The organism is Alteribacillus persepolensis (assembly GCF_900099605.1).
Taxonomy (GTDB): domain Bacteria; phylum Bacillota; class Bacilli; order Bacillales; family Marinococcaceae; genus Alteribacillus; species Alteribacillus persepolensis.
This window is the reverse complement of record NZ_FNDK01000005.1, coordinates 57672-150148: the sequence shown is the minus strand read 5'-3', so window position 1 is coordinate 150148 and position 92477 is coordinate 57672. Positions and strand designations below refer to the sequence as shown.

Sequence of the window (92477 nt, the reverse complement as noted above, 5' to 3'; positions counted from 1 at the left end):
CAGGTTGCCCACGTGTTACTCACCCGTCCGCCGCTCGTTCCACAATCGTCACCCCGAAGGGATCAGACTGCTTCCCGCGCTCGACTTGCATGTATTAGGCACGCCGCCAGCGTTCGTCCTGAGCCAGGATCAAACTCTCCATGAAAATTACATCATAAAGTGTTTAATACAGGCTGTTGCTTCTTGTATAAAGAAATTAACAGACGCTTGACTTTCATTCAATTTTCAAAGGACAACTGCTCGCCGCCTTTCAAAGCGACAATTAATATCATACCAAGTTGTGCAATCAATGTCAACAACTTTTTTGATGTTTTTTGTCGTTTCTGCGTTGTCTTTTCAGCGATGTTTAATAACTTAACATCCTCAAAAAACAATGTCAATATCTTTTTTGAGTTGTGTCTGCTGTGTCGTTAACAGCGACAATAAATAATTTATCAGCTTTCTATAAAACAGTCAACACTTTTTTGTGATTTTTTATGGAGCATATTTATAACAGTACATACCTGCTATTTCATCGGGCATCTCCACTTCTGTCAGCTGTTTATTCTTCACTAGATGCTGAACCAACATTTCTAAATCAACAGCATAGTCTTTTAATTCAGGTGCCTGCACTAACTCCGTAAAGCTCCATTCTCTACTCTTTTTGTTCATCACCGATATAAGGTGAGCTTTTCCAATATATACTTTCGACCGGATAGCAAAGTCAATTCCAATAAGTAACAGCTCCAGTCTTTTTTCAAGTGGCTCGTCCCCAACGATAAGTTCATGATAAAGCTTATAGGTTTCTGGATCTAGTCTTTTCACTTGTTCCCACACCGTCACTTCTGGATAAAATCCTTGTTCAATCACAGATAAACGAGCCAAATGGTGAAGTGCATGTGCAATGTGGTGGAAAGCATCCAAATAACGCTGTCGATAAAACAAGGACTTTCCGTCTTCATATCTGTTTATCAATTTAGCAAACTCTTGTCCAATCTCACGTAAACGATCTTGTACCGGGAACTCACAAAGTCTTTTTTTCAAATTGGTGATATAATTATTTCTATTAAAAAGAACTCTTCCTTCAAATAACCAATCCATCATTTTTTTATTACTTTCTGTATTTATACTTTGAAACAGCTCCACTTCTCCTAAAACATGCAGCGCTGTTCGAAGGCCTGAGCAATTATAATGTTTAATGGCGGTACTTTCTGGTTTTTCAGTAACCACTATTAGTACCACATCAAAAAAGTCAGTAAAAGGTTCTTGGTCTTTTCTCTTCTCTACTATCAGTATTCCTTTTGTGTAAGGATCTTGCATACGTTCTTCGTACAGGTGACACAACAAATCCATCCCTTCCCCCCCTTTTTGTTGTTCATGAAAAATATTTTCGACATATCACGCAAAAAACCTCCCACTGAATCAGTTTTTATCTATGTGTTTCTTGATGCAGGAGCGAAATATTTTTGCTATACTTTGGTTTTAGGAGGGTCATACATGGCAGCAAAAACTACCAATAAAATAAACCGGATTAGAACATTTGCATTATCTTTAGTTTTCATCGGCATTTTTGTCATGTACATCGGTATTTTCTTCCGCTCGTCTCCTGTCATCATGACAATAACGATGTTGCTGGGATTTATCTTTGTACTTTCAAGCAGTGCCGTCTATTTTTGGATTGGGATGATATCAACAAATACGGTAAAAGTTGAGTGTCCTAATTGTGGGAAAATCACCAAAGTTCTCGGAAGAGTGGATGCATGCATGTACTGTGATGAACCATTAACAATGGATAAAGAGCTTGAAGGCAAGGAATTTGATCCAAAGTATAACAAGAAAATAAACCAGAACTAAACAACCTCCTTCAAACAGGAACGGTTAAATAGTGAGGCGCGCTCATAACAAGACGTACACCTCTACAGAACGCAAAAGAACCATACATTATAAAACAGTCTGCCCGATAATGAAACGATATACAAAACACCCAATATGTATAAGATTTATCATGAAAAAGCTGCCTCTGCGTTACTGCAAAGACAGCTTTTTCATTAATGTTTGGAAATGTTGCTGCAATCCGGGCACGTACCGTACACTTCCATGCGGTGACTGTTCACCTTAAATCCTGTAACGTGCTCCGCTAATGTTTCCACTTCATCCAATCCAGGATAATGAAAGTCAACAATCTTTCCACATTGAGAACAAATGACATGGTAGTGATCCGTTGTGACACAATCAAACCTGCTTGAAGAATCTCCGTATGTCAGCTCTTTGACGATACCAACTTCTTTAAAAACACGAAGATTATTATAAACGGTTGCAACGCTCATATTTGGGAATTTACTTTCGAGGGCCTTATATATTTCATCTGCCGTTGGATGGCTCATCGAATCATATAAATATTCCAAAATGGCATGACGTTGCGGAGTCATGCGAACCTTCGTTTTCTTTAAAGCATTTACTGCTTCTTGAAGTTGTTCGTTCGCCATCGTCATGCACCTCTCTTTCCTGTAAAACAATTCTTACATTATAATTCTTATAATTTATTTTATCCGATTATAATAATTGTTGTCAATAAAGCAGGTTTATTTGTTTTTACTCCTGCTTTTGATTCGAGACTCTCGAAAAAAGCATTGCGTCTTCAGCTGCCAGCACGAAAGAAGTAAATCGATTCGATGTTACTGCCTGCTTGCGCTTTTTCTTTTCATAGGATATGCAAACTTCTTTTAAATCTTGCTTGAGTGCATCAATTTTTTGATTATCTATCCCGAATAAAAACGTTGTATTTCCCTTTTTCAAAAAACCTCCGCTGCTTGCCAGCTCTGTCATTTGATATCCTTTATGTCTCATTTGTTTTTCCACTTCATTTGTATAAAAGTCATTCACAATACAAATCAATAATTTCATAACCAGCCCCCTGCCCTCGCACCAGTGTACATGAGGTTACAGTCATCCAAAAAACATTATTGTTACCTTGTATCCTTCATTATAATACGTTCTTTGTTCACACATTCTCTATCCGCAGCTCATTTCCTGCGTGCATCTGTTCTTAACGCCTTATTGTAGAACAATACAAGTTTTTTCATTCACAGCCATTAATAAAATACATGACAGCTTTAACTTATTATTTGTTGTTCATATTCTTGTTATAGCGGACAACAGTTTTTATACATTCTCTTTGATGTATTGCAGTGCCTCTTCTACGTGATTTTTCACTCGTACCTTTTTCCACGCTTTTACTAATACACCATCTTTATCAATAAGGAATGTAGAACGCACAATACCCATATACTCTTTTCCGAAGTTCTTCTTTAACTGCCAGACGCCGTACGCTTCTGCTGCTTCTTTTTCTTCATCAGCAAGAAGCAAAAACGGAAGGCCGTGTTTATCAATAAATTTTTGGTGTTTTTTAACAGGGTCTGGGCTCACTCCAAGAATAACGGTATTGGCATCATCAAAATCCTGCTTATGGTCACGAAAATCACAAGCCTCCGTTGTACAACCAGGTGTCATATCTTTTGGGTAAAAATATAAAATAACGTTTTTCCCCCGATAATCCGATAAGCTCACCCTTTCGCCATTACTGGCTGGAAGTGTAAAATCCGGTGCTGCTTTTCCTTCTGTTACAGGCATGTATCTCTCCCTTTCCTTCATATTCTATACTATGTATACAGCGTACCTTGCTTCTGTTATTTTAACAATAAATTAGCTTTATTGCCTGATTTTCACATAAAAGATAGGATGTAAGTGATACAATGTAACAGTATTTTTCTACAAGGAGGAAACAAACATGAAAAGAACACAATCCGAATCATTATATAAAGACGCATGCTGTCATATTGTCGGTGGAGTCAACAGTCCTTCCCGTTCATTTAAAGCGGTAGGCGGAGGCTCTCCAGTGTTTATGGAAAAAGGAGAGGGTGCTTACTTTTACGATGTCGATGGCAACAAGTACATAGATTTTTTAGGCGCTTATGGTCCTATTATTACCGGTCACGCCCATCCTCACATCACAGAAGCGATTACAAATGCTGCCCATAATGGCACCTTATATGGAACGCCGACTCGATTAGAAAACCAATTTGCAGTCTTGTTAAAAGAAGCGATTCCCTCCCTTGAGAAGGTACGGTTTGTAAACTCCGGGACAGAAGCGGTTATGACAACAATACGTGTTGCTCGTGCCTACACAGGCCGTAACAAAGTTATTAAGTTTGCCGGCTGTTACCACGGCCACTCTGATCTTGTATTAGTAGCTGCCGGTTCCGGCCCATCAACATTAGGGTCCCCTGATTCAGCTGGTGTGACAGAAAACATTGCCGAAGAAGTTATTACCGTTCCTTTTAATGACCCAAACAGTTTAGAAGAAGCTCTGCATAAATGGGGCGACGATGTAGCTTGTGTTTTAGTAGAGCCTATCGTTGGCAACTTTGGTATCGTCGAACCGGAAGCAGGGTTTTTAGAAAAGATAAATGAACTTACACACCAGGCCGGTGCGCTCGTCATTTACGACGAAGTGATTACAGCGTTTCGTTTCACCTATGGCGGTGCTCAAGACTTGCTGCAAGTCACACCAGACATGACAGCACTAGGGAAAATCATCGGCGGCGGCCTTCCAATCGGCGCGTACGGCGGCAAAACAGATATTATGGAAAGCGTCGCTCCGCTCGGTCCCGCTTATCAAGCAGGCACGATGTCTGGCAACCCCGCATCCATCAGCGCTGGCATCGCGTGTTTAGAAGTGCTGCAGCAAGACGGCATATACGAGAAACTCGAACGATTAGGAGCTCTTTTAGAAGAAGGCTTGCAAACAGTGATTGACAATCATTCCCTCCCCGCAACAATAAACCGTTTGCGTGGTGCTTTGACGCTGTATTTCACTCCTTCGCCAGTAAAAAATTATGACGACGCTGACAAGAGCGACGATATCTTGTTCAGTAAGTTTTTTAATAAAATGTTGGATCAAGGAATTAACTTAGCACCTTCTAAATACGAAGCATGGTTTATAACGATTGCTCATGAGGAAAAGGATATATATAAAGCAGTAGAGGCAGCAGAACATGCATTTTCGGAAATAGAGAAAGAGGTATAAAACGATGGATACTGTCTTTCTTTCAAGGAAAACATAGAAGAAAGCCTCTCACATATTCAGTGATTTTCATACCATCACCTATCGGCTTTGCCGATAGACAGAAAGGAATCGAACATCATCCATGAAACTCGGGGCAAGAATATTAAAAACTGGCCTTTCCATCGTACTAGCGATGTATGTTGCTTCGTGGGCAGGCCTTGAGCCCTCGTTTTTCGCAGCCATTTCAGCAACATTCGCGATTCAGCCATCTATTTTTAAAACATATCGCACCATTTTAGAACAAATACAGGCCAATGTCATAGGGGCTGCTATCGCGATTTTGTTTGTCTTAGGATTTGGACACCAGCCTGTCGTTATTGGTGCAGCTGTCATTCTTGCTATACTTATTATTTTAAAATTGAACCTGGAGTCGTCTGCTATTTCCTTAGCGGTAGTTACGATTATCATCATTATGGGAAATCCTCAAGAGGATTTTTGGCTCTTCGCTTTGGAACGGTTTTCGTTAATTATGCTTGGGGTTTTCGCAGCATTTGCCGTTAACCTTATCTTCTTACCTCCTAAACACGAAACAAATTTGTACTATAAAATTTCCGATCTTACCGAAGACGTCATTCGCTGGATTCGTCTGTTAACAAGACACGAAACGAACCAACAGTCGTTAAAAAATGATATCCCAGTCATTAATGAATCACTAGTAAAGCTGGATAACCTATATTTGTTGTACAGAGAAGAACGAAATTATTTTCTTAAAAGTAAATTAAGCAAAGGGCGTAAATTAGTTGTTTTTAAACAGATGATTGTCACGCTAAAAAAAGCGTTAACCATTCTAAAAACGTTTGACCGCTATGAAAATGACATTCAACATATGCCTGAAAGACTGCAAAAACTTATCAAACAGCAGCTGGATTATTTAACGGATTACCACGAACGAATTTTGCTGCGTTATGTTGGAAAAGTTCACACACACTTAACGGATGAAATGGCTGAAGAAGTCGATGAAGGCAAACAATCGTTGACTGATTTGTTTATGGACTTATATGACCATCAAGAAATTGACAGGGACGAGTGGCTTCACATTCTTCCTATTGTCTCACACATCATGGAATATAATGACCAATTAGAACATCTTGACACATTAGTAGAAAGCTTCTTTAGCTATCACCAATCAGAAAACACCGTCGACATTGACAATAGAGATGAATAAACAACACAGGAGAGAGATGAGCGCTCATCTCTCTCCTGTGTTGTTAAACATGCTATTCACACATTTTGCACGTCAAATAATTTACGATACGACCCTTCATGCCGCATTAACTGCGTGTGACTTCCAGTTTCCACAATCTCTCCGTTTTCAATAACAACAATACGGTCAGCGTGTGTAATCGTTGATAAACGATGAGCAACGATAAATGTCGTGCGATCCTTAGCAAGTTGTTCCATGGCTTCTTGAATTAAATGTTCGCTCTCCAAATCCAAAGCTGATGTAGCCTCATCAAAAATAAGCATCGGAGGATTTTTTAAAAACACCCTGGCAATGGCTATTCTTTGCTTTTGGCCGCCAGATAACTTTACGCCTCTCTCTCCTACTGACGTATCATACCCATGTGGCAGCTCATTAATAAAACCATCAGCATTTGCACGCTTAGCCGCTAACACGACTTCTTCATGTGTCGCATGGGGATTTCCCATCATGATATTCATTTTTACCGAGTCACTAAACAGCACGTTGTCTTGGAGCACCATTCCAATTTGGTCTCGCAATGAACGCACTTCATAATCCCTGATGTTCTTGCCATCAAGTTTAATCGAACCTGCTGTGACATCATAAAACCTCGGAATAAGGCTGACAAGTGTACTTTTTCCGCCACCGCTCATACCGACTAATGCAATGGTTTCACCAGGCGTTACCGCTAAATCAATGTTTTTGAGTACAGGTTCGTTTTCATCATCGTATTGAAACGAAACGTTATCAAATTCAACAGCCCCGCTCGTATGTTCCAGCCGAACAGCACCTGCTTTGTCTTGAATGTCGTATTTTTCATCAACAAATTCAAACACACGATCCATAGAAGCAATCGATTGTGTTAACGTCGTCGAGGAGTTCACCAGCCTTCTCAGCGGATTATATAAACGCTCCATGTAGGAAACAAATGCGACCATTTCCCCAACAGCAAGACCAGATGTCAACACAAAATAACCAGCTGCCAAAATAACAATAAGCGGTGCAATATCCGTGATAGTATTAACCACTGCAAATGTTTTAGCATTCCACTTTGTATGATCAATGGCTTTATTTAAAAAATGTTTGTTCCGTTTCCCAAATTGCTCTTGTTCATAATCTTCTAGCGCGAAACTGCGAATAACATTCATCCCTTGCACTCTTTCATGCAAATGACCCTGTACATCAGCAAGCGCTTGAGAGCGAACCTTCGTTAAATCGCGCAGCCTCGTATAAAAATATTTAATAGAAAAAACATATAATGGAAATAATGCCAGTGCCACGAGTGTCAGCCATGCATTCATCGTCAGCATAATTCCTACCGCAATAAGAATGGTAACCATATCAAGCCATATATTCATTAAGCCAGTAATCACGAAATTCTTCGTTTGTTCGACATCATGTATTACCCGGGAAATGATCTCCCCTGCTTTTCTGTTAGAATAAAAGCGCAGACTCAGCTTTTGAATATGAGCAAAAAGCTGGTTTCTTATGTCATATAAAACCTTGCTTCCCGTCCACTGCGCGAAGTATTGGCGATAATACTCAATAGGCGGCCGCAGCACAAGAAAAACAAGAATCACCCCTCCAACAAGCCAAAACAGTGTTTGTACTTTTTCATCCGTTCCTATTGAATCGACTAAAATAATATGATCAATGACATATGCCAGTATTAGAGGGGTAAGCAAAGGAAGACCAAACTTAAGAACCCCTATAACAACTGTTAAAATAATCACTTTTTTATATGGTTTTACAAATTGCAAATACCTTTTGATACTACCCATTGTTCACCTCTATCCACGAAAAGACAAAAAACGTTCGTACCACTGTTCTACAAAATGCGGCGCAAACGGGCCTTTTTTTTGAAAAATCCAGCTCTGCAGCTCATCTACTGAAAGCAGGACTTGCCGTTCGATTTTTTCTGGATAATTCATTTCTTTTTTATGTGTACGATATTCATCTTCATCCAGCAAATGATATGTCATGTCTGGAAATACTTTTATATCTAAATCATAATCGATATATTTTAACGCTTCTTCATCCCATACAAAAGGAGTGCCCAAATTACAATAATAATGAATCCCATCAGAGCGAACCATACCTATGACATTAAACCATTTCTGTCTGTGAAAATAACAAATCGCCGGTTCTCTCGTCCGCCAGACCCGTCCATCTGCTTCATGAACAAGAATGCGATCGTTGCCTCCAATCACTTCTTTGGACGTTCCTTGTAAGATCAGGGTTTCCTCCCAGATACGGTGAAGCGTGCCATCGTGCTTATAGCTTTGTATTTCTATGAGTCTTCCGGTTTCTGGGAATTCCATGACCTGCTCCTTCCTGCTCCTCACTTCTATATTTAATATATTATACATCTTGTTTACATTAATGAAAACTAAACGACATTAAACATTTAGGAAAGAAAACAATATACTTCATGACTCTTACGTTTATGGAGGTGTTTTGATGGGAAAACGTCTTATAAATGAAGAAAGAGGAGGAATTCATTGTGCCAAGAGGAACTCCTGATCATGAGTATGAAGAGAGGCATATAGAAAAAAAAGAAGATAAATCTCATGTTGCGTCCACATTCATTAAATATTTTGCTTACGTTCTCATCTTTTTTGGTTTTTTATGGTTTTTAGTACAGTACGTCTTTCCTATGTTTCAATAAAAACTGCACAAAAAGAGCTCTTCGGAAGCATCCCTTCCAAAGAGCTCTTTTCTGCTCAGATTACTGCTGGCCTTGGTTTGGCTGTTGTTGCTTTTGCATTTTCTTTTGTTGAGACTGTTGGTTTTGCTGTTTTACTTGCTGTGCATCCGTTTCGCTCGCAAATTCAGTTTGCTGGCTTTGGTTTCTTGCAGCTGCTGCATTTTGCTTACGAACCTCTTGTGCATTTGTTTGTGAAGCGTTTGGTTGTTGTTGATTTTGTTTTTTCATTTTCTTCACCTCCACATGGATTAACCTGCCCGCGCTAATGGAAGTTTATCCACGAAAAGATGAAAAATTTTTTATGACAACAACGACATGCCGCCATCAACCACCAGTGTCTGCCCGCGAATCATAGAAGCTTCTTCCGATAATAAAAATATTACCCCGTGAACTAAGTCAGACTTTTCCACCATTCTGCCAGCGGGTGTTCGGCTTTTTGCTTCTTCTAATAATTGATCTCGATTCGGAAAATGATTCAGCGCTTCTGTGTCTACTGCCCCGCCGGATACAGCATTCACAACAATATTTTTCTCTGCTAATTCTACTGCTAAGTAGCGAGTCAGTGCTTCCACTGCAGCTTTTGACACACCTACCGCTGTATAATTTTTCATATAACGTATCGAACCGATAGAGCTTAAGCTGACAATTTTCCCTCCGCCATTTTTCTCCATTAATGCAGCTGCTTTTTGCGCACAAAACAATAACGCTTTGCTATTGATATTCATTGTCCAGTCCCAATGTTTTTCTTCTAATTCTAACGCCGGTCGCAAAACTCCAGAAGCTGCATTATTCACAAATACATCCAAGCGGCCAAATGTCTCCTCGATTTCTTGAAACAGCTTTTGCACTTTTTCTGTATCACCCACATTTGCTCTCACCACGTGTGTATTTACACCAAGTGCTTCTATCTCCTCTGCTGTTTCTAATGCTTTCCCTTTGCTTCGTGCATAATTCACAACGATATGATAGCCTTTTTTTGCTAATGCCAGCGCAATTTGCTTTCCAATCCCTCGGCTGCTTCCTGTTACCAGTGCAACTTTATCATCCATATGTATCCTCCTATCGAGCACTTCATTATCCAACATTTCACTTTTCATATTATAACGTATAACCCTTCCTTCTCCCAGATAAAATAACAGTGAAGGCAGGTGGATATCATGTATGTCGGACGAGACTTTTCTGAATTGCTAATGACTTCCAAAAAAAATTGGACCGACAAAGAACTTGCTCACTTTCACGAAAGCTTTCAACAGATCTTGCCTTACCTTACGTCAGAAGGCGGGATGATTTACCGCGAAATTCTGCAGGAAATGAGAAACCGTCAAACCCTCTACCATAATGTGGCCAGTTATGAGAGAGGAACGTCCATACACCCGGATTAAAATCATTCTGTTAGCTGTTCCAAACTTCGGAACAGCTTCTTCTGTTTTCTCTCTCCATCTTTTTCTTTATAATGAAGAAAGAAAGGATGGTCTATACATGATACAGCCTGCCAATCGAATGAATCGGTTATCTTCGAGCGTATTTGCTGAATTAGCAGAAAAAAAGCGCGCAAAAGTTCAAGCGGGACAAGATATAATTGACTTAAGCATCGGCAGTCCTGACCTGCCCCCGCCTCAATCCGTTCGTGATATCTTGTCAAAAGAAGTACAACACGCAGACCAATACGGCTATGCTCTGCAAGAAACGGAAGATTTTCAGACAGCTGTAGCCGATTATTACAAACAGCAATTTGGTGTTTCAATAAACGCCGATGAAGTACTGCAGCTTATCGGCTCACAAGACGGTTTGTCTCATTTAGCTTTAGCTTATTTAGATCCTGGTGATTATGTGATCGCCCCTGACCCTGGCTATCCAATTTATGCCGCGTGTGCTTCGTTAGCAAACGCCAATTTATACACGATACCATTGCATGAAGAAAATCAGTTTATGCCGGATTTTCACCGCATACCTGTGGAAGTAGTAAAAAAAGCAAAGATGATGATTTTAAATTATCCCGGCAATCCAACTGCGGCCCTTGCTAACAAAGCCTACTTTGAAAAAGCCGTTGCTTTCGGATTAGAACATAACATTCTCATTGTGCATGACTTTGCCTATGCTGAACTCGTTTTTTCTCAGGACAAACCACTTAGCATTTTTCATATTCCCGATGCGAAAAAAATTGCCATAGAGTGCAACTCCCTGTCCAAAAGCTTTAATGTAGCAGGAGCACGCATCGGCTACGCTATTGGGTATCCATCTTATTTAAAGCCGCTTCGGGATTTAAAAACCAATATTGATTACGGTGTTTTTCTGCCTATTCAAAAAGCTGCCGCTTATGCTCTTACATATGAACGCCCTTTTTTGGATAAGCAGCGAGCTGTTTTCAAAAAACGGCGCGATGTCTTTATCCGCTCTCTTCATGAAAATGGATGGAATGTCAGAGTGCCTGAAGGCGGCATGTTTGTTTGGGCCAAAGTACCAGCGTCTTATTCATCATTATCCTTTGCCTTAAAAGCACTTGAACATGGCGTCGTTGTCACGCCAGGCAGCGCTTTTGGAGAAGGCGGGGAAGGATACGTGCGAATAGCTCTCGTTCAGCCAGAATCTTCCTTGAAAGTAGCAGCTCAGCGATTAATTGAAGCGGTGGAGTAACACCAAGACAATACCAGCACGCCAACAGGCCAGACTAATTTGCCGCCACGTGTATAGATGCACAGACTATTCCGCTTCATGTATACGAGTTTTCTCAGCAGATTAATAACATTCATAATCGACCCACGTTAAAACTTATGGCTTTCTATCCATGCAAAAGAGGGTGTCCCGAAAGCAGAAGTCACTTTTGGGACACCCTCTTTTATGCATAAAAACGTGCAGAACACACACTATATTCATAACAATAAGGGAGGCAGAAACCAATGGAAAAACAAACATATTACGTCAATTTAAACCCAATCAGCATGGATGATGTCAGCCCAGTCAGGATTCCTGACAGCACCCTGATTCAATATGAAATTGAAGCGACTCCAGAGGAGCTTGAAAACCTCCGCTTTCTGTTAAACGAAACACAAGACCACGATATTGAAGCATCAAACTTATTTTCATTTGAGCATTTTGATGAATCCATCACAGAAACAGACCAACACGAGTACCAAAGGGGGATGGATAAAGTGTTTGATACCATCTATGAACTTGGCACTCCAGAAACGAAAAAGCTTATTAAGGAGATTCACTTACAAAACCATGAACCAAAGAAAAATATGAGACCCCGCCAACAGTAAGAAAACAAACGGCCTGCAGCGGCCGTTTTTACATATTCATGCGTGACTGGCCCCCATCTACATTAACACTGGCTCCATTTACCCAAGATGCTTTCGCCGAAGCGAGAAACACGACGACATTCGCAATTTCTTCAACGGTTCCAAATCGTCCTCCTGGAATTTCACGTTCCACAAATTGATTTATTTTTTCTGGATTTTCCTGAAGGCGTTTTTGCCAATTGCCGTTTGGATGCAGAATTGCTCCTGGAGCAACAGAATTAACACGCACCCCGTTTTTTATTGCTTCATCAGCAAAAGCTTTCGTAAAGCTGATTAAAGCTGCTTTGCTATTATTGTAAGACGGCTTTCCGCCAGCTTCTCTTCCGTAAATGGAAGAAATGTTCACGATACTTCCTGCCTGCTTTTGTTTCATCACATCGTATGCTATTTTGCTAAAATGTACAGCTGATAAATAATTCATATTCATAGCCGACTCAAATTCACCAAGAGCTGTTTCTTCTACATTTCGTCCATCGCTCTTCCCCGCATTGTTAACAAGAACATCCACCGTTCCAAATGTTTGTTGAAACTTCTCAAATGCTTGTACTCTTGCTGCTTCCTTCGTTACATCTGCTTGAATCATTTTCACTCCAGGCAGTTCTTTTTGTGCTTGTTCTAATCCTTCTTTGGAGCGTGCCACAATGGCTACCTCTGCTCCCTCATCTAAAAATAACGAGGCAATTCCTTTCCCTATACCTTTTGAACCTCCTGTAACAAGGACCTTTTTTTGTTCTAATCCTAATTCCACTCCGCATCCCTTCTTTCGATTTGTGCTTTTAATATTTTCTGATGCGATACAGGAAAAGCATATTTTTGCGCCTCTTCTAATGTTAACCACTTACAGTCCTGACTATGTTCTGGTGCTTCTTCTATCATTCCTTCATACACAGTTATATTCCAAATTAAATGTGAGAACACGTGCTGCACCTTTTGGACTTTGTTTCCTATTTTCGCTTGCACGCCATACGTGTTTTTTAAAAACTGGGATAAAGTGTCTTTTTGCTCACCTTTTTGCTTTGTTTCTACATTCGGATACTCCCATAAACGAGCTAACAATCCACTTTCTCCCCGCTGGTGAAACAGCGTCTTCCCCTGTTGGTCACAAAGAATAACTGCAGCCATCTCCTTTTTTGCAGGGGCTTTCTTCTTTTCTTTTACCGGAAGCTCTTCTTGCACCCCTTCTGCTCGAGCCATACAGTGATATTGTACCGGACACAGCAAACATCCCGGAGAAGTCGGCGTACATACTAGTGCGCCCAACTCCATTACCGCTTGGTTAAACTGAGAGGGTTTGGCGTCGTTTAAAAAAGCGGGCAGCAGAGATTCAAATTTTTTTCGTGTTTTTGCTTTTCCTATGTCCTCTCTTGATAACAAAATCCGTGAAAACACTCTCATCACGTTACCATCCACAGCCGGCTCCGGCTTTTCGTAAGCAATGCTTAACACTGCTCCAGCTGTATAAGGGCCAACGCCTTTCAAGGACGAAAAAGCTTTTTTCGAACTTGGCACCTCGCCGCCGTAGTCCGCAACGACTTCTCTAACAGCTGACTGCAAATTTCGGACACGCGAGTAGTAGCCTAATCCCTCCCACGCCTTCATCACGTCTTCTTCATCGGCCTCGGCTAACTTTTGCGGAGTGGGAAATTGCTGCATAAAGCGATTATAGTAGGGAATGACAGTATCTACCTTTGTCTGCTGAAGCATAACCTCTGATACCCAGACGCGATATGGGTCTTGGTTCTGCCTCCACGGCAAGTCGCGCTTATGATCTTCATACCATGATATTAAGTCTTGTTGAAAACGTTTAATATCGATATTTTCTAGCTGCTGTTCCATGCTGTCCTCCTATCGTCGGCTGTCAAGTTCATCCGTTTTTGCTTGAAACGCCCAACAGTGTATTTTTTCTGTACCGCCTTTTACGCATTCATCCAATTTGCTGAAAACTTGATGTGACTTTGAAGTCCGCCATTTTTTTAAGGTATGATAATGAGAAGGCGTTGGAACTTCAAACATCTCAACAAACAGCCCATCTTGGTCAAACGCAGAAAACCATTGAAAATTACTAACCTCATACGTCGGCAGGACAGCGGCAATTTCTGCCATGACTTCTCTGTATAATGATTCTTTTTCGGGCTTTACTTTATATTCCATAAAAATTTGCAGTTTATCGTCCATTCCATTCAACCCCTTTTTACAAGTTTTATAATAGGGTATAACTAGTATTAGGCCAACCATAAGGAGAAAGGAGGAATGTGCATATGGATACCGCGACACATGCAGTAATGGGAATAGGGCTGGGCGGTTTAGCAATGCTTGATCCTGTGGTGGCAGAAACCCCCTATGCGATGCAGACAGTAATGGCCGCTACCATTATCGGCTCCCAAGCTCCAGATTTTGATACCATTTTAAAATTAAAAAACAACGCTGTATATATAAAATACCATCGCGGACCCACACATTCCATTCCTGCTGTCCTCCTGTGGCCGGTTATTGTTGCAGGAGGCGTGTACATATCCTCTCCGGAAATTTCCTTTCTCCATCTGTGGATGTGGACATTTCTGGCTGTCTTTTTACATGTTTTTGTGGATATTTTTAATGCATACGGAACACAAGCGCTGTCACCATTTTCAAAACGTTGGATTGCCTTAGGTGTCATTAATATATTTGATCCGCTCATTTTTTTAGTGCATATCGCCGGGTTTCTGTTATGGCGTTATGGAGCGCCCCCTGGTATCACGTTTTTCCTTCTGTACTGCAGCTTGATTTTCTATTATATTTGGCGTTTTCGAGCACGTAACAAAGTGTTGAAACAAGCTTCTCAATTTCATCCAAACGCCACTCATTTCTTTATCTCGCCAACGTTTAACTGGAACAAATGGCATCTTGTGATTCGCACAAAAGACATGCTTCACGTCACAGAGTCCCGCAGCGGAAAGCTTCAATATTTTGAAAGCTACCCGTTTGAACCAATTCCTGATAACAACATTATTCAAGCGGCAAGAAAGGATCAAAACTTGGAAGCTTTTCTTTCTTTTTCACCCACATACCGGTGGAAAATTCGTGAGATGCAGGACGGCTGGGAAGTAAAGTTTATTGATCTTCGTTACCGCAGCAAAGGGTATTATCCATTTGTAGCTGTCGTTCGTCTAGATAAACATTTACGTATTTATACATCGTACACTGGCTGGATTTATAGTGATGAAACACTAGAAAAGAAATTAAAACAAGGTAAAAAATTATATCAGTCCTCTGGCAGCAAAAATATAAAAACATAATAATTTACCGCAACCCGCCTCTTCATTTGGAGGCGGTTTTTTACATTTTAAAATGTTTAACGAGAACCCAAGCAAAACTGCGGCTTCTGCTATAAAGTGGCTGGACCAAACCTAAGAACGGTTATCCAAAAGGTTGACGGAGCAGTAATAGAAGTTACTGTTAAGAACTAATTTTCATGAACCGTTCGGATTATTCTGCAGTTCCTGTATTTTTGTCCCAGCCTCTTTCTCATTGCCTCCTTAATGAGTTAAGTAGTCATTACGCTGATTTAACTTGTGGAACTTCATATTTGTTGCCTCGTATTGATGCAAGTATGGACCATACTGTTCAATCCATTTTCCGACAATAGATTCTGTGACTTCACTTCCTTGATATTCGCGCCCGGATTTAGCGCGTGTGACTTCAAAATCCTCCCACAAATGTTCTACCCACGTTCTAGCCTGTCCTGCAGACAACTGCTCATTATGATCAAGTAACTTTTTAGTTAAGCGTTGATAAATATCTTCCATTATATATGTCCTCCTTCATCTTCTAACAGCGAAATTGGCAATGCTTCAAGCTCGTTTGAATCATTACGGTATCCCCAAGCAAACACACCATTAAAATATTTAATAAAAAACGAGCCGCCCTCTTGTTTAATCGAATAGCGCTGACCTGTCATAAAATCATCAGGATCGATTAAATACGCCTCTGCCATGACACGTTTCCGCTCTAATACAGCGAATTCGTTTACCATTCCCATTTGTTCAGCTTTTTTTGCTTTTTCATTCAAAGCAGCAATTTCATTATGTAATTCTTGCTCTGTCATTTGACTATATCGTTTTTCCATCGTTTTCATCCTCCCATTGCTCTACTTCTTGTAAATACTGTTGAATAACATCCATCGAAAAACCTTTTCGGTATAAAAATTCCTTTAGTTTCCATTCCAATTGTCTGCCGGTATATTTTTTCCCCCATCTCTTTTTCGCTTTTTCCCCTTGTACTCTCACCGCTTGACGTTCTTCCTCTTCACTTCTTTGAACAGACAGCTTGCCTACAGCTTGTACAGCAGCTTCATTTGAATATCCTTTTTGTCGTAAGCTTTGCAGCAAACGCTGTTTCATTGCTTGTAATGATTCGTTTTTTTTCGACGCTGCCTTCTTCTGTACAACACGCTGGGCAGCTTCCAACTCCTGCTCTGGTGTGAACTGCTCCATCGCTTTTTCTGTCTTTTCCTCTGAAACACCTTTGCGGCGTAATTCTTCTTTAATAAGTAAGGGACCTTTGTCTGTGGTTTTCATTTTCGTCCGCACAAACGCGCCAGCAAACTCTGTGTCATCTGTGTAACCATAGTCTTTTATCTTCGACATCGCTTGTGATATAACGTTGTTTGTGTATTCTTTTTTTAATAGATACTCTATTACTTGCTGTTCTGTTCTCATGGAATAACTTAAATAGTGTACTGCATCATTTACTGCTTTTCGAAGTTGATCGGCTTGCAAAATCCTTTCTATTTCATCCGGCTGCAGCTCTTTTCCTTTTTTGAGCTGAAATTTCACGAGCACATCCTCATCGACGCTGAAAGCATACTGTTCCTGCTGATTTTCAACCGTAAAGATGTTGTAACGGTCTTTTCTCTTTTTTTGGACAGTAATTTTTGAGATTTTCATAAACGTCTCCTTACCAAAGTGAAAATAATAAAAGGTTACAGAGCTTTTATTTTGGGTACATAAGAATTAGATAAACAAAAAAGGAGCGAATACATTGAATATCGTCATCACAGGCGGCACCGGTATGGTTGGTTCTAAATTGACAAATCACCTCTTACATAAAGGCCACCACGTGTATATTTTAACAAGAAACGCAAGCAACAAACAAAACACACGCCAACTCACTTATGTGAAATGGCTGGGCCATAACAGCAGTCCGGAAAAATACCTTCCTACTGTTGACGCTGTTATTAACTTGGCAGGCGCATCAATCAGCCAGCGGTGGACGCCTTCGTACAAAGCATTAATCCGCGACAGCCGTATAGAGGCTACACGCGAAGTAATTCGCATCATAAACAGTTTACCTTCTAAACCTGAAGTACTTATTAATGCTTCTGCCATCGGATATTACGGCACTTCTAAAACAAATACCTTCACCGAAGAATCGAAACCCATCAAGGCAGACTTTTTGCACCGTGTATGTAAAGAATGGGAAAATGAAGCCGCTGCTGCCAAAAGTGAAGGTGTTCGAGTTGTCTATGCGCGTTTTGGGCTTATATTAGCTAACAAAGAAGGCGCTCTTTCGAAAATGGTGCTTCCTTATTATTTGTTTATTGGCGGTCCGCTTGGCACAGGTGATCAGTGGTATTCTTGGGTACACGTCACTGATGTTATCAACATGATTGCATTTGCCGTTGAACATCAACACGTTTGCGGTCCTATAAATGTAACAGCTCCTTCTCCTGAACGTATGCATTCATTTGGTAAACAGCTTGCCAATACTTTACAAAAACCGCACTGGCTTCCAACACCCGCTTTTGCAGTAAGAGCTGCTCTCGGAGAAATGAGCACTCTCATTCTAGACGGACAAAAGGTACTTCCTGAAAAACCTTTACAATCAGGATACACATTTTCCTATCCGTCTTTACATACTGCTCTTGATAATTTGTTTGATAAATGAACAGTCGTTTACAGGCATTTCATTTATCGCTGCACATTTACAATTCAGGATGTTATTTTATAAAACAGTCATTATTCTTTTCATTATGGGAATAGGCCTTTCTCATAAACCACCTTCTCCCTGTGTGTCTTCATGAACACCGGCAGCATTTCCTTCTTTACATGGACAAAAACAGCTGCAAGCTGGAACACAGAAAAGGCTGTCCAAAGGGATATCCCTTTGGACAGCCTTACTTTTATAAAAAATGAATGATATGAATATTGACCTGCCTCTTAAAGTGTTCTGTGTCTGTACCACGTGGTGAAGACTTTCTTCCCCTTTATTCCGTGTTCTGGAGAAAGATATTGTTAAAACAATTTGCCGTGCCTGAACAGCAGAGAAATCAATCGGCGCAAAGCAATAGCATAACAAGTAAATCTCATTGTTTGCGACGCTTTGTTAAAGTACTCATCATACACCTTCTTTAATGTGTCCTTCATTTGTGTGCTCATCTCTTCAATAATTTCTTCTTTCGAATAACTCTCTGTTATTCGGCTTTGTTTCCATTCCAAATAAGAAACGTGTACACCACCTGCATTGGCCAAAATATCTGGAATAATAATATTCCCTTGTTCCTGTAAATATAAATCCGCGTCAACAGTAACAGGCGCATTCGCACCTTCGACAAGAATACCTGCCTGCACATCTTTCATGTTTTCTTGTGTGATCTGGTCTTCGATTGCCGCAAGAATTAATACATCTGTTTGGACGCTCAGAATTTTTTGTGGGCTGTAAATATCTGCTTGTACACCACTTTCTTGCAGTTCTTCTTTCTTCTGCGGAAGACGCTGATGTTTATTTGTAAACACGAGCAAGCTGTCGATATCGATACCGTTCTTATGGTAAAGAGTAACGAATTGATCAGACACTGCTACGACTTGATGTTTTATAAAAGAACATTGATGTGCTTCCAGCGCAGCGACACTTCCGACATTACCAAACCCTTGCACTGCTACATCAATTGCTGTGTCTTCTTGATGCTTATCATGCAGCTTTTCTAATGTCTGCCGCTGCTTTTGTCTCCTCTCATTCTTATGGGTTGTCTCTTGTTCCTGTGTAAACCATTCGCTGACTAAATAAAAATAACTTAAGAAGGTCCCAATTCCTGTCGATTCTCTCCGCCCGGCAGCACCGTTATTATCCATGCTTTTGCCCGTAAACGAACCAGTGTAAGACTCACCGGGGTGAATCGTTTTATACTCACCAACCATCCAGTCGATAATTTTGTCATTCGTTCCCAAATCAGGAGCAGGAATATCTTGTGTTGGCCCCAAGTCCCGCGCAAAACGCTGCACATATTTTTTGCTAATTAAATTGAGCTCCCTCTCGGTATAATTTCGCGGATTGACATGCACTCCGCCTTTTGCTCCCCCAAACGGCAGGTTATGCAATGCATTTTTTAATGTCATTAAGATAGCTAGATTTTCCACTTCTGCTTCATTGACTTCCTGGCTGAATCGAATCCCGCCCTTATAAAAGCCGCTGATATTGTTATGCTGCACTCGATAGGCCGGGATACGTTCAATGACGCCTTCTTCCCTGGAAACCCTTATGTAACTCTTAATGACTTTGTCGGTTATTTTTAAAATTTCTCCAGCAGAGTCGAGCACTTTTTCACGTTCAGATGGATGTGTTATATCTTCTTCCAAGAATTTTTCCTGCTTTAATTCGCTAACGACTTCTTCAATTAATTTTTTCGTTTGAGAGTGTTCCATCTTTTACCTCCTCTAAAGCGTTTCACCGTTGTTTCTGTATATGCCCATTCCCTCTTTTGGCGTTTTCAAACCAATCATTTCCTCCTGATTAAACCAAGAGATACGGCCCAAAACGCATAAAAACTAGTAAAATTCTTCGCACAAAAATTTAAAATTTTTTTCTTCATGATTCACACATCGCCAAAACCCTTGATATATCAAGGGTTATAAGAATATCTTTTTCATTTAATTTTTACAAAACTTCGACAAAAACGGTGTAAAAGCAATTATTTGAAAGCATTATGTAAGCGCAGCAAGTATTTTTGGCAGCCATCCCCACTAAACCTAATTAAGCACTTTTAATCCTGTTCAAGCGCATTTGAACTTTTAAACTGTCCATCCTATGATAAAAATGTAAACCGAACAGACACATTCATTTTTTTCACTGTGAACGTGTTACGTACGAATGTATCTGAGTCAGGAGGAATAAGTCATTAAGGTCCTTATTAATCAAAGCGAAGGTGATAAACGCATGGACACGAAAACGCCGGAAACTACAAGTACTGTTGACTCCATTGTATTTGAAAAGCCAACAGTAGAAGACGGAGCTGACATGTGGGAGCTTGTAAAGAATTCTACGCTGGATTTGAATTCTTCTTACAAGTACATTATGATGTGCGAATTTTTTGCTGAAACGTGTGTTGTAGCAAAAGAACATGGCAAACTTGTTGGCTTTGTCACAGCATTCATCCCTCCGGAAAAACAAGACACCGTATTTGTATGGCAAGTTGGTGTTGACCCTTCACAACGCGGAAAAGGCTTGGCATCCCGCTTGTTAACTGAATTGCTGGACCGCACAACTTGTGGAGATGTGGAATATTTGGAAGCTACTGTCACACCATCCAATGATGCGTCTCAAGCTTTATTTAAAAAGATTGCTCGCACGCACGATACCAACTGTGAGGTTTCCGAATGTTTCGCAGAGGAACTCTTTCCAGGAGAAGGACATGAAGCTGAGTTAACATTCCGTATCGGTCCAATTAATAAATAACAGAACGAAAATGGTTAATGTTATCGACAACTAAGGAGGATCTACTAATAGACATGAATCAAAACGATTTGAGTATCTTTAATGAGCATGAGTCCGAAGTCCGCAGTTATGTGCGGGGTTTTCCAACCGTTTTTCACGAAGCTAAAGGCTATAAATTGTGGGATTTAGATAATAAAGAATATATCGACTTCTTTTCTGGCGCAGGTGCATTAAATTATGGCCATAACGATGACAACATGAAAAAGAAGTTGCTTGAGTATATACAAGAAGATGGTATTACCCATTCATTGGACATGGCATCTAAAGCCAAAGGGGAATTTTTAGAAAAATTCCATGAAGTAATTTTAAAACCGCGTGACTTAAATTATAAAGTGATGTTTCCTGGACCAACCGGAACAAACACGGTGGAAAGTGCATTAAAACTTGCACGTAAAGTGACTGGCCGCACAAATGTTATCAGTTTTACCAATGGTTTCCATGGAATGACAATTGGTGCGCTTTCTGTCACTGGCAATGCTTTCAAGCGTGCAGGTGCTGGAATGCCGCTCCAAAATGCTGTTACCATGCCTTTTGACAATTACATTCAAGATACCAATCAAGAAATTGCTTATATGGAAAGGTTAATTGATGATAATGGCAGTGGTGTAGACAAACCCGCCGCAATCATTTTAGAAACAGTTCAAGGTGAAGGCGGATTAAATGCAGCTCGTATGGAATGGCTGAAAGAGGTAGAAAGAGTCTGCCGTGAACGTGACATTCTGTTAATTATCGATGACGTTCAAGCAGGCGTTGGAAGAACAGGAACGTTCTTCAGCTTTGAACCTGCCGGTATAAAACCAGACATTGTATGCTTGTCTAAATCCATTGGTGGGTATGGTTCTCCATTAGCACTCACTCTTATCCACCCTGATTATGATAAGTTTGCCCCAGGTGAACACAACGGTACATTCCGCGGTAATAATATGGCGTTTGTAACAGCAACAGAAGCGCTTAATTACTGGAAAGATGATCAACTAGAGAAAAGTGTACAAGAAAAGTCAAAACGTATCGAAGAATTTTTGAATAAAATGATTAAAAAGTATCCAGCAATGAAAGGTACTCATCGGGGCCGTGGATTTATGCAAGGTATTGCAAGCGATGTAGAAGATCTTTCAGATAAAATCGCTGGAAAGTGTTTTGAACACGGCTTAATCATGGAGACAGCTGGACCAGATGATGAAGTATTTAAGCTGTTCCCTCCAATTACAATTGACGATGAAGGACTAGACAAGGGACTTGCAATCATTGAAAAGGCTATTGAAGAAGTTGTAACGGAACAAACAGACCTTATTACTTCTTAACAGTTAGTGATGTTATATTCATCATTAGAAGGCCTGATTGAAATCGTTAAGATGAAATCAGGCTCTTCTTTTTGATACAAACCCAGTCGAACAAAATGAGGAGGATCACAACATGAAAGTAGTAAAACTAGAAGACATTCTTGGTACAGAACAAGACGTAGATGGCGGTAATTGGGTCAGCAGACGCCTAATTCTTAAAGATGATAAAATGGGTTATTCTGTAAATGACACCATTATTCGTGCAGGCACAGAAACGCACATTTGGTATCAAAACCATTTGGAAGCTGTTTACTGCATTGAAGGGGAAGGTGAAGTAGAGACACTAAAAGATAATAAAGTTCATCCAATCACAGCAAACACTCTATATGCGCTTGACGAACATGACGAGCACCTGCTTCGTGCAAAAACAGACATGAGAATGATTTGTGTGTTCAATCCGCCTCTAAGCGGCCGTGAAGTACATGATGAAAATGGTGTATATCCAGCGGATTTGGACTAATATAAAACGCACCTTCAGCTGTTGTTTAACGGCTGGAGGTTTTTTAGTGAAGAAATGAAACACAATGTCTATGTCAATCGTAATATAACACAGAGTCATTGTATAGATTGGAGGAACATAAGTGGAAGTATTAGGGTTTTTAGCTGTCATCTTCTTATTTATTGGCGGTTTATTTTTGTTAAATATTTTCACAAGCATTTGGGCCTACCGCGATGCAATTCACAAAGGCAACAGTAAAGAATATGCATTAATCGTACTTATTGGGACGTTATTTTTTCCGTTCATCGGCTTTATTATTTACTTGTTCATTCGCAATCATTAATGGTGTCACTGCAAATAATAATACTTAAAAAGAATACTGTCTCCATTCGCCCCCATCTTGTTAATTAATGTTCGTACGTCGTGCAAAGAACGCGCTGGATATTGATATTGGCAAATGGATGGCTTTCTCGCATTCATATCCAATGTCGTAATACAAACCGACTCTTCATACGCGTCATAATATATAATAAACGGCAGCTGATAAGCTGGATGATTCACTTCTCCTTTATAAACATAATAAGCCATACTTTGATGCACCTACTTGTTCAGTTCGTTTGTACAGCATATGACCTGCATGAAAAGAATGGCAAGGCGAATCCATTACATATACTGTTGTCTGTTTCGGAAAAATAAAAAAGCTGTTGCATAGGTCTTCTTTTTTTCCGCCTATGCTAAGGAAACCATTGACGTCCCCTCCAATGTACTTATGCAGCAGCACCTGGCAAAAGGGCTCCAAGGAATATTTCGACACGGACAAACATTCTCTCTGTTAGAGCTTCAGCAATTACTTTAAACAAACACGAGTACTGCCGCAAACTGCTCGGGTGCCAAATATAGTGGCTTTTCTTCGCTTGTACAAAGAATGCGTGAATCTTCTTTTCTCAGCCGGCGTACGGCAGTGACTAACTGTTCCCGTAAAAATTTTCATTTCCCATTCTGTCAACATTTCCATAAAGGTAGTCATATTTTTTTCAAACTCACAAATACTAGACAAGAAATAAAGATGACGGGGGAATGGCAATGGAAGAGTATGAAGCACCAGCTGTCATTGAAAAAATAAAACAGCATCAACAAAATAAAAAACTGGTGGCATCGGAATTAGGTGATTTATTCACCAATTACTTGGGTGATTCTTTATTTTGCTGTATTTTTAAACATCACCTTCATGTCGTAGAAGATGATGATGTCAAACAATACATCGAATCGGCATTACGCGTTTCTCAAAAACATTTGCACATGATTGAAAACATTTTTAAGCAAGAAAATATCCCTGTTCCAGTTGGTTTTGGCAAACAAGATCTTCATCCAGACGCTCCGCGTTTATTTTCAGATATTTTTATGGTTTTTTATATGACAGAGATGTCGCGAGCAGGCTTTGAAACATATGGAAGTGCTTTATCAACATCAGCTCGCCATGATATTATTCAGTATTTTGAAACATGTTTACAAGACACCATCTCTTTATATAAACACGGCATGTACTTATTATTAGAAAAAGGGATGGATATTACCTCACCGGAAATTCCTTACCCGAAAAAGGTAGATTTTGTGGAAAAACCTTCGTTTATATCTGCTATTGCCGGGAAGTCCAGACCATTAACCAGCTTAGAGATTAAACACTTACAAATTAATATTAATACAAATACATTAGGAAAAGCTCTCATGGTTGCCTTCAGCCAGATTGCTTCCTCCGCTGAACTCAGAAGTTATTTTCGTGAGGGCTGTCAGTTAGCAGAAAAGCAGATTAATGACTTAAGTGAAATATTAATGGCCGATAACTTGCCTTCCAATAAAATTATTGATACCGAAGTTACTGATTCCACTATTTCTCCGTTTTCTGACAAGCTGCTGCTGTACCACACGGTTATGTCCAATGGAGTCGGTATTCAAAATTATGGAACGGCAATGAGTAAAATAACAAGGCATGATGTTCACTTAAAATTCGCAAGCTTGTCTGTAGGAATTGGCAAGTATGTCAATAAAGGGATGAAAGCAATGATTGAACACGGCTGGACAGAAGAGCCTCCAAGCTCTGCTGACCGTGAAAAACTATCACAGCGGCAATCATCTGATTAAATAAGTATTCATCCACATCGGAGAAACTTTGACAAAAAGATAACAACTACAGAATAATCCGAGCGATTGGCAGAGCCGTTCGGATTATTTATTTGTCATAGGAATTTTTAGTCTATATAACGTTTGTTTGTTGAGGTCGTCATCACCTTCTCCTTTCTGGTTGACCAGCTCTTTTGAACCGCGCTTGCCGCGTTGCCGCGGGCAGTGCTTTAATCCCATTGAAAAACACCCTGACGCTTTCTTTTCCTAAGGTACTTCCGTCTGTTGACTGCCGCTTAGAATATACTTACTTCTCCTATTGTCCGGCTTTTCGGTGATTTGATTTCGCCTCCATCCTGCCTCTTTTGTGAATGGTCATCGTGATTACTACTGGATATTTCCTAAACTTACTAGCTCGCCCCCCCAAAAACCTTTGGTACAATAAACGTAGTTCTAAGTGAGGAAAAGGAGGATTCCATTGTCTATAGCAACGGACCTAGCATCTATTCAAATACTGTCTTCGGTCTACCAATCAACAAATGTAAACGATACCTTTCACAACACAGTTCATACATTATGTAATAAGGTCGATTATATTGATTGGGCAGGCATTTACTTGAAAGAAGGTGAGGATACTCGTCTTCTTGTATCTACCGAAGATAAAGGCAGCATGCAAAGCCAATTAGCTTTTCCAATTAAACATAACGATACTGAAGTTGGAGTATTAGTAGTAAAGAGCAAACAATGGATTGTATTTGATGTAACCGATGTTTCTACGCTGGAAAAAGTAACATCTGAGCTAGGGAAAGTATTTACGTAATGTGTTTACATATGTATAATATGCCACATTTTAGGACGGAAAGCTCTTGCTATCCGTCCTTTTTCATGTCATGGTGTCTTTAAAACAAGTTCATCGAGACTTTTAAACGTATATCCTTGCTCCTGGCATTCATCAATCACTTTCTCTAACGCTTTTGCGTTATCTTCTGATACCGCGTGCAAAAGCATTACAGCACCAGGATGCACCCTTTTCATGATACGTTGGTAGGCATGTTCTGGTCCTTTCTGTCCTTCTGTTTCCCAGTCCACATACGCAAATGACCAAAACACATTAATATAGCCTAATTGCTGTGACTGTTTTAATGAACGTTCGCTAAACGTACCTTGTGGAGGGCGTAAATAGAGCATGTCATCGTCACCAGTCAAACGCGTGTATGCCTCTTTTACTTTGTCTAATTCTTTTTCGATACGTTCATTACTTACTTCAGGTAAACTTGGATGATGGTATGAATGGTTGCCGACAATGTGTCCCTCTTTTTTCATTCGTTTTACTAAGTCAGGCGCTGACTTCAAATAATGTCCTGTCACAAAAAAAGCTGCCGGTACGTCTTTTTCTTTCAGTACGTCTAAGATATCACTGGTATAACCATTCTCGTATCCATTGTCAAATGTCAAATACAGTTCTTTGTTGTCGGTGTCCCCAATAAAATAACCATTGTATTTTTTTAGCAGTTCCTTATATACTTCTTCTGTATCTGATGGCTGATTATTTTCAGCTGGCTTAAAATTCCATCGATACACTTCATCTGCTGCAGCTGGCGCGGCAAAAAGAAGTCCCAGCAGGATGATTAGAAAAAATCCCGTTAACGAATATTTCATGAGACTCTCCTCCAATTTTAAGTATAGGGTTTGCTTTATTACACGATTTATACAAAAATACGTTAACACTTTATACCAATAAACCATTTAAGGGTTTATTTCAATCATCATTCATGATATAAATAATAATTGTTCACCTTATTCAAGGGATATTTAGAATTTTTCAACTTTTTTCTAAATTATTATACTAATATATTTAAATATAGGAGGGAATGAAAAAATGGCTGATTCCAAAAATAAGCGGGGGATGATACAGGGTTTTCTCGATTTCGTTGAAAAAACCGGAAATAAACTGCCCCATCCTATCACGCTATTTGCTATTTTAGCTGTTTTAGTTGTTATTGCTTCTGCCATCCTTTCCGCTGCCGATTTACAAGTAGAAGATCCGGCAGGCGAAGGAGAAACCATCACCGTTAACAACTTGTTATCTAGTGATGGGATTGAATACATGTTTACAAGCATGGTGGACAATTTTATTAACTTTGCACCGCTCGGTGTTGTGTTAGCCACGATGATTGGTATCGGTATTGCAGAACGAACTGGTCTCATTAGCGTGTTGTTGCGCGGTTTTGTATTATTTATACCTAAATTTCTTTTAACAGCAGGACTGGTTTTTGCGGGAATTATGTCCAGCGTGGCATCAGACGCCGGCTATGTGGTTTTGCCTCCATTAGGTGCAATGTTGTTTGCCGCTTTAGGAAGGCATCCTCTTGCAGGGCTTGCCGCAGCATTTGCCGGCGTATCGGCTGGTTTTAGTGCCAACTTACTGCTTTCTGCAGTAGATCCGATGCTTGGGGAGCTGACTATGCAAGCAGCTGCAACGATTGATCCGGCCTATGCAGAAGGCATGAACAATGCAATGAACTACTATTTTATTATTGCTTCTACATTCTTTTTAACTATTGTCGGTACACTCGTTAGTGAGAAAATTGTTGAACCAAGACTGGGCACTTATAAAGGAGAACATGGAGAAAATACAGACGGATTGGAGAAGATTACAGCTCAAGAGAAAAAAGGCATGGTTTATGCTGGATTGTCGGCTCTTATCACCGCCATTTTACTAGCATTACTCATTGTGCCGTCTAATGCACCTCTACGCGGAGAAGAGGGTGCTGTTATCCAGTCACCGTTTATGAGTTCACTAGTTGTTGTGATTTTAATCTTTTTCTTTATTCCCGGGTTAGTATATGGCATCGTCACCAAATCCATAAAAAGTGATAAGGACGTTGCTAATCAACTTTCCGAAACGATGGCTTCGATGGGAATGTTCATCGTTCTTGCCTTTACAGCCGGTCAATTTGTTGCTTATTTTAACGAATCAAACATGGGACTGTTACTGGGCGTATATGGTGCTGAATTTCTTAACACCATCCAATTAGATGGGATTCCGTTAATTATAATGTTTGTTTTGATTACCGGGATTATTAACATATTTATTGGAAGCGCTTCTGCAAAATGGGCGATTATGGCACCTGTTTTTGTGCCAATCATGATGCTTCAGGGTTATTCACCAGAATTAACGCAAATGGCTTACCGTGTTGCAGATTCAACGACCAACATTATTACACCATTAATGACGTACTTTGCTATCATTATCGCCTTTGCACAAAAATATGATAAACGCATGGGAATTGGTTCATTAATTTCGGTTATGCTGCCATACTCCATTGTTTTCTTGATTACGTGGACGCTTATGTTAATTGTTTGGATAACACTGGGACTTGACCTTGGACCTGGTTCTCCAATTGAATATAATAAATAGTGTCAAATAAAGAGGCTGTATCACATTTAAAACAGTTTACTCACAAGCAATGAAAGTGTATTCTAAGCGTCGTCAATATACGGAGGCTCCTGCGGGACGCGTCGGCTAAGACCAGCTGCATCGTGCGGCCAACACGGAAACTAGCACGTCCTGTGCGGAGCCTCATTTGACTTGGTAACGGGCTTTTCTTTACCACATTGGATGAGGCCATGCCCGCGTAATGTGAAATATTTTGACGGACCAACAATAAAAATCACTGTAATAAACAAATAATCCGAACTGATTTCAATTAATCGTTCGGATTATTCTGTAATTCCTGCACTTTTGTCTTAACCTCTTTTTAATGCCCGGTTAAATGGTGGTATTGATTAATATAATGAATAGACAACTTCTCGTTTTCCCAGCTTAACTTAGTTACACCGGTATTGTCGATTCGAAAGGGACGGTGTAGCGTATGCCAAGCATCACCAGCAAGCAAATACATTAAAAAGATAGACAACAATCCGCCGTGGGACACGAGTGCTGCTTTTTCCCCCTGCTTCACTTTTTTTAACATGTCATAGATGCTTCTGCACCTGTCTGTTATTTGTTCATCTGTCTCTGTCCCTTCAATTCCTGACTGCAGAAGACTTTTGTTTTTTACTTCCGGGTACTCTTTATAAATTTGTTCTCTCGTTTTTCCCTGGAGAGGTCCTAAATAAATTTCTCTCAACGTACTAGCCGTCATCACTTGCAATGATTGATGTTTTTCTATAGCTTTGGCGGTTTCATAAGCTCTTGTCAAATCACTGCTGTATATATAATCCAATGCAGTAGTCGAAAAATGTTCACCCAGTCTAGCAGCTTGCTGTTTTCCTGCGGACGACAACTCAAAATCCTGACAGCCTTGCAGCTTTTTGGCAAGGTTGCCTTCTGATTCTCCATGCCTAATTAAATAAATATCCATCCAATGCCCCTCTCAGTCCCAATCGTGCTTAAACTGATTTATTTTAATATTTATCTGCTTTAACATATTTTCCAGTCGTTGTAAGTCCGACAAACTACTATCATTTACGTCCATTTGCTCAAGCATTTCTTGTATTAAAGACATGCGTTTTTTTAAATAATCTATTTGTTGTTTTTTTGTATGAACCGGACTGCCCATCAATGTCCCTTCCTTATTTGTTTTCTTTTTCTTCGTGAAAAATATTGATATGACGCCACTTGCCAAAATGGTAATACGCAACCGCAAATACACTGCTAATAATGAAACTTATCCCAATACCGATGGCAATTCCGTGCGCCCCAAACCATTCAGAGCATAACCAAGCCAGTGGAAAACGCAGCACCCAAAATGAAATGATATTTAGTACAAGCACCTGCAGCATGGCACCAGACGAGCGGACAATACCATTTAATACAAAGTTGATTCCTAAAAACGGGTAGAAAAACGCGATAATTTGCAAATACGTAGCACCAAAAGCGATCGTTGCCGCATCATCTACAAACATGCGAATGAGCCATTCACTAGAAATAAATACAAACAATCCAATCGTTAATGACACACCAAAAATTAAAAGTAAACCGCTTTTTGCAATGTCACTGACACGATGCCATTTATCTGCGCCAATGTTCTGTCCGGTCATGCTCGTAATAGCAGACCCCAGTGTTGTAGCTGGCAGCATAATAACACTGTCAATTCTTTGAGCAGCTCCATATCCAGCAACCACCGTTTCACCAAAAGAAGTAACAACAGTCATAATAGCAAGTACCCCGCCTGAGATAGCAACCATTGACAATCCAGATGGAAGTCCCAGCTTGAAAATCCGCTTAAATTCTTGCAAAGGTGGTGGAGTTGGTACGGTAAACGGCAGTCCTTTTTTGAGAATAGAGTAAACAATGCCAAACAAAAAAGCACTTCCTTGGGAAATAACAGTAGCATATGCTGCCCCCTGCATACCGTAGTCAAATACCGAAATAAACACTGGGTCCAGCACTGTATTTAAAACGACAGCAAGAAATATAAAACGAAGTGGTGTTTTACTGTCACCGACAGCACGCAGCACCGTACCGATGAAATTGTAGCCAAACAAAAAGACAATCCCGACAAAGTTAATTCGTAAATAACTCAAGGCCATCGGCATAATGCTGTCTGGTGTCCCCATCCAGGCAAGTATGTATGGAGATAAAATAAACCCAGCCACACCTAAAAACACAGCCAGCGTACTTAATACAAAAACAAACGCATTCAATGACATTCGCAAACCCTCGCTGTCATTCGCACCTGTTCGCTGTGATAATACAGTAAGTGTTGCACTATTAATCCCAATAATAAACGATAAAATCGTAAAAATAATAGCAGAAGAGATCGTCACGGCACCAAGAGCATCTGCACCAATAAGGTTACCAACCCAGAGACTATCTATAATTTGATAGGAACTTTGAAGAAGATTTCCCAGAAAGATGGGTGTGGCAAAAAATATCATTTTTTTCATGATGCTTCCTTCGGTAAAATCCATCTGTTTGGCTGTCCCCATCTTTTCCTCTCCTGTTCTTCAGCAATCTAAATCATTTATTTCCATTCATATGTTTCTGTCACTTTAATGCTGTCTTTGACTGACTGCACCATGGAACAATTTTTCCGTGTGAGTTCCATATTTTTTTTCATCTGTTCATCAGAAATTCCTTGCGCATCAATAAGAAAGTGCAAGTGAATTTCTTGTATCTCATCAGCGCCTTCACCGCTTCGTTTCACATCTGCTTTTATTTGAATATCGTTGACCGTTTGACGGCGCTTTTCTATAATTTTTTTCAACACACCACCGCTGCATACTGCCACCGATGATACTAACAATTGATATGGCCGAAAACCATATTCATCATTAGAAGAAATCTCTAACACGCCAAAGTCTGTTTTTGTTGAAAAACCAAAACCATGTTCTTGCATTGAAAATTCCATATGCCTCTCTCCTTCGTTTGATGTTCAGTTTCTTAACTCTTCCTATTGTTAAAAACATGATCACGATACGTCAAGTGCTTTCCCCTCAAAACTCCTGACTACCTGTATATATACTATCAGATTTCAGCTGCTTTTTATTGTATTATGCACCGCCATCAAGCATGCAGAGGAAATAAAACAAAAAGCAGGCCAGGCTTTGGCCTGACCTGTATGATCATCTATCGAACTTTTTCACCATATACTGTGTTGAGTACTTCGTGGGAAGGTTTGGAAGTTAAATTCTTTGGAACAGTATCTAAAACATTTACATCAAGATGTTTTTCCATATCGCGAATCGCTTCTGTGTTTCCCACAAGGAAAATCCCTTCTAAGTTTCTGTTCTTCACTTCTTTATTCAAGGACGGTGCTAAATTTTTATACCAGCGCTGTTTGTTTTCTTCAAAGCGGTGGTCTACTTCATCGACTTGGGTGGAACCGGAAGGAACCCTTTCTGAAGCCGCGTTTCCTTCATACTGTTTCCAGTCTTCTGATTCAACATCCCAGCTGTAATGCTTTTCGTCGCGAATTTCACCTAGCGCTGTATCCATAAAATGCACATCACTTTTTTGCACCATCACAATGCCGCTGGCTGGGAAATGTTTTTGCATCGACTCTAATTGACTAAGAACCGGAGTGCTTTCCCAATGAAATTCCGTTTCCATTGGGACTTGCAGAATATGCTCGGCTAACACCTCGCCGTCACTGGAGATAATCAGTAAAAAGCTTTTTTGCATATTGATTTGCTGGTCATATATATGACGGTCAGCAATATCTGCAGCTTTTTTAAATGCTTTTAGTTCGTCTTTCGTTCCACTTTTTTCAACATACTCTTTTAATTTTTTCAGTCCATTCTTCAAGCGGATTTTCCATTCGCCATTATGCTGGCTTCCATCTCCAAAATCTGTATTTAAGTAAATAGTTAACATACCGGTTTCATCACGCTGCTGCTTTAATGACTGCAATTGTTCTAATAATGCCATCGTCGATGCCTCCTTTTGGACGTTGTACCCTCTCTATTTCACGTAAATACTTTGTGTAAACATTAAAAATAGAGCTGTCTATGCAGACAACTCTATTGCTTCATATTTCTTTTGATGCATGTTGGTGTTTAGAAGGAAATTTTTCTACATTTTCAGCCAATGTTACATCTGCTTCCACATTTTCCTCTGTTCTCTCTTTATCCTTTAAATCTTTTAGCTCTTCTGCTGTTTTTTGTGTTGTTTCTTTTACCGACAACGTTGTATCTTTTAAATGGTTTGCCCTTTGCGTAATTTGTTGAATATCTTCATTCGCGGATTTTAGTAAATCAGCTAATTGGTTTGATGCTGATTTTACTTGGCCAATAATTTCTTCTCGATTTTCTGCCACAAATTTACTGGCTTCATTAATGGCTGAAGCAGTCTGCTTTGTGCCACTTACAATCCTTTGCCTGGACTGACGATTTCCTATCAGCACTAATGCCGAGATGCTGCCTACAGCAATGCCAATTTTCATCCCCAACCGCGAACGAGGCGCTTCTTGTTTTGCCATGTTCTCTTCCACCTTCCCTCTCTAACGTTATCTTTTATTATATAGTATTTACATACCACCAATGAAGCATGATTATGCTTTTATTTTTCCGCTGATTATAGAACTTGTATACGTTTTTTTACAAAATGGTACAAACCACTTTCGAAAAGGCAGCTCTTGCTAAAGAAATTCTGTTGTTCGTTTTTTATAAAGAAAACTTTAGCCAGTGTCCTGAAGGAAAGACATTCGGCTAAGGTAAAACCATTTCTACTAAGAAAGCACACGTCCTGTACCGGGCGTAGAAGCCGTCATGTCCCATAAAAGTATGTCTTCCATCTTCCTCAGCACCCATCAATTTCCTCGCAGCATGTATACGGCTTTTTCCACATGTTGATGCCATTACTGATTCAGCTGTGTTAACATGCAGTACTTTCCTGTGAGCAAAAAAAATGTTTAGCTGAAAAGCTAAACACCTATGGATGTATGTTAGTTATATACTTCCAAAAGATAATAATCTGTTTCTTTTTCTTCAAATGCTTCTCCTGCCGTATGTGCCGTTTCCACCTCTTTGCTGTTTTCCTTTTTTGACACATTATTCCTCCTTTCTCTGTAAATGTTACATTGTATGTTTGCATTGCTTTAATATGCTGATATGTTTCATGACAAATGTAGAACGATACTGTTCAAATAGTGGTATAAAAGACATTTTTCAAAAAACATTAACATTTATCTGTTTATTTTTTGTCATTTTTCGTTATAATAGACACCGAGATGGATGAGAAAATGATATAAAAGGAAGGATTGGATAATGAGAAAACCCATGCGCTCCACCCTAGAGGATTTGATCAACGAAAATAAAGAAGAGCTTTTACGAGATCAAGATGCCATGAGCGAGATAGAGAAAAAACTTGATGATCGAAAAGCCCGAGAAGTCTATGTCGAAGAGTTAGAAAATTATAAAGAAAAAGATATGAAATACGTAAAATGATAATGGCCGGGGCTGTCTTCCAAGGATTTATTCACCTTCCAGACAGCCTTTTTTTATGCTTAAAATGCCATAAAACACGACAGCCAAGCCGAGAAGAAAATCGATGATAGGACGACTCTTTCATGTCTTTTATTTACGAAAATACTCTGTTAATAATTGGTAAACAAGTGAACGTTTTTCCATTTTCTCATTGATTAAGTGGTGGTTTCCCTCATCGACTAACAGCCGCTTTGAGTTGGGGAATAATGCAGCATAAGCTTTCATGTTGTGTTTCCAATCTACCGTTTGATCATTGGTCCCTTGTATAATGAGAATATCTTTATCCACAGGGTGGTGTTGTGTCAATTGCTTCTCCCATTCAAACATTGCTTGCACCCACTCTAACGAAATGATTTTTCCTTGTAATGGATCATTTTTAATTTTTTGCATAAACTCTTTATTTCCTGCATTCATTCGAAACTTTCTTGGCAATTGTTTGCGGAAAAGCGAAATAATTGGTGTAAAACTTTTGCTTATCCACCATTGATTTGAACGAATTAAGGGCGAAATCAAACCTACTTTTTGAAACGGAGATGACGAGGTGTTCGTTAACACATATTCTGCCAAAACAGCTCCGCCTGTGCTATGACCGACAGCATGCATATTTGAAACACCCCAATCTTTGAGCTTACCCATAACCGTTTGCAAAGCGCTCTGATACTCTTGAAACGAACTAATTTGAAAACGTTCACCGCCGGACAGACCATGACCCGGCAAATCAAACGCCGCTACCTGATAGCCTTTATCCAGCAGATGTTTAATAAAGGGAGCATTCGTGCCTGTATGGTCAAACAACCCATGAATAAAAAGAATTGTTGTCGTATTTGTTTCTTTTTGCTGCTGGCAAAACAGCTGCACCGACAAAAAAGTGTCCTGAAAGGGCAGCCACTCATGCTCGACACCCTCTTGAGGCAATTGATACTCTTTTACATACTCTTGAATCATCATCGCTGAATTTGTCATGTTACCTAAGTCTCCTCACACTCAAACTATAAAGCATCACCTATATGTTCCAGCTACCCGGTGCCTAACCGCACAAAGCAAAGCAACTCTTACTGCATCTGTACACATCAGTATACAAAATGTGCTTATATTAATGAATCTAAAGCACGCTGCCCTATCGGACGCCGTGCCTGAAATCCGCACCGTCTAGTGTACACCACAACGCCCAATCATCCTGCTGTAAAGATTGAACTTCTATACATGTCCATCACAGCTCTTTGTTCGTTCACGACATGTGTTTAAGACAAGATAAAGAAAAGTACAAGCAGCCTGTAAACCCGATTAAAAAAGGAAGAATCTACGAGCGTGCTTATGAGACACTTAACAAACGTCTGCCTTTACCCTTTATCCAAAAAAAACTGTTCCCCCATAGTATGGGAGAACAGTTCCCTTTTTATTGAAGACGCGGGTCGTTAAGCAGACGTTCCATTTCTTCCATGTGCCCTGTCTCATCAGCAATTAAATCTTCAAGCTTGATTTGCAATTCGACCAAGCCGAGCTCTTCTGCTTGTTTGGCACGTTCTGTATAACGCTTAATGGTATCTTTTTCTGCTTGCCGCGCATTTTCAAGCATTTGTTTCACATCATGTGTTTGCTGTATTTCCACTGCTTTTGTCGTCGGTGTACCGCCTAAGGTCTTGATTTTTTCAGCCAAGTATAAAGCGTGGCCTTGCTCATCACCAATTTCTCCTTCAAAGAACGGTTTTAGCACTTGTCGATACAATCCTGATACAACGGCAGCATAGTTATTATACATAATAACGGAACCGTATTCGTTCGCCAAATCCTCATTTAATCCATCAATTAATGCTTGCATTTTTGCATCCATGAAAAGAGTCCTCCTTCAACATTACTGCTGATTTTTGTCGTTTTTTTATTTTTTGTGACGTAAGCATGCTGTCTATTGTATATCGTACCCCTTAAAAAAATACGTTAAACCTCTTTTTCAAACAGTTTCTTATACTCCTTGTAGCCCTCTTTTTCCAAGTCTTCTTTTGGAATGAATTTTAAAGCTGCTGAATTAATGCAGTACCGTAAACCTTCTGGCGGCGGCCCATCAGGAAACACGTGACCAAGATGGGAATCAGAGTTTTTTGTTCTCACTTCTGTTCTTCGCATCCCAAAGGAAGTGTCCAGTTCCTCCACAATGTTGTTTTCATCTAATGGTTTTGTAAAACTTGGCCAGCCACAATTCGATTCAAATTTTTCATTTGAACTAAACAAAGGTTCTCCAGAAATAATATCCACATACAAACCATCATCCATTAAGTTCCAATATTCATTATCAAACGGACGTTCTGTGCCATTTTTTTGCGTTACTTCAAATTGAATCGGAGTAAGCCGCTTTTGTAAATCTTCTTTGCTCTCTGCCATTAGTTGTCCCCCCAGTATTGTTGTATAAAGCCCTCACGACCAGAACCTTTTCGGTACAGTAAATAATGAAAACGGTTCTTTTTATGGTAGTCTTGATGATAGTCTTCAGCTGGATAAAATGTTTTTGCCGGCACAACAGGTGTTACCACTGGATTGTCAAAGGGGCCGTGCTGATTGAGCTCTTCTTTTGATTGCTCTGCGATTTGTTTTTGTTCATTGTCATGATAAAACACCGCGGTTTGATACGACTCCCCTCGGTCATTAAATTGTCCGCCGCTGTCTGTAGGATCAATTTGTCTCCAGAAAGTGTCGAGTAATTCTTCATATGTCACTTTCTCTGGATTGTATACAATTTGTACGGCTTCTACATGACCGGTGGTATTGGAACACACCTCTTCATACGTTGGATTTTCTGTCTCTCCTCCAGTGTACCCCGACGTAATCGATAGAACGCCGTCCAACTGTTCAAAAGGGCCCACCATACACCAAAAACAACCACCAGCAAACGTTGCCAGCTTCGTTTGTTCAGACATGTGCTTCCTCCTTTCTCAACTTTTTCTGTGTTAGTATTATACCATTTATGTCGATTCATTGACTTCTTCAACGGCTTAAATATGAAAAAGAGGCTGTCTCAAGGGCTATTAACCTTAAAACAACCTCTGTTTTCTTTTATTGTAATTGCTTGACTGATTCACGGTTAAACGCTGGCAAGTCGTCTGGTGTTCTGCTTGTCACCAAGTTATGGCAGACAACGACTTCTTCATCTTTTACATCAGCTTTCGCATATTCCAAATCAACCAGAATCGATGTGAATCCAGTTACTTTCCGTCCTTCTAAGGCCTTCGCTGTGATGAGAAGCTGCGGTCCATGGCAGATAGCAAAAACCGGCTTGTTTTCATCGATAAAATGTTTCGCAAATGCAACAAAACGGTCATCTGCACGCAAAATATCTGGAGAAAATCCTCCTGGAATAAACAGTGCATCAAAATCTTCAGGTTTCACGTCATCAATGGACGCATCTACATTGACTTTCGCTTCGCTGTTTTTCCCTTCTATTTTTTTACCTGCTTCTTTTTCAATCACTGTAACCTCGTGCCCCTCTTTATCAAACGCTTCTTTTGGGCTGGTGAACTCGGAGTCTTCAAACATATCGGTCATTAATGTTGCAATTTTTTTTGCCATCTTCAATAACACTCCTTTTTAAAGCATCACGTTGTTAGATATACCCATTTTGTTGTTTGTTAAACATTACTTTCTTCCATAATCCGCTTTGATTTCTCCCCAATCCTTTGTGTTCCATTTTAAGATAGGGTTCTTCCACTCATTTTCTTTCAGCCACTTTTCAGCACGTTCCACCGTATTCCAAATTTCTTCGGTTTCTGGCGTGCGTTTTAAGCTGGAGTTGGCTTTTTTCTTTTTTACCCAATTTATTGCAGTACCTGAATCGGTGTAAATTGGCTTTTCACTATTCCCTTTTTTGCAAAAAGCAAGTGCATGGACAATTGCTAAAAATTCTCCCATATTATTTGTTCCCATTTTAAATCCAGGATGAGAAAACAAGATTTCCCCCGTTTTCGTACAAACACCCTTATATTCGACAAAACCTGGATTTCCGTGGGAACCGGCATCAACCGAAATACTTTCTTCTATGTACACTTCGTTTGAAAGCGAGTTTACGTCTTCGCGGTGTGTCTGGCTGTAAGCTTGTTCCGCTTCATCTTTTGTTGGAAATGACCGAAACGATGCTCCCCGATACCCTTTGACTTGTTGTTCGCATGCTGCCCAACTGTTATAAACACCAGGCTTTCTCCCTTTCCAAACAACATAATATTTTTTCTTTGCCATATATACACTCCCATTTACTTGCTTTGTCTCGTTTTTAAATACAACACATTGCTTCCTTTTTTCATGCGATAAGGCCTCACATATGACCGAAATATTGGAACAGCAATAATATAACATCCTATTATAAAGGGGAGAGGATGGATGTAAGCATATTGTGTCACTACCCACCAACCGTGCGCAGCGATACCGCGTAACATTAAACCATAAAATACCACAGCAGCTGTTCCGTGCATCATGAGAACAAACGTAATATTAACGACGTGAAACAAGAACATCGGCTGTTTGTTATTCAGCTCTTTTTCTAAAAAACGCTGCATAATCATCGTCACAATCATAGTGACAAATGCTGTAAAAGCCGGCAGAATAAATAGAAAAAACAGCTTCATCTTATATCCCCCAGTTTAATGTCTCTCTAGCATTTTATCATTCCCATATGTCTGCGTCATACAAAGAAAATAAAAAAAGGACCCTTGCCGCCGGGTCCATGTATAATATATTATTCTTCCTCGTCTTCCATATTATTTTCTTCTTCCATATTGCCATCTTCGTTATCCATACCGTTGTCTTGTTCTTCCTCCATACCACCATCTGTGCCGTTATCTTGTTCCCCGTTCATACCGCCATCATTTTCAGGCTCTTCTTCCATTTCAACTTCGCCTTCTCCATCCGTACCATCGTCCATCTCCGGTTCTTCTTCTGCTCCACCACAAGCAGCCATCACACTTACAACTAACATACCTGATAATGCAGCATAAAGCAGCCTTTTGTTCATTTTTCAACATCCTCCTTATATCATATCTTCGCTAAGCCCATTCCCGTCTGGTACTTTCCAAAACCCATATGGAAAAAATCACACATTATTACACTTTTGTCAGACATCAAACAATGGGAAAAGCGTGTATTGGTTTCAGTTTTCTCCAAGGTGAAGAATGTTATGCATGGTGTTACATGTTTTGGCTAAATAAACTGTTGAAAAATTGTATCGTATTGAAGTGGATACCGCTCATAACCGCAAATATCATTAATGATCGTTTGGTTTCTCATCACAGACAATGCCAGATTGGTTGCTATCGACCGGTTCTAACAAAGCGGCTAATCCTAAGTTAAAAGGGCCTATTCCAACATCTATAACATCATATACTGTTGTTTCCCTCATACGTCTCCACCTTTCTTGCTATAACAACGCAGCTGGCAGTACCGCCATCTCCGTCTTTTCTTTTGTATATGCCATATTGTGAAAGAAGCACCGCCCTATTAAGCAGGCGGTGCTTCTATTATAATACAACAGCAGCTATTAATCCGAATAGAAATAACGGAATATTATAATGGAGAAACGTCGGCACACATGTATCCCAAATATGGTGGTGACGCCCATCAGCATTCAACCCGGAAGTTGGCCCGAGTGTACTGTCTGAGGCTGGAGAACCGGCATCTCCCATTGCTCCTGCTGTACCAATTAAAGCAACGGTTGCAAGCGGCGAGAAACCGACACTCATACTAAACGGGACAAACAGTGCAGCTAAAATCGGAATCGTCCCAAAGGAAGTACCAATTCCCATCGTAACAACTAATCCCGCAAGCAGCATCACAGCAGCCGTCATAATATTAGCTCCCCCGGATACACTTATCGCTTTTTCTACCATATTATTGACGGCTCCAGTTTCCTTCAGTACATTGGCAAAACCAGAAGCAATTAACATAACAAAAGCAATCATTCCCATTAACTTTACGCCGTCATTGACCATTTCATCACCATGGCGAAACGGAACGACTTGAAAAATAAACATTAGAATAATGCCGCTTAATGCACCAAATATCAGAGAATCCATTGCTATTTGAATGATAAGAGCAGATAATACAGCTACAATCGTCAAACCATGTTTAAACGTAAACGATACAGTATCATCTCCTGTTTTCTCAGAAGGATCTGTAGCTGTTTTCGGCCTGTCTTTCCACTCTTTTGGCTTTCTGTACGTAATAAACACAGCAACCAACAAACCCGCTACCATTCCAAGTCCTGGAATAAGCATTGCTTTCCATATTTCATTTACTGGCACATCCATGCCGCTTGCTTGAATTTCTTGTGCGATTGTATTGTGAAAAATAAATCCAAACCCAACAGGAAGCATCACATATGGCGCTTTTAACCCGAATGTTAATGCCGATGCCACAGCACGCCGGTCGATTTTCATTTCATCGAACAACTTTAACAGTGGTGGAATTAAAATAGGGACAAATGCAATATGAACCGGTATAACATTTTGCGATAAACACGCAGCTGCAGCAATAACCATAATTAATGTGCCGCGTTTTCCTTTTAGCATACGCATGAGGGAAGACACAAGCACCCCCGTAATACCGGAATATCCAATCATCATCGCAAACACACCAAGCAGAATATAGCTTAACGCAGTTTCTGCTTGACCGCCCATTCCTTCGATAAGAAGTTCTAATGAGTCACTCCAGCTTAAACCTGTCATTAAACCAGCAGTTATACCAGCTGCCAAAATAGCCAGCACGACATTCACTCGAAACAGGCTTAATAAAATCATGACTACAACGGAGGTAATCACAGTAAACATACATATTTTCCCCTTTATATATTTAGCTCTCTACCAAATTAAAGTATAAGGGCCATATAAAAAAGGTGCAATACAAAATCTGAGTTGTTATACTTTTCCATCGCTGCTTTTCACAACGAGTATGTGGCCGCTTTTAACAGTGATTTCTCCGTATGCTCCTTTGATCTGATTACTGATTCCAAGTGTCTGCCCGCGCTCTAAACAAGCATTATCGAGCGGATAGACAAATCCTTTTAAAGACAGACCCTTCACTTTTTCACTGATAGGAATTATGGATACATAGGAATACATATCCTTTTCTATTTTTGTGTAGCGACCGGCTACAAAAAGCTTATTGTGTTTATCAATAATCTCTGCCTCCACACCTTCTTCACATGCTCTTTCCAATAAGTATATGTTGCTTAACGTATGATCGAGCCGGGTACCAGTAACACCGAACATAACAATCTTATGCGGCTGCTTTTCTAACGCCGATTCTAATCCTATTTCTGTATCCGTTTTGTCTTTATCAACAGGATCACAACTTTTCCACTCTACAGAATGCAATAAAATATCGTCTTTTTGTTCAGGTGTTACAGAATCAAAGTCACCGACAGCTAGATGTGGGATATATCCATGTTCAATTAATGCATATGCTCCGCTGTCAACACCGATAAGATAATCATCTTCTGTTACAGCCGAGAAAAAGTCTTCCTCCATCGTCCCGCCAGCAAATAATAGTACGCGCATCATAACCTACAACTCTCCAATCACTCAGGGGAATATGTATACTTTACACTAAAAAGACTTCCTCGAAAAAGGAAGCCAGTTATCATCTATTATCATTGAGCCAATCCATAAGCCGATGTTTTAACTGTTTTGCTTTTGCCGGGCTTTTTCCTCTTGTTGATACAGCAATATGATAATCGTCGTTTTCAATAGAGGCTGGAAGGGCAACGTTTCCAATACTTGGGTTGTCCGCGCCGTTAATTAACTGATGCGAAGCAGCCGATTGTTGGATAATTTCTTGGGCTTGTTTATTTCCAGAAGCAGAAACAATCATAAATGCCGATGCAATATGCTCTGGTTTACAAGTATCGTTAATCCATATAATCTCTCCTGATTGCACCATCTCTTTCAAATCTGCATGCAAATCAGGTGCTATTACCGTTATATTCGCCGCTGCTGCATGCAATTTATGTATCTTTCGTGCTGCAATTTTCCCGCCGCCTATGACTACAGCATCTTTATTTTCTAATGTAAGAAAGACAGGAAAATTAAACATGGTGCCCTCCGCCTATTTCGTATTCTGGTTTGTTCATTGTCTCTGTCACACGCTTTTTCAAAATTATCATCAGCTGCTCATCAAACCCGAGAAAATCACACAGTACTACCGACGCACTAGTGTCTTGATTCATTTTATTTATTTTCCGTTGCATTTCTTGCATTAACACACCAGTAAACAGCAAGTACGGCAGTACATACACAACATCGTTCCGACTATGTTTTACTGTTTCTAACCCTTCATCAAAAGTGGGGGAAGCAGCTGCTAAAAATGCCGTTTCTACATTTATTTGTGTTTTCTCTGCTAAACGTGACGCAATCGTATAGAAATCAGCAATGGCATGTTTGTCGCTGCTTCCTCGTCCGACCAACAGAATATCAGCTGCTTGTCCCTGATAATATCCTCTCTTTTGAAGACGTTGTAGCAGGACATCAAAAATTTTGCCCTCAATACCAAAAGGATTTCCATATTGTATAAATACATTTGGATATTGTTGTTTTACTTTCTCTAGTTCAGCCGGAATATCGTTTTTAATATGGCCGGCCTCTAGTAAAAAAACCGGCACCACCGCTAGTGCGTCAGCCCCTTTTTGAATACATGCTTCTGCCCCTTCTATAATAGAGGGGGCTGCTAGTTCAAGAAAACAAGTTTCTTGAATCGGGACATCGATTTTCTCTTTTGCACCTTCAACAAATGCTTTTAATTGCTCATTACCTTCTTGTATCCTGCTTCCATGTCCCACGAACAGCACCGCTTGCATACTTCATCACCCTTTTTCCATTTCAACCGAGAGACGCAACACTTTTCAATAACTCTTCTTGCTTTGGCTTTTCTAACGTAGAATATACGTTGATCCCTTCAGCTTGTGCTCGCTGTGCCGTTTGCGGCCCATAACAAATAACCGTTCGATTATTTGTCCATTCTACTGCAGACACACCAATGCCGTCTAGTTCACACAACAATGTATCTACTGCTTTGGCACAAGGAAGAACAATTGTATTAATCATATCGTCTTTCACGAGTCTGGCAGTAGTTTTACGCGTATTTTCATTGACGTGCAAACGATGACTAATCCAAACAGGGTGATTAGCACGCACCGGCAAGCTTTCTTTTGTTCCAATTAATAAGGAATATTCCTGCTCAGGTGCTTTTTCTAAGAATGGGAAAATCCCATACCCTTCCAGCTTCTTCTGTGTTCGTTTCGTACCAGCATATATTTTTTCCGGCAAACTTCGAATATCTATTTTTTGTTTACGCAGTGCCTCGAAAAAAACAGGAACACTGTCGGCTTCAAGAAAACTTAGTGAGTCATATAATTGAATGTTGTCTGGAAGCAAAGAAGCGGATGGGACTGCCGCAAAACGCGGAGCCTCATGAACTTCTGCACCATTCTCCTGTAACATTTCTCCCACGCGGCTTGGCGGCATGGACGTTTTCACTACCCAAACATACCTGCTGTAAAGCGGTTTTTTTTCAAACCAGGAAGGCTCAGAGCGCAAGCTGCAAACGTCACCTACCAACGTGATAGCAGGGTTTTGCACCTGTTCATTATCTGCTTTCGTACATATATCAGATAATGTACCTTCAATAACCCGCTGCCTGCCGGTTGTCCCCCACTCAATTAACATAACTGGTGTGTGTGACGGTTTTCCATGCTCCTTTAATTTCTCAGCAATAATAGGAAGGTTCTTTACTCCCATGTAAAAAACAAGTGTATCTACCGCTCTTACTAATGCATTCCAATCGGGGGAAGCACCGCTGTTATCCAGTGAGCGGTGACCGGTTATTGCAGCAAAGCTTCCAGATAACTCACGATGTGTTAATGGGATACCCGCGTAGTGAGGGGCTGCAATACCTGATGAAATCCCAGGAATAATTTCATAGTCAATACCCGTTTCTTCCAAAGCAGCTGTTTCCTCTCCCGAGCGGCCAAATACACCAGGGTCTCCTCCTTTTAGCCGGACAACATACAAGCCTTGTTTCGCCTTTTCTATCATCAACTCTTGAATAGTCTCTTGACGAAGATGATGGCGGTCCGGAAGCTTTCCGCAATAAATCCTTTCCGCGTTTTCCTCTGCTTTTTCAAGCAATAATGGATTGACAAGGCGGTCATATAAAATAACATCTGCATGTTTTAAGCATTCTTCGCCTTTTACAGTGATAAGTCCCGCATCTCCTGGTCCGGCGCCAACGATATATACTTTGCCTGTGTTCATGCTGCTCCCCCCAATATCACGTGTGAAAACGTCCTATAACAGTTCTTTTCCTTTTAAATAGTCTACAATTAAATCAGCCGCTCCCTCAATAGAATTTTCTTCTGTGTTTACAACCAGTTCCGGACTTTCTGGTTCTTCATAGGGTGAGCTGATTCCTGTAAACGATGGGATATCTCCATTTCTTGCTTTTCTATACAACCCTTTTGGATCGCGCTCTTCACACGTTTCCAAGCTGCATTCTACGTATATTTCAATAAATTCCCCATCTTGCAGCAATTGGCGTACTTGCTGTCTGTCTTCCCGGTATGGAGATATAAACGCAGTACTGACAATATAGCCGGCATCGACAAACAACTTCGATACTTCACCAATTCTGCGAATATTTTCTTTACGATCTTCCGGCGAAAAACCTAAGTCATTATTTAGCCCGTGCCGGATATTGTCCCCGTCCAGCACGTACGTTTGCTTGTCATCTTCAAACAACTTTCTTGACACGGCATTAGCAAGCGTTGACTTTCCAGATCCTGAGAGGCCCGTAAACCAGAGCACAAAACTCTCATGTTCATTTTTACGGTTTCTTTCTTTACGTGTTACCGATGCATCATGCCAGGTGATATTCTCCACTGCCATTTCAATTCCCCGCTTTCCTCTTGTTTTTCCGTATTACGATACAGTTTCTTTCATACCTTTAATCAACACGTTAATCACTTCTGGTCTGCTGAATTCAGCAGGCGGATGTTCGCCCTTCTTAAGCATTTCTCTCACTTTTGTCCCGGATAAAATAACATGGTCTTCTTTTCCATGCGGGCAAGTTTTCGCAGAAGCCATATTTTCGCACTTGCTGCAATAAAAGCTGTGTTCAAAAAACAATGGTTTAATACCCAATTCTTCTTCTGTGAAGTTACGGAAAATGTGCTGTGCATCATATGTGCCGTAGTAATCACCAACACCAGCATGGTCTCTTCCTACAATAAAGTGGGTGCATCCGTAATTCTTGCGAACCATCGCATGGAACACAGCCTCACGCGGTCCTGCATAACGCATGGCTGCAGGAAACACTGCTAAGAAAGTTCGATTTTCTGGATAATAGTCTTTTAATAACACTTCATAACTTTCCATCCGTACATCTGCTGGAATATCATCTGCTTTTGTTGCACCGACAAGTGGATTTAAAAACAAACCATCCACCGTCTCAAGCGCTGTCTTTTGAATGTATTCATGCGCACGATGAACCGGGTTTCTCGTTTGAAAGCCGACAATCGTTTCCCATCCTTTGTCAGCAAATGTTTGACGCGTTTCAGCAGGTTTTAAGTAATAGGTTCGGAACTCTTGATGTGGTATTTCCTTCACTAATGTAACCGGGCCTGCTGCATACGTATCAGGTCGTTCATACAATTTTTTCACACCTGGGTGAGCGTCTTCTGTTGTTGTATAGACAAGTTCAGCTTCTTTTTCTTTATCTGGTGTGTACAGCTCTTCGATTTCAATCGTTCCGAATGTCTCTCCGTTATATACTAATCTTGCCTCCTTGCCTTTTTCTAACAAGGACACTTGCTCTTGTGATACAGGCAGCGTAATTGGAATGCTCCAAACGGTGCCATCTGCCAGACGCATATCATTTACAACGGATTCATAATCTGTTTGATTCAAAAAACCAGTCAAGGGACTAAATGCACCATTAGAAATCAATTCCAAGTCGGAAACGGCAATATCGTCAAGTGTGATTTCAGCTGTAATATGCCCTGTTTCTTTTGAAAAGTTTTCTCTGTTTACTAATTCTCCGCCATGTGGTTTCAAGCTCATATGCTCACTTCCTTTTTCAAGATTTATTATTTATGCAAACCGCATTCGGTTTTACCTTGACCAGCCCAGCGTCCGCTTCGTAAATCTTCACCTTCTAGTACAGCGTTGGTGCACTGCATGCAGCCAATACTTGGATAGTTCTGGTCATGCAGCGGATTGTACGGAAGCTCAAACGTATTAATATACATCCATACATCATCCCACGTCCAATGGATTAAAGGACAAATTTTAATGGAAGAAAAACGTTGGTCCTTATTAACAAACTGAGTGTTTTTTCGAGTCGGAGACTGTTCTCTTCTTAACCCCGACATCCATGCGCTGTATTTGTTTAACGTATTTTCCAGTGGATTCAGTTTACGAAGCTGGCAGCAGCGGTCAGGATTGCTTTCCCATAAACGATCTCCTTCTTTTTCCGCCTGATCTTCCGGAGTTAAATCAGGCTTTAGCATCGTAATGTTTAGCTCGGGATACTTTTGTTTCACTTTTTCAATCAGTTCATATGTTTCTTTAAAATGAAAATCCGTATCTAAAAAGACAATATCGGCGTCGGCTTTAATTTTACTGATTAAATCAATTAACACTATGCCTTCAGCGCCAAAGCTGCACGCATAAACCAAATCATCCCCATACTGTTTGTAACCCCAGCGTATGACATCCAATGCATCTTTTCGAGCTAGCTCGCTTTCATTGATTTCTGTAAGCTGATGATCATCAGCTGTCTTATACGTCAGCATAGCTCTCCTCCTTCTCTATTCAATAAATTATACTGTTTCAATTCATAGTATGTTTATAAGGATTATATGTTTACTCGTTAAACTGTATTTTAGTGAGTATAGATAAAAAAGTCAATAAAAAACTCGGCTTAATGCCGAGTTTTTTTATAGGAAATATATAATTTCTACCGTTCACCTGCATACCCAATGACAGAATTGCAGTACGTTCGGTGAAGCGTTTCAACATGCTTCCTCCTGTACCTTTCTCATCAGGATCAAAATTATTGTGCTGTTTTCGTTATTCTTTCTTCACTGCCGGGTATTCTAAAAGCACATGGTGATACAGCAGTTCAAACTTTTTGTTACGTTATTATTATTGTAGTAAAATATACACGCATGTTCATATCCAGCTTTTTTTCTTCCCCATTTCATTAGTATTCATATTAACAAGGAGGCACCATAATGCGTTTTATTGATAATAAAGGTGTAACCGACCCGCAGATCAATTTAGCTATAGAGGAATTTGCACTTGAACATATGGATTTAGATAAAGAAGACACGTATCTGTTATTTTACGTAAACCGTCCCTCTATTATTATCGGCAAAAACCAAAATACAATAGAAGAAATAAATGTTGATTATGTCGAAGAAAACGATATTCGAGTCGTAAGAAGACTTTCTGGAGGAGGGGCTGTTTATCACGATTTAGGCAACCTTAATTTTAGTTTTCTCACAAAAGATGATGGAAACAGCTTCCATAACTTTAAAAAATTCACAGAACCTGTTATTGAAGCATTAAATAATATGGGCGTGCCAGCGGAGTTATCTGGTCGAAATGATATTCAGGCAAATGGCAAAAAAATCTCCGGCAACGCTCAGTTTACCACCAAAGGGCGGATGTACAGCCATGGAACATTAATGCTTGATTCACAAATTGAACACGTTGTTTCAGCGTTAAATGTAAAAGATGAAAAAATCAAATCCAAGGGGATAAAATCCATCAAGAGCCGTGTTGGAAATATTAACGACTTCCTCGATACACCCTTATCAATTAATGAATTTAAACAAACATTGCTGCGTCATATTTTTCACTCCGAAGACCATATTCCTGTGTATCACTTAACAAAAGATGATTGGGATAAAGTGCATGTCATAGCAGAAAAAAGATACAAAAACTGGAATTGGAATTACGGAAAGTCCCCTGCATTTGATGTAGAGCGTTCGAAAAAATTTGACGCCGGTTTGATTGACATTCGTTTCAATGTTAAAAAAGGGTATATTGAGACATGTAAAATCTATGGAGACTACTTTGGAGTCAAAGACACAAAAGAAATAGAACACGCGTTAGAAGGCCAGAAATATGAAGTCCGGGCGTTAAAAGAAGCACTGGAACCATTTGACTTACATGAGTATTTCGGACCAGTAAACGAAGAAGATATATTGTCGCTGCTTTATTAAGAAAATTTCCGATATACACATAAGGCAATTCTATTGAATGAAAAAACATGTATAAACTTCCACAACAATCTGTCCTTAGAAGATCTATAAGCGGCGGTGAGTTTTCGAACACACTCTTCTTTATTGATAGAGCCAGGTCTTTTCACATCCTGGCTTTATTTTTGTTTCATTACAATTGATTCCCTTTCTTTACATTTTGTTTAAATACGTGTCAAAAACTAGGCTAATATGTCTACTTTGTCGTGAACACCCTCATTATTCACTAAACTTTTTTCACAATTATCCCTTTTCATCAAACAAAAATGAGCCTTTTTTATCGGAATAAACAGCCTGCCTCTTTTTTCCACCATTCTTATCTAATCTATTAGACCCTTACTGTCTTTATCCCTTTCCCTATAAAATGGCTAATGGGAACAATTAACCTGAAGAAGGGTGAATAACATGCTATCAAATACAGAAATTGGAATTGACTTAGGAACAGCTAACATTCTCGTTTATACAAAAGAAAAAGGCATTGTTTTAAACGAGCCTTCCGTTGTTGCGATACATACAGAAACTGATGACGTTCTTGCCGTTGGAACAGAGGCTAAAGAAATGGTAGGAAAAACACCTGGACAAATCGTTGCTATGCGTCCGCTCAAACAAGGTGTTATTGCAGACTATGATGTAACATCGAGCTTATTAAAACACATTATGAAAAAAACTAGTAAAAACGTTGGTTTTTCTGTTCGCAAACCAAAAGTGATTGTTTGTACGCCTTGTGGATCTACGTCTGTTGAACGACGGGCAATACGCGATGCGGTGATGAGCTGCGGAGCTAAAGACGTTCATTTAATCGAAGAGCCGGTTGCCTCTGCACTTGGTTCTGATCTGCCCGTCGAAGAACCAACTGCCAATGTTATTGTTGACATCGGCGGAGGAACAACAGAAGTCGGAATTATTTCCTATGGCGGAGTCGTTTCTTCCCGTTCGATACGCCGCGGCGGTGACAATTTGGATGAAGATATTATTCACTATGTTCGTAAAACTTATAATTTGCTGATTGGAGAACGAACGGCAGAGGATATAAAGATTAACATCGGCAATGCCAGTCCAGATCATGAAGAACAATCAATGGAAATACGCGGCCGTGACTTGGTTACCGGTCTTCCTCAGTCTGTCGTGCTCCACTCCAGCGAAATCCATGAAGCAATTGCAGAATCCTTAGAGCATATTCTTGAAGCAATTCGAGGAACACTTGAGACATGTCCTCCTGAACTTAGCGGTGATATTGTCGATCAAGGGATTATTCTCTCAGGTGGCGGGGCTTTATTAAATGGCTTGCAAGACTGGCTTAGTGAACAAATCATCGTCCCTGTTCATATCGCCCCTCAACCTTTAGAGGCAGTGGCAATCGGCACAGGCCGTTCTCTAAAAATGATTGACAAACTGCAAAAAGCTTCTGTATAAAAAAGGTCTATCAAGGTTGTTGGGGCCCCCTTTCTGGTTGGATGACTCTTCCGGCCGCTTGGCATGAACAGCTCCTGCTTTTCCCGCAGGCGCCTCCTCTGACTGTTACAAGCCAGGTAGTAAAAGATATAGGCAATCACTAAGAAAAACTTGCGGTTTGCAGACGAGTCTTTATGACAGAAGGCCCCTGTTTTTCTTATCTTTTCATCCTTTGACAAAGGCAGTCTTTCCTTAATGCAAACAAGCACACCACTTATATACCCCCAGCACTTATATTCGAACCTAGAAAAAACTGCCCGGGCTTCCCGGGCAGTTTTTATTACTTATGCTTTATTAGCCATTTTTTTAGCGACTTTTGGCGCAAGCCAAATCATTGGAAGAAGTAAAATGGATACCGGGACAGCTGTTACTACAATAAAGTTCTGCAGTGCCTCTACGCCTCCTTCTCCAATGTATAGAAGAATAGCGGCGATCACTCCCATTAAAACCGCCCAGAAAATACGCAGCTTCGACGTCGGATTCCCGTCACCTGTAATCCCCATCGAAATCGTAAACGCCATAGAATCTGTTGTTGTAATAACAAACAGAACGGTTAACAACAAAAATAACGGTGTAATTATCCATGATAATGGTAATTGTTCTGTAATAGCAATCATTGCTGCATGCATTCCTGTATCCATTAAGGCATCCGAAACTGAACCGGGGTTTTCCATTTCAAAGTAAATACCTGAACCACCAACAACAGTAAACCAAAATGTAGTGACAACAGGGGCGATAATGGCTACAGCAACCATCAGTTCACGAATGGTGCGCCCTCTGGAGATACGGCTGACAAGCATTGCCATCATCGGCCCATACCCGATGAACCATCCCCAGAAAAATATCGTCCATAATCCAAGCCATTCATTTTCTCCGCGGTAAGTCCCCATTGAAACAAATTCTGTTAGATACGTCCCTAATGATACCACGTACTGATCAATAATAAAGCCCGCAGGTCCTACCAGCAAAACAGCAGCTAACAAACCAAGAGCTAAACGCACATTAAACTTACTTAACCATTGAATACCCTTGTACAAACCTGTCACTGCTGAAATCGTAGAAATGAATACTACCCCAATAATAATCATGAGCTGAGTTAGAAATACATCTGGTATGCCAAATACAGCCTGCAGCCCGTAACTGGCTTGCAGCCCTAAAAACCCTATGGGACCGATTGTTCCAGCCGCCACGGCAATAATAGAAAACGCGTCAATCACTTTTCCTATAATGTTATTGTTAATCTTTTCTCCAAACATTGGATAAAGCAGTGTTCTTGGCTTCATTGGCATCGACTTATGATAGTGTCCATACATCAACACAACGGCACTTAATGTACCAAGTATTGCCCAGGCTAAAAATCCCCAGTGCATGAAACTTTGGGCAAGTGCGGTAGACGGATTATTATCTTCTCCAAATAACGGCGGTGCGTCAACAAAGTGATACATAGGTTCTGCCGCTGCCCAGAATACACCGCCTCCAGCTAAAAGTGTTGCCATAATCATCGATATCCATTTAAACGTACTAATTTCTGGCTGATCACGCTTTCCAAGCTTTAATTTTCCGTAACGTGAAAACCCAAGCCACAGTGCTACGAAAAACGTTGCCAGCATGAGCACCTGCCAAAAAGCCCCAAAAAACGTGACAGACCAATCAAATGAAACATTTACAAAGGAGGAAATCGCATCTAAATCAATAAATGACACCAGAACAAATAAAAGAAGCAATCCTCCGCTTATCGTTAAGACTGTCCAATCAATAGCAGGCTTTGGTTGTTTTTTATTTAAAATAATTGTCCGCTCCTTTTTTCATGTCGATTTTTGCAAATGACGAATTTAACATGACTGCTTTTATTCTGTAAACAATAAATAATGATTCCTTGCGATTCGGTGCATAGCAATAACTTGGTTGGAGAAGATATAATGGCATAAGAAACCTGTGCCGCCTTTCATTAATTCCTTATTGGCTTCTTTATTATTATTCAGTTATCCACCTGCTTTTCATGTAACTTTTCCATATTTTTAACATACATACCTATATCTTTTTTATTGACCTATTTGTATATACAAGTTAAACTGAAAATTGATTGTAATTTGTATATACAAGCATGAAGTGAAAGCGGATTATTATCGTTTATCGATGATCACCGCCGCATGTAAGCACTAATAGTAGTATCTTTTTTTTGCATGACATGAAAACGTTTACCAGGAGGGTTATCCATGGCAAAAGTAACCAAAAAATCCGTCGAACAGATTGTTGCGGCCGTAGGCGGGACAGAAAATATTGCATCTGTCACCCACTGTGTTACTCGGCTTCGCTTTGCTTTACATGATGAAAGCAAAGTAGACCAGGAGAAGCTTGAAAATATTGATATTGTACGAGGAGCATTTGCTTCTAGCGGACAGTTCCAAGTCATTATTGGACAAGGGGCAGTGGAAAAAGCGTATCAAGAACTGATTAAAATAACCGGCAAAGAGGAATCTTCTAAGGAAGAAACAAAAGCCCAAGCTGAACAGAATATGAATATCGTGCAAAAACTGGTTAAAGTACTGGCTGATATCTTTATTCCTATTCTTCCAGCCATTGTTACAGCTGGTCTTTTACTTGGTATTAACAACATATTAACTGGTACAGATATTTTCTACGAAGGACAGTCGGTAGTTGATGTTCATACTCAGTGGGCGGATTTGGCCGACATTATTAACATTATTGCCAGTACCGCATTTGTCTTCTTACCAGGACTTATCGGCTGGTCAGCGGTGAAAAAGTTTGGAGGTAACCCTCTTTTAGGAATTGTTCTCGGACTGGTGCTTGTTCATCCTGATTTATTGAATGCACACGGATATGGGGAAGCAAAAGAAGCAGGGGAAGTTCCAATATGGAACATACTTGGATTAGAGGTAGAGAAAGTTGGTTATCAAGGACAAGTTCTTCCTATTCTATTTGCGTCATATGTGCTGGCAAAAATTGAAATTTTTCTCAAGAAAAGAGTGCCTGATGCTATCTCCATGCTAATTGTTGCACCAGGTGCGTTGTTAATTACTGGGTTTTTGGCATTTATCGTTATCGGACCAGTGATGTTTACAATTAGTAATGTCATTACAGACTTCTTTGTGAACACATTTAATAATTTTGCCGCCATTGGCGGGCTCTTGTACGGCCTTCTTTATGCTCCATTGGTTGTTACAGGCTTGCACCACACATTCTTAGCGGTGGATTTGCAACTAATCGGCAGCAGCCTGCAAGGAACATTTTTATGGCCAATTCTTGCTTTATCAAATATTGCACAAGGTGCCGCTGCTTTTGCGATGATGGCTGCTTCAAAAGATGAAAAACTGAAAGGTTTATCGCTGTCTTCTGGTATCTCCGCTTTTCTAGGAGTAACAGAACCTGCTATGTTTGGTGTTAATTTACGTTATCGTTTTCCGTTTATTTGTGCCATTATCGGCTCAGCCATTTCTGCTGTATTTATTACCGTTAACGGCGTTTTGGCCACATCGATTGGCGTCGGCGGCATTCCGGCCATCTTTTCCATTTATACACAATACTGGCTCGTGTTTGCGATTGGTATGATTATTGCCATTGTTGTGCCATTTGTGCTTACGTACCTGTACGTGAAAATGAAAAAAATAAGTGTCTAACATTCTTTCAGGACGGTTGCCCCGAACAAGATAGGATGGCAACCGCTCCTGTTCTGTTTTGCTTCCATTGACTTTTATGCTCCAATGGCCGCTTCTTTATTTAAAAATTTGACAGGTGGTGTACATATGAACGAATGGTGGAGAAAATCTGTTGTTTATCAAATCTATCCAAAAAGCTTTAATGACACAACGGGAAATGGTGTCGGTGACATTCAAGGGATTATAGAAAAGCTTGACTACTTAAAAAAGCTCGGCGTGGACGTATTATGGCTCACACCAATATATGCCTCGCCGCAAAAAGATAATGGCTATGATATCAGTGACTACTATTCTATTCACCCCGAATACGGCACAATGGATGACTTTGACCAGCTGCTAGAAGAAGCACACAGCAAAGACTTAAAAATTATTATGGACATCGTTGTTAATCATACATCCACAGAACACTCGTGGTTTCAAGAGGCACAGTCGTCCAGAAACAACCCTTATCGCGATTATTATATTTGGAAAGACCCTGCCAATGGCGGCCTTCCAAACAACTGGGAATCAAAGTTTGGCGGTCCTGCCTGGAAATACGATGACAGCACAAACCAGTATTATCTTCATTTGTTTGATGTTACCCAAGCGGATTTGAATTGGGAAAATGAACACGTGCGCCGTGACGTATATGATATGATGACGTTCTGGTTCGAGAAAGGAGTCGATGGCTTTCGCCTCGATGTGATTAATTTAATATCGAAAGACCAGGACTTCCCAAATGACGATGGCAGCACCCCGCCGGGCGACGGTCGTAAATTTTACACAGACGGCCCGAGGGTTCATGAATTTATGAATGAAATGAACCGCCGGGTTTTCTCTAAATATGATGCCATGACGGTTGGGGAAATGTCCTCTACTACTATCGATGATTGTATCAAATATACGCGCCCTGACCGTCATGAACTCAATATGACATTCAACTTCCATCATTTAAAAGTGGACTATCCTAATGGAGAAAAGTGGGCGCTTAGCGACTTTGACTTTTTACAACTCAAAAACATCCTGGCAACGTGGCAAGTAGAAATGCATCGAGGAGGCGGCTGGAACGCTTTATTTTGGTGTAATCACGATCAACCGCGTGTTGTAAGCAGGTTTGGCGACGACGGCACTTACCACAGAGAATCTGCGAAGATGCTTGCAACCACTATTCATCTCATGCAGGGAACACCTTATATATATCAAGGAGAAGAATTTGGGATGACCAATCCAAAGTTTGATGACCTGGCGGATTATCGTGATGTGGAGACGCTGAACCACTATGATATCTTAAAGGAAAAAGGTCTTTCCCATGACGAAATTATGCGGATTATTCAAGAAAAATCTCGAGATAATTCTCGTACACCTGTACAGTGGAGCAGCAAACCAAACGCAGGTTTCACTACCGGTACGCCTTGGATTGACCCTGCTCCTAATTACGGGCGTCTGAACGTAGAAAAAGCCGTAGCAGATGAAGACTCTATTTTTTATCATTATCAAAAACTCATTCAACTGAGAAAAGATTATGACATTATTACAACCAGTAATTTTGAATTAATCCTTGATGAACACCCTCAAATTTTTGCCTATACTCGTACAGCAGGCAACCAAACATTGCTGGTTATAAATAATTTTTATGCAGAAGAAACTGTGTTCCATTTGCCAGACAGCAAGAAACACTTGCTTTCCGGCACTAAATCAGTATTAATCAGCAACTACGACAATCCAGCTTATAATATCGAAAACGTCTCCCTGCGCCCTTATGAATCCGTGGTATACTTGATAACAGAAGTACATTCATAGTGGTGATTCCATGAAAAATAAGTATGTCAATATATATGACACAATCTCTGAAATGATCAGAAACGGCTCTTTGAAACCAGGTGATTTACTGCCGTCGGAGCACCAATTGGTAGAAGAGTACTCCACCTCCAGAGAAACTATCCGCAAGGCGCTGAATTTGTTGTCCGAACACGGTTATATTCAAAAAATCCAAGGAAAAGGTTCTGTCATTTTGGATATCAATAAATTCACCTTTCCTGTCTCAGGCTTAGTCAGCTTTAACGAATTGGCCAAACAAATGGAAGGCAGAGTTTCTACTTTTGTAACAACTCTCACGCAGACAAAGGCAGACAGCTACATCCAAAAACAGCTCTCGCTTTCCCGTACAACGCCTATATGGGAAGTCGGCAGAGTGAGAACCATTGATAACGAAAGTATTATTTATGACAAAGATTATTTGTTAAAAGATATCGTCCCATCTCTTACGAAAGAAATTTGTGCCGACTCTATCTACCATTATGTGGAATCGATATTAGGTTTAACTATTAGTTATGCAAAAAAAGAAATCACTGTTGAAGAACCAGATGATGAAGACAAAAAACTGCTAGACCTTGACGGCTTCTCCAACATTGTTGTTGTGAAAAACTATGTATATCTAGACGATACAACACTATTTCAATATACCGAGTCCAGGCACCGGCCAGACAAATTTAAATTTGTTGATTTTGCACGACGCCACCGCTAAAAACGGAAGTTGCTTGCCAATAAAAAATTCGTATTTTAAGCGGAAAACCTAAAACAGAAGCTCTGCTACACTCCATTATCGGGACGACTGACTTCCTGCATTTGGTATGACAGTACTCTCCGCATAATGTTCAGCTCCTGTTTTCCTCAGGTACCGCTGCCTTTAGCCTGTCTTATTACAACAGCTTCTGTTTCGCCTGCTCGCATTAACAAGTCCTCTCTTAACAGACCCAAACTACAAAAAGCATTCTGTTCATCACGACGTTAACGGAATGCTTTTTCTCTGCCACGCGGCCTGTTTATTCATTTGATATAATAGAATGGCACACAGATAATGAAAAGATGCAGAAAGGGTGGATTGGTTGTTTGAAATAAAAACATATCCTGATTTTTCTTGGTCACTTTCCCGCCATAAAACGTTAATGCATTGTGCACGCCAGTATGCTCATCAATACTATACATCCCACAACGGATGGCTGCGCGATGCATCAGAAAGCAGCAAACAGGCTTACCGGCTGAAAAATCTAACGAACTTAGAAATGTTTTTTGGCTCCGTTGTGCATGATTTGATTGAAGAGGTCATTGACCACTACTTAAATACCGGAATTTTATTAAACGAAAATGAACTTACAGAACAAGTGCGGACTCGATTAAATAAAGGATTCATAGACTCTACCCGGCGATACCGCAGCTGGCTGGAGCGCCCCAAAAAAACGACGATGTTTCACGAGCTGTATTATGGCCAAACGAGCAAACTTCCTGTTGAAAAGGTTGAAAAAATTAAGCATCGTTTACACACGACAGTCCACCACTTTTTGACAAGTAAAACGATGCAAGAGTTAGCTTTTAACGAACATATTGAATTTTTAGAAGCGGAAAAGTTCCGTATTTTAGAAGTTGGAAAGCTGAAAGTATTTGTCGTGTTGGACTTGCTTTATAAGGATCACCACCACAATAAATGGATTATTGTTGACTGGAAAACAGGTAAAAAATCCGATGAAGATCCATATCAGCTGGCGTTATATGTGCTTTATTTATTACAAGAATACAACATACCAGATCTTAACCATATTATTATACGCAATGAATACTTATTAGAAGGAGAAGCAGTGGAGCATCAGCTTGATGAAGTAACACTTGAAAAAGTGCAGGAATTAATCGGTACAAGTGTTGAGTGGATGACGAGTTATTTAAGTGATCCAAGCCAAAATAAGCCGCTTCCGATTGAACGTTTCGAACAAACATCTAACACTCGAGCTTGTCAGTACTGCAATTTCTATGAACTTTGTTATTCTTAAATAAACGGATACAACTTACCATATAACAGGTGATTGGATGAACAGTATATGTATACTCCCTTGTGGGAAAAAGAAAGCTTGGGACATGAATCCTTATTGCGGCCCTCAGTATGCAAAAGATGCCTATCAAGGCACCTTGCACAAAAAATCTCAACAGTACGCTAGAAAGCACGGACTGCCTTGGGTTGTACTTTCTGCTAAACACGGGTTCCTCTTCCCTTATGATATTGTGCCAGAAAACTATGATATCGGTTTTCACTTTTCAAAAGAACATGTTATTAATGACCGTACGCTGCGGCAACAATGGTTGGACAAACACCTTTCGCAAGTTCACACGATTGTTTTATTAACAGGGAAAAAACATGCACGTGTCGTTAAGCGAAGTGTCCCTTGCCCTGATGATTATACGTGGTGTGAGCCATTGCAGGGTGTGCGAGGTATTGGAGAAATGCTGCAAAGGTTGTCATCTTAGATTCTTTGCTATAACCCGCTGCTCCTTCGTTCACTTTATCCTCAAAAAGAGATTTCTATACATCTAGTCATACAATTCCTTCAGCAGGTAAAATATATATACATGCTTGTACGAACCGCGGCAGCAAAGCAGCCTTTGTCTCTTTCTGCTTTGCTGCTGCAAATAGAAAAGAGGGGTACGGACGTGAGAAAACAAACAGGTTGGATCATTGCCAGATTTCTGCTGGTCATTGTTTTTATTATCACTGTCATATGGGCTTTAGCTGTGATTTTCAAACTAACATACCCTTTTTGGATTGCAGCCTTTTTCGCTTGGATGTTAAAACCTCTCTCCTATTTGTTGCAGCGCAAATTAAAGTTTCCCCCTGGATTAGCGGCCTTAACATCATTACTAGTTGGTCTCTCTGTAATTGGAGGTATCATTACTGGATTAACATTCCTAATCATAGATGGATTTCAGCGATTTGCTGACCAAGTGCCGCGCTGGATGGAAGACACTTTTCACCATATCCAGCAGTTCATTAACCAGACAGTACTGCCTGTTTGGCGAGAAGTCAGCGGGGCTGCAGAAAGTTTCAGCAGAAGAGAAGGTTTTTCGTTAAGTGATGGCATTTCCGAAATCGGAACGCAAATTGGTACAGCACTGGGTCAATACGCTCAGAAAATTGCAGATGGCCTGACACAAATTGTGTTAAGCGTCCCCACGTTTCTTGTGGCATTTCTCTTTATCTTATTAGCAATTTATTTTCTGGGAAAAGATTGGGAGAAGATTGCGGAGGTAACACGTCAGCGTATTCCGCTTTTACTGTATAAACGATCTCATGCTTTTTACCAAGCAATGTGGGTACGCGTTTTCGGCTATTTTAAAGCACAATTTGTCCTCATGACCGTTACCGGGATTATTGTGTTTATCGGATTGACTCTCTTGCGGGTGAAAGGAGCTGGGACATTAGCTATTATCGTTGGAATAGCAGAATTTCTTCCTTATCTGGGAACAGGCACGATTCTTTTACCATGGTCGCTCTATTTACTCATTACCGGCAGTATCGGCCTCAGCATAAGTTTAGCTGTTTTATACGGCGTGACGATGATTGTCCGGCAGACAATCGAACCAAAAGTTCTGTCTTCTAGCATGAACTTAAACCCGCTTGCTGTATTAGTATCATTATTTGCAGGCCTGCAATTATTTGGTGCCGTTGGCTTGCTGTTAGGTCCCGCTATTCTCGTCATAGCCGTCATCTTTATGGATATTGGTGTCATGGACGATATAAAACACTTTATTAAACACGGCTTTCAATCATAATTTATCCGCTCCTGCCCGCTGCTGAAGCAGTCTTCAGCATGGGCACCTTTCTTTTTCTCCACCTTCTCCCCCACGAGAAAAGACCTACACAATAAAACAAATATTATAGGATAATTTCACTGATTACATCCTTCTTTCATTTCCTTTAAGACGCGTGCATTTCGTTGATTTCATACTTTAGCAGCTGATACGATGTAAATCGTTAAAGGCATTATATTAACACAAAGGAGGTTTATTGCCTTGCATCAATTTTTATATACAAGATGGTTCACCATGTTTGCCATTCCTGCGTTGGCAGCCGGCTTCCTCTTTTTTGCCGCCCCTGTTAACACAGATGCGCAAAGCTTAGGAGATAAAGAACTATCGGTTGGACAAGAAAGCAGTCAAGTCGAGGACATAGAAGAACTATTAGTCCAAAAAGGTTTTCTGAATAAAGCAGAACAGAATGGAATATTTGATGATACAACCGAAAACGCAGTCAAAAACTATCAGGAAGAACATGGGTTACTTATTGATGGAATTGCCGGCCCGCATACTATCGGCGCCTTAACCATCGTGAAAGAAGGCGATGAGGGACCGTTAGTAGAAACACTGCAGCAAAGATTAGAAACACTTGGCTTCTATCATCATAACGTGGATGGACGTTTTGGGCCTAACACGCATGAAGCCGTAGTGTCCTTTCAGTCTTCAAAAGACATTTTAGTGGATGGTTTAGCCGGCCCTCAAACATATGCTGCATTAGAAAATGCATTGTATAATGACACCCCTGCCAAAGAAACGGAAAACAACGAAGAAAAAGATGGACAAACAACAACAAGCGGCAACGCTGACGTTAGTACAAGCAGTGAGCCTCAAGCAGAGCGTGCAGACGTTGGTTCAGAAACAAGCAATGATGAACAAGGACGCACTCTTCAAGTAGAAGCAACTGCATATACAGCTAATTGCAACGGTTGTTCCGGCGTAACAGCTACAGGTGTTGACTTGCACGCCAACCCTGATGCCAATGTCATTGCCGTCGACCCAGATGTAATTCCACTTGGATCCAAAGTACGCGTAGAAGGTCACGGAACGTATACAGCAGCTGACACAGGCGGCGCTATTAATGGAAATAAAATTGACATTTACATGCAAAATAAAAGTGATGCTTCAAACTTTGGCCGTCAAAACTTAGAAGTCACTGTATTAGAATAATATTTTTCAAGCACCGATATGCTAGGCATGATCGGTGCTTTTTCAAGAAGTAGCAAAAGTATGCATTTCTTGTCGAAGCCACTTTTTAACGTTTATCACATGTTCTTTTATGTGACTTGCATAGAACACTTGCGCCGATTTGCTTTTTCTCTCTGCATGTTCGTATCTTGGATCGTAATAGTGTACTAACAACAGTTCTGCAGCCTTCTCATAGTCCTCGGTATCTAAACAGTGATGAATATGCTCACATACATCTACTGGAAGCTTTCGCTCTATTTTTTTCAATGATTCCTTGATTTCATAACGATAACAGTGCGGCTGATATGTTGCTATCAGCGTATTGATTCGTTCTTGCATCGGCATATGTAATCGAACTCTTTTTCCAGTCTGTATGCCATTTTGTATAAATCGAGGCAAAATAATTGTGCCAATTCGTTTGCTCTCAGCCTCCACAATAAGATATGGGCTGTCTGTTAACTCATTCAGACGCAGCCATAAACACAATTCAAATTGTTTTTGACTGTGCTGCTTTCTGCCAATTTGTCCAAAAGCCGACCCTCGATGATTAGCTAATCCCTCTAAATCAATAACCGGATATCCCTCTAGCTGTAATTGATGTAACAGATTCGTCTTCGCAGTCCCCGTTCCGCCTGCGATGACGTAGTAGACTCTATTTCGTTTTCGTTCTTTTTCAAGGTCGTCTATAATACGTTTTCGTATCGAACGAATACCTCCTGGCAGCTGTTTGCATGTGATACCAAGCATATTCATGACCGAAACAAAAGATTTGCTGCGCATTCCTCCGCGCCAGCAATAAACAACAAGTTCTTTTTCTGGATGACACTCGTAAACAGAATACATATTATGATAGAAGTGTGAAAGTTTTGGTCCCACCATTTCCAGGCCTTTTTCTATCGCCTTTTGTTTCCCTTCTTTTTTATAAATAGTACCGACTTCCGCTCTTTCTTCATTTGTAAAAAGAGGAATATTAACAGCACCAGGCAAAGCATATTCGTCAAATTCTGCAGGTGATCGTACATCGACAAACTGTGTCTGGTTCCAATTCATGAGAGTATCCCTGCCTTTGTATACGTGATATACTTTAAAGTTTATGCTTCTTTCTATTTTCCTTCAAGTTTATTGCTTACTATCGGACTTTTCTAATAAACTTATCTCATATGTTATGATAATCATGCATAGATTTATCCACCAAACATGAAGTTATCATAACTTAACTAATATTTATTATAGGGGAGACGAACATGAATCAGAGATTTGAACAGCGCTCTTTTTTAGCGCTTTCGCCTATTCAAAAGTGGGTTAAGCGTTTGTCATCATCTTTTCATACAACAAACCCGCATGACGCCAACAGCAGAATAGAACGGCGAAAACAACTACAAGAATCCAAAGTAGACAACCGGCTGTACAGAGCCTCTTTAATAGCCTTTGCTGTAGTTGTGTTCATTCTTACCTGTATGCCTTTTGTCTATTTTCTTCCATGGGAACAAGTTGCAGAATGGTTTGTGTTTTGTCTGCTTGGTGCGTTGTTCATATCTTTCAGCCTTTCTGCTGTAACCATTAAAAAGCAGTCTGAATATGTAAAGCTGCCATATATGTGGGCTATTCTTATCTTTTCTATATTACTTTTAGCGTTTTTTTTGTTTATCCTTATTTATTTACGCTTATTACTGTAAGAACCACACAGGCACTTTAAAAGCAGGAGATTCAGCTGGTTTTACTGAGCTTCTTCGCCTGACAGCGTAAAAAAACAAGCCGCTCTAAAGGATGTAAAGCACATGTCTCCTTTAGAGCGGCCTCCTAAATCTAATCTTTATCTATCTTTTGTCGAAGCTTGCTTTAACAAAGCTACTGCCATTGCAACACTTGAAAAAATCAAACCAAATGCCAATCCAATAATAGCTACCATTTCTACTACCATAAACATCCCTCCTGCTTTATTTGTGACAGGGTGTGGAAGTTCATTGAAGTTCGTTTATACATATGTACCACGAATAGATAATATTCAAACATATATATTTAGAATTATCAGAAAAAATAGCTTATTAGCGGCCACATTGCAAAATGCTTATTGACCTTGGTGTCATTTCATAGTATCATTTTATTGAAAATGAGAATCTTTTTCAATATCAATCTAAGGGTGGTTATTATGAAAAAAAACTACATACTAGCAGTAAGCTTTTTACTTTTGCTACTTATCGCTGCTGCGTGCAGCCAAGGTGACTCAAGTGACCAAGAACAAGAAGCGAACGATGAAGAAAACCAAGCACAAGAAACAGAGACCATTACCGTGACCGATGCACGCGGCGAACAACAAATAGAAGGAACACCTGAAACTATCGTTGTGTTAGAATGGGTATATGCAGAAGACCTCTTAGCTTTAGGTGTTGAGCCGGCTGGTGTTGCTGACATTGAAGGATATAACCAATGGGTGAACATAGAACCTCAATTATCTGACAGTGTCACCGATGTTGGCACTCGGCAAGAACCTAGCCTCGAGGAAATTGCTCAGTTAGAACCAGACTTAATTATCACAGCTCAATATCGACATGAAGCGATTAGTGAAGAATTAAATGAAATCGCTCCTACTCTTATGTTTGAGCCTTATCCTCCTGAAGGAGAAGGAGATCAATATGAAGAGATGGAAACAACATTTAAAGAGATAGCAAAAGCTGTGAACAAAGAGGAAGAAGCTGATCAAGTCCTTAATGAACTCGAAACAGCTTATGATGACATTGCAGCAAAACTTGAAGAAGAAGGTGCAGATGGTACAGAACTTATCTTATCCCAAGCCTTCAGTGCGAATGAAACAGCATCCATTCGCTTGTTTACCGATAATTCAATGGCTGTTAATATCTTAAATAAAATTGGAATAGAAAATGCCTATGATGGAACTGATTTTGAAATATACGGCTACTCCGAAGCGACAGTAGAAAACTTAGAACCATATCAAGATGCTGAATTTATGTACATTGTTCAAGACGATGACAACGTCTTTGCAAATCAGCTAGCAGGTAACCCGGTATGGGAGAACTTAAATTTTGTGGAAGAAAACCGCACCCACAGACTTCCAGGTGATACGTGGACATTTGGCGGGCCGCTTTCAGCTGAAGTATTTGCCAATCAAGCTGCGGAGGCGCTTATAGGAGAGTAACAGTATGAATGCACTTGCCCAAAAAAAGAAGGCTGTCCTCACCTTTGGTGGAGGGACAGCCCTCTTGCTATTTCTCGTTGCAGCTCATTTGCTGCAAAGCAGCCAGGATATGCCCTTTCATCTTGTATGGGAGGCTCTTTTAAACAATGGTGACACGCTGCAGCATAACATTGTTCAATCGATATACTTACCTCGTATTGTTATTGGTATTATTGCCGGGGCTGCCTTAGCTGCAGCTGGTGTTATTTTTCAAACGCTTACAAAAAACCCCCTTGCCTCACCGAGCACATTGGGGGTCCATTCTGGAGCTTATTTTTTTGTTGTTCTAGGTACTGTCGCTGGGCCAGCTTGGCTGAACGATAATGGATTTATATTAGCATTTACAGGGGGGACATTTGCAGCAGTACTGGTATTTTTTCTGGCTGGCGGCCACAATGCTACACCCGTTCGAATGGCGTTGGCTGGAATGGTACTAACGCTCATGTTTACATCCTTTACCTCTACCCTGCAAATTTTCTTTGAATATGAAACAGCTGGATTGTTTCTTTGGGGAAATGGAACATTAGTACAGCAAGACTGGAACGGTGTATTGTTTGCCTTGCCATGGGTTGCTCTTACAGCTCTTCTTGTCTTATGGCTTAGCAAAAAAATGGATGTGTTATTGCTCGGAGAAGATCAAGCAAAAACATTGGGTGAAAATGTGAGATTGGTGCAAGTCTTCATGTTCTTTGCAGCAGTGGGACTAACCGCTCTTGTGGTAAGTGTTGTAGGGCCGGTGGCATTTATCGGGTTAATTGCCCCACATCTCATGAAACTGGCTGGCTATCAGCTTCATGGTTTGCTTATACCAGCATCCATGCTTTGGGGAGCCAACATCCTTATTGGGGCAGATGTTATCGGACGCTTGCTGGATCCATCTCTCACTGAACTTCCTGTCGGCTCGATTACCGCTCTAATTGGAGCACCTTGGCTTGTATGGCTGCTTTTAAGAAATCGCTCGCGCTTTGCTTCCAATGGAAAAAAAGACTCTTTATCCCCTGGCAATTTGTCTGTAAACGTTCCATACCCAGTAATATTATTGGGTTCTTTGCTTCTGCTCATTATTGCGTTTTTTACGGGACTAGCTGGCGGCAGCAATGGCTTTCAATTCGTATCGACGTGGAACGCACTACTTACCGAAGAATCATCAGGACAATCTTTTATCATATTTGATCTTCGGCTTGGCAGAATATTATCTGCTATGTTTGCTGGTATTCTTCTAGCGTTAAGCGGATTACTCTTTCAAGGAATCCTGCGCAATCCACTTGCTGATCCTTCTATTATCGGTGTCACATCCGGAGCTGGTGTCGGTGCACTTACCGTTATGTTTATTCTTTCCGGATTTTCTGCTGCTTGGATTCCAATTGGTGCTATTATTGGCTCTTTTATCACTGTCGCCATATTGTTGTTCTTTTCGTGGAAAACACAGTTTCAACCCGCAGTGCTTGCTTTAATGGGGATTGGTATCTCTGCTGCAGGAGGAGCGATTACACAAATTCTCATTACACGTTCTAATATGAATGCTGCGTCTGCTCTTACTTGGTTGTCTGGCAGCACATATGCAACAGGCTTTTCAGAACTGCAGCAATTTCTTGTCTGGCCTGTTATTTTATTAATTCCGATTAGTATCATATTGATGAATAAATTAAACATTCTTTCTCTAGGTGATCAAACAGCGATTGGACTAGGCGTAAAGACAATGTCTGTCCGTTTACTGGCAGCCATTCTCGCTACTTTTTCATCGGCAATGGCTGTAGCTGCCGTGGGTACGATTGGTTTTATCGGATTAGTGGCTCCTCATTTAGCACGCTTGTTCATCGGACATGATCATCGGAAAGTATTGCCGGTAGCACTGTTGCTAGGAGCTGCCTTGCTCGTTTTCGCAGATACAGCTGGCAGAATGATACTTGCTCCCAAAGAGATTCCTTCTGGGCTGGTTGCTGCTGTCATTGGTGCTCCCTTCTTTTTATGGCTCATGGGCAGGGCTCCAAAGAGTAAATAAACAATATGGACTTCTCCAAGAGGTACAAACATAAAAAAAGCTGGGACAAACCCCAGTAAATGAAAAGGACCCTCACTTATTGTGGGGGTTTTTCTGCGTAAATGGGTGGATCGTACAAAAATACATTCGCTTGCCGCGGGCAAGGCTTCAGTTAACCAATGGAAGGCCGCCGTCGGTAAATCATTTGCATAGGCCGTGCTCGCGGAATGTGACGTATGTTGACAGAGCAATGATAGAAATTCCTGTGATAAACAAATAATCCGAACTGATTTTTAATAAATCGTTCGGATCATCATGTGGTTCCTATACTTTTGTCCCAGTCTCTTACTTTTTCTTTTCTTCATATAACTTCTGCCTTTCGGCTGGTTTCATGCGCGGACACCGGTAACAGCAATTACCCGAAGCTTTGTATGCTAAACAGCACGTTGGTTTTGTGTATAATGGTTTGTCTTCGACTGGATTAGGTATCTCCATAACTTTAAATTGAAATGGCGGCTTTTTCTCTTTAAAAACAGAAGGGGCGGCCATTTGCGTTATGTAATACCAATCATCCTGGAGGTAACCTTGTACTTCTTTCGTCTCTGTCACCTTTGCTAGATGAAGAAAATACGGAACAGCGTGGAACACCTGTCCCCACAATTCACGTGTACGGATCCCAGCTGCTTGTGAAAATGCGTGAATTAACGGTGCGACGTGGTGCTGATAAAACTCCGCCAAGCGCTCTTCTCTCGTCTGCCGGTCTGTCATGTACCCGTCTGGGTGCATATCGACTTGAAACTCAAATGCTGGTTCTCGCCGGTCAGACCGCTCACACAAATAAACGTTCATTCTGTCAAACGTCATATCTGTACTCCATCCCTTTGCTGCCGCCCAATGAAAAAAAGCAATATAGCGGCTGTAGCGATTGGCCCAAAATGTTGCAATCATATCTGGGGCAGGTGCGTTTATATAAGAACCGTATGTTTTCATAAAAGTCGCAAGAGACGATGGATGAAACCACTCTTTTGGCGAAAACTTCTTCACATATGCCTCTGGTGTATGTTGACGAACCGAAAACGCATCATAAATCATGGACTTTGATTCTTTTTGAAATACAATTGCCATCGCTACACCCTCGCTATCTGTGTATTTGAATCTGGTACCGGTGCCAAATGCGTGTCTACTAAATCATATGTCATACATAGCGGTTTTCCTGTACGGGGATCTTGAACAATATAAGCATCAATGCCAAATACCCGGCGCAAAACTGGTTTACTAATGACTTCGTGCGGAGCACCAATGTGTTGTATTTCTCCCGCTTTCATGGCGATTAAATGATCCGAAAAGCGTGCGGCATGATTTAAATCATGAATAATCATTACAATCGTTCGTTCTTCTTTCTCATTCAACTCTTGCAGCAATTCTAAAATTTCAAGCTGATGGGCCATATCCAAATAGGTAGTAGGCTCATCCAAAAGCAGCACATCAGTTTCTTGTGCTAATGCCATGGAAATCCAGGCACGCTGCCTTTGTCCTCCTGATAATGCGTCAAGCGGCCGGTCTTTGTATTCGCTCATTCCTGTGTCTTCTAAAGCTTGTGCCACTGCTTTTTTATCTTGTGCTGTTAAGCGGCCGCTTTTGCGTCGATGAGGATAGCGGCCAAAGGCAACCAATTGCGACACCGTTAACGTTTGCGGAATATCTGGTGTCTGCGCTAGTATCGCCATTTCTTTTGCCACTTCTTTTGTTTTCAGCTGATGAATGCTTCTTCCATTTAAATAGACGGCTCCTTGATCTGGCTTAAGAATGCGGGAAATTGTTTTTAACAAGGTTGATTTTCCACACCCATTCGGGCCAATAATAGAAGTAATCATACCTTCTGGCACTTCTATGTTTAAATCGTTAATAATTGTATGTTCATTATAGGAGACAGCTATATGTTCAGTCGTCAATTTTGACATGTGCACACTCTCCCGTATTTCATTTTTATAAAACTGATAATCATTTTCATTAAAATTATAACCTCTTTGAGAATAAATATCAATATCATATAGACAGTTTTTTGAAAATTTAATGATTACCGCTAATGAAACAAGGGTTTGAGAAATAAAAATAAGTGTAATACTTTTCTTTTGTTGATGAAATAACATGCACTCGTGCAGCGGTTATCAAAAGAAACATTTTTATTTTTTGTTTGATGGCTAAAAAAACGGCACCAATGTTCTAGAATAAGAAACGTCCGCAGCATACTCCTTTCGTACATAACAACATGATTACACACAAGGAAAACGCAAGTGCCTTGACAAAAAGTTTGTGTTTTTCTTATATTTTCATTCTTCAGCAACGCTGCACTTTTCTAAAATGTAAGAGGGAGCAAATCTGAAACAGATTCCTTTCAACCTCAAACAGAAGATAAGAAAGCCTTTTCTAAGCGCAGTCAACATGGAGACAGCCCCTCAAAATAAGTATTCTGCCGGCTTCCGGCAGGAACAGCATGGACCGAAATCCGATTTTTGACCAGGTCAGCAGAATCCTTGCAAAACGCGAAGTATGTAGACATAGAAATGACTGTTATAAACAAATAAACCGAACTGATTTTCAAAAAAATCAGTTCGGTTTATTATGTAGTTTCTATACGTTCAGCTCATCCTCTATCTAAAAGGAAGTGAATAAGCAGCTGGATTGTCATGGAAATAAATAACGAAAAATATCGATGCAATCATTATTAAACAAGCTACTAGCAGTCTTTGAAACATATGTCTCTCTCCTCATGCACAAGTTGGTATTTTTCTTGCATTATCTTAAGTGAATGTTATGCTGTCGAGTAGACGATTGTCACAGACAAACTTGAAAAGGCAAGGTGTTATATGCATGAAAACAAAACAAGTAAACACGATTTCCATATCCATTAGCATACTGTTTTTGACTGTCGCTTGGGGCTTTTCTTGGCCTGTGATGAAAATTGGCCTTGAAGACATTGGTCCATTTACATTTTCTTTTCTTCGCTTTCTTATCGGCGGTATTGTATTAATAATTTTTTTATTCTTTCTATCTAACAAAGAAGAATGGAAAAAACTTACTTCCCTGCATTGGGGTCACGTCATTACTCTTGGCCTGTTGCAAACTTTTGCCGTTTTCGGCTTAATTACTTACGCCATGCTTTATGTGGATGCTGGCAAGACATCGATTGTTTTATACACTATGCCGATTTGGTCGAGTATTCTTGCTTCTCTTTTTCTGAAAGAAACACTCAGCAAAAAAAATATTGTCGGACTGCTGCTTGGTGTCGCCGGTTTAGCATTCATTATTGGTACCGATATATTTCAGCAGGCTTCCTGGCAAAATACAATTGGCATCTCTCTGATACTTATTGCCGCCATATGCTGGGCTGTTTCTAATGTTTATTTCCGGTTAAAACTAGCAGGTTCTAACCAAATGTTTATAACGACCTTTCAAATGTTAATAGGGACGGCAGGACTGCTCGTTCTGGCTGTTATCTTTGAAGGGGGACAATCTATTCGCTGGAGTGCCTCCAGCATATTTTCTGTGCTGTTTACTGGTGTCGTCGCATCGGCCATTTGTTTTTCACTTTGGTATTACTTGCTTACAGTAATTAATACGGTTACAGCAGCTATTTCCATGCTTCTTGTCCCAGTTTTCGGTGTTTTATTTGGATACCTCCTTTTGGATGAATCCTTGACCATACCGATGATAGCTGGAGGCTTGTTTATCTTGCTGGGAATTTTTATCAGCCAAGCCGAGCTTGATAAAATCCGGCCCTTCTCAAAAAGAAAGAAACATGCTGCATAATGAATGAGTCCAGATCCACAAAGTGCAAGAATCCTGAAAGCAACAGGAAGGGAAAAATGGACAGTGTACATCCTTTTATTCGTACACGTTGGAAAACGTTCCTCTGCACTTGATACCCATCCTAAACCATCCGTTTCTCCCTATACCATTGATATATTTTAAACGAACATGCACATATCAAGCTTTGCCTTGTATATGTGCACCGTTCTTTTATCCATCTATTTCTAGAAATTTTTGAACCAGTCCGCATTTTCCCGGCGGGTTTTCCGGCTTTCGAATCACTTCAATTCCAAACAACCCGTGTTCGTTAAAATCAAGCATGCATTCCTGCTCCTTCATTTGATGCACAGGGGTATCTTTATCAAATTTAATTTCAATATATTCTTTTCCATCTTCAATACTGGCATTAAATATCGGATAATCTAACTTACGTATTTTCGGAATCGATACCCGAACATGCCGTTTCCCTAAAACGGTCCGATACATCCGGTATCCAAGCCATCGCCCTTTTTTATCATACAGCAAAAAGCCATTCACATCTGGATATGTTCCGATAGGAAGCGAAGCTGACGTTTTTTCTTGAAAATAAAAGTAAATTAATTCATCCTCTACAGTTACTAACATAGGTCTCCTCCTTTTCAAGAAGCATCACAAGCTGTTAAAAAGACCTATTCTGCCTCAAATATCCGGCACATTTCCACGCTCTGTACTATTATAGTCCGTGTCAGCACGTTTATCACTATATTTAACATAGACAGCATGTTTTATTGTGATTTATTTCTTTTCGTCTATTTGAAATCCAGCAAACCCATAAAGAATAACAATAGCCGGTCCTAACAAACAAAACAAAGCATAAGGAAGGTATTGCAGTACATCAACTCCGAGAACGCTTGCCATAAATACTCCGCTCACTCCATACGGAATTAAAGGGTTTATTAATGTTCCGGCATTTTCTAACACGCGTGATAAGTTTTTGCGTTTTATTCCCATTTGTTCATATCTTTGTTCAAATGCTTCTCCTGTTAAAATGACCGACATGTATTGTTCACCAAGAGAAATGTTAATACCTATTCCAGTCAGTGCTGTAGATAACACAAGACGTCCTGTCGTTTTGACCATGGATGATAACGCTTCTAATAACTTTTCAATGATGCCCAGCTCAGACAATACTCCGCCCATACTTAAGGTTAAAATTAATAACGACACGGACCACATCATATCTTGAATACCGCCGCGGCTTAACATTTCATCTAATTGATCATTCCCCGATTCCAACACAAATCCATCCTGCATAAATGTCATGTAATCACCCACGCTGTAATCGGGCTGTACGAACATCGTAACAACAATCCCCATAACAATCCCTGCTGCCATAGAAGGAATGGCAGATACTCTTCGAACAGCTAATATGACAATAACTGCTGCCGGGAGCAGTGTTGCAGGATGTACTAAAAAGCTCTCATGCAAGTCGTTCATTAATACGTTGATCGTTTGCATATCAGCTTCAACAGGACTTTGTCCAATTATCGTATAAAAAATAAAAGCAATGACAAACAATGGCACTGTCGTCCACAGCAAGTGGCGTATATGTTCAAACAAGTCCACTTTTGAGACAGAAGCCGCTAAATTCGTTGTATCAGATAATGGTGACATCTTATCCCCAACCAACGCACCCGAAACAACGGCTCCTGCTGTCATTGCTGGATCTAATTCAAGCATTCCTCCAAGCGCCATAAACGATACACCAATCGTAGATGCTGTCGTAAATGAACTGCCAATACAAATGCCAATCACAGCTGTAGCGACAAAAACACTCGGCAGAAACCATTCCATTGATATGAGATGAAAACTATAATAAATAAGGGTTGGAATCGTGCCAGCACTCACCCACACGCTGATGAGCACTCCTATAAACATAAAAATAAGAATCGGAATAATGCCTGATGCCACCCCTTGTATAATCCCTTTTTCTGTGACTTTCCAATTCACCTTTTTTATCATTGAGTAGCCAATTAATAAAAGTAGTGCAAGAAAGATAGGGATGTGCGGATCCGCTGCAAATACAATGAGGCTTATTCCGATAATAAACAAGATACCAAGAATGATAAGAAGTGCTTCTATTCTAGTCACTCTAGGCTGTTCTACATTCCCCTCCATCACACTTCCTCCTATACAAATAGTATACCAATAAACTTTTAACATCGTTCAGCAACACATGCAGTAATTAACAAAATAAGCATCACAAAGCACTTTGTCAATATATCGAATGCATATTTTCCTGCACTTGTCTTTTTATTTCTGCTGCATTCCTTCTTATTTTAAAGAAAGCGCAAACATTATTACAATATATTTTTTCACAAATCTTTTTCTTTACAAAAATACTTTTGGGGTTTAGGATGATATGGTCTTTGAGATAATGAAGATATTCTATCATGATGGAGGTCATTACGTTGCAACCGCTTAGAAAAAGAGAGACCTTTTTCATTGGATTAATGCTGTTTGCTCTGTTTTTTGGGGCAGGCAATTTAATCTTTCCTCCGTTTCTCGGCCAAGTGTCCGGAACGAATTATTGGATTGCTATTATAGGTTTTATTATTACAGGAGTAGGCCTTCCTGTATTAGGAGTAATAACGATTGCTCTGAAAGGAAGCAGTTTTGAGTCCGTTGCTAAAAACGTTCATCCTGCATTCGCCCTTATTTTCACTTTGATTCTTTATTTATCCATTGGGCCATTTTTTGGCATCCCTCGTGCGATGAATGTTTCCTTTGAAATGGGGGCCATGCCGTTTATTTCCGACGACTTTCACGCTGTGACGCTATTTATTTACTCGATTATCTTTTTTGCCATTGTATATTTACTCAGTCTTCGTCCTTCTCAACTAGTTAAACGGATTGGCAATGTAATTACCCCTGCTTTACTTGCTGCTATTGTTTTATTGGTTTGCGGAAGTTTGTGGAGTGGATTTGCTACTGGAGGACAAGCTCCTTTAGAAGAGTACGCTGCCAGCCCGCTGACTAATGGTATATTAGAGGGGTATTTAACAATGGATGCCATTGCAGCACTTGCCTTTGGTTTAGTCATTGTCTCAGCAGTTAAAGAACGAGGAATTGACAACCAGCGTGATATTTTCCGTACTACGTCCTACGCTGGAGTTATAGCAGGCGTTGGTCTTGCTGTTGTATACACCGCTATTGGCTGGCTTGGAATGCAAAGTGCTCCAACACAAATGTTTGAAAACGGCAGCCAGATTCTAACATTTGCGGCTAACTCTATTTTTGGCGTAACAGGTACGTGGCTGCTCGGCCTTATCGTCACATTAGCGTGTTTGACAACTTGTATTGGCCTGGTTACTGCGTGCGGCCAATATTTTCAGCATGTATTTCCTGGTGTTTCCTACCGCACGTTGTGTTTTGTCACAACATTGATAAGCTTTGCTGTTGCTAATACAGGATTAAATACGATTATTTCTGTTTCCGTCCCTGTACTAGTAGCTATTTACCCCATTGCTATCGTGTTAGTTGTTCTGGCTTTATTTGACGTAAAAATACCTGTTCGAGATTCCCACTACAAAGGTGCAGTATTAGGTACCGCCGCCATTAGTGTATATGACGGCCTGCGTGAGTTAGGAATTGAAATCAGCGCTTTGCAGTCTCTGTTTCAAGCATTTCCGCTTTATGAGCTTGGTTTGGGCTGGATCTGGTCTGCTGTAATAGGTATTATTATCGGCCACTTTTTCAAAAAGCATAAGCGTCTTTGAAAAAGAATATACGATGTAAAACACTAAAAATGCCCAAGCAGATCAGACTGCTGGGCATTATACCATGATATGCACGATGGTACCCTTTTCTGCCTCTTGAAACAGATTATTTCCTCTGTAAGTGATGTATCTATGCTGATTCACCTGTCTCTTCATCTTCCTAATTTTCTGCTTCACATTTTGGAAAGAACATAACCCTTGATATATATCATCAATGTACATTTCACATACATTATTATTTAAATAAACAAGCTTAATCGTATGACCGTACAAGAATGCATAATATATCCCGCCTAACAGCCTCACCATACTTATCTCCTCTTTCTTTTCATTGGATGTGCTCTCGGTCTTTCTTTAAAAAATATCCTTCGATTTAACCCTTCTCCCACAACAGTTCTTTAAAAAGAACAACACATGCCAATATACGGCTTTTGTTCTCTTTAAAGAATATAAGTTTATTTTATAACGAATTTTATTTCTGTAAAAATGCCAAAATAATCGAAATTTACTTTATATAGCACATTATATGTTCTTTATAACGTATTAACTCTATATTTCTTACGTTTTCATTTTTTCATTTCGCACGGATGTTTTATATAATGAACAAAAAGAACAAAAGTGGATTGGGTATTCTGTCCCGCAGCGTTGCGTGACTGCACTGTATATGGGGGCTGATAAATGAAGGGAAGCGAGCAGTATCATTAAATGTTTTCTGCTAACGAAAATAATATGCAGTGATTAACACATAAAAGATGAAGAGTAACGAAAGGGAAACGAGGGAGAGTTTGTGATGGTTTATTTCAATCAGTACAGACATTTAGATGAAGAGTGGATATATCTCATAGAAGAAGCAAAAAGTCTTGGTTTAACGCCCGAAGAAGTCCTGTCATTTTTACGGTTAGAACAAGAATAGAGGTGCCTTTCAGTAAGACAAGGTGTTTCAATGTGCTTTCATCAGCGCATACGTCTTGGATACAACGTCAAAACCACACCTCTTCCAAGAAAACGAATCCGTGTATCTAAACAATGACGTATTCCATTGAGAGTTCATGCCTATAAAACCGGGGCATTTTCTTATTTTGCTGCGTTGTATATTTTGCTAGGATCACCCTCTGATTCAGAATATTAAAACAAATTTTCAATATAAAGAAGACCAGTCGTGAACGATTAATCACGATTGGTCTTCCCTTCATTTCGTCATTTTTCCAAGATTATCAGCAGCTTTCTATATACGTTCGACATAACCTTCATTCAGTTTTTATATAAGAAACTTGGATTTCTTCCTGCCTGAGATTATGAGTTATTGTTTATTAGTCCGCCATTTGTTGAATTCTAAGAACTCTTTAAACTGATCTTTGGAAACGCCTGATTCCATTGCTTCTTGTACAATGGCAAGCCATTCATCATCCAGTTGTTTTTCGTCAATATCATGTTCTTCTTTTATTAAAGCATCGATAGATACATGTAACTCTTTTGAAATTTTCTCTAAAAATTGAACAGACGGATTGGTTTGAATATTTCTTTCGATTGCACTCAAGTAGGACTTCGCGACTCCCGCTTTCTCTGCTAGTTCTGTCAGCGAAAGGTTGTTTTCTTTCCGGTATTTTCTAACCCGATCCCCAATCATCACCTTTAACTCCTTTGTGTATTCGAATGTGCCTTTATTATAACATATAACGAACCGAAGTATGTTATAGTGAACGAATTCTATAGGAAAAGCCTACGTTTCTCAACACAAGTGATATAAAAGCAGAGCTTCTATGTCGAAAGTCACTATTTTAATAATACATTATGTTTTTGCTGACTTGAAATAAAAAAAGCCACACAGTGCGGCCTTTTTAATAATTTTTTTGCTTTTGAATAAATATCATCACTTCTTCTGCGGTTAGTCCTGCATCTTTAGCTTCTCGAATGAGCTGCACCCACTCTTGATCCAACTGTACCGGTATAACCATGATATTCCCTCCTCTGCTCAACTCCCCTGCTAACTCGATGATTTGCTCATCTATTGCTACGCTCGTATAAACCCGGGGCAGCTCAAGTACGAATTTCTTGTGACAAAAAGCTGGAAAATCAGTCTTTTATCCTGATGCTATTATACTTAACTATTTATAAAATGATTGTCAAAAAACATATGTGGCTGTATAAAAGTTTTGTCTAATTTTTACACATAAGGAACGAGAAAAGGTAATTTTTTGTAGAAATTTTGAATAAACACCGGGGTCTTCATATAAATTTCTCCATCACTGTCAGCATCCATGGATTCTTGCGTCTCCAAGCGGACTTCTGTCGCTTGATAATGTTGTATGCTGGTTTGATCGTTTTCGAATGAAAAGGCAGTTTTCGCGTTAATATACTCACGCAGCAGCGCCTGGCCGCCTTCACGAATAACAAACACATCAAATATTCCATCATTCATTTCGCCAGTTTGGAATGGCAGTTGATTCGTTCCAATATAATTTCCATTTGTAATTAAAACCATCACTGCTTCATCCTGAATCGTCTCGTCATCTGCCTGCAGCATAAACGGAAATGGTTTAATCTGATGAACCGTTTGAAGCGCACTAATGTAATAACTGACTTTCCCAACAACATTTTTTAAGTTTTCGTTAATATTACCGGAGGTTTCTGCGATAAGGCCTATGCCGTAAAAGTTAGCAAAATAACGATCATTCGCACGTCCAATATCTAAATACTGTACGTCCCCCGTTATGAGTGACTCTGCGGCCCGTTTTATGGACTGAGGTATGCCCAGCGACCGGGAAAAGTCATTGCATGTGCCACCTGGAAGTATTCCAATTACTGGCGGCTCTTTCAACAAAGCAGTCCCATTAACACATTCATGCAGCGTGCCATCACCACCAAGTACAAAGATGACATCATACTCATGTCCATGTTCATAACAAACTGCTTCCGTATGACCTTTATATTGCGTTTGAAAAATGACTAACTCCTTCACACGTGAACCAATTACGCCACTAACCGTTTCTAAACTTTTCTGTTTATCGGCTTGTTCGCTGTTTCCATTTATCAATAAAAGCGCACGTTTAAACATGTAGAAGGCCATCCTTTAATGAAATTTTTATTTTACCTGAATTATTACTACATACCCGACACGATAACATATGTAAACATAAGGTACGTTCCCTGAAAATAACTGTAAAAAAGGACTGTCAAAAGATCATTGTTTCTAACCTTTTGATACAGCCCTCGGCTTTTCATGTCGGCGGCTGTTGATACAGCTCCTTTATTAGTTCTACTTATTCTCCTTGACGATTGGAGTCCAACCTTTTATCAATTTTTTTTTGTTCCTTTACTGGAGGACACAAGCTGACAATAACATCACCAGCTTCTGGCTTTATCGTATTCACTTCCGTCGTGAAGAATTCCACTTTTCCAGTATGCTTTAGGATAAAGAGCAGCAATGTATCCGGTTCTCGTTCACTTTTATATTGCTCAAATCCATACTGTTTAGTCAGCTTCGTTTTTCGGAACACATAACCACTCTTCACTTTTTGATTAAGTTCTTCATAGGTAGCGCCTTTCCTAAAGAGAACCCGTCCTCCGATTCGATGCACTAAATCATTTGGATGTTCACGTTCTTCATCGTGCCAGCTCAATTGATATAAATCATTTCGGCCTATTTCTGGAACAAACGTCGTACAGACAAGAGAGTTATAAGAATCTCTATCGGTTGCGGCAATCAGCTTGTCGTAAGGTGTCATATCAAGATAATATTCTGTTTGCTCCGAAAGAATTTCCCCCCTGTAATAAGGAACACCCGCTTTTCGCGAGTTAAACAGATATTCAAAAGAAGTATCTGCAATTAAAACCGGAATGTTTAATTCTTTTAACACTCTTGCTAACGCTGTACTAAAAGCACTTCCACCTACAATGAGTACACCTGGTTTGCCCTCAAGCGATAAATCCAGCTTATTTGCCATCGGACTCAGCGAAAATCCATGTGCACACACTGTTGCAAACACAAGAGCAAATGTAAGCGGCGTAACAATCGACGCTCCAGGATATCCTGCCTCAGCCAGTACGTTGGCAAAATAACCAGCAACAGTCAAGGCGACGATTCCTCGTGGAGCAATCCACCCGACAAGCATTTTTTCTTTAAGAGACAGTTCTGTATTAATAGTTGACAACCATATGGAAAGCGGTCGGACGATAAACAACATGAGCAAAACATAAGCGATAATGTTTGGATCAAAAATCTGCATCAATGTTTCACGTTCAAGCGATGCGGTTAACATAATAAAAATACCGGAAATTAATAAAACAGAAATATTCTCTTTAAAATGCCGCATGTCACTAAGTGATGCAATATGCATATTCGCAAGTGTCATCCCCATCGCTGTCACTGCCAAAAGTCCTGTTTCATGCATTACTTCATCTGCCACTGTAAAACATGCAATGACAACAGCAAACACAAGCGGCGACTTTAAAAACTCTGGCACGTAACCGCGCTCGAACATCGTTCCTATTCCTTTTCCGCATCCCCATCCTACAGCAATCGCAAACATGGAGGCTAAAAAGAATAAAAATAATGCTTCCACCGTGACGGTCTCAACCGTTAAAAATTGAATAATTTCAAAAGCAAATACTGCAAGTAATGCCCCAAATGGATCAACGACGATGCCTTCCCACTTTAAAATGGCAGCTGGCCTCGGTTTTAACCTCGCTTGTCTTAATAAAGGAAGAATCACCGTTGGACCTGTAACAATAAACAAACCGCCTATAACAAAAGATACTGCCCACGATAATCCTGCGACAAAAAAGGCTGTTACTGAACCAAGAATCCAAGCAAGAAAAGCCCCTAATGTAATAATTCGAAATACTGATTTGCCAAGGCCTCTAATTTCACGAAAATCCAGATTTAAACTGCCTTCAAATAATATAATTGCAACAGCCATTGAGATAATAGGGTTAAATAAAGAGCCGAAATCTTCTCTCGGGTTCATTATTCCAAAAATTGGTCCAATTAATAAACCCGCTACAGACATCACGACAATTGCCGGCATGCGGAATCGCCAAGCCAGCCACTGTGAACCAATACCTATAGCACCGATGAGCATAAGATGAGATAATATTGAATCAAACATATCAGGTTCCTTTCTCTGTAGTTTTCTGAACGAAAACGCAAGGTGTCCTCCCCTTCACTGAGCGTCTTCGTGACCAGATATGTGTTATTCTAGGAATTAGCTGTACAGTTTCCCGAAACAAAACAATACAACATTTTCTCTTGTAAATGCAATAAATTTATTTTTAAACTTTTTGTTATTTTTATGACGAGAAAGAAGCAGCACTATATAAAAGCTGGCAAACAGATAGTGTTCCATTTGCCAGACATCCAGAACTGATATCAATATTCCCTTATTTCTTCTTTTATTTTTTCTCCAAGGTGTCTGCCTGGCTCATCGATACAGCAATAGATTTCTGTTCCCTCTGACAATTCTTTGACAGAAACAATCGTTCCATCTTTTTCCAGAAAAGATACACTATCAGCATATTGTAAAGTCGAAGAGATATGCACACCATCTGTTTCCATCTCCACTCTTACTAACTCTCTCTTTTCCATTTTCACACGGCCAATCGGAACTTCTTTCACATGCGTACCATTGTAAACATACAACGTACCGCCGCCTCTCATCTCTGACAAATAAGATGTTTTACCGCGCAGATATATATATTGGTGTATACCTCCTGCATTTATCCGAAACGGCCTGGGTGGATATGTATCGGTGGAACGGTTTTCCGATAGAACAAGCATATAACCGTGCCCAGTATTTCCAACCAGCACTCCTTCTGTCGGTGTTAAAATATCAGCCGTGTCTATACACACTCGTGTACCGATACCAATGGGTACAACTTTTTGGACGACACCAAGCTGTAAGGTCGTTTCTTGCTCCCTCTCTTCTTTCATCCTGTCCACACTCTCCTTTTTACGTAGTATAAGACGAAATGAATGTATCATTCGTTCTCACGTTAAGTCGATTTCAAACGAATGATGACTCATAACATGACAAAGCCCTTATTCTTTTAACAAGAAACAAATTATTTAATACATGCAATTATTATCGTAACAAAACATTTCAAATATCACTTTCAGTAAAGAACTGATATTAGACTAAAAAAAGCAGCACTTTCCTTAAAAGAAAGCCTGCTTTTTCATTGACCGGATGAATTTTCTTCAAGTTCACGAGTGATACCTTTTTTGAATTCATACACAATAATCCCCGAAAATAATAAGAGAAACACAATCAATAAGTAGTCAGGAATAACTGCTATGTATCTGCCAAAAGATGATAATACCTGTATCACCAGTATGATAAACCATATACTCGTTAAAATTTTTAAGATATTTGCCAACGGTATCACCTTGCCAAACGTTTATTGGTTCCTTTTTCATTATAACGCATCCTCTGCACTTCTTCACCTTTTTTTATAAAATTCATGCAGACCATTATGAAATATACAGTAATTGGAAAAAGTAGGAAAGAAGGAGGTGTTACAATGAAGTGGATCTATGTAGTATTAGCTGGATGTATGGCTCTTTTTATCAGTGGCTGCAATAACGAAGCTGCTCCTCAGGAAAATGACGCTGTAGAAGAAGATGCAGAAGCTGTCCTCGCCGATGTGGCACGCTCTTCTGAAAACAGTATTGCAAAAGCAGATATGATTAACACCAGTGGTCAGTCCATCGGTACTGTTCATTTTTATGACAACGATCATTCCGTTATGATGGAAGCACTATTCAATGAAGGAATTCCTGCAGGATTTCATGGCTTCCATATACACGAAACAGGCGTATGCGACCCGAATGCATCAGACGGTCCATTTACTAGTGCAGGCGGACACTACAACCCACAAGGGACAAACCACGGCTCCCATGCAGGTGACATGCCAAGTTTGTACGGATTAGAAGATGGTTCTAGTTACTTGTTAACCGCTTTGGATCGATTTAGCCCACAGCAGGTAGCAAATGAACAGCGAGCCGTCATTGTCCATACAGATGCTAATAACTTTGCTAACATACCAGACCGTTATACGTCTGATTTAAACAACCAAAGCGGTCCCGATGAAGAAACATTAAAAACGGGAGACGCAGGCGACAGGCTAGCTTGCGGTGTGATTGAACCGTCTCGCTAAAACAAAACAGCCAAAGGCACCAACACGTCACGTGTTTATGCTTTTGGCTTTTTTTGTTACGTATTAAGGCAGGTCTTCTTCCTTTACTTCTCTTTTGCTCGATAAAAACCAGCCGCCAAGTGCAACTAATATAAGAACAACATAAAATGTCACTTTCCATGGCGTTGACTCGGCAAACTCTTCTGGCAGCACGCCAAGTGCAGGGTGTGAAAGTGTATATACAGCAAGTTTAATCCCCACCCATCCGACAATGATAAACGCTGCAATTTCTAGACCAGGGCGCTTTTTAAGTAATTTCACAAAAAATGTCGCTGCAAAACGCATAATAATAACCCCAATAAGCCCACCTAACAGAATAACAGTAAACTTCGCACCATCAAGTCCGCCAATTGTCGGAAAGTTTGTATCAGGGAGTGTCACAGCAAGAGCTACCGCCGCTAAAATAGAGTCTACCGCAAAAGCAATATCTGCGATTTCTACCTTCAGGACCGTTCCCCAAAAGCCAGCAGAACTAACCTGTTTCTTTTTCGCTTTATCGTCTGGAGTTTCATCCTTTTTCAGCCACACTTTGCGAATAATATGATTTCCTGCTATAAATAACAAATAAAGGGCCCCAATGGCTTGAACCTGCCACACATCAATTAAAAAAGAGATAACAAATAAGGACGCAAACCGAAATACAAATGCACCTGCCAATCCGTAAAAAAGAGCTTTTTTCCGCTGATTTTCAGGTAAGTTTTTTACCATAATAGCAAGTACCAATGCATTGTCAGCTGCAAGGATGCCTTCTAATACAATAAGCACCAGCAGAACCCAGCCATATTCAAGAAGCAAACTAATATCCATACCGAATCTGAACTCCCTCGTTTTTTAGTTCACTTATTTTACCCAGAGAATAGATGGTGTTATACTCTGCCTTCTTTATCGTATTACAGAGGGATTCATTATATCCGGATCACGCAAGAAAAACGATGGTTGAGAAACCCGCTCAACCATCGTCCTTGTCATCCGTAGGCGTTGCTTCTTTAGAACGCACCTGCTGCAGACGGGATGCTTTCCGCGGGCACGGCCTCAGCTAACTTAGTAACGAACAGGCCTTCACCAAGTGGATCTTTGGCTCGTGCTTCGACGCACAGGACATGCTAGTGTCGGCAGCGTTGGCCACACGATGTAGCTGGTCTTAGCCGACGTCCCGCAGGAGTCACCCAGTTTCCGAACAGCGTATGGATGAAACATCTTTAAATAATCAATCAAAGCACATACTTTCCTACCTTCTAAGAAAAGCGCAAGCACCTTGGAAAGTTGACGGTACCGATAGTTTTTCTTATATTGACATGTTACCTTTTCCTCTCCGCACGAAAAAGACCCCTTCCATAAATTGAAAAAGGTCTTCCTCACTTAATCCGTCTGCATTTCTTCTACTAATACAGAAAGCTCTGTCCATCTCTGTATTGCTTCATCAAGTTCTTTCTCTACTGTCTGTTGTTCTTCCATCCACTGCTGTGCTTTTTCAAAGTCGCTGCCAGCTTCCGCAATTTTTTCTTCTATTTCTTCTTTCTTCTGCTCTAAATCTGCAATCTTATCTTCGATGCCATTCCATTCCTGCTGCTCTTTATAGGACATTTTTTTCTTTGCACGCTTTGACTTTGGAGTAGAGTTTTCAGGTACTGCCTGCGCTTTCTGGTTCTGGTCTCTTACCGCATCGAGATAATCGGAATATCCTCCTTGGAACCGTTCAATGGAGTCATGAGAGGAAAAAACCAGTAACGAACCAACGACTTTATCAAGAAAATAGCGATCATGGGATACCGTAATCACAACACCGGGAAAATGGACCAAATAGTTTTCTAAAACACTTAAAGTCTGGGTATCCAAATCATTTGTCGGCTCATCGAGGAATAAAACATTTGGTTCTCTCATTAGTACTCCAAGCAAATACAGTCTTCTTCTCTCTCCACCGGATAAACGGTAAATATAATTCCATTGCATAGCACGAGGAAACAAAAACCGCTCAAGCATTTGCTCCGCTGTTAATTCCTTGCCGTCTGTGGTCACAACAACTTCCTTTATATCACGAATATATTCAATCACACGCTGATTGACATCCATGTCCTCATGCTCTTGCGAATAATAGCCGATTCGCACTGTCTCCCCAGTTTCGACCTCTCCGGTGTCCGGCCGCTCCTTTCCTGCCAGAATGTTTAATAGTGTTGTTTTCCCGCTTCCATTGGGCCCGATAATACCTAACCGTTCTCCAGGAGTGACTAAATACGAAAATGATGAAAACAGCACGTGACTGTCGTATGCTTTAGAGATATTTTCCACTTCCAGTACTTTTTTGCCAAGCCGGACTGAACCAACCGCGAAGTCGACATCCTCCCGTTTTTCCGGACCTTTCATTTCTTTTAAATTTTTTACACGTTCCACCCGTGCTTTTTGTTTAGTTCCTCTTGCTTTAGGCATTCTCCGCAGCCATTCCAACTCGGTGCGAAGTATATTTTTTCGTTTCACTTCTGCTTGTTCTTCTAATGCCTCACGTTCTGCTTTCTTCTCTAAAAATAACTCATAATTCCCCTCATACGTATACAAATTCCCTTGATCAATTTCATATATTCTGTTGGTTACACGGTTTAAGAAATAACGGTCGTGTGTAACAACAATAAACGCGCCTTGATAAACAGATAAATAACTTTCCAGCCATTCAATCGATTCATGATCAAGATGGTTCGTCGGCTCATCCATCACAAGCAGATCAGCAGGTTGAATGAGGGCTTTTGCAATAGCGGTTCGCTTTTTTTGTCCGCCTGAGAGTTCACTCACCTGTTTCGAAAAATCTGTAATTCCCAGCTTCGTTAATACTTGTTTGGCAGCTGTATTCGCTGCCCATGCTTCATTTTCATCCATTTGCTGCTGTGCATCTAACAATTTTTCTTGCAGCTTTGCGTTTTCCGGATGCTGCTCTAGCTCTTGCAGTGTCTTTTCATAATGCCGCATCGTTTTCATGATAGTTGATTCTCCATAATAAATCTGTTCAAGAACGCTGAGATGCTCATCCAATTCCGGTTCTTGCGGCAAATATTCTATCTTGAAAGCGTTAGCATGATATAATTCTCCTTCTTCTGCGCTGTCCTCTTTGGCTAATATTTTTAAAAGTGTTGACTTGCCGGTGCCGTTTACTCCAATCAAACCAATCCTGTCACGTTCTTCAATAACAAAAGATATATGTTCAAATAATGTTTTGTCTCCGTATGTTTTATAAAGCTGTTCTGCTCGTAATAAACTCACGTTGCTTCCTCCTTTTTACGCTGGTCAGGAGATATTTACACATATTATCATAACATGAGTGCTGGCAGCGTGGCTCCATCAGCGTTTACATTCCCGCCACGCATATATTTAAAAATTGGCTTTCCGGCACGTGTTATAGCGGCAAATTTACATATAAAGCTTTCTTCCACTAGCAAAAACATCTCTCCTGCAGCACAGAAAAGGCTGTCCAAAGGGATAAAAACCCCTTTGAAACAGCCTCTCAGTGGATACTAAACCGTCTTTTTACGCTTGTTGCCATATCTTTCATTTGGTTGACGTGTTTTTTTATAAGGCTTCTTTTTGCGGTTGCGAGGTTGCTGGTTCCCTCTGGACTTACGACCGCCGCCTTTAGGTTTCTTTGGTCTTAATGATGCTTCTTCGGTTAAATGAACTTCGACACGTTCAGGTTCATTTGTATTCATCTTTAATGCTGCTGCAACTAAAGTGACAGGATCATGACCGCTTAACAGAGTTTTTGCTGCACTCTCTAAATCTTGAACATCTTCATTCTTTATAGTCTCAAGCAATTTATTCACGACTTGTTGATAACGGCCATGCATGGCCTCTGCGTACGTCGGGATATCTTGGCGAATCATTTTTGTCTTGGTTGTCTGTTCAATAAACGTTAAATGGCTGCGCTCCTTTGGCGTTGCAAAACTGTAAGCAATACCTTCTTTGCCTGCTCGTCCCGTCCGGCCGATTCGATGAACATAACTTTCAGGATCCTGCGGCAAATCGAAGTTATACACGTGTGTCACACCACTTACATCCAGCCCGCGTGCTGCCACATCGGTAGCAACCAATATATCAATAGTGCCTTGTTTGAATTTACGCAGCACTTTATCGCGCTGTGCTTGTTTTAAATCACCGTGTATTCCTTCTGCAGCATAACCACGCCGTGTCAGAGCTTCTGACACTTCATCTACCCGGCGCTTTGTGCGTCCAAAAACAATCGCAAGTTCTGGTGGTGTAATATCGAGCAAATAACACAACGTATCAAACTTTTGTTTTTCAGGAACCTCGATATAGCGCTGCTCAATATTAGAGACGGTAAGCCCTTTGCTTTTTACTTTCACTGTTTCTGGCTGATGCATAAATTTCGACGTGACGGTTTGCAGACGCTTTGGCATCGTAGCAGAAAATAGCAGCGTTTGCCGCTCTTCAGCAACTTCTTGCAAAATGGTTTCAATATCTTCGATAAAACCCATACTAAGCATTTCATCGGCTTCATCAAGAACAACCATCTTCATATATTTGGGACGAATGGTTTTTCGTCTCATGTGATCCATAAACCGCCCAGGTGTTGCGACGATGATTTGCGGACGGCGCTTTAATGCTTTTATTTGCCGGCTGATCTCTTGTCCGCCATACACAGCAAGAGCCTGTACTCCTTTATAACGAGCGAGACGGTTCAATTCTTCCGACACTTGAATAGCAAGTTCGCGTGTTGGAGCGAGCACCAGTCCTTGCGGGTGTGCCTCGTCTTCTTCCATCTGTTCAATTAAAGGAATACCAAATGCTGCGGTTTTCCCAGTCCCTGTTTGTGCTTGACCGATGATATCATGTCCTTGTTTAACCTTTGGAATCACTTCTGCTTGAATGGGTGTCGCTTCTTCAAATCCCATTTCGTTGACAGCCTGAAGTGTTTGCTCATCCATTTGTAATTCTGTAAATAATGTCAATATATACTAACTCCTTTTTTATTAATAAACTTGTCGTAACATGCATGATTTATTCTTCTATTCATTAGAAAAACTTGGCTTTCCTATCCGTGCAAAAAAGCTGTATCCTGTTTTCTCGAACAGGATACAGCCTGCATTGGTTGTTGTCATTTTCGAGAGTTATTCATACAATTTCTTTACTTTACCATACGATAACGACAAATACAATTATTTTTTGTCATTTTTTTGTTTCAGGTTCTGCAGAGCTTCCGCTAATGCAGGGTTTTTCATCTCATCATCTTGCTGATGCTTTAAATATTTTTTCACATCGTGTTTGCTGGCTTTGTTTTGTTTTTCTTTTTGTCTCCGTTTATTAAACGAAGATACTTTTTCTTTATACCCACAGCGGCATACAAAAATTTGCCCTTCTCCTTCACCGCGCAGCTCCATTTTCTTTTTACACTGCGGACAGCGTGCATTCGTGATTTTTGAAATATTTTTCTTATATCCGCAGGCCTTGTCTTGGCACACTTTTCTTTTTCCATATTTACCATTTACCTCTAACAGGAGTTTTCCGCATTTTGGACATGGTGTCCCCGTTATATTATCGTGTTTAAACGACTTTGTACTGCTTTTAATATTTTGGACTACATCTTTTGCATACCCCTTCATATCCGATATAAACGCTTGGCGGTGCAGCTTTCCTCGTTCAATGTCTTCTAACTTTTGTTCCCATTCAGCTGTTAACGTTGGAGATTTTAATTCATCCGGAACAAGATCTAATAATTGCCGGCCTTTTAACGTTGTAAACAAGCTTTTTCCCCTTTTTTCAAGCAGCTGGCTGTTCAGCAGCTTTTCTATAATATCTGCTCTAGTGGCAACCGTGCCAATGCCGCCTTTCGTTTTCAATGTATGGACGAGCTGTTTATCTTCACCAGCCATAAAACGAGATGGATTTTCCATTGCAGACAATAATGTACCTTCATTAAAACGGGACGGCGGTGCAGTTTCTCCTTTTTCTGCAGCTGCTTCCACAATTCGTATTTTTTCATTCTCTGTAAAGCGGGAGAATTTGTTATGCTGTTGTTCGCTACCACCTTGGTAAACTGCTTTCCAACCGCTTCTTAACATACGCTGCTCTTTGGCTGCAAATGTTTCATCATTTATATGTCCTTCTATTACTGTCTGTTCAAACTGTGCCGTTGGGAAAAAACCCGCCAAAAACCGTTGTACAACGAGTTCATAAAGTTTCTTTTCTTTGCTGGTCATATCAAACAAACGTGGCGGCTCTTCTGTCGGAATGATGGCATGATGATCAGAGACTTTTTTATCATTGATCATAGAAGAAGACAACATCCAGCTGTTCTTTTTTATCGTTAATACATGTTTCGAAAAATTTCCTGTGTCACAAGCTTTCAAGCGATCTTTTAATGTACTTTTAATATCAGAGGACAAATAACGGGAGTCTGTTCTCGGGTATGTTAACACTTTATGCCTTTCATACAAACGCTGCAGTACGTTTAGCGTTTCTTTAGCAGAATAGCCAAAGCGGCTGCTTGCTTCGCGCTGCAGTTCCGTTAAATCAAACAATGATGGATTTGCGTCATGTTTCTTCTTTTTTTCCACCTTTTTTATTACCATATCTTCGTTTTGTATCTTCTGCAGTATACGGTCCTTTTTTTCCTTGGAAAAAATACGTGTGTCGTTGTTTTTTGGATGCCTCCACCAAAAAGTTGTCCCATTCTTAGCTGCAGTGCGTATTTGATAAAACTCATCTGGTGTAAACGAAGCAACCTCACGTTCACGGCGAGCAACCATCGCTAATGTCGGCGTCTGCACCCGTCCACATGAGAGAGACGCATTAAATTTTGTTGTTAACGCTCTGGTGGCATTCATTCCGACATACCAATCTGCCTCTGATCTTGCCTGGGCCGCTTCATACAATGAATGGAACTTTCTCCCGTCTTTAAGGTTTTGGAACCCTTGTTTAATGGCTTTTTCGGTAACAGATGAAATCCACAGCCGTTTAACCGGCTTTTTCACTCTTGCTTTATCAATAATCCACCGTGCCACAAGCTCTCCTTCACGACCGGCATCTGTGGCAATAATAATGTCTTTTACATCATTTCGATGCAGCTGTCTTTTAACTACACTAAACTGTTTGCCTGTCTTTGGGATAACCGACAACTTTAATTTATCTGGAAGCATGGGTAAATCCTCAAGTTTCCATGTTTTATACGAGGAATCGTACGTTTCCGGCTCAGCGAGAGTAACAAGGTGTCCAAATGCCCATGTTACAATGTATTTCTTTCCTTCCATGAAATCTTTTCCTTGTTTATCACAGCCCAAGACGCGGGCAATGTCTTTGCCAACAGACGGCTTTTCTGCAAGAATAACTGATTTGCTCATATGTATAATCCTTTCCCGGTAAGTACACCTTATCGTTTTCATGATTTATGACGCATTCTTTTCACCATATTATCATATTCATCATGTTTTCTACCTGTATTCTTACACCTATTGACAATTCTTGCAAAGGGCTATACCGTAGTTCTCAACAATCGACATTCTGTGACATTTCTATGACACAAAAAGGAAAGCACAAGTGCCCTGGAAAGAAGAAAACCTGGCCGGTGCCAACCCTTTAGATATAGGCGACAGCCTCGTCTGCATGTATACAGATTTCCTCCACATATTGACAACACCAATGATTCACCCATGCCAACAGATTATCCTTTCCTGTCAATCCGAAAAGGAGGGAGGCAAACTGATGAAAATGATGAACGTTACGATTCAAACAAAGATTATCCTTCTTGTTTTGACATTAATTACACTTGTTATCATTGCGTTATCTGGCTTTTTTGCCTACTTAGAATCAGAAGAAATTGAAGATACGTTAGGTGATAAAGCATTGAGTACGGCTACTTATATTGCGAGTGCTCCTACCGTTCGGGATGCTTTTCAAACCGATAATCCCTCGGAGGTTCTACAACCGTATGCTGAACGAGTTCGTGAACAATCCGGGGCTGAATTTGTTGTTATTGGAAATGAGAGCGGCATTCGCTATGCTCATCCTGATGAGTGGAAAATAGGGGAAGAAATGGTCGGGGGAGATAATCATCGTGCATTAACAAATGGAGAATCATATGTTTCTCAAGCAGAAGGAACACTTGGTCCATCACTTAGAGGAAAGGCACCCATCAGGGATAACATGGGCAATATTATCGGGGTTGTTTCGGTCGGTTTTTTAATAGAAGATTTACACGCTGTTATACTCGAGCGTCTTTCATTACTCGGTTTATTAGCGTTAGCAGCTGTTTTCATTGGAACACTGGGCGCTGTCGTACTTTCCAAAAGTATTCGAAAAGATATGTATGGATTAGAACCTTATCAAATCGCTCATTTATTTCGAGAACGCCAAGCTATTCTTTCCGCCATTCGTGAAGGTATTATTGCGATTGATAAAGACGGATGTTTAACACTTATCAACCATTCTGCCAGAACGATGCTTGATTTGTCAGAACCCGTAGAAAGCAGACCCATTAAAGAAATACTTCCTGATTCGGTTATGGAACGTGTCTTAGAGCATGGCCGGCCTGAATACAATCAAGAACTGCCTTTACAAGGAAAAATCTTCATTGTAAATAGAGAGCCTATTTTTGATAACAATCAAATAGTAGGCGTCGTTTCTACTTTTCGAGATAAAACAGAAATGATGGAAATGGCAAATACTCTTTCCGATATTAAAAGATACTCCGATGATCTGCGTTCTCAAAATCATGAATATACGAATAAATTATATGCTCTTTCGGGTTACCTTCATCTCGGCCAGACAAAAGAGGCTATCCAATTAATAGAAGAAGAAACAATCAGCCAGAAAAAGCAGACAGAAGTACTGTTTAGTCAAATAAAAGATACGACTGTACAAGCCATATTAGCTGGTAAATCAGGGAGAGCTTCTGAAATGAAAGTAGCGTTTGACGTCGATCAGGCAAGTCATCTAGAACCACTTCCTGCGCATATGTCCCAAACAAAAATTATCTCTATACTAGGAAATGTGATCGATAACGCGTTGGATGCGGCTAAAAACAGTCTTAATCCTAAGGTAACTTTTTTCGTTACAGATATCGGAAACGATGTTGTGTTCGAAATAAGTGATAATGGTCCGGGACTTCCCTACGACGCAGATATACTTATGGAAAAAGGTTTCTCTACCAAACAGAGCATCCATCACAAAAGAGGATATGGACTCACGATTGTTGGTGATACAGTGTCTAACCTCGATGGAATGCTTGAATTTGATAATAAGCTGGAAGGCGGTGCGTTTTTTTCTATATACCTGCCTAAAAAACCATCTTCACATCAAGGAGGAGAGGTTTCATGATACGAACAGCCATTGCAGAAGATGATTTTAGAATTGCTTCCATTCATCAAGAACTCGTTAACCGTGTAAAGGGGTTTCAATGCGATTATCAGTCCTTAAACGCTAAAGACACATTGCACATGCTCGAACAACATACTATTGACCTGCTGTTGCTTGATATTTTTATGCCCGATGAACTAGGCACCCAGCTGCTGGGCACGATTCGTGAACATCATCCACAGGTAGATATATTGATTATTTCTGCTTCCACTGACGTAGAACACGTGCAAAAATCATTACGTTATGGCGTTTTTGATTATATAATAAAACCTGTCTCACTCGAACGCTTGGAAAAAACCTTACAAGATTATTTAATATTTCACCAGCAGCTTCATGAATCCAAACAAGTTACACAAGAAAATATCGACCGCTTAACGTCGATTCGCAGCCAGCTGCAGCCTTGGGACAGCACTGCTGAAACAGTAGACGAGCTTCCAAAAGGGATTGATCCACTCACCTTGCAAACGGTAGCCAAAGAGCTCGAAAACGCGGGAGAAGGCATGACAGCAGAAGAAATGGGACAATACCTTGGAGCTTCACGAACAACCGCACGCCGCTATCTCGAATACATGATTTCCTCTAACCAGGCCGATGCGAGACCCATATATGGCATCGTAGGCAGGCCGGAAAGAAGATATTTTATTCGAAAAAAACAATCTTAGAGTCGAACAAGCCGTCCATGAAACCCTTCATGGGCGGTTTTTTAATATATACATACATTTATTATTATCAGTGAACAAAATGAACAAAATATATATTTAATTTTTTTATACAGATTATTTTGTAAACGATTACAAATTTGATTATTTTTCTTAAAATTAAAATAATCAAAAAAGGGGGATTACAACATGAAAAAATTTTGGTTATCAACTCTTGCACTTTGTACAGGTTTAACACTGGCCGCTTGCGGAGGGGGAGAAAATGAAGAATCAAATGCAGACAATAATGCTGGTGACGGAAGCTGGCAGCCCGAACAATCGATTGAATTTGTAGCCCCTTCTGGTGCTGGCGGCGGCTGGGATACAACAGCAAGAATGGCAGCAGAAGGCTTTGAAGAACAAAATATTATGGATGAAGGCATTGGTGTTGTCAACAAAGAAGGCGGTGGCGGAGCTGTAGGTTGGGCCTACATTGCTGGTAAAGCCGAAAACCCACATCATTTATTTGTCGCATCACCTCCTTTGCTTCTCATCCCTTTAAATGGCCAATCAGAGTACGGGTATGAAGATTTCACCCCCATTGCAAACATGATTTCAGACTACGGTGCGTTTGCTGTGCGTGAGGATGCTCCATGGGATGACTTAAATGAATTATTTGATGATATGAAAGACAACCCAGATAATATTACGGTTATTGGTGAATCTTCTCCAGGGAGCATGGACCATATTCAGTTCATCAAAATTGCAAAAGAAGCAGGTGTTGACCCACAATCTGTAAAATATGTTTCTGCTCAAGACGGCAGTACGATGACGAACCTGTTAAATGGTAACGCTGACGTTTATTCAACTGGAGTAACAGAGACAGTAGAACAAGTAAGAGCTGGCGAAATTAAAGTACTTGGTGTCACCGCGGAAGAACGGTTAGAAGGTGAGGTCGTTGAAGACTTCCCTACCGCTGTTGAACAAGGCATTGATGCAACATTTATAAACTGGAGAGGATTTTTCGGACCTCCTGGAATGACAGATGCACAAATTGCTTACTATGAAGAAAAATTCCAAGAGTTAAACGACTCGGCTCATTGGGAGGACACTCGTGAAAAGTATGCATGGAATGAATTATATATGGATAGTGAGGAATACGCTGAATTTTTGAAAGAAGAAGAAAAAACGATGCAGGAACTTCTAGATGACGTAAACATGCAAGAAGAGTAATGGAACAGCGAACCTTTTAGGAGTCGTGATCTTCCATAGATCACGACTTTTCCTTGCTAATGTTTTTCTCACTTTTTATAAAAGGAGGTTTCAATCAGAAAATGCTAAGACCTGCACATCGTAAAATCAGTCTTATTTTAATTGCCTTATCCATTTTTTACTTATATTTATCATTTCAGCTTCCAAGTTTCACAAATACGGTCATCGATGCTTCAACGATGCCAAAAGCATTAGGAGTCGGCCTGATTATTTTAAGTCTCATCTTATTTTTTAGTCCTGATAAAGAAACAAAAGAAGATAAGGAAAAACGCATCATTCCTAAGGAGGATTTAAGAAAAATTATCGGTGTCGTTTTTATGATACTGGCTTATATATTTCTTTTGGAACGATTAGGATTTCTTCTCGTTTCCTTTTTATTTATTTTCTTTTGCTCTCTTTTTCTTGGTTATACGAAACACGGCGTTAACCTTATCGTTTCAATTCTTTTTCCGCTTGTTCTTTACAGTGCTTTCACTATGCTGCTTGGCATTAGTTTACCATCTGGAATCATTCCATTTTAGAAAGGAGGAAAAGGAATGGGTTCATTAGAGGGAATATTAAGTGGTGTACAGCTGGCTTTTAGTATAGAAGGTATTTTGTTTGTATTCCTTGGTGTACTTGCCGGTACATTAATCGGTATGATGCCCGGACTTGGGCCAATTAGTGCAATAGCCATTATGATTCCATTAACGTACAATATGGATCCAACCGTTGCCTTAGTATTAATGGCTGGTGTGTATTATGGTGCTGTGTTTGGCGGTTCTACTTCCTCTATTCTTTTGAATGCGCCAGGAATCTCTGGAACCGTTGCCACTTCCTTTGACGGCTATCCTATGGCCCAGAGGGGGGAAGCAGGAAAAGCTCTGGCTGTCGCTGCCATCTCCTCTTTTGTCGGCGGGACAGTCAGCGTTGTATTATTAATGCTTTTTGCTCCTGCCTTATCAAGCGTGGCTGTCGTGTTTGGACCTCCAGAATACTTTGCATTAATGGTGCTCGGTCTAACAGCCATTTCCAGCTTATCTGATGGATCTACAGTAAAAGCATTAATTTCTGCTGTGCTAGGAATTATGGCTGTAACAATTGGTATTGACAGCCAAACGGGAACGACTCGTTTTACATTTAATAACCCTAACTTGCTTGAAGGTATTGACTTTTTAGTTGTCGCGCTTGGTTTATTTGCTCTGTCGGAAGTTTGTGCGTTAA

At 40.3% G+C, this 92477-nt stretch carries 95 protein-coding genes and 1 rRNA gene (1 of these 96 only partly in view); 38 read left to right on the top strand and 58 right to left on the bottom strand.

Annotation, left to right across the window (positions count from 1 at the left end):
• Positions 1-145 (bottom strand): 16S ribosomal RNA (locus BLT18_RS06465); the annotation flags it as partial.
• 329 nt (positions 146-474) lie between these two features.
• The gene (locus BLT18_RS06460; RefSeq protein ID WP_091272294.1) at positions 475-1332 is read right to left on the bottom strand and encodes a nucleotidyltransferase-like protein; all 858 of its coding nucleotides are present in this window, start codon (positions 1330-1332) and stop codon (positions 475-477) included.
• Positions 1333-1476: 144 nt separating this feature from the next.
• On the opposite strand from BLT18_RS06460, the gene BLT18_RS06455 reads away from it, so the two are divergent.
• Positions 1477-1833: a YgzB family protein gene (locus tag BLT18_RS06455; protein WP_091272293.1), complete on the top strand. Its 357-nt coding sequence runs from the start codon at positions 1477-1479 to the stop codon at positions 1831-1833.
• Between the two features lie 194 nt (positions 1834-2027).
• On the opposite strand, the gene perR is transcribed toward BLT18_RS06455, so the two are convergent.
• From perR to bcp, 3 genes are all read right to left on the bottom strand, one after another.
• Positions 2028-2465 (bottom strand): peroxide-responsive transcriptional repressor PerR, encoded by a 438-nt coding sequence (gene perR, locus BLT18_RS06450; RefSeq protein ID WP_091272310.1) that lies wholly within the window; start codon positions 2463-2465, stop codon positions 2028-2030.
• A 106-nt stretch (positions 2466-2571) separates the two neighbouring features.
• Positions 2572-2883 (bottom strand): cyclic-di-AMP receptor, encoded by a 312-nt coding sequence (locus tag BLT18_RS06445; RefSeq protein ID WP_091272291.1) that lies wholly within the window; start codon positions 2881-2883, stop codon positions 2572-2574.
• A 258-nt stretch (positions 2884-3141) separates the two neighbouring features.
• Positions 3142-3609 (bottom strand): thioredoxin-dependent thiol peroxidase, encoded by a 468-nt coding sequence (gene bcp / locus BLT18_RS06440; RefSeq protein WP_091272290.1) that lies wholly within the window; start codon positions 3607-3609, stop codon positions 3142-3144.
• 157 nt (positions 3610-3766) lie between these two features.
• Between bcp and BLT18_RS06435 the strand changes: the two genes are divergently transcribed.
• Both BLT18_RS06435 and BLT18_RS06430 read left to right on the top strand, forming a co-directional pair.
• Positions 3767-5065, top strand: coding sequence for a glutamate-1-semialdehyde 2,1-aminomutase (locus BLT18_RS06435; RefSeq protein WP_091272288.1), 1299 nt, complete (start codon positions 3767-3769; stop codon positions 5063-5065).
• Positions 5066-5186: 121 nt separating this feature from the next.
• Positions 5187-6269: an FUSC family protein gene (locus BLT18_RS06430; RefSeq protein ID WP_091272287.1), complete on the top strand. Its 1083-nt coding sequence runs from the start codon at positions 5187-5189 to the stop codon at positions 6267-6269.
• Positions 6270-6325: 56 nt separating this feature from the next.
• On the opposite strand, the gene BLT18_RS06425 is transcribed toward BLT18_RS06430, so the two are convergent.
• Positions 6326-8068, bottom strand: a complete 1743-nt coding sequence (locus BLT18_RS06425) for an ABC transporter ATP-binding protein (protein ID WP_091272285.1) — start codon at positions 8066-8068, stop codon at positions 6326-6328.
• Between the two features lie 9 nt (positions 8069-8077).
• Positions 8078-8608, bottom strand: coding sequence for a nucleoside tri-diphosphate phosphatase (gene ntdP / locus BLT18_RS06420; protein ID WP_091272283.1), 531 nt, complete (start codon positions 8606-8608; stop codon positions 8078-8080).
• 182 nt (positions 8609-8790) lie between these two features.
• Between ntdP and BLT18_RS06415 the strand changes: the two genes are divergently transcribed.
• A complete protein-coding gene (locus BLT18_RS06415; protein WP_245705196.1) occupies positions 8791-8955 on the top strand; it encodes a hypothetical protein in 165 nt (54 codons plus the stop codon).
• A 60-nt stretch (positions 8956-9015) separates the two neighbouring features.
• Here the strand turns inward: BLT18_RS06415 and BLT18_RS06410 are convergent, their stop codons facing one another.
• Both BLT18_RS06410 and fabL read right to left on the bottom strand, forming a co-directional pair.
• Positions 9016-9222: a gamma-type small acid-soluble spore protein gene (locus BLT18_RS06410; RefSeq protein ID WP_091272280.1), complete on the bottom strand. Its 207-nt coding sequence runs from the start codon at positions 9220-9222 to the stop codon at positions 9016-9018.
• A gap of 71 nt (positions 9223-9293) precedes the next feature.
• A complete protein-coding gene (gene fabL / locus BLT18_RS06405; RefSeq protein WP_091272278.1) occupies positions 9294-10043 on the bottom strand; it encodes an enoyl-[acyl-carrier-protein] reductase FabL in 750 nt (249 codons plus the stop codon).
• A 108-nt stretch (positions 10044-10151) separates the two neighbouring features.
• Here fabL and BLT18_RS06400 point away from each other — a divergent pair, with 108 nt between their 5' ends.
• The 3 genes from BLT18_RS06400 to BLT18_RS06390 all read left to right on the top strand — a co-directional run bounded on the left by BLT18_RS06400 (position 10152) and on the right by BLT18_RS06390 (position 12254).
• Positions 10152-10376: a cytosolic protein gene (locus tag BLT18_RS06400; RefSeq protein WP_091272277.1), complete on the top strand. Its 225-nt coding sequence runs from the start codon at positions 10152-10154 to the stop codon at positions 10374-10376.
• Positions 10377-10473: 97 nt separating this feature from the next.
• On the top strand, positions 10474-11628 hold the full coding sequence (locus BLT18_RS06395) for an LL-diaminopimelate aminotransferase (RefSeq protein WP_091272275.1): 1155 nt from the start codon (positions 10474-10476) through the stop codon (positions 11626-11628).
• A 263-nt stretch (positions 11629-11891) separates the two neighbouring features.
• On the top strand, positions 11892-12254 hold the full coding sequence (locus tag BLT18_RS06390; RefSeq protein ID WP_091272274.1) for a hypothetical protein: 363 nt from the start codon (positions 11892-11894) through the stop codon (positions 12252-12254).
• A 28-nt stretch (positions 12255-12282) separates the two neighbouring features.
• On the opposite strand, the gene BLT18_RS06385 is transcribed toward BLT18_RS06390, so the two are convergent.
• The 3 genes from BLT18_RS06385 to BLT18_RS06375 are packed head-to-tail and all read right to left on the bottom strand — an operon-like array spanning position 12283 to position 14468.
• Complete coding sequence (locus BLT18_RS06385; protein WP_091272272.1) at positions 12283-13041, bottom strand: SDR family NAD(P)-dependent oxidoreductase; 759 nt, start codon at positions 13039-13041, stop codon at positions 12283-12285.
• The gene (gene mutY, locus BLT18_RS06380; RefSeq protein ID WP_091272270.1) at positions 13032-14129 is read right to left on the bottom strand and encodes an A/G-specific adenine glycosylase; all 1098 of its coding nucleotides are present in this window, start codon (positions 14127-14129) and stop codon (positions 13032-13034) included. The genes BLT18_RS06385 and mutY overlap by 10 nt, the downstream gene beginning before the upstream one ends.
• A 9-nt stretch (positions 14130-14138) precedes the next feature.
• Positions 14139-14468 carry a hypothetical protein gene (locus BLT18_RS06375; protein WP_091272268.1) on the bottom strand — a complete coding sequence of 110 codons (330 nt, stop codon included), beginning with the start codon at positions 14466-14468 and terminating at the stop codon, positions 14139-14141.
• 83 nt (positions 14469-14551) lie between these two features.
• Here BLT18_RS06375 and BLT18_RS06370 point away from each other — a divergent pair, with 83 nt between their 5' ends.
• Complete coding sequence (locus tag BLT18_RS06370) at positions 14552-15568, top strand: metal-dependent hydrolase (protein WP_091272267.1); 1017 nt, start codon at positions 14552-14554, stop codon at positions 15566-15568.
• Positions 15569-15808: 240 nt separating this feature from the next.
• Here BLT18_RS06370 and BLT18_RS06365 read toward each other — a convergent pair whose 3' ends face one another.
• From BLT18_RS06365 to recX, 3 genes are read right to left on the bottom strand one after another with little or no spacing between them, the layout of a single operon-like run.
• Positions 15809-16078 (bottom strand): YfhJ family protein, encoded by a 270-nt coding sequence (locus tag BLT18_RS06365; RefSeq protein ID WP_091272265.1) that lies wholly within the window; start codon positions 16076-16078, stop codon positions 15809-15811.
• Positions 16078-16398 carry a YfhH family protein gene (locus BLT18_RS06360; protein ID WP_091272264.1) on the bottom strand — a complete coding sequence of 107 codons (321 nt, stop codon included), beginning with the start codon at positions 16396-16398 and terminating at the stop codon, positions 16078-16080. The genes BLT18_RS06365 and BLT18_RS06360 overlap by 1 nt, the downstream gene beginning before the upstream one ends.
• A complete protein-coding gene (gene recX / locus BLT18_RS06355; protein ID WP_091272262.1) occupies positions 16382-17218 on the bottom strand; it encodes a recombination regulator RecX in 837 nt (278 codons plus the stop codon). Before recX ends, BLT18_RS06360 begins: the two co-directional genes overlap by 17 nt.
• 94 nt (positions 17219-17312) lie before the next feature.
• On the opposite strand from recX, the gene BLT18_RS06350 reads away from it, so the two are divergent.
• Positions 17313-18218 (top strand): TIGR01777 family oxidoreductase, encoded by a 906-nt coding sequence (locus BLT18_RS06350; protein ID WP_091272261.1) that lies wholly within the window; start codon positions 17313-17315, stop codon positions 18216-18218.
• A 347-nt stretch (positions 18219-18565) separates the two neighbouring features.
• Here the strand turns inward: BLT18_RS06350 and BLT18_RS06345 are convergent, their stop codons facing one another.
• Positions 18566-19972, bottom strand: coding sequence for a Glu/Leu/Phe/Val family dehydrogenase (locus BLT18_RS06345; RefSeq protein ID WP_091272259.1), 1407 nt, complete (start codon positions 19970-19972; stop codon positions 18566-18568).
• A 511-nt stretch (positions 19973-20483) separates the two neighbouring features.
• On the opposite strand from BLT18_RS06345, the gene ectA reads away from it, so the two are divergent.
• The 4 genes from ectA (at position 20484) to BLT18_RS06325 (ending at position 23163) form a co-directional block, all read left to right on the top strand.
• A complete protein-coding gene (gene ectA / locus BLT18_RS06340) occupies positions 20484-21002 on the top strand; it encodes a diaminobutyrate acetyltransferase (protein ID WP_091272258.1) in 519 nt (172 codons plus the stop codon).
• Between the two features lie 53 nt (positions 21003-21055).
• Positions 21056-22342, top strand: a complete 1287-nt coding sequence (ectB, locus tag BLT18_RS06335; protein WP_091272256.1) for a diaminobutyrate--2-oxoglutarate transaminase — start codon at positions 21056-21058, stop codon at positions 22340-22342.
• 112 nt (positions 22343-22454) lie between these two features.
• Entirely contained in the window at positions 22455-22841 is a 387-nt protein-coding gene (locus BLT18_RS06330; RefSeq protein ID WP_091272254.1) for an ectoine synthase, read from the top strand.
• Between the two features lie 121 nt (positions 22842-22962).
• Positions 22963-23163, top strand: coding sequence for a PLDc N-terminal domain-containing protein (locus BLT18_RS06325; RefSeq protein ID WP_091272252.1), 201 nt, complete (start codon positions 22963-22965; stop codon positions 23161-23163).
• Between the two features lie 5 nt (positions 23164-23168).
• Here the strand turns inward: BLT18_RS06325 and BLT18_RS06320 are convergent, their stop codons facing one another.
• A complete protein-coding gene (locus tag BLT18_RS06320; RefSeq protein ID WP_091272250.1) occupies positions 23169-23408 on the bottom strand; it encodes a hypothetical protein in 240 nt (79 codons plus the stop codon).
• A gap of 495 nt (positions 23409-23903) precedes the next feature.
• Here BLT18_RS06320 and BLT18_RS06310 point away from each other — a divergent pair, with 495 nt between their 5' ends.
• On the top strand, positions 23904-24959 hold the full coding sequence (locus BLT18_RS06310; RefSeq protein WP_091272247.1) for a DUF3231 family protein: 1056 nt from the start codon (positions 23904-23906) through the stop codon (positions 24957-24959).
• A gap of 84 nt (positions 24960-25043) precedes the next feature.
• On the opposite strand, the gene BLT18_RS18650 is transcribed toward BLT18_RS06310, so the two are convergent.
• The gene (locus BLT18_RS18650) at positions 25044-25178 is read right to left on the bottom strand and encodes a hypothetical protein (protein ID WP_281242341.1); all 135 of its coding nucleotides are present in this window, start codon (positions 25176-25178) and stop codon (positions 25044-25046) included.
• A 238-nt stretch (positions 25179-25416) separates the two neighbouring features.
• Here BLT18_RS18650 and BLT18_RS06305 point away from each other — a divergent pair, with 238 nt between their 5' ends.
• Positions 25417-25758, top strand: a complete 342-nt coding sequence (locus BLT18_RS06305) for a hypothetical protein (RefSeq protein ID WP_091272245.1) — start codon at positions 25417-25419, stop codon at positions 25756-25758.
• A 68-nt stretch (positions 25759-25826) separates the two neighbouring features.
• On the opposite strand, the gene pdaA is transcribed toward BLT18_RS06305, so the two are convergent.
• On the bottom strand, positions 25827-26597 hold the full coding sequence (pdaA, locus tag BLT18_RS06300) for a delta-lactam-biosynthetic de-N-acetylase (RefSeq protein ID WP_091272243.1): 771 nt from the start codon (positions 26595-26597) through the stop codon (positions 25827-25829).
• A gap of 220 nt (positions 26598-26817) precedes the next feature.
• On the opposite strand from pdaA, the gene BLT18_RS06295 reads away from it, so the two are divergent.
• Positions 26818-28359 carry an AbgT family transporter gene (locus tag BLT18_RS06295; RefSeq protein ID WP_091272240.1) on the top strand — a complete coding sequence of 514 codons (1542 nt, stop codon included), beginning with the start codon at positions 26818-26820 and terminating at the stop codon, positions 28357-28359.
• A 340-nt stretch (positions 28360-28699) separates the two neighbouring features.
• On the opposite strand, the gene BLT18_RS06290 is transcribed toward BLT18_RS06295, so the two are convergent.
• The 6 genes from BLT18_RS06290 to BLT18_RS06265 all read right to left on the bottom strand — a co-directional run bounded on the left by BLT18_RS06290 (position 28700) and on the right by BLT18_RS06265 (position 32866).
• Entirely contained in the window at positions 28700-29305 is a 606-nt protein-coding gene (locus BLT18_RS06290) for a histidine phosphatase family protein (RefSeq protein ID WP_091272239.1), read from the bottom strand.
• A 12-nt stretch (positions 29306-29317) separates the two neighbouring features.
• Positions 29318-29503, bottom strand: a complete 186-nt coding sequence (locus tag BLT18_RS06285; protein WP_091272237.1) for an SE1561 family protein — start codon at positions 29501-29503, stop codon at positions 29318-29320.
• A 13-nt stretch (positions 29504-29516) separates the two neighbouring features.
• A complete protein-coding gene (locus BLT18_RS06280) occupies positions 29517-30875 on the bottom strand; it encodes an MATE family efflux transporter (RefSeq protein WP_091272236.1) in 1359 nt (452 codons plus the stop codon).
• Between the two features lie 35 nt (positions 30876-30910).
• On the bottom strand, positions 30911-31297 hold the full coding sequence (locus BLT18_RS06275; RefSeq protein WP_091272235.1) for an OsmC family protein: 387 nt from the start codon (positions 31295-31297) through the stop codon (positions 30911-30913).
• A gap of 218 nt (positions 31298-31515) precedes the next feature.
• Positions 31516-32316: a VLRF1 family aeRF1-type release factor gene (locus tag BLT18_RS06270; RefSeq protein ID WP_091272233.1), complete on the bottom strand. Its 801-nt coding sequence runs from the start codon at positions 32314-32316 to the stop codon at positions 31516-31518.
• 100 nt (positions 32317-32416) lie between these two features.
• Complete coding sequence (locus BLT18_RS06265) at positions 32417-32866, bottom strand: hypothetical protein (RefSeq protein WP_091272232.1); 450 nt, start codon at positions 32864-32866, stop codon at positions 32417-32419.
• 787 nt (positions 32867-33653) lie between these two features.
• Between BLT18_RS06265 and BLT18_RS06260 the strand changes: the two genes are divergently transcribed.
• A complete protein-coding gene (locus BLT18_RS06260) occupies positions 33654-33833 on the top strand; it encodes an FbpB family small basic protein (protein ID WP_091272230.1) in 180 nt (59 codons plus the stop codon).
• 129 nt (positions 33834-33962) lie between these two features.
• Here the strand turns inward: BLT18_RS06260 and BLT18_RS06255 are convergent, their stop codons facing one another.
• The 17 genes from BLT18_RS06255 to BLT18_RS06180 form a co-directional block, all read right to left on the bottom strand.
• A complete protein-coding gene (locus BLT18_RS06255) occupies positions 33963-34835 on the bottom strand; it encodes an alpha/beta hydrolase (RefSeq protein WP_091272228.1) in 873 nt (290 codons plus the stop codon).
• A 433-nt stretch (positions 34836-35268) separates the two neighbouring features.
• A complete protein-coding gene (locus BLT18_RS06250; protein WP_091272226.1) occupies positions 35269-35703 on the bottom strand; it encodes a ferritin-like domain-containing protein in 435 nt (144 codons plus the stop codon).
• A gap of 104 nt (positions 35704-35807) precedes the next feature.
• A complete protein-coding gene (gene msrB / locus BLT18_RS06245) occupies positions 35808-36248 on the bottom strand; it encodes a peptide-methionine (R)-S-oxide reductase MsrB (protein WP_091272224.1) in 441 nt (146 codons plus the stop codon).
• Complete coding sequence (msrA, locus tag BLT18_RS06240; RefSeq protein WP_091272211.1) at positions 36248-36781, bottom strand: peptide-methionine (S)-S-oxide reductase MsrA; 534 nt, start codon at positions 36779-36781, stop codon at positions 36248-36250. The genes msrB and msrA overlap by 1 nt, the downstream gene beginning before the upstream one ends.
• Before the next feature lie 136 nt (positions 36782-36917).
• Positions 36918-37430, bottom strand: a complete 513-nt coding sequence (locus BLT18_RS06235) for a type 1 glutamine amidotransferase domain-containing protein (protein ID WP_091272210.1) — start codon at positions 37428-37430, stop codon at positions 36918-36920.
• 66 nt (positions 37431-37496) lie between these two features.
• Positions 37497-38093 carry a ribonuclease H1 domain-containing protein gene (locus BLT18_RS06230; RefSeq protein ID WP_091272208.1) on the bottom strand — a complete coding sequence of 199 codons (597 nt, stop codon included), beginning with the start codon at positions 38091-38093 and terminating at the stop codon, positions 37497-37499.
• Between the two features lie 14 nt (positions 38094-38107).
• Positions 38108-38479 carry a hypothetical protein gene (locus BLT18_RS06225; RefSeq protein WP_091272206.1) on the bottom strand — a complete coding sequence of 124 codons (372 nt, stop codon included), beginning with the start codon at positions 38477-38479 and terminating at the stop codon, positions 38108-38110.
• A gap of 110 nt (positions 38480-38589) precedes the next feature.
• Positions 38590-38865: a hypothetical protein gene (locus BLT18_RS18120; protein WP_091272205.1), complete on the bottom strand. Its 276-nt coding sequence runs from the start codon at positions 38863-38865 to the stop codon at positions 38590-38592.
• A gap of 249 nt (positions 38866-39114) precedes the next feature.
• Positions 39115-39249: a SidA/IucD/PvdA family monooxygenase gene (locus tag BLT18_RS17950; RefSeq protein ID WP_139184714.1), complete on the bottom strand. Its 135-nt coding sequence runs from the start codon at positions 39247-39249 to the stop codon at positions 39115-39117.
• A gap of 118 nt (positions 39250-39367) precedes the next feature.
• A complete protein-coding gene (locus tag BLT18_RS06215) occupies positions 39368-40675 on the bottom strand; it encodes a Na+/H+ antiporter family protein (RefSeq protein WP_091272203.1) in 1308 nt (435 codons plus the stop codon).
• Positions 40676-40762: 87 nt separating this feature from the next.
• Positions 40763-41407: a thiamine diphosphokinase gene (locus BLT18_RS06210; protein ID WP_091272202.1), complete on the bottom strand. Its 645-nt coding sequence runs from the start codon at positions 41405-41407 to the stop codon at positions 40763-40765.
• Positions 41408-41486: 79 nt separating this feature from the next.
• Positions 41487-41939, bottom strand: coding sequence for a precorrin-2 dehydrogenase/sirohydrochlorin ferrochelatase family protein (locus BLT18_RS06205; RefSeq protein ID WP_091272200.1), 453 nt, complete (start codon positions 41937-41939; stop codon positions 41487-41489).
• Positions 41932-42699, bottom strand: coding sequence for a sirohydrochlorin chelatase (locus tag BLT18_RS06200; RefSeq protein WP_091272199.1), 768 nt, complete (start codon positions 42697-42699; stop codon positions 41932-41934). Before BLT18_RS06200 ends, BLT18_RS06205 begins: the two co-directional genes overlap by 8 nt.
• A gap of 22 nt (positions 42700-42721) precedes the next feature.
• Positions 42722-44155 (bottom strand): uroporphyrinogen-III C-methyltransferase, encoded by a 1434-nt coding sequence (gene cobA / locus BLT18_RS06195; RefSeq protein ID WP_091272197.1) that lies wholly within the window; start codon positions 44153-44155, stop codon positions 42722-42724.
• A 33-nt stretch (positions 44156-44188) separates the two neighbouring features.
• Positions 44189-44785, bottom strand: a complete 597-nt coding sequence (cysC, locus tag BLT18_RS06190; protein ID WP_091272195.1) for an adenylyl-sulfate kinase — start codon at positions 44783-44785, stop codon at positions 44189-44191.
• 33 nt (positions 44786-44818) lie between these two features.
• Positions 44819-45958 (bottom strand): sulfate adenylyltransferase, encoded by a 1140-nt coding sequence (sat, locus tag BLT18_RS06185; protein WP_091272194.1) that lies wholly within the window; start codon positions 45956-45958, stop codon positions 44819-44821.
• 26 nt (positions 45959-45984) lie between these two features.
• Positions 45985-46692 carry a phosphoadenylyl-sulfate reductase gene (locus BLT18_RS06180; protein ID WP_091272192.1) on the bottom strand — a complete coding sequence of 236 codons (708 nt, stop codon included), beginning with the start codon at positions 46690-46692 and terminating at the stop codon, positions 45985-45987.
• A gap of 441 nt (positions 46693-47133) precedes the next feature.
• Here BLT18_RS06180 and BLT18_RS06175 point away from each other — a divergent pair, with 441 nt between their 5' ends.
• Together BLT18_RS06175 and mreBH are read left to right on the top strand one after the other, a co-directional pair.
• Positions 47134-48129, top strand: a complete 996-nt coding sequence (locus BLT18_RS06175) for a lipoate--protein ligase (protein WP_091272188.1) — start codon at positions 47134-47136, stop codon at positions 48127-48129.
• Positions 48130-48570: 441 nt separating this feature from the next.
• Positions 48571-49578 carry a rod-share determining protein MreBH gene (gene mreBH, locus BLT18_RS06170; protein WP_091272186.1) on the top strand — a complete coding sequence of 336 codons (1008 nt, stop codon included), beginning with the start codon at positions 48571-48573 and terminating at the stop codon, positions 49576-49578.
• A gap of 323 nt (positions 49579-49901) precedes the next feature.
• Here mreBH and BLT18_RS06165 read toward each other — a convergent pair whose 3' ends face one another.
• Positions 49902-51374, bottom strand: a complete 1473-nt coding sequence (locus BLT18_RS06165; protein ID WP_091272185.1) for a BCCT family transporter — start codon at positions 51372-51374, stop codon at positions 49902-49904.
• A 459-nt stretch (positions 51375-51833) separates the two neighbouring features.
• Between BLT18_RS06165 and treP the strand changes: the two genes are divergently transcribed.
• The 7 genes from treP to BLT18_RS06130 all read left to right on the top strand — a co-directional run bounded on the left by treP (position 51834) and on the right by BLT18_RS06130 (position 60059).
• On the top strand, positions 51834-53255 hold the full coding sequence (gene treP / locus BLT18_RS06160) for a PTS system trehalose-specific EIIBC component (RefSeq protein WP_091272183.1): 1422 nt from the start codon (positions 51834-51836) through the stop codon (positions 53253-53255).
• A 126-nt stretch (positions 53256-53381) separates the two neighbouring features.
• On the top strand, positions 53382-55073 hold the full coding sequence (treC, locus tag BLT18_RS06155) for an alpha,alpha-phosphotrehalase (protein ID WP_091272182.1): 1692 nt from the start codon (positions 53382-53384) through the stop codon (positions 55071-55073).
• A gap of 10 nt (positions 55074-55083) precedes the next feature.
• Positions 55084-55797, top strand: a complete 714-nt coding sequence (gene treR, locus BLT18_RS06150; RefSeq protein WP_091272180.1) for a trehalose operon repressor — start codon at positions 55084-55086, stop codon at positions 55795-55797.
• 352 nt (positions 55798-56149) lie between these two features.
• On the top strand, positions 56150-57094 hold the full coding sequence (locus BLT18_RS06145) for a PD-(D/E)XK nuclease family protein (RefSeq protein WP_245705195.1): 945 nt from the start codon (positions 56150-56152) through the stop codon (positions 57092-57094).
• Positions 57095-57131: 37 nt separating this feature from the next.
• The gene (locus BLT18_RS06140; protein ID WP_091272177.1) at positions 57132-57566 is read left to right on the top strand and encodes a DUF6884 domain-containing protein; all 435 of its coding nucleotides are present in this window, start codon (positions 57132-57134) and stop codon (positions 57564-57566) included.
• Positions 57567-57749: 183 nt separating this feature from the next.
• Entirely contained in the window at positions 57750-58868 is a 1119-nt protein-coding gene (gene ytvI / locus BLT18_RS06135; RefSeq protein ID WP_091272308.1) for a sporulation integral membrane protein YtvI, read from the top strand.
• Between the two features lie 240 nt (positions 58869-59108).
• On the top strand, positions 59109-60059 hold the full coding sequence (locus tag BLT18_RS06130) for a peptidoglycan-binding protein (RefSeq protein ID WP_245705194.1): 951 nt from the start codon (positions 59109-59111) through the stop codon (positions 60057-60059).
• 42 nt (positions 60060-60101) lie between these two features.
• Here the strand turns inward: BLT18_RS06130 and mnmH are convergent, their stop codons facing one another.
• On the bottom strand, positions 60102-61127 hold the full coding sequence (gene mnmH / locus BLT18_RS06125; RefSeq protein WP_091272176.1) for a tRNA 2-selenouridine(34) synthase MnmH: 1026 nt from the start codon (positions 61125-61127) through the stop codon (positions 60102-60104).
• 194 nt (positions 61128-61321) lie between these two features.
• Here mnmH and BLT18_RS06120 point away from each other — a divergent pair, with 194 nt between their 5' ends.
• The 3 genes from BLT18_RS06120 to BLT18_RS06110 all read left to right on the top strand — a co-directional run bounded on the left by BLT18_RS06120 (position 61322) and on the right by BLT18_RS06110 (position 65272).
• Positions 61322-61753, top strand: a complete 432-nt coding sequence (locus tag BLT18_RS06120; protein WP_091272174.1) for a hypothetical protein — start codon at positions 61322-61324, stop codon at positions 61751-61753.
• 473 nt (positions 61754-62226) lie between these two features.
• The gene (locus tag BLT18_RS06115) at positions 62227-63231 is read left to right on the top strand and encodes an ABC transporter substrate-binding protein (RefSeq protein WP_091272173.1); all 1005 of its coding nucleotides are present in this window, start codon (positions 62227-62229) and stop codon (positions 63229-63231) included.
• 4 nt (positions 63232-63235) lie between these two features.
• Positions 63236-65272 carry an iron ABC transporter permease gene (locus BLT18_RS06110; RefSeq protein WP_091272171.1) on the top strand — a complete coding sequence of 679 codons (2037 nt, stop codon included), beginning with the start codon at positions 63236-63238 and terminating at the stop codon, positions 65270-65272.
• A 324-nt stretch (positions 65273-65596) separates the two neighbouring features.
• On the opposite strand, the gene BLT18_RS06105 is transcribed toward BLT18_RS06110, so the two are convergent.
• Together BLT18_RS06105 and BLT18_RS06100 are read right to left on the bottom strand one after the other, a co-directional pair.
• A complete protein-coding gene (locus BLT18_RS06105) occupies positions 65597-66376 on the bottom strand; it encodes a hypothetical protein (protein WP_091272170.1) in 780 nt (259 codons plus the stop codon).
• 2 nt (positions 66377-66378) lie between these two features.
• The gene (locus tag BLT18_RS06100) at positions 66379-67212 is read right to left on the bottom strand and encodes an ABC transporter ATP-binding protein (protein WP_091272306.1); all 834 of its coding nucleotides are present in this window, start codon (positions 67210-67212) and stop codon (positions 66379-66381) included.
• A gap of 910 nt (positions 67213-68122) precedes the next feature.
• Between BLT18_RS06100 and BLT18_RS06095 the strand changes: the two genes are divergently transcribed.
• A complete protein-coding gene (locus tag BLT18_RS06095) occupies positions 68123-69061 on the top strand; it encodes a DMT family transporter (RefSeq protein WP_091272168.1) in 939 nt (312 codons plus the stop codon).
• A gap of 210 nt (positions 69062-69271) precedes the next feature.
• On the opposite strand, the gene BLT18_RS06090 is transcribed toward BLT18_RS06095, so the two are convergent.
• Together BLT18_RS06090 and nhaC are read right to left on the bottom strand one after the other, a co-directional pair.
• On the bottom strand, positions 69272-69685 hold the full coding sequence (locus BLT18_RS06090; RefSeq protein WP_091272167.1) for a hypothetical protein: 414 nt from the start codon (positions 69683-69685) through the stop codon (positions 69272-69274).
• A 150-nt stretch (positions 69686-69835) separates the two neighbouring features.
• Positions 69836-71218: a Na+/H+ antiporter NhaC gene (nhaC, locus tag BLT18_RS06085; protein ID WP_091272165.1), complete on the bottom strand. Its 1383-nt coding sequence runs from the start codon at positions 71216-71218 to the stop codon at positions 69836-69838.
• Positions 71219-71511: 293 nt separating this feature from the next.
• On the opposite strand from nhaC, the gene brnQ reads away from it, so the two are divergent.
• Positions 71512-72819 (top strand): branched-chain amino acid transport system II carrier protein, encoded by a 1308-nt coding sequence (brnQ, locus tag BLT18_RS06080; RefSeq protein WP_245705193.1) that lies wholly within the window; start codon positions 71512-71514, stop codon positions 72817-72819.
• Positions 72820-73609: 790 nt separating this feature from the next.
• Positions 73610-73732 carry an anti-repressor SinI family protein gene (locus tag BLT18_RS06070; RefSeq protein ID WP_091272162.1) on the top strand — a complete coding sequence of 41 codons (123 nt, stop codon included), beginning with the start codon at positions 73610-73612 and terminating at the stop codon, positions 73730-73732.
• A 387-nt stretch (positions 73733-74119) separates the two neighbouring features.
• On the opposite strand, the gene BLT18_RS06065 is transcribed toward BLT18_RS06070, so the two are convergent.
• The 6 genes from BLT18_RS06065 to BLT18_RS17945 form a co-directional block, all read right to left on the bottom strand.
• Positions 74120-74446, bottom strand: a complete 327-nt coding sequence (locus BLT18_RS06065; RefSeq protein WP_091272160.1) for a helix-turn-helix domain-containing protein — start codon at positions 74444-74446, stop codon at positions 74120-74122.
• A 211-nt stretch (positions 74447-74657) separates the two neighbouring features.
• Positions 74658-74774, bottom strand: a complete 117-nt coding sequence (locus tag BLT18_RS06060) for an anti-repressor SinI family protein (RefSeq protein ID WP_091272159.1) — start codon at positions 74772-74774, stop codon at positions 74658-74660.
• A gap of 209 nt (positions 74775-74983) precedes the next feature.
• A complete protein-coding gene (locus BLT18_RS06055; protein ID WP_175487391.1) occupies positions 74984-75874 on the bottom strand; it encodes a diacylglycerol/lipid kinase family protein in 891 nt (296 codons plus the stop codon).
• Between the two features lie 205 nt (positions 75875-76079).
• Positions 76080-77927, bottom strand: a complete 1848-nt coding sequence (locus BLT18_RS06050; RefSeq protein WP_091272155.1) for a cation:proton antiporter — start codon at positions 77925-77927, stop codon at positions 76080-76082.
• A gap of 260 nt (positions 77928-78187) precedes the next feature.
• On the bottom strand, positions 78188-78799 hold the full coding sequence (locus tag BLT18_RS06045; RefSeq protein ID WP_407639921.1) for a 3-dehydroquinate synthase II: 612 nt from the start codon (positions 78797-78799) through the stop codon (positions 78188-78190).
• A 194-nt stretch (positions 78800-78993) separates the two neighbouring features.
• Positions 78994-79194 (bottom strand): hypothetical protein, encoded by a 201-nt coding sequence (locus tag BLT18_RS17945; RefSeq protein ID WP_139184713.1) that lies wholly within the window; start codon positions 79192-79194, stop codon positions 78994-78996.
• A gap of 144 nt (positions 79195-79338) precedes the next feature.
• Between BLT18_RS17945 and BLT18_RS06040 the strand changes: the two genes are divergently transcribed.
• Complete coding sequence (locus BLT18_RS06040; protein WP_175487390.1) at positions 79339-79974, top strand: superoxide dismutase family protein; 636 nt, start codon at positions 79339-79341, stop codon at positions 79972-79974.
• Between the two features lie 63 nt (positions 79975-80037).
• Here BLT18_RS06040 and BLT18_RS06035 read toward each other — a convergent pair whose 3' ends face one another.
• The 4 genes from BLT18_RS06035 to BLT18_RS06020 form a co-directional block, all read right to left on the bottom strand.
• Entirely contained in the window at positions 80038-80820 is a 783-nt protein-coding gene (locus tag BLT18_RS06035) for a TerC family protein (protein ID WP_091272150.1), read from the bottom strand.
• A 552-nt stretch (positions 80821-81372) separates the two neighbouring features.
• The gene (locus tag BLT18_RS06030; protein WP_091272148.1) at positions 81373-83259 is read right to left on the bottom strand and encodes an ABC-F family ATP-binding cassette domain-containing protein; all 1887 of its coding nucleotides are present in this window, start codon (positions 83257-83259) and stop codon (positions 81373-81375) included.
• A gap of 251 nt (positions 83260-83510) precedes the next feature.
• Positions 83511-84962 carry a DEAD/DEAH box helicase gene (locus BLT18_RS06025; RefSeq protein ID WP_407639920.1) on the bottom strand — a complete coding sequence of 484 codons (1452 nt, stop codon included), beginning with the start codon at positions 84960-84962 and terminating at the stop codon, positions 83511-83513.
• A 207-nt stretch (positions 84963-85169) separates the two neighbouring features.
• Entirely contained in the window at positions 85170-87350 is a 2181-nt protein-coding gene (locus BLT18_RS06020; RefSeq protein ID WP_091272146.1) for a DNA topoisomerase III, read from the bottom strand.
• 361 nt (positions 87351-87711) lie between these two features.
• Between BLT18_RS06020 and BLT18_RS06015 the strand changes: the two genes are divergently transcribed.
• The 5 genes from BLT18_RS06015 to BLT18_RS05995 all read left to right on the top strand — a co-directional run.
• On the top strand, positions 87712-89325 hold the full coding sequence (locus BLT18_RS06015) for an ATP-binding protein (protein WP_245705192.1): 1614 nt from the start codon (positions 87712-87714) through the stop codon (positions 89323-89325).
• Positions 89322-90026 (top strand): response regulator, encoded by a 705-nt coding sequence (locus BLT18_RS06010; protein ID WP_091272144.1) that lies wholly within the window; start codon positions 89322-89324, stop codon positions 90024-90026. The genes BLT18_RS06015 and BLT18_RS06010 overlap by 4 nt, the downstream gene beginning before the upstream one ends.
• A gap of 186 nt (positions 90027-90212) precedes the next feature.
• The gene (locus BLT18_RS06005) at positions 90213-91235 is read left to right on the top strand and encodes a tripartite tricarboxylate transporter substrate binding protein (RefSeq protein ID WP_091272142.1); all 1023 of its coding nucleotides are present in this window, start codon (positions 90213-90215) and stop codon (positions 91233-91235) included.
• A gap of 101 nt (positions 91236-91336) precedes the next feature.
• On the top strand, positions 91337-91795 hold the full coding sequence (locus BLT18_RS06000; RefSeq protein ID WP_091272140.1) for a tripartite tricarboxylate transporter TctB family protein: 459 nt from the start codon (positions 91337-91339) through the stop codon (positions 91793-91795).
• A 15-nt stretch (positions 91796-91810) separates the two neighbouring features.
• On the top strand, positions 91811-92477 hold the start of the coding sequence (locus BLT18_RS05995; RefSeq protein WP_091272138.1) for a tripartite tricarboxylate transporter permease. It continues 827 nt past the right edge of the window; only the first 667 of its 1494 coding nucleotides appear in the window; the start codon lies at positions 91811-91813; the stop codon falls past the right edge of the window.

Coding starts and splice junctions, on each gene's coding strand:
- BLT18_RS06460 (WP_091272294.1), bottom strand. CDS start 1,332: ATGGATTTGTTGTGTCACCTGTACGAAGAACGTATGCAAGATCCTTAC.
- BLT18_RS06455 (WP_091272293.1), top strand. CDS start 1,477: ATGGCAGCAAAAACTACCAATAAAATAAACCGGATTAGAACATTTGCA.
- perR (WP_091272310.1), bottom strand. CDS start 2,465: ATGGCGAACGAACAACTTCAAGAAGCAGTAAATGCTTTAAAGAAAACG.
- BLT18_RS06445 (WP_091272291.1), bottom strand. CDS start 2,883: ATGAAATTATTGATTTGTATTGTGAATGACTTTTATACAAATGAAGTG.
- bcp (WP_091272290.1), bottom strand. CDS start 3,609: ATGCCTGTAACAGAAGGAAAAGCAGCACCGGATTTTACACTTCCAGCC.
- BLT18_RS06435 (WP_091272288.1), top strand. CDS start 3,767: ATGAAAAGAACACAATCCGAATCATTATATAAAGACGCATGCTGTCAT.
- BLT18_RS06430 (WP_091272287.1), top strand. CDS start 5,187: ATGAAACTCGGGGCAAGAATATTAAAAACTGGCCTTTCCATCGTACTA.
- BLT18_RS06425 (WP_091272285.1), bottom strand. CDS start 8,068: ATGGGTAGTATCAAAAGGTATTTGCAATTTGTAAAACCATATAAAAAA.
- ntdP (WP_091272283.1), bottom strand. CDS start 8,608: ATGGAATTCCCAGAAACCGGAAGACTCATAGAAATACAAAGCTATAAG.
- BLT18_RS06410 (WP_091272280.1), bottom strand. CDS start 9,222: ATGAAAAAACAAAATCAACAACAACCAAACGCTTCACAAACAAATGCA.
- fabL (WP_091272278.1), bottom strand. CDS start 10,043: ATGGATGATAAAGTTGCACTGGTAACAGGAAGCAGCCGAGGGATTGGA.
- BLT18_RS06400 (WP_091272277.1), top strand. CDS start 10,152: ATGTATGTCGGACGAGACTTTTCTGAATTGCTAATGACTTCCAAAAAA.
- BLT18_RS06395 (WP_091272275.1), top strand. CDS start 10,474: ATGATACAGCCTGCCAATCGAATGAATCGGTTATCTTCGAGCGTATTT.
- BLT18_RS06390 (WP_091272274.1), top strand. CDS start 11,892: ATGGAAAAACAAACATATTACGTCAATTTAAACCCAATCAGCATGGAT.
- mutY (WP_091272270.1), bottom strand. CDS start 14,129: ATGGAACAGCAGCTAGAAAATATCGATATTAAACGTTTTCAACAAGAC.
- BLT18_RS06375 (WP_091272268.1), bottom strand. CDS start 14,468: ATGGACGATAAACTGCAAATTTTTATGGAATATAAAGTAAAGCCCGAA.
- BLT18_RS06370 (WP_091272267.1), top strand. CDS start 14,552: ATGGATACCGCGACACATGCAGTAATGGGAATAGGGCTGGGCGGTTTA.
- BLT18_RS06365 (WP_091272265.1), bottom strand. CDS start 16,078: ATGGAAGATATTTATCAACGCTTAACTAAAAAGTTACTTGATCATAAT.
- BLT18_RS06360 (WP_091272264.1), bottom strand. CDS start 16,398: ATGGAAAAACGATATAGTCAAATGACAGAGCAAGAATTACATAATGAA.
- recX (WP_091272262.1), bottom strand. CDS start 17,218: ATGAAAATCTCAAAAATTACTGTCCAAAAAAAGAGAAAAGACCGTTAC.
- BLT18_RS06345 (WP_091272259.1), bottom strand. CDS start 19,972: ATGGAACACTCTCAAACGAAAAAATTAATTGAAGAAGTCGTTAGCGAA.
- ectA (WP_091272258.1), top strand. CDS start 20,484: ATGGACACGAAAACGCCGGAAACTACAAGTACTGTTGACTCCATTGTA.
- ectB (WP_091272256.1), top strand. CDS start 21,056: ATGAATCAAAACGATTTGAGTATCTTTAATGAGCATGAGTCCGAAGTC.
- BLT18_RS06330 (WP_091272254.1), top strand. CDS start 22,455: ATGAAAGTAGTAAAACTAGAAGACATTCTTGGTACAGAACAAGACGTA.
- BLT18_RS06320 (WP_091272250.1), bottom strand. CDS start 23,408: ATGGCTTATTATGTTTATAAAGGAGAAGTGAATCATCCAGCTTATCAG.
- BLT18_RS06310 (WP_091272247.1), top strand. CDS start 23,904: ATGGAAGAGTATGAAGCACCAGCTGTCATTGAAAAAATAAAACAGCAT.
- BLT18_RS18650 (WP_281242341.1), bottom strand. CDS start 25,178: ATGGGATTAAAGCACTGCCCGCGGCAACGCGGCAAGCGCGGTTCAAAA.
- pdaA (WP_091272243.1), bottom strand. CDS start 26,597: ATGAAATATTCGTTAACGGGATTTTTTCTAATCATCCTGCTGGGACTT.
- BLT18_RS06295 (WP_091272240.1), top strand. CDS start 26,818: ATGGCTGATTCCAAAAATAAGCGGGGGATGATACAGGGTTTTCTCGAT.
- BLT18_RS06290 (WP_091272239.1), bottom strand. CDS start 29,305: ATGGATATTTATTTAATTAGGCATGGAGAATCAGAAGGCAACCTTGCC.
- BLT18_RS06285 (WP_091272237.1), bottom strand. CDS start 29,503: ATGGGCAGTCCGGTTCATACAAAAAAACAACAAATAGATTATTTAAAA.
- BLT18_RS06280 (WP_091272236.1), bottom strand. CDS start 30,875: ATGGGGACAGCCAAACAGATGGATTTTACCGAAGGAAGCATCATGAAA.
- BLT18_RS06275 (WP_091272235.1), bottom strand. CDS start 31,297: ATGGAATTTTCAATGCAAGAACATGGTTTTGGTTTTTCAACAAAAACA.
- BLT18_RS06270 (WP_091272233.1), bottom strand. CDS start 32,316: ATGGCATTATTAGAACAATTGCAGTCATTAAAGCAGCAGCGTGATGAA.
- BLT18_RS06265 (WP_091272232.1), bottom strand. CDS start 32,866: ATGGCAAAACAAGAAGCGCCTCGTTCGCGGTTGGGGATGAAAATTGGC.
- BLT18_RS06260 (WP_091272230.1), top strand. CDS start 33,654: ATGAGAAAACCCATGCGCTCCACCCTAGAGGATTTGATCAACGAAAAT.
- BLT18_RS06255 (WP_091272228.1), bottom strand. CDS start 34,835: ATGACAAATTCAGCGATGATGATTCAAGAGTATGTAAAAGAGTATCAA.
- BLT18_RS06250 (WP_091272226.1), bottom strand. CDS start 35,703: ATGGATGCAAAAATGCAAGCATTAATTGATGGATTAAATGAGGATTTG.
- msrB (WP_091272224.1), bottom strand. CDS start 36,248: ATGGCAGAGAGCAAAGAAGATTTACAAAAGCGGCTTACTCCGATTCAA.
- msrA (WP_091272211.1), bottom strand. CDS start 36,781: ATGTCTGAACAAACGAAGCTGGCAACGTTTGCTGGTGGTTGTTTTTGG.
- BLT18_RS06235 (WP_091272210.1), bottom strand. CDS start 37,430: ATGGCAAAAAAAATTGCAACATTAATGACCGATATGTTTGAAGACTCC.
- BLT18_RS06230 (WP_091272208.1), bottom strand. CDS start 38,093: ATGGCAAAGAAAAAATATTATGTTGTTTGGAAAGGGAGAAAGCCTGGT.
- BLT18_RS06225 (WP_091272206.1), bottom strand. CDS start 38,479: ATGAAGCTGTTTTTTCTATTTATTCTGCCGGCTTTTACAGCATTTGTC.
- BLT18_RS18120 (WP_091272205.1), bottom strand. CDS start 38,865: ATGAACAAAAGGCTGCTTTATGCTGCATTATCAGGTATGTTAGTTGTA.
- BLT18_RS17950 (WP_139184714.1), bottom strand. CDS start 39,249: ATGAGGGAAACAACAGTATATGATGTTATAGATGTTGGAATAGGCCCT.
- BLT18_RS06215 (WP_091272203.1), bottom strand. CDS start 40,675: ATGTTTACTGTGATTACCTCCGTTGTAGTCATGATTTTATTAAGCCTG.
- BLT18_RS06210 (WP_091272202.1), bottom strand. CDS start 41,407: ATGATGCGCGTACTATTATTTGCTGGCGGGACGATGGAGGAAGACTTT.
- BLT18_RS06205 (WP_091272200.1), bottom strand. CDS start 41,939: ATGTTTAATTTTCCTGTCTTTCTTACATTAGAAAATAAAGATGCTGTA.
- BLT18_RS06200 (WP_091272199.1), bottom strand. CDS start 42,699: ATGCAAGCGGTGCTGTTCGTGGGACATGGAAGCAGGATACAAGAAGGT.
- cobA (WP_091272197.1), bottom strand. CDS start 44,155: ATGAACACAGGCAAAGTATATATCGTTGGCGCCGGACCAGGAGATGCG.
- cysC (WP_091272195.1), bottom strand. CDS start 44,785: ATGGCAGTGGAGAATATCACCTGGCATGATGCATCGGTAACACGTAAA.
- sat (WP_091272194.1), bottom strand. CDS start 45,958: ATGAGCTTGAAACCACATGGCGGAGAATTAGTAAACAGAGAAAACTTT.
- BLT18_RS06180 (WP_091272192.1), bottom strand. CDS start 46,692: ATGCTGACGTATAAGACAGCTGATGATCATCAGCTTACAGAAATCAAT.
- BLT18_RS06175 (WP_091272188.1), top strand. CDS start 47,134: ATGCGTTTTATTGATAATAAAGGTGTAACCGACCCGCAGATCAATTTA.
- mreBH (WP_091272186.1), top strand. CDS start 48,571: ATGCTATCAAATACAGAAATTGGAATTGACTTAGGAACAGCTAACATT.
- treP (WP_091272183.1), top strand. CDS start 51,834: ATGGCAAAAGTAACCAAAAAATCCGTCGAACAGATTGTTGCGGCCGTA.
- treC (WP_091272182.1), top strand. CDS start 53,382: ATGAACGAATGGTGGAGAAAATCTGTTGTTTATCAAATCTATCCAAAA.
- treR (WP_091272180.1), top strand. CDS start 55,084: ATGAAAAATAAGTATGTCAATATATATGACACAATCTCTGAAATGATC.
- BLT18_RS06140 (WP_091272177.1), top strand. CDS start 57,132: ATGAACAGTATATGTATACTCCCTTGTGGGAAAAAGAAAGCTTGGGAC.
- mnmH (WP_091272176.1), bottom strand. CDS start 61,127: ATGAATTGGAACCAGACACAGTTTGTCGATGTACGATCACCTGCAGAA.
- BLT18_RS06120 (WP_091272174.1), top strand. CDS start 61,322: ATGAATCAGAGATTTGAACAGCGCTCTTTTTTAGCGCTTTCGCCTATT.
- BLT18_RS06115 (WP_091272173.1), top strand. CDS start 62,227: ATGAAAAAAAACTACATACTAGCAGTAAGCTTTTTACTTTTGCTACTT.
- BLT18_RS06110 (WP_091272171.1), top strand. CDS start 63,236: ATGAATGCACTTGCCCAAAAAAAGAAGGCTGTCCTCACCTTTGGTGGA.
- BLT18_RS06105 (WP_091272170.1), bottom strand. CDS start 66,376: ATGGCAATTGTATTTCAAAAAGAATCAAAGTCCATGATTTATGATGCG.
- BLT18_RS06100 (WP_091272306.1), bottom strand. CDS start 67,212: ATGTCAAAATTGACGACTGAACATATAGCTGTCTCCTATAATGAACAT.
- BLT18_RS06095 (WP_091272168.1), top strand. CDS start 68,123: ATGAAAACAAAACAAGTAAACACGATTTCCATATCCATTAGCATACTG.
- BLT18_RS06090 (WP_091272167.1), bottom strand. CDS start 69,685: ATGTTAGTAACTGTAGAGGATGAATTAATTTACTTTTATTTTCAAGAA.
- nhaC (WP_091272165.1), bottom strand. CDS start 71,218: ATGGAGGGGAATGTAGAACAGCCTAGAGTGACTAGAATAGAAGCACTT.
- BLT18_RS06070 (WP_091272162.1), top strand. CDS start 73,610: ATGGTTTATTTCAATCAGTACAGACATTTAGATGAAGAGTGGATATAT.
- BLT18_RS06065 (WP_091272160.1), bottom strand. CDS start 74,446: ATGATTGGGGATCGGGTTAGAAAATACCGGAAAGAAAACAACCTTTCG.
- BLT18_RS06060 (WP_091272159.1), bottom strand. CDS start 74,774: ATGGTTATACCGGTACAGTTGGATCAAGAGTGGGTGCAGCTCATTCGA.
- BLT18_RS06055 (WP_175487391.1), bottom strand. CDS start 75,874: ATGTTTAAACGTGCGCTTTTATTGATAAATGGAAACAGCGAACAAGCC.
- BLT18_RS06050 (WP_091272155.1), bottom strand. CDS start 77,927: ATGTTTGATTCAATATTATCTCATCTTATGCTCATCGGTGCTATAGGT.
- BLT18_RS06045 (WP_407639921.1), bottom strand. CDS start 78,799: ATGATACATTCATTTCGTCTTATACTACGTAAAAAGGAGAGTGTGGAC.
- BLT18_RS06040 (WP_175487390.1), top strand. CDS start 79,339: ATGAAGTGGATCTATGTAGTATTAGCTGGATGTATGGCTCTTTTTATC.
- BLT18_RS06035 (WP_091272150.1), bottom strand. CDS start 80,820: ATGGATATTAGTTTGCTTCTTGAATATGGCTGGGTTCTGCTGGTGCTT.
- BLT18_RS06020 (WP_091272146.1), bottom strand. CDS start 87,350: ATGAGCAAATCAGTTATTCTTGCAGAAAAGCCGTCTGTTGGCAAAGAC.
- BLT18_RS06015 (WP_245705192.1), top strand. CDS start 87,712: ATGAAAATGATGAACGTTACGATTCAAACAAAGATTATCCTTCTTGTT.
- BLT18_RS06010 (WP_091272144.1), top strand. CDS start 89,322: ATGATACGAACAGCCATTGCAGAAGATGATTTTAGAATTGCTTCCATT.
- BLT18_RS06005 (WP_091272142.1), top strand. CDS start 90,213: ATGAAAAAATTTTGGTTATCAACTCTTGCACTTTGTACAGGTTTAACA.
- BLT18_RS06000 (WP_091272140.1), top strand. CDS start 91,337: ATGCTAAGACCTGCACATCGTAAAATCAGTCTTATTTTAATTGCCTTA.